Source organism: Pontibacter beigongshangensis (genome assembly GCF_014332515.1).
GTDB lineage: Bacteria > Bacteroidota > Bacteroidia > Cytophagales > Hymenobacteraceae > Pontibacter > Pontibacter beigongshangensis.
In genome coordinates, this window is record NZ_VFSD01000008.1 from 57,672 (window position 1) to 173,014 (window position 115,343).

86 protein-coding genes, 1 tRNA gene and 1 riboswitch (2 of these 88 cut by a window edge) are annotated in these 115,343 nt (G+C 50.4%); of the genes, 38 read left to right on the top strand and 49 right to left on the bottom strand.

Translation table 11 applies throughout. The features are described 5' to 3' along the window. From atpA to atpB, 5 genes are all read right to left on the bottom strand, one after another. Positions 1 to 1,561, bottom strand: partial view of a F0F1 ATP synthase subunit alpha gene (gene atpA / locus FJM74_RS08475; protein WP_187262167.1) — the 5' portion only. The gene continues 17 nt to the left of window position 1, outside the view; only the first 1,561 of its 1,578 coding nucleotides appear in the window; its start codon is at positions 1,559 to 1,561; its stop codon lies beyond the left edge, outside the window. Positions 1,562 to 1,563: 2 nt separating this feature from the next. After that, positions 1,564 to 2,121 carry an ATP synthase F1 subunit delta gene (atpH, locus tag FJM74_RS08480; protein WP_187262168.1) on the bottom strand — a complete coding sequence of 186 codons (558 nt, stop codon included), beginning with the start codon at positions 2,119 to 2,121 and terminating at the stop codon, positions 1,564 to 1,566. A 50-nt stretch (positions 2,122 to 2,171) separates the two neighbouring features. Continuing rightward, positions 2,172 to 2,666: a F0F1 ATP synthase subunit B gene (locus FJM74_RS08485; RefSeq protein WP_187262169.1), complete on the bottom strand. Its 495-nt coding sequence runs from the start codon at positions 2,664 to 2,666 to the stop codon at positions 2,172 to 2,174. A gap of 140 nt (positions 2,667 to 2,806) precedes the next feature. Then, the gene (gene atpE / locus FJM74_RS08490; protein WP_114782027.1) at positions 2,807 to 3,067 is read right to left on the bottom strand and encodes an ATP synthase F0 subunit C; all 261 of its coding nucleotides are present in this window, start codon (positions 3,065 to 3,067) and stop codon (positions 2,807 to 2,809) included. 39 nt (positions 3,068 to 3,106) lie between these two features. Beyond that, complete coding sequence (gene atpB / locus FJM74_RS08495) at positions 3,107 to 4,141, bottom strand: F0F1 ATP synthase subunit A (RefSeq protein WP_187262170.1); 1,035 nt, start codon at positions 4,139 to 4,141, stop codon at positions 3,107 to 3,109. Positions 4,142 to 4,283: 142 nt separating this feature from the next. Between atpB and FJM74_RS08500 the strand changes: the two genes are divergently transcribed. Further along, positions 4,284 to 4,517, top strand: a complete 234-nt coding sequence (locus FJM74_RS08500) for a hypothetical protein (RefSeq protein ID WP_187262171.1) — start codon at positions 4,284 to 4,286, stop codon at positions 4,515 to 4,517. Positions 4,518 to 4,572: 55 nt separating this feature from the next. Here FJM74_RS08500 and FJM74_RS08505 read toward each other — a convergent pair whose 3' ends face one another. After that, complete coding sequence (locus tag FJM74_RS08505; protein WP_241739009.1) at positions 4,573 to 4,812, bottom strand: AtpZ/AtpI family protein; 240 nt, start codon at positions 4,810 to 4,812, stop codon at positions 4,573 to 4,575. Between the two features lie 704 nt (positions 4,813 to 5,516). Here FJM74_RS08505 and porW point away from each other — a divergent pair. From porW to uvrC, 3 genes are read left to right on the top strand one after another with little or no spacing between them, the layout of a single operon-like run. Next, positions 5,517 to 8,468, top strand: a complete 2,952-nt coding sequence (porW, locus tag FJM74_RS08510; RefSeq protein WP_187262172.1) for a type IX secretion system periplasmic lipoprotein PorW/SprE — start codon at positions 5,517 to 5,519, stop codon at positions 8,466 to 8,468. A gap of 5 nt (positions 8,469 to 8,473) precedes the next feature. Next, positions 8,474 to 10,792, top strand: a complete 2,319-nt coding sequence (locus tag FJM74_RS08515) for a penicillin-binding protein 1A (RefSeq protein ID WP_187262173.1) — start codon at positions 8,474 to 8,476, stop codon at positions 10,790 to 10,792. Positions 10,793 to 10,806: 14 nt separating this feature from the next. Beyond that, complete coding sequence (gene uvrC, locus FJM74_RS08520) at positions 10,807 to 12,615, top strand: excinuclease ABC subunit UvrC (protein WP_187262174.1); 1,809 nt, start codon at positions 10,807 to 10,809, stop codon at positions 12,613 to 12,615. A gap of 558 nt (positions 12,616 to 13,173) precedes the next feature. Here uvrC and porN read toward each other — a convergent pair. From porN to lipB, 10 genes are all read right to left on the bottom strand, one after another. Next, positions 13,174 to 14,016, bottom strand: a complete 843-nt coding sequence (gene porN, locus FJM74_RS08525) for a type IX secretion system ring subunit PorN/GldN (protein ID WP_187262175.1) — start codon at positions 14,014 to 14,016, stop codon at positions 13,174 to 13,176. Between the two features lie 19 nt (positions 14,017 to 14,035). Then, a complete protein-coding gene (gene porM / locus FJM74_RS08530) occupies positions 14,036 to 15,619 on the bottom strand; it encodes a type IX secretion system motor protein PorM/GldM (RefSeq protein ID WP_187262176.1) in 1,584 nt (527 codons plus the stop codon). A 49-nt stretch (positions 15,620 to 15,668) separates the two neighbouring features. Next, positions 15,669 to 16,472, bottom strand: a complete 804-nt coding sequence (gene porL, locus FJM74_RS08535; protein WP_187262177.1) for a type IX secretion system motor protein PorL/GldL — start codon at positions 16,470 to 16,472, stop codon at positions 15,669 to 15,671. Positions 16,473 to 16,566: 94 nt separating this feature from the next. Continuing rightward, entirely contained in the window at positions 16,567 to 17,586 is a 1,020-nt protein-coding gene (gene porK / locus FJM74_RS08540) for a T9SS ring complex lipoprotein PorK/GldK (protein WP_187262178.1), read from the bottom strand. A 468-nt stretch (positions 17,587 to 18,054) separates the two neighbouring features. Further along, positions 18,055 to 19,014, bottom strand: coding sequence for a PorP/SprF family type IX secretion system membrane protein (locus FJM74_RS08545; RefSeq protein ID WP_187262179.1), 960 nt, complete (start codon positions 19,012 to 19,014; stop codon positions 18,055 to 18,057). Positions 19,015 to 19,172: 158 nt separating this feature from the next. Then, positions 19,173 to 19,979 (bottom strand): uroporphyrinogen-III synthase, encoded by an 807-nt coding sequence (locus FJM74_RS08550; RefSeq protein WP_187262180.1) that lies wholly within the window; start codon positions 19,977 to 19,979, stop codon positions 19,173 to 19,175. Between the two features lie 55 nt (positions 19,980 to 20,034). Continuing rightward, a complete protein-coding gene (locus tag FJM74_RS08555; RefSeq protein ID WP_317175546.1) occupies positions 20,035 to 21,201 on the bottom strand; it encodes a DUF4271 domain-containing protein in 1,167 nt (388 codons plus the stop codon). After that, positions 21,179 to 22,234, bottom strand: coding sequence for an MraY family glycosyltransferase (locus FJM74_RS08560; RefSeq protein ID WP_187262181.1), 1,056 nt, complete (start codon positions 22,232 to 22,234; stop codon positions 21,179 to 21,181). Before FJM74_RS08560 ends, FJM74_RS08555 begins: the two co-directional genes overlap by 23 nt. Positions 22,235 to 22,405: 171 nt before the next feature. Then, positions 22,406 to 22,810, bottom strand: coding sequence for a hypothetical protein (locus FJM74_RS08565; protein ID WP_187262182.1), 405 nt, complete (start codon positions 22,808 to 22,810; stop codon positions 22,406 to 22,408). Next, positions 22,794 to 23,528, bottom strand: coding sequence for a lipoyl(octanoyl) transferase LipB (gene lipB / locus FJM74_RS08570; RefSeq protein ID WP_187262183.1), 735 nt, complete (start codon positions 23,526 to 23,528; stop codon positions 22,794 to 22,796). The genes FJM74_RS08565 and lipB overlap by 17 nt, the downstream gene beginning before the upstream one ends. 166 nt (positions 23,529 to 23,694) lie before the next feature. On the opposite strand from lipB, the gene FJM74_RS08575 reads away from it, so the two are divergent. Continuing rightward, complete coding sequence (locus tag FJM74_RS08575) at positions 23,695 to 24,054, top strand: YraN family protein (RefSeq protein WP_187262184.1); 360 nt, start codon at positions 23,695 to 23,697, stop codon at positions 24,052 to 24,054. A gap of 208 nt (positions 24,055 to 24,262) precedes the next feature. Here FJM74_RS08575 and FJM74_RS08580 read toward each other — a convergent pair whose 3' ends face one another. Both FJM74_RS08580 and htpG read right to left on the bottom strand, forming a co-directional pair. Beyond that, positions 24,263 to 25,183, bottom strand: a complete 921-nt coding sequence (locus FJM74_RS08580; RefSeq protein ID WP_187262185.1) for a toxin-antitoxin system YwqK family antitoxin — start codon at positions 25,181 to 25,183, stop codon at positions 24,263 to 24,265. A gap of 395 nt (positions 25,184 to 25,578) precedes the next feature. Continuing rightward, positions 25,579 to 27,405, bottom strand: coding sequence for a molecular chaperone HtpG (gene htpG, locus FJM74_RS08585; RefSeq protein WP_187262186.1), 1,827 nt, complete (start codon positions 27,403 to 27,405; stop codon positions 25,579 to 25,581). Between the two features lie 284 nt (positions 27,406 to 27,689). Here htpG and FJM74_RS08590 point away from each other — a divergent pair, with 284 nt between their 5' ends. The 4 genes from FJM74_RS08590 to FJM74_RS08605 all read left to right on the top strand — a co-directional run bounded on the left by FJM74_RS08590 (position 27,690) and on the right by FJM74_RS08605 (position 32,064). Next, on the top strand, positions 27,690 to 28,013 hold the full coding sequence (locus FJM74_RS08590) for a hypothetical protein (protein ID WP_187262187.1): 324 nt from the start codon (positions 27,690 to 27,692) through the stop codon (positions 28,011 to 28,013). 175 nt (positions 28,014 to 28,188) lie between these two features. Then, a complete protein-coding gene (locus FJM74_RS08595) occupies positions 28,189 to 30,546 on the top strand; it encodes a TonB-dependent receptor (protein WP_187262188.1) in 2,358 nt (785 codons plus the stop codon). 206 nt (positions 30,547 to 30,752) lie between these two features. Beyond that, a complete protein-coding gene (locus tag FJM74_RS08600; RefSeq protein ID WP_187262189.1) occupies positions 30,753 to 31,325 on the top strand; it encodes a hypothetical protein in 573 nt (190 codons plus the stop codon). A 172-nt stretch (positions 31,326 to 31,497) separates the two neighbouring features. After that, positions 31,498 to 32,064, top strand: coding sequence for a hypothetical protein (locus tag FJM74_RS08605; RefSeq protein WP_187262190.1), 567 nt, complete (start codon positions 31,498 to 31,500; stop codon positions 32,062 to 32,064). Positions 32,065 to 32,118: 54 nt separating this feature from the next. Here the strand turns inward: FJM74_RS08605 and FJM74_RS08610 are convergent, their stop codons facing one another. Next, entirely contained in the window at positions 32,119 to 32,769 is a 651-nt protein-coding gene (locus FJM74_RS08610; protein ID WP_187262191.1) for a YdeI/OmpD-associated family protein, read from the bottom strand. A gap of 508 nt (positions 32,770 to 33,277) precedes the next feature. Here FJM74_RS08610 and FJM74_RS08615 point away from each other — a divergent pair. Both FJM74_RS08615 and FJM74_RS08620 read left to right on the top strand, forming a co-directional pair. Continuing rightward, positions 33,278 to 33,451: a hypothetical protein gene (locus FJM74_RS08615; RefSeq protein WP_187262192.1), complete on the top strand. Its 174-nt coding sequence runs from the start codon at positions 33,278 to 33,280 to the stop codon at positions 33,449 to 33,451. A 142-nt stretch (positions 33,452 to 33,593) separates the two neighbouring features. After that, positions 33,594 to 33,920 (top strand): DUF4286 family protein, encoded by a 327-nt coding sequence (locus tag FJM74_RS08620; protein WP_187262193.1) that lies wholly within the window; start codon positions 33,594 to 33,596, stop codon positions 33,918 to 33,920. A gap of 235 nt (positions 33,921 to 34,155) precedes the next feature. Here FJM74_RS08620 and FJM74_RS08625 read toward each other — a convergent pair whose 3' ends face one another. The 4 genes from FJM74_RS08625 to FJM74_RS08640 form a co-directional block, all read right to left on the bottom strand. Next, positions 34,156 to 34,629 carry a GNAT family N-acetyltransferase gene (locus tag FJM74_RS08625; protein ID WP_187262194.1) on the bottom strand — a complete coding sequence of 158 codons (474 nt, stop codon included), beginning with the start codon at positions 34,627 to 34,629 and terminating at the stop codon, positions 34,156 to 34,158. Between the two features lie 41 nt (positions 34,630 to 34,670). Beyond that, on the bottom strand, positions 34,671 to 35,426 hold the full coding sequence (locus tag FJM74_RS08630; protein ID WP_187262195.1) for an acyl-[acyl-carrier-protein] thioesterase: 756 nt from the start codon (positions 35,424 to 35,426) through the stop codon (positions 34,671 to 34,673). A 521-nt stretch (positions 35,427 to 35,947) separates the two neighbouring features. Further along, positions 35,948 to 38,143 (bottom strand): prolyl oligopeptidase family serine peptidase, encoded by a 2,196-nt coding sequence (locus FJM74_RS08635; protein ID WP_187262196.1) that lies wholly within the window; start codon positions 38,141 to 38,143, stop codon positions 35,948 to 35,950. Between the two features lie 139 nt (positions 38,144 to 38,282). Next, complete coding sequence (locus FJM74_RS08640; protein WP_187262197.1) at positions 38,283 to 39,281, bottom strand: sugar phosphate nucleotidyltransferase; 999 nt, start codon at positions 39,279 to 39,281, stop codon at positions 38,283 to 38,285. A gap of 605 nt (positions 39,282 to 39,886) precedes the next feature. Here FJM74_RS08640 and FJM74_RS08645 point away from each other — a divergent pair. The 3 genes from FJM74_RS08645 (at position 39,887) to FJM74_RS08655 (ending at position 41,796) form a co-directional block, all read left to right on the top strand. Then, on the top strand, positions 39,887 to 40,465 hold the full coding sequence (locus FJM74_RS08645) for a LemA family protein (RefSeq protein ID WP_187262198.1): 579 nt from the start codon (positions 39,887 to 39,889) through the stop codon (positions 40,463 to 40,465). A 117-nt stretch (positions 40,466 to 40,582) separates the two neighbouring features. Further along, positions 40,583 to 41,020, top strand: coding sequence for a TPM domain-containing protein (locus FJM74_RS08650; RefSeq protein ID WP_187262199.1), 438 nt, complete (start codon positions 40,583 to 40,585; stop codon positions 41,018 to 41,020). A gap of 5 nt (positions 41,021 to 41,025) precedes the next feature. Then, positions 41,026 to 41,796, top strand: a complete 771-nt coding sequence (locus FJM74_RS08655) for a TPM domain-containing protein (protein ID WP_187262200.1) — start codon at positions 41,026 to 41,028, stop codon at positions 41,794 to 41,796. 519 nt (positions 41,797 to 42,315) lie between these two features. On the opposite strand, the gene polA is transcribed toward FJM74_RS08655, so the two are convergent. Then, entirely contained in the window at positions 42,316 to 45,165 is a 2,850-nt protein-coding gene (gene polA, locus FJM74_RS08660) for a DNA polymerase I (protein WP_187262201.1), read from the bottom strand. Positions 45,166 to 45,467: 302 nt separating this feature from the next. On the opposite strand from polA, the gene FJM74_RS08665 reads away from it, so the two are divergent. Both FJM74_RS08665 and FJM74_RS08670 read left to right on the top strand, forming a co-directional pair. After that, positions 45,468 to 45,875, top strand: a complete 408-nt coding sequence (locus tag FJM74_RS08665; RefSeq protein WP_187262202.1) for a hypothetical protein — start codon at positions 45,468 to 45,470, stop codon at positions 45,873 to 45,875. Positions 45,876 to 46,301: 426 nt separating this feature from the next. After that, positions 46,302 to 47,669 carry a sigma-54-dependent transcriptional regulator gene (locus tag FJM74_RS08670; RefSeq protein WP_187262203.1) on the top strand — a complete coding sequence of 456 codons (1,368 nt, stop codon included), beginning with the start codon at positions 46,302 to 46,304 and terminating at the stop codon, positions 47,667 to 47,669. A 407-nt stretch (positions 47,670 to 48,076) separates the two neighbouring features. Here the strand turns inward: FJM74_RS08670 and FJM74_RS08675 are convergent, their stop codons facing one another. Both FJM74_RS08675 and FJM74_RS08680 read right to left on the bottom strand, forming a co-directional pair. Further along, positions 48,077 to 48,490: a Dabb family protein gene (locus FJM74_RS08675; protein WP_187262204.1), complete on the bottom strand. Its 414-nt coding sequence runs from the start codon at positions 48,488 to 48,490 to the stop codon at positions 48,077 to 48,079. Positions 48,491 to 48,917: 427 nt separating this feature from the next. Continuing rightward, positions 48,918 to 51,560 carry an ATP-binding protein gene (locus FJM74_RS08680; RefSeq protein ID WP_187262205.1) on the bottom strand — a complete coding sequence of 881 codons (2,643 nt, stop codon included), beginning with the start codon at positions 51,558 to 51,560 and terminating at the stop codon, positions 48,918 to 48,920. Between the two features lie 327 nt (positions 51,561 to 51,887). Here FJM74_RS08680 and FJM74_RS08685 point away from each other — a divergent pair, with 327 nt between their 5' ends. From FJM74_RS08685 to FJM74_RS08695, 3 genes are all read left to right on the top strand, one after another. Then, positions 51,888 to 52,367: an NADH-quinone oxidoreductase subunit A gene (locus tag FJM74_RS08685; protein ID WP_187262206.1), complete on the top strand. Its 480-nt coding sequence runs from the start codon at positions 51,888 to 51,890 to the stop codon at positions 52,365 to 52,367. A 300-nt stretch (positions 52,368 to 52,667) separates the two neighbouring features. Further along, positions 52,668 to 53,207, top strand: coding sequence for an NADH-quinone oxidoreductase subunit NuoB (nuoB, locus tag FJM74_RS08690; protein WP_187262207.1), 540 nt, complete (start codon positions 52,668 to 52,670; stop codon positions 53,205 to 53,207). Between the two features lie 102 nt (positions 53,208 to 53,309). Next, positions 53,310 to 53,903 (top strand): NADH-quinone oxidoreductase subunit C, encoded by a 594-nt coding sequence (locus tag FJM74_RS08695; RefSeq protein ID WP_187262208.1) that lies wholly within the window; start codon positions 53,310 to 53,312, stop codon positions 53,901 to 53,903. A 163-nt stretch (positions 53,904 to 54,066) separates the two neighbouring features. Here FJM74_RS08695 and FJM74_RS08700 read toward each other — a convergent pair whose 3' ends face one another. Next, on the bottom strand, positions 54,067 to 55,068 hold the full coding sequence (locus tag FJM74_RS08700; RefSeq protein WP_187262209.1) for a tetratricopeptide repeat protein: 1,002 nt from the start codon (positions 55,066 to 55,068) through the stop codon (positions 54,067 to 54,069). Positions 55,069 to 55,311: 243 nt separating this feature from the next. Here FJM74_RS08700 and FJM74_RS08705 point away from each other — a divergent pair, with 243 nt between their 5' ends. The 7 genes from FJM74_RS08705 to FJM74_RS08735 all read left to right on the top strand — a co-directional run bounded on the left by FJM74_RS08705 (position 55,312) and on the right by FJM74_RS08735 (position 66,603). Next, on the top strand, positions 55,312 to 56,523 hold the full coding sequence (locus tag FJM74_RS08705) for an NADH-quinone oxidoreductase subunit D (RefSeq protein ID WP_187262210.1): 1,212 nt from the start codon (positions 55,312 to 55,314) through the stop codon (positions 56,521 to 56,523). Between the two features lie 242 nt (positions 56,524 to 56,765). Further along, positions 56,766 to 57,584: a phosphatase PAP2 family protein gene (locus FJM74_RS08710; protein ID WP_187262211.1), complete on the top strand. Its 819-nt coding sequence runs from the start codon at positions 56,766 to 56,768 to the stop codon at positions 57,582 to 57,584. A gap of 65 nt (positions 57,585 to 57,649) precedes the next feature. Next, positions 57,650 to 60,088, top strand: a complete 2,439-nt coding sequence (locus FJM74_RS08715) for a DUF5686 and carboxypeptidase-like regulatory domain-containing protein (RefSeq protein WP_187262212.1) — start codon at positions 57,650 to 57,652, stop codon at positions 60,086 to 60,088. A gap of 329 nt (positions 60,089 to 60,417) precedes the next feature. Continuing rightward, on the top strand, positions 60,418 to 61,644 hold the full coding sequence (locus FJM74_RS08720; protein WP_187262213.1) for a hypothetical protein: 1,227 nt from the start codon (positions 60,418 to 60,420) through the stop codon (positions 61,642 to 61,644). Positions 61,645 to 61,653: 9 nt separating this feature from the next. Further along, on the top strand, positions 61,654 to 62,853 hold the full coding sequence (locus FJM74_RS08725; RefSeq protein WP_187262214.1) for a hypothetical protein: 1,200 nt from the start codon (positions 61,654 to 61,656) through the stop codon (positions 62,851 to 62,853). 318 nt (positions 62,854 to 63,171) lie between these two features. After that, positions 63,172 to 64,506: a M16 family metallopeptidase gene (locus FJM74_RS08730; protein WP_187262215.1), complete on the top strand. Its 1,335-nt coding sequence runs from the start codon at positions 63,172 to 63,174 to the stop codon at positions 64,504 to 64,506. Positions 64,507 to 64,518: 12 nt separating this feature from the next. Next, a complete protein-coding gene (locus FJM74_RS08735) occupies positions 64,519 to 66,603 on the top strand; it encodes an insulinase family protein (protein WP_187262216.1) in 2,085 nt (694 codons plus the stop codon). Positions 66,604 to 67,305: 702 nt separating this feature from the next. On the opposite strand, the gene FJM74_RS08740 is transcribed toward FJM74_RS08735, so the two are convergent. Further along, complete coding sequence (locus tag FJM74_RS08740) at positions 67,306 to 68,220, bottom strand: DUF72 domain-containing protein (RefSeq protein ID WP_187262217.1); 915 nt, start codon at positions 68,218 to 68,220, stop codon at positions 67,306 to 67,308. 339 nt (positions 68,221 to 68,559) lie between these two features. On the opposite strand from FJM74_RS08740, the gene FJM74_RS08745 reads away from it, so the two are divergent. Both FJM74_RS08745 and FJM74_RS08750 read left to right on the top strand, forming a co-directional pair. Continuing rightward, positions 68,560 to 69,225 (top strand): septal ring lytic transglycosylase RlpA family protein, encoded by a 666-nt coding sequence (locus FJM74_RS08745; protein WP_187262218.1) that lies wholly within the window; start codon positions 68,560 to 68,562, stop codon positions 69,223 to 69,225. Positions 69,226 to 70,304: 1,079 nt separating this feature from the next. Then, positions 70,305 to 70,856 carry a hypothetical protein gene (locus tag FJM74_RS08750; protein ID WP_187262219.1) on the top strand — a complete coding sequence of 184 codons (552 nt, stop codon included), beginning with the start codon at positions 70,305 to 70,307 and terminating at the stop codon, positions 70,854 to 70,856. Between the two features lie 75 nt (positions 70,857 to 70,931). Here FJM74_RS08750 and FJM74_RS08755 read toward each other — a convergent pair whose 3' ends face one another. The 6 genes from FJM74_RS08755 to FJM74_RS08780 form a co-directional block, all read right to left on the bottom strand. Beyond that, on the bottom strand, positions 70,932 to 71,762 hold the full coding sequence (locus FJM74_RS08755) for an alpha/beta fold hydrolase (RefSeq protein WP_187262220.1): 831 nt from the start codon (positions 71,760 to 71,762) through the stop codon (positions 70,932 to 70,934). 491 nt (positions 71,763 to 72,253) lie between these two features. Beyond that, on the bottom strand, positions 72,254 to 74,263 hold the full coding sequence (locus FJM74_RS08760) for an OmpA family protein (protein ID WP_187262221.1): 2,010 nt from the start codon (positions 74,261 to 74,263) through the stop codon (positions 72,254 to 72,256). 19 nt (positions 74,264 to 74,282) lie between these two features. Then, positions 74,283 to 75,248 (bottom strand): PorP/SprF family type IX secretion system membrane protein, encoded by a 966-nt coding sequence (locus tag FJM74_RS08765; RefSeq protein ID WP_187262222.1) that lies wholly within the window; start codon positions 75,246 to 75,248, stop codon positions 74,283 to 74,285. A gap of 15 nt (positions 75,249 to 75,263) precedes the next feature. Further along, positions 75,264 to 84,737, bottom strand: a complete 9,474-nt coding sequence (locus FJM74_RS08770; RefSeq protein WP_187262223.1) for an Ig-like domain-containing protein — start codon at positions 84,735 to 84,737, stop codon at positions 75,264 to 75,266. 1,075 nt (positions 84,738 to 85,812) lie between these two features. Then, positions 85,813 to 86,778: a PorP/SprF family type IX secretion system membrane protein gene (locus FJM74_RS08775; protein WP_241739010.1), complete on the bottom strand. Its 966-nt coding sequence runs from the start codon at positions 86,776 to 86,778 to the stop codon at positions 85,813 to 85,815. Continuing rightward, a complete protein-coding gene (locus FJM74_RS08780; RefSeq protein ID WP_187262224.1) occupies positions 86,778 to 89,297 on the bottom strand; it encodes a gliding motility-associated C-terminal domain-containing protein in 2,520 nt (839 codons plus the stop codon). The genes FJM74_RS08775 and FJM74_RS08780 overlap by 1 nt, the downstream gene beginning before the upstream one ends. A 613-nt stretch (positions 89,298 to 89,910) precedes the next feature. On the opposite strand from FJM74_RS08780, the gene FJM74_RS08785 reads away from it, so the two are divergent. Next, a complete protein-coding gene (locus FJM74_RS08785; protein ID WP_187262225.1) occupies positions 89,911 to 90,270 on the top strand; it encodes a DUF6122 family protein in 360 nt (119 codons plus the stop codon). On the opposite strand, the gene FJM74_RS08790 is transcribed toward FJM74_RS08785, so the two are convergent. The 6 genes from FJM74_RS08790 to rplU form a co-directional block, all read right to left on the bottom strand. After that, on the bottom strand, positions 90,244 to 91,251 hold the full coding sequence (locus tag FJM74_RS08790; RefSeq protein WP_187262226.1) for a potassium channel family protein: 1,008 nt from the start codon (positions 91,249 to 91,251) through the stop codon (positions 90,244 to 90,246). The two genes, FJM74_RS08785 and FJM74_RS08790, sit on opposite strands and share 27 nt — an antisense overlap. 92 nt (positions 91,252 to 91,343) lie before the next feature. After that, positions 91,344 to 92,051 (bottom strand): DUF3826 domain-containing protein, encoded by a 708-nt coding sequence (locus FJM74_RS08795; protein WP_187262227.1) that lies wholly within the window; start codon positions 92,049 to 92,051, stop codon positions 91,344 to 91,346. Positions 92,052 to 92,371: 320 nt separating this feature from the next. Continuing rightward, positions 92,372 to 93,325, bottom strand: a complete 954-nt coding sequence (metF, locus tag FJM74_RS08800; protein WP_187262228.1) for a methylenetetrahydrofolate reductase [NAD(P)H] — start codon at positions 93,323 to 93,325, stop codon at positions 92,372 to 92,374. A gap of 130 nt (positions 93,326 to 93,455) precedes the next feature. After that, complete coding sequence (gene metH / locus FJM74_RS08805) at positions 93,456 to 97,163, bottom strand: methionine synthase (RefSeq protein ID WP_187262229.1); 3,708 nt, start codon at positions 97,161 to 97,163, stop codon at positions 93,456 to 93,458. Between the two features lie 76 nt (positions 97,164 to 97,239). Beyond that, positions 97,240 to 97,347, bottom strand: a riboswitch (SAM riboswitch). A gap of 662 nt (positions 97,348 to 98,009) precedes the next feature. Beyond that, positions 98,010 to 98,279: a 50S ribosomal protein L27 gene (rpmA, locus tag FJM74_RS08810; RefSeq protein WP_187262230.1), complete on the bottom strand. Its 270-nt coding sequence runs from the start codon at positions 98,277 to 98,279 to the stop codon at positions 98,010 to 98,012. A 76-nt stretch (positions 98,280 to 98,355) separates the two neighbouring features. Continuing rightward, on the bottom strand, positions 98,356 to 98,664 hold the full coding sequence (gene rplU, locus FJM74_RS08815) for a 50S ribosomal protein L21 (RefSeq protein ID WP_187262231.1): 309 nt from the start codon (positions 98,662 to 98,664) through the stop codon (positions 98,356 to 98,358). A 648-nt stretch (positions 98,665 to 99,312) separates the two neighbouring features. Between rplU and FJM74_RS08820 the strand changes: the two genes are divergently transcribed. The 3 genes from FJM74_RS08820 to FJM74_RS08830 all read left to right on the top strand — a co-directional run bounded on the left by FJM74_RS08820 (position 99,313) and on the right by FJM74_RS08830 (position 104,178). Next, positions 99,313 to 100,272: a ribonucleoside-diphosphate reductase small subunit gene (locus FJM74_RS08820; protein ID WP_187262232.1), complete on the top strand. Its 960-nt coding sequence runs from the start codon at positions 99,313 to 99,315 to the stop codon at positions 100,270 to 100,272. 338 nt (positions 100,273 to 100,610) lie between these two features. Next, the gene (locus FJM74_RS08825; RefSeq protein WP_187262233.1) at positions 100,611 to 102,992 is read left to right on the top strand and encodes a ribonucleoside-diphosphate reductase subunit alpha; all 2,382 of its coding nucleotides are present in this window, start codon (positions 100,611 to 100,613) and stop codon (positions 102,990 to 102,992) included. A gap of 136 nt (positions 102,993 to 103,128) precedes the next feature. Beyond that, entirely contained in the window at positions 103,129 to 104,178 is a 1,050-nt protein-coding gene (locus FJM74_RS08830; RefSeq protein WP_187262234.1) for an SIR2 family protein, read from the top strand. 513 nt (positions 104,179 to 104,691) lie between these two features. Here FJM74_RS08830 and FJM74_RS08835 read toward each other — a convergent pair. The 3 genes from FJM74_RS08835 to FJM74_RS08845 all read right to left on the bottom strand — a co-directional run bounded on the left by FJM74_RS08835 (position 104,692) and on the right by FJM74_RS08845 (position 105,918). After that, positions 104,692 to 104,988 carry a hypothetical protein gene (locus FJM74_RS08835; protein ID WP_187262235.1) on the bottom strand — a complete coding sequence of 99 codons (297 nt, stop codon included), beginning with the start codon at positions 104,986 to 104,988 and terminating at the stop codon, positions 104,692 to 104,694. Next, positions 104,970 to 105,371, bottom strand: coding sequence for a hypothetical protein (locus tag FJM74_RS08840; RefSeq protein WP_187262236.1), 402 nt, complete (start codon positions 105,369 to 105,371; stop codon positions 104,970 to 104,972). Before FJM74_RS08840 ends, FJM74_RS08835 begins: the two co-directional genes overlap by 19 nt. A 277-nt stretch (positions 105,372 to 105,648) precedes the next feature. Then, entirely contained in the window at positions 105,649 to 105,918 is a 270-nt protein-coding gene (locus FJM74_RS08845; protein ID WP_187262237.1) for a hypothetical protein, read from the bottom strand. 178 nt (positions 105,919 to 106,096) lie between these two features. Here FJM74_RS08845 and FJM74_RS08850 point away from each other — a divergent pair, with 178 nt between their 5' ends. Then, positions 106,097 to 106,483 carry an Hsp20/alpha crystallin family protein gene (locus FJM74_RS08850; protein WP_187262238.1) on the top strand — a complete coding sequence of 129 codons (387 nt, stop codon included), beginning with the start codon at positions 106,097 to 106,099 and terminating at the stop codon, positions 106,481 to 106,483. A 111-nt stretch (positions 106,484 to 106,594) separates the two neighbouring features. Here FJM74_RS08850 and FJM74_RS08855 read toward each other — a convergent pair whose 3' ends face one another. The 3 genes from FJM74_RS08855 to FJM74_RS08865 all read right to left on the bottom strand — a co-directional run bounded on the left by FJM74_RS08855 (position 106,595) and on the right by FJM74_RS08865 (position 107,294). After that, positions 106,595 to 106,852, bottom strand: coding sequence for a hypothetical protein (locus FJM74_RS08855; RefSeq protein WP_187262239.1), 258 nt, complete (start codon positions 106,850 to 106,852; stop codon positions 106,595 to 106,597). Beyond that, positions 106,845 to 107,009 (bottom strand): hypothetical protein, encoded by a 165-nt coding sequence (locus FJM74_RS08860; protein WP_187262240.1) that lies wholly within the window; start codon positions 107,007 to 107,009, stop codon positions 106,845 to 106,847. Before FJM74_RS08860 ends, FJM74_RS08855 begins: the two co-directional genes overlap by 8 nt. A 105-nt stretch (positions 107,010 to 107,114) precedes the next feature. Next, positions 107,115 to 107,294: a hypothetical protein gene (locus tag FJM74_RS08865; RefSeq protein WP_187262241.1), complete on the bottom strand. Its 180-nt coding sequence runs from the start codon at positions 107,292 to 107,294 to the stop codon at positions 107,115 to 107,117. A gap of 1,112 nt (positions 107,295 to 108,406) precedes the next feature. Here FJM74_RS08865 and FJM74_RS08870 point away from each other — a divergent pair. The 3 genes from FJM74_RS08870 to FJM74_RS08880 all read left to right on the top strand — a co-directional run bounded on the left by FJM74_RS08870 (position 108,407) and on the right by FJM74_RS08880 (position 110,247). Then, the gene (locus FJM74_RS08870) at positions 108,407 to 109,153 is read left to right on the top strand and encodes a hypothetical protein (RefSeq protein ID WP_187262242.1); all 747 of its coding nucleotides are present in this window, start codon (positions 108,407 to 108,409) and stop codon (positions 109,151 to 109,153) included. Between the two features lie 175 nt (positions 109,154 to 109,328). Further along, on the top strand, positions 109,329 to 109,763 hold the full coding sequence (locus tag FJM74_RS08875; RefSeq protein WP_187262243.1) for a septal ring lytic transglycosylase RlpA family protein: 435 nt from the start codon (positions 109,329 to 109,331) through the stop codon (positions 109,761 to 109,763). Positions 109,764 to 109,896: 133 nt separating this feature from the next. Then, complete coding sequence (locus FJM74_RS08880; RefSeq protein ID WP_187262244.1) at positions 109,897 to 110,247, top strand: hypothetical protein; 351 nt, start codon at positions 109,897 to 109,899, stop codon at positions 110,245 to 110,247. Positions 110,248 to 111,126: 879 nt separating this feature from the next. Here the strand turns inward: FJM74_RS08880 and FJM74_RS08885 are convergent. Both FJM74_RS08885 and hemW read right to left on the bottom strand, forming a co-directional pair. Continuing rightward, a complete protein-coding gene (locus FJM74_RS08885; RefSeq protein ID WP_187262245.1) occupies positions 111,127 to 111,549 on the bottom strand; it encodes a hypothetical protein in 423 nt (140 codons plus the stop codon). A gap of 115 nt (positions 111,550 to 111,664) precedes the next feature. Then, on the bottom strand, positions 111,665 to 112,789 hold the full coding sequence (gene hemW, locus FJM74_RS08890; RefSeq protein ID WP_187262246.1) for a radical SAM family heme chaperone HemW: 1,125 nt from the start codon (positions 112,787 to 112,789) through the stop codon (positions 111,665 to 111,667). A gap of 230 nt (positions 112,790 to 113,019) precedes the next feature. On the opposite strand from hemW, the gene FJM74_RS08895 reads away from it, so the two are divergent. Both FJM74_RS08895 and FJM74_RS08900 read left to right on the top strand, forming a co-directional pair. Next, on the top strand, positions 113,020 to 114,792 hold the full coding sequence (locus FJM74_RS08895; protein ID WP_187262247.1) for a POTRA domain-containing protein: 1,773 nt from the start codon (positions 113,020 to 113,022) through the stop codon (positions 114,790 to 114,792). A gap of 83 nt (positions 114,793 to 114,875) precedes the next feature. Next, positions 114,876 to 114,951: transfer RNA gene (locus FJM74_RS08900), tRNA-Met, on the top strand. Positions 114,952 to 115,067: 116 nt separating this feature from the next. Here FJM74_RS08900 and FJM74_RS08905 read toward each other — a convergent pair. Then, positions 115,068 to 115,343 carry the 3' end of a hypothetical protein gene (locus FJM74_RS08905; RefSeq protein ID WP_187262248.1) on the bottom strand. The gene runs 300 nt beyond the window's last position, so the window shows 276 of its 576 coding nt (coding positions 301–576); the start codon falls outside the window, past its right edge; the stop codon is at positions 115,068 to 115,070.

Genomic DNA, 115,343 nt, shown 5'->3' on the forward strand with positions numbered 1-115,343 from the left:
AAAGCTCTTTTGCTACCTGCTTCAGAACACCAGTGGTTTCGTCGTCAAGTTTACCTGCTAAAAGGGCATTAAGAGTTCCCTGGTGCTGGGCACGCATGGTACGCAGGAAATCTCTCTCAAAGGTTCTTACTTCAGATACCGGCACATTGTCCAGCAGACCGTTAGTGGCACAGTAAATGATCGCAACTTGCTCTTCTACCGATACCGGAGAGAATTGTGGCTGCTTCAGGATCTCCAGGTTACGGCGACCACGCTCAATGGTAAGCTTAGTGGCAGCATCCAGGTCAGAACCGAACTTGGCAAACGCTTCCAGTTCACGGAACTGCGCCTGATCCAGCTTAAGTGTACCAGCCACTTTTTTCATGGACTTGATCTGGGCAGACCCACCTACACGCGACACCGAGATACCAACGTTAATGGCAGGACGAATACCAGAGTTAAACAAGTTTGTTTCCAGGAATATCTGACCATCGGTAATAGAGATTACGTTGGTAGGGATATAGGCAGAAACGTCACCAGCCTGTGTTTCGATAATTGGAAGTGCCGTTAAAGAACCACCACCTTTTACCAGGTGTCTGATAGAATCAGGAAGGTCGTTCATGTTGCGGGCGATCTCGTCAGAGGCGTTTACCTTGGCAGCACGCTCCAATAAGCGGGAGTGCAGGTAGAATACGTCACCAGGATAAGCTTCGCGGCCTGGAGGTCTTCTTAACAGCAGCGACACCTCACGGTATGCCACGGCCTGCTTGGAAAGGTCATCGTACACAACCAGTGCCGGACGACCCGTGTCACGGAAGAACTCGCCGATAGCAGCACCTGTAAACGGCGCGAAGAACTGCATTGGAGCAGGATCAGAGGCCGAAGCAGCTACCACCACGGTATATTCCATAGCACCCCCAAGTTCCAGCGCTTTCACGATCTGGGCTACAGTAGATGCTTTCTGCCCAATGGCAACATATATACAGAATACAGGCTGTCCTTTCTCGAAGAACTCACGCTGATTCAGGATAGTATCGATCGCAACAGCTGTTTTACCAGTCTGGCGGTCACCGATGATCAACTCACGCTGGCCACGGCCGATCGGAATCATAGAGTCGATCGCCTTGATACCAGTCTGCATTGGCTCACTAACCGGCTGACGGAAGATTACCCCAGGTGCCTTACGCTCCAATGGCATTTCGTACAGGTCGCCTGTAACAGGGCCTTTGCCATCTATGGGAAGACCAAGTGTATTAACCACTCTGCCAATTATTCCGTCTCCTACACGTACCGATGCAATGCGGTTTGTTCTTTTTACAGTGGAACCTTCTCTGATCTCACTGTAGTCGCCCAGCATTACGGCACCTACATTGTCTTCCTCTAAGTTCAGAACGAGAGCCTGAAGTCCGTTTTCGAACTCAATAAGCTCACCGGACTGCGCTTTCGAAAGGCCATAGATACGAGCGACACCGTCACCCACCTGCAGCACTGTACCAACTTCTTCCAGTTCTGCCTCAGAACGGAAGTTTGATAGCTGCTCTCTTAGTATGGCTGATACTTCGTCAGGTCTTACTTCTGCCATGATTATAATTTGTTGATATAGGGGTTGTCTTTAAAATTATTTCTCAGCTTGTTGAGGCTATGCCTTACGGAGCTGTCGTATTGTTTATCGCCAACGCGCAGCACGAAGCCGCCGATCAGCGATGAGTCAACTTTTTCTATAAGTTGAATGGACTTTCCTGTCTGTACCGTTAGCTGCATAATGATCTGTTCGCGCAGCGCAGGGGTAAGTTTTGTGGCACTGGTAACAGTGGCAGGCTGGATCTCCTTCAGGATGTTGTACTGGTTTTCGAATTCAACCGCCACAGCTTCCAGAATCGGCTCCCGCCTTTTACGGGTAATGATCTCGAAAAACGACAGTGTCAGCGGGTTTACTTTTTTCCCGAAAACAGAGTTGAGAATAACCAGCTTCTTGTCTGATTGTATAATCGGATTCTGAAGCAGCAATTTGAAATCCCTGTTTTGAGACAACACCTGAGAAAACAGTTGCAGATCGGCTTGCACCTGCTCCAGCACATTTTTTTCAGCAGCTAATTCGATCAGCGACTTGGCGTACCTGGAAGCAACTCTAATATCTGACATATTGTATCTTATCAGCAACAGCGGGTAAACCACCGTTCTTTTACAAAAATTTAGTTAAGCGTTACTTCTTGGATATACTGCTGCGCCAGTACCTGCTGCGCCTTCGGATCGCTTAGTTCTTTTCTAAGAATTTGCTCGGCAATTTCCAGGGAAATGGTTGCTGCCATGTTCTTGAGTTCGGTAAAGGCAGCGCGCTTCTCGTTCTCAATGGCTTCGCGGGCCTGCGCTATCATGCGGGCACCTTCTTCGTTTGCTTTCTGCTTAGCCGTCTCTACCAGGTTGTTGCCAGCCTCCGAAGCTTCCTTCAGAATCTTGTCGCGCTCCAGGCGTGCTTCTGCCAGCAATTTCTCGTTTTCGGCTTTCAGGCCCTGAATTTCGAGCTTCGCTTTTTCAGCAGCGCTCAGTGCGCTCTCAATAGATGCCTCGCGGTCGCGGAGGGCACCCATAATTGGCTTCCAGGCAAATTTAGAAAGCAGGAACAGTACAATAAGAAATGTTATCGTCTGCCAGAAAATTAGTCCTATACCAGGGGTTACTAATTCCATTGTTTATTTATTTGAAAGATTGTTTCTTTTAAAATGGCTGCCGGTATTAGCTGCCGGCTGCGTTTAACTATACTTTCTACTACAGGTTTGATCTCATCGTCCGGACCATGCGTCCGGACGTGAGATCAACAAAAGCTTGCTTAGCCTTTGAAGGAGATTAGCAGACAAACTACCACACCGAATAGTGCAACACCTTCGATTAGGGCAGCAGCGATAATCATGGCTGTCTGGATTTTGCCACCAGCCTCAGGCTGACGTGCGATAGATTCCATGGCAGAGCCACCGATTCTACCAATACCCAAACCTGCGCCTAGAGCTACTAGACCAGCGCCGATACCGGCACCCATAATCGCGAAACCAGCACCCTCAGATAGAGCTTGAAGCAGAATTGCTAATAACATAATTGTAGTTATATATAGTTAAAAAAATAAAAATTCAGATTAATGGTGGCCGTCACCGTGCCCCAGGTCGCCAACGTGGTCGTGCTCCTCTACCGCGCCGCCGAAGTACATGGCAGAGAGCAGCGTGAAGATATAGGCCTGCAACAGCGCCACCAGCAACTCCAGGAAGAACATGAAGATGGCAAATGCCACACTTATGGGAGCAACCGCAATGTGCTGAAAAATAAAGATCAGACTAAAAAGAGATAGCACGATGATGTGGCCGGCCGTGATGTTGGCAAAAAGACGAATCATCAGGGAGAATGGCTTGGTGATGATACCGATCAACTCTACCGGAATCATGATCGGGGAAAGCCAAACCGGTACGCCAGGCGTGGCAAAAATATGCTTCCAGTAGCCTTTGTTGCCGCTAAACACTGTAATAAGCAGGGTAATGGTAGCCAGCACCAGTGTAACTGCAATATTACCGGTCAGGTTGGTTCCGCCCGGCATCAAGCCCAGCAGGTTGTTGAACCAGATAAAGAAAAACACGGTGAGCAGGTACGGCATGTAGCGCTCGTACTTCGGCCCGATGTTGCCCTTGGCTATCTCATCGCGCACAAAAATAATGATTGGCTCAAAAAAGGACTGAATACCTGTAGGTGCTTTGCCCTGGTTGCTCTTGTAACGACCGGCTATGGTGAAGAAAATTATCAGCAGCAGCGCCACACTAAGAAAGAGCGAAGCAACGTTTTTGGTGATAGAGAAGTCTAGCAGGCCAGACTGATCGGCCAGTGGCTGGCCAGCGGCATCTACTCTGGAAATGTGCCCGTGATCCACTTTGTAGCCGTTGTAAGGTACAAGCTCGTGGTTGTCGTTGTAGAAGTTCCGTGATGAGAAAACATTCAGGCTGCCATTGTCCAGCAGGATCACCGGCAGGTAGAGGGTTGCACCATCGGCAAAATGCCAGTTGTAGTCATCGGCAATGTGATGCATGATCATATCACCGGGCTTAAACTCCCCGCCTTCCACTGGTGCTTCAGCAGCAGCTGAAATAGTTAAGAAGGAAAACAATAGAACGAATAACCTCTTCATTAAGAATATTTTAGAAGCAAAATGTAGTGAAGCGAACCAGCTTTTGGCATCACTTTTTCAAATGCGGCCGCAAGTTAGCTAACAAACTGTAAATTTCAAACCCGGTAAACAGGAAATATAATATAAAGAAATTCAAGACAAATTGCAGTTGCCGATCGCCTACAACATAGACATAAGCAAATATTACAGCCACGCACAGCAGCAGCCTGAAACCCATGGCGCTAAAGTAGTATACCTGGAAATTGTCGGCATCCTGCTTTACCCCAATGTTGGTGATGTAGAACGCAAAACCCGTTACAAACACAAAAAAGGCGAGCATGTACCAGATATAAGCATGCACCAGCTGGTGGCCGGTAGCCAGTTGCAGATAAGCTAGAAGAGGAATAAGTACAGCTGTGAGTATAGCCAGATTCCTGTAAAAACGCATGCTGTTATTTTTTACTGATAGAAATAATAGTAAGCACCATAGAGCCGATGACGCCGGCAAGAAGAAATCCTATTGTGAACCATGGATTTTCTGTGGCAAAATATTCGTCGAGCTTGATGCCTGCAAATGCTGCCACCAGGAGTGTCCCGATCATCTGAAAGGCCATGCCGGAGTATTTCATGTAAGGTTTTACACTGTCTTCCCGTGGCGGCTTTTCTTCCTTATGTTCAGGGGCTTCTCCCATAACCATTTATTAGTCTGCAAACTTACTTCTTTTTAAGATCAAATCGGCACCTTTGCCCGAATACCGCAAATATTTACCAATAAATCTGACATTTATCACTGTATTCTGCCTCTGGCTGGACTGAAACTCCTGGCAAAAGCGCTGAAATCGAATTTTTCTAATTAAAATCGCCCTCCGGAGCCTCTGCACCTATGGCTGCTGAGAACGACACAAGACGTCAGACCCCGGACCTTCTCCAAAAGTTAAGAGGTATGAATTAGGAGTTGTCCTTGCTTTCACTCGCTCATTCAAAATTAACACGTTAGCACATCAGCGCATTGACCAGCCAGATTATTTGAATGAAAATGGCCCTCCGGAGGCGTTTCTCGTGCCGCCGCCGCTCCTGCTTTTAAGGGAGAACCCGCAGCAGTATTTTAAAATAGTTGCCCGGCACTTTGCTGCGGTTTTGCATGAAACCAATCCGGTTTTCCATTGGTTCAAAGTCTGAGCAGGTTAATTGCCAATAACAGGGGGGCAATTGCTCAGGAACTGATATTATTCAGCATATTGTTGTATTTTTGTGACACGTATGCCTGATACTTATATGCGGTGCGTCAGGGCGGGTCGTTGCTGTTAGCAGCCATCATACTTAACAGGTACCATGCATCGTTGTTTTGGAACAAATAGAACGCAACAGCTAACTGATATCCTCCTTTTTTTATATTTTGAACAAGCTATCTTTATATATACTGTTTGTTGTGGCCGGCCTTGCACTTGCAGCCTGCTCCGTGGAGCGCAATAACCCCATCAGCAAAGCCTACCACAACACCTCTGCCCGCTACAACGGCTATTTCCTGGCGAAGGAGAAGCTGCGCCTGTTGGAGGAAATCCTGCAGGAGCAGATGGCCTACGATTACAACCTGGCACTGCCCATTTACCCATCCATCGACTCTGCCACGGCCAAGGCCTTTGCCGCCGACCTGGAAGACATCGTCAAAAAAGCCTCGTTCCCGATACAATATCATAAGAACAGCAAATGGATCGACGACTGCTATGTACTCATCGGAAAGGTACGTTACTACCAGCTCAACTTTGCCGATGCCGCCCGGACCTTTAAGTATGTAAACTCTATCAGTAAAGACAACAGCACCCGCCACGAAGCTCATATCTGGCTGATGCGCTCTTTTATGATGATGGAGGAGATGGAGAACGCCCAAGCCGTGTCTGATTACCTGCGCAAGGAGCGCCTGAACCGCGAAAATGCACGTGAGCTGTACCTTGCCCGCGCTCACTACAACCGCCTGCTCGGCGATACGGCTGCCGTCATCGAAAATCTTACGCTGTCGTTGCGCAACTTTAAGAAGAAAGACGACCTGGCGCGGGCGCGCTTCTCGCTGGCCATGCTGCTGCAGGCCACGGAGCAGGACAAGGAGGCGTACCAGCAGTACAGCAAGATCCTGCGCCGTAACCCGCCCTACGACCTCGGGTTCTTTAGCCGGCTCTATATGGGGCAGGTGGCAGAGGTAGGAAACTCCAACGATATAGAGCGTATTGCCGGCTACTACCGCAAAATGCTGAAGGACGGTAAAAACACCGAGTACCGCGACAAGATATTCTATGAGATGGCGCAATTTGAGCTTCGCCAGAACAACCACGGGAAAGCACTGGAGCACCTGAACACTTCCCTGAGAACACCAGGCACTATACCAAACCAGAAAGCTTACTCCTACCTGCTGGCAGGCGCTATTTACTTCGACCTGAACAAATATAACCCTGCCCAGGCCTATTACGACAGTGCGGTGCAGGTGCTCCCGCAGCAGGCAGCCAACTACGAGGCCGTTTCGGAGAGAAGAAACATCCTGACGGAGTTTACCTTTAATTACAATACCATACAGACCCAGGACAGCCTGCAGCGCATCGGGCGCCTGCCGGAGGCCGAGCGTGTGGCATTTGTAACGCAGCTGGTGCAAGCGGAGGAGGAAAGGCGTCAGCAGGAAATGGCCCGGCTTCAGGAGCAGGCGCAATTCGCCGAACGCCAGGCATCCTCTATTAATCAGAATCAGAATAATGCCACGGGTATTGGCACTGCTACAAACACAGGCGGAGTCTGGTACTTCGATAACCCCACGGCTATGGCATCGGCCAGGTCGGAATTTAATCGCCGCTGGGGCGACAGACCTTTGCAGGACAACTGGCGTCTGAGGCTCAGAGGAGAGAGTTCAGCGCAGGAGCAGGTGGCCCAACAGCAGCAAACAACTGAAGAACCCACTGCCGCCGCCGAGAGCCCAGAAGACCGCATAGCTTCGCAGGTGCAAACTTATCTGCAGAATGTGCCGGTTACGGCTGCTGCCCTGCAGGAATCTGACAAGCAGGTGGAGGAGTCGATGTTCAACCTGGCCAACATTTATGCGCAAAAGCTGCAGGACCACGCAAAAGCGGCCGAAACCTATGAGCAGTTGCTGCAGCGTTTCCCTAAAACAGAGCATGCCGCCGAATCTTACTACAGCCTGTACCTGCTTTACAGCAAAACGGACGATGAGCGGAAAACAGCTTATTATAATAAAATAAAGCAGCAGTTCCCCAACTCCACATTCGCCCAGTTAGTAGACGACCCGGACTTTATGTCGAAAAATGCGGCAGACAATATTTTAGCGCACCAACTATACGATACAGCATTTAAATACTACGAGCAACAAGACTACCAGAACGCAGCCGACCAGCTGGCCCAACTTAGCAGGCAGTACCCGCTAAACGATATCAAGGATAAAGTGGCTTACCTGGGGGTGCTGATCACCGCCCGCACCGACAAGCCGGAGGTGCTGCAGGAGCAGCTGTACGGGTTCATAGCCGATTACCCCAGCAGCCCGCTCAAGGCAAAAGCGGACCAGCTTTTGCTTGTCTATAACGAGCTGGCACAGAAGAACCAGCTGCGGCAGGAAGCACCATCGGCAGCAGCAGCTGCTGTACAGGAGCAACAGCCACCCCGCAGCCTTACCCCTGAAGAGAGAATAAACGCCGAAATGGCCCTGGCTACAGCCTCTGCCGCCCAAATATCTCCTCAGCCCATACAGCAGCCACAAGCTGCCGAAACAGAAAGTACAGCAAGTACTACTGAAAACACGGCAAACCCGGTTGTGCCTGCACCGGCTACTGCAGCTCAGGCTCCTGCAGAGGCAGTTCAGCCCGACACCGTGCAGCAACCAGCAGCAACTCCTGCAGCCACCAATCCGGGCACTGAACCACAGGTGCCTGCGCCTGCTGCAGCGGCAGAGCCAGTAGAGGCTACTGCCCCTGAACCTGCCATAGACCCGCTGGAGTATGTAATGGAGCAGGATACAGCCTATTACTTCGTATTAGTCTACCCTGCCGATGCTCCGGCCTTTAAAGACATAGACTTGCGGTACGACAAGTATAACAACACATATTATAAAAAACAGAACCTCGAAGCAACTGTAGCAGCGTTTACCGAAGGGCAGGCCATGCTTACGTTAAGCTCTTTTGATGACTATAAGGAGGCACAGTCTTTTAATATAAAGCAAAAGGCGCCGCAAGCCCCTGTAGGCAGAATACGGGGTGTAAGTTTTACTACCTTTGTGATTTCTGCGGCTAATTATCAGAGACTTTTAGAGAAGAAAGACCTGGAGGCCTATCTGACCTTCCTCGAAAATAACAACTAATACACATGGCTACCCGTCAAAAAAAGATTCAGGCATCAAAAAAGAATTCCTCTCCTAAAGTAGCTACGGCTCTCTGGATACTCTTTATCGGAGGTTTCGTCACTTTCATTCTCTACGTGTATGCTGTCAGCATCAATTTTCTGAATTTGTTCGGAGAGTTGCCAAACCTGCGTTCGCTGGAGAACCCGAAAAGCGAAATTGCTTCTGAGCTGTATTCAGCCGACAATGAGTTGCTGGGGAAATATTTCCGTGAAAACCGTTCGCCTGTTGTTTATGAGGAGCTGCCCGAAAACCTGATACAAGCACTTATCGCCACAGAAGATGTCCGGTTTGAGGATCACTCCGGCATCGATGCCGAGGCTACAGCCAGGGTAGTGGCCTCTGTGCTCCTCGGGCAGTCGAAAGGAGGGGGTAGTACGCTTACACAACAGGTGGCCAAGAACTTGTTCAGTACCCGCAGCGAAGAACTTAACAATGGCCTCCTGAACAACACCAAAGGCCTGAGAATGCTGATCCTGAAAACGAAAGAGTGGATCATGGCCATTAAGCTGGAGCGTTCTTATACCAAGAAGGAAATTCTGCTGATGTACCTGAACACCGTAGACTTTGGCAGCAATGCCTTTGGTATTAAAGTGGCGGCTAAGACATTCTTCAACAAAAAGCCCCAGGATCTGCAGGTGCATGAGTCGGCGGTACTGGTGGGTCTGCTGAAAGCGCCAACCTTCTACAGCCCTAAAATGAACCCTGAGAACTCCAAGCACCGCCGCAATGTGGTGCTGTCGCAGATGGTGAAGTATGGCTACCTGCCAGCAGCGGAATATGACAAGATAAAAAATGAAGCCATCGTGCTGGACTACCGGGTAGAGAACCAGAACCAGGGGCTCGCGCCCTATTTCCGGACCGAGGCCAGCAAGTTCCTGCTCAGCTGGTGCCGCGAAAGCGGCTACAACCTGTACGAAGATGGCCTGAAGATCTACACCACGATCGACTCCCGTATGCAGCGCTATGCCGAGCAGGCGGTGGCAGAACACATGAAAGACCGCCAGAAAGCTTTTTTTGAGCACTGGAAAGGCCGTAACCCGTGGGTAGACCGCAACAATCAGGAAATAAAAGGGTATGTAGAAGCCGCTATAAAACGCACCGACCGCTACCGCAGGTTAAATGCACGCTTCGACGGCAATGCTGACTCAATTAACTACTACTTGAACAAGAAAATCCCGATGACTATTTTTACCTGGGATGGGGAGAAGGAGGTTAACATGAGTCCTATCGATTCGCTTAAGTATTACAAGCACTTTCTGCAGGTTGGTTTTATGGCGATGGAGCCCCAAACCGGCCACATAAAGGCCTGGGTGGGTGGCATCAACTACAAGCACTTTAAATACGACCACGTGAAACAAGGGGCACGACAACCTGGGTCTACGTTTAAACCCTTTCTGTATACCGCCGCAATTGAGCATGGCTACTATCCTTGTTACGAAACCATAGACACGAAAGTATGTATTCCGTTGGATGATGGTACCATGTGGTGCCCCAGCAATGCCGACAATAAATACTCTGGCAATAAGTATACGCTACGCAATGCCCTGGCCCAGTCAGTTAACTCCATCTCGGCATTTCTGGTAAATAAGCTGGGTCCTGAAACACTGGCCTCTACTGCCAGGCGCATGGGCATTTCTACTCCCATGGATGCCACCCCTTCTCTGGCCCTTGGTGTTAGTGATGTTACGCTTTACGATATGGTGGGCGCTTACGGCACCTTCGCGAATGCCGGCACTTGGACCCGGCCCAATTATATAACCCGGATAGAAGATAAGCATGGCAACGTACTTTATGAGCCTGTTCCTGACAAAGTAGATGCCTTGAGCGAGGAGACTGCTTACCTGATGGTACACATGCTGCAGGCGTCTACCGAGAATGGCAGAGGCACTGCCTGGGGCCTTCGGTCTCGGCACGGACTTAAAAATGAGATCGCTGCCAAAACCGGTACTACCCAAAACCAGTCCGATGCCTGGTTTATGGGCTTTACGCCCGATCTGGTGGGCGGCGTTTGGGTTGGTGGCGACGACCGCTCTATTCACTTCCGCACCATAAGAGAGGGGCAGGGTGCCAAGCTGGCTATGCCAGTGTATGGCGCGTTTATGCAAAAAGTGTATGCCGACAAGAGCCTCGATGTTTCTAAAGAGCCCTTTGCCAAACCTTCTGCGCCACTATCGGTAGAATTAGATTGTTCTAAATACAACAGCGGCTACCAGATAGACTCTACCCGGCAGGATGAGTTCCTGCAGTTCCCTGCTGATGTAGACCTGGGGGATGTTATCTAACTTTAATTGCAAGAATGGCTGCGAACGAGAAGCTGAAAGAGAAGATTGCGCACCTGCCTCATAAACCGGGCATTTATAAGTTCTTCGATGAAACCGGAATAATTTATGTAGGCAAAGCGATTGACATCAGGAAACGCGTGAACTCCTATTTCAACCGCTCGGCCCAGCATAATAAAAAAACGCTGAAGCTGGTCTCCAGGATACAGGATATTGAATTCACCATTGTTGATACCGAAACAGACGCTTTCCTGCTGGAGAACAACCTGATCAAGCAATATCAGCCCAAATACAACATACTGCTCAAAGATGGCAAGACGTACCCTTACATCTGTATTGTAAACGAGCGATTCCCGAGGGTCATGTACACCCGCAACAAGATCAGCGATGGCTCCCGGTACTTTGGCCCTTATCCTAGCGTAACCACCATGCATGTCGTGCTGGACCTCATCCGGACGCTGTACCCGCTGCGCACCTGCACCTATAACCTGTCGCCGGAGAATGTGGCAGCCGGCAAGTTTAAGGTGTGCCTGGAGTACCATATCGGCAACTGCAAAGGCCCTTGCGAGAACCTGGTAGACGAAACAACTTACAATCAGAACATCGCCCAGATCAAAAGCATATTATCTGGCAACTTATCCGTAGCCAAAAATTACTTTAAGGAGAAAATGTCTGCAGCGGCAGAGGAGTTTCAGTTTGAGCTGGCCCACCAGTACAAGCAAAAGCTGGACATGCTCGACGATTTCCAGGCTAAATCGACGGTGGTGAGCAACACCCTTACCAACATCGATGTTTTTACGATAACCTCTAACGAGAAATGCGCTTTTATAAATTACCTGAAGGTGATGAACGGCTCGATCATTCTGACGCAGTCGCTGGAACTGGAGAAGAAGCTTGACGAGCCGGACGAGGAAATCCTGGCCTACGTGATTGTACAGCTGCGCCACGAGTACGAAAGCACCTCCCGTGAGGTGATCACGAACCTGGAGATCAGGCTGCCGCTCGACAATATTTCCGTTACCTACCCGCAAATCGGTGATAAGCGCAAGCTCCTGAACCTGTCGTTAAAGAATGCCTTGTACCTGCGCAAGGAGCACGAGGGGCGGCAGGAAAAGAACAAGGATCTGAGTGAGCAGCGAGAAGTAAGGGTGCTGGAGACTCTGAAAAAAGACCTGCGCCTCACAGAATTGCCACGCCACATCGAGTGTTTCGACAACTCCAACTTCCAGGGCGACAACCCGGTGGCGTCTATGGTGTGTTTTAAAAACGGCAAGCCTTCCAAAAAGGATTACCGCCATTACAATATTAAGACCGTGGTAGGGCCTGATGATTTTGCCTCTATGTACGAAGTGGTGACACGCCGCTACAAGAGGCTCCTGGAAGAAAACCAGCCACTGCCGCAGCTCATTATCATAGATGGCGGAAAAGGGCAGCTCAGCATGGCTGTAAAGGCGCTGAAGGACCTGAACCTATGGGGCCAGATTGCTATTATAGGCATTGCCAAGCGGCTGGAAGAAATTTTTTATCCGGGTGACAGCCTGCCCCTGTACATCGATAAAAAATCGGAATCGCTGATGCTTATCCAGCGACTACGAAACGAGGCACACCGGTTTGCTATTACCTTCCACAGGAGCAAGCGCGATGCCGGAACCCTACAGACCGAGCTGACCACTGTTAAAGGCATCGGTCCTGCTACGGCAGAAGCTCTCCTGACCAAGTTTAAATCTGTGAAGAAGCTGAAGCAACTAACGCAGGAAGAGCTTGTGCAGGAGGTGGGTGAGCGGAAAGCTGCCATCTTATTTGCGCATCTTCACGCCGCTTCGTAGGCCTGTTGCTCTTTTTCTAAGCATTTTCAAATTTTACCCCAAACAGCAGCAGGAGCCGCAGCGCTTCCGGAGGGGCATTTTCATTAGAATAATTCTGAGATCTGGCTTTAGAGCTTAAAGAAGAGACTGGGTGTTGCAGATGGAGCAATGGCTTGTGAAGCATTAATCGTGAAAGCCGCATTTCCTGTTTAGCATTTAGCAGGTTAATTCTCCTTCATATCATAAAACAGCACCAAAGGCTTTGCGGTGTGCACGGTTTCTGCGAGTGTCTCAGGGCTTCTTTTATGCTGAGTTGGCAGGAGCTGACTACCCGGCAAGGTTTGAACCAATCCCGATTATTAGAATGAAATTGCCCCTCCGGAAGCGCTGCTGCTCCTGCTGCTACAAAATTCAGGAAATTATTTGAATGAAAAATGGCCTTCAAAGTAATTTCTATTTGTTGCCACTGCCGCACCTTTTCCTTTTAGAAGGTTAAGGTTCCAGGAATGAAGACCACAGATTAGCACAAAAAAAGGAGACCGTCTGGGTCTCCTTTTTTTGTGCTAATTGATATACTTACTAGTAGCTCCAGAGGCTGTACTCATATTCTATAAGTGCTTCTGCGGCTTCTTGTGCTGCTAACAGGCTTTTCTGGCCAGGTCCGTAAATATCACCTAAACCCTGGTTGCCTGGGTTGGATATTTTAGTGATGTAGGAACTGAACAACCATAACTCGAACGCTTCCGCCAGGTTTTTGTGCTGAGCTTCGTTGCGTGGGTTGTACCAGATTGCTGCTTCCGGGTTATTTTTGAACAGACGGGCCAGATCGCTCATCTTAAAGCTTGCCACATGCTCTTCAAATCCTTTGGCACTTAGTGTAGAGGGCACCTTTATGCTGATAGACTGAATATCATGGTACATTCTGGAGCGCTTTTTATCGAAGATCAGATCTTCTTTCAGTTCCAGCAGGTACAGATCCTTCGGAAAATACTCCATGCTTACAGGAGCAACAGGCTCTGCATTGTTAGAAACAACCGCTCCCCATGGGTCATCATCAGGTTGCGTCTTGAAGATTTCATCTTCTGGCGTCATCTCCTGCGAACCGCTTGGCGTCATGCGCTGCACAAACTCCTCCTGGGTAATAGGCGTAGCCAGTGTGTCGGACCGGTAGGCTATAAGCTCTCCGCTTTTTACAGCATCGATTATGATCTTCGTGATTTGCCTGTTCTCCGAGAACATCGGTTTGTTCTGCTTCTCACGTAAATCTATCTTCCGCCACACCGTCTTCTTAAATAAGATATCATGGTCAGGTATGGGTCTTACCGACGGGCTGCTATCTACTGTAGAAGGCACTTGTTGCGCCATCGCTTCTACCGAGAGCAGGGCACCTACCATCAGGCTAAATACTTTAATCATTCTCATAACCTAGCTTGTTTAGGTTTTAGTTTAATGGTATTGTAAAGAGGGTCTCGCTAACTTTTGCCGGCTGTGGGCTGTTCTGGTAGTTCAGACGTTTTACGTCCAACACTTCCACTACCACTCTATCGCCTTTCTGAGCTTTAGCTGCAAAGTTAGTCAGGTTCGCTGTAGGGCCATTCACAGTGGTCTGGTCTATCGGTTGGTTACCTCTTACTAAATACGCTTTCCACTGAAATACCCTGAAATTAGAATCTTTTGGCAATAACTGCCTGAAGCCTTCATCCGCTACGGCACGTATCTCTACCTGACGCAAGGCGCTGGAAGCCACACCTCTTCTAACATCTATCGGGTTACCATTTACTAACGTCACCAGTTCTGGTTTTGGTATCGGACGAACTTTAAATGTCTCAGACCCGATGGCATTTCCGCCGCTGCTTACGTTAAGTCTAACTTCTGCTGCACTTGGCACAATGGTTACCCTTCCTTTTTGTGCTCCTTTAATGGCAGTGCCACCTGTAGCGCTAAAGCTTGGATCGTAGATGGCTCCCAAAGCAGGCACCTGCACGTTCAGTTCGTTGGCACACTGGTAGTAAAGCGCCTGCACAGAGGCAGACTGAATTTGAATTACAGGTTTCGCAACCACGTACTCTTCTTCTACATTCAACGTTTCCGACTCTCCACCTTTATCTATGATAACCTGGCCTTTCCAGGTTTGCTTGGAGTTACCATCCGCATCGTAATTAGAAGCAGCAGCCGTAAATTCTATGATACCTTTTCCATCAACTACATTTACAGGTTTTCCCTGGAAAGTCATTCTTGGTGTAATGGCATCAGAAGAAGCGGCAATAAACATTTCGGCTTTGTATTTTGTACCGGCAGCTACTGTTTTAGACTCAGCGCGGGCCATGGCAAAAATTTTCTCAAACTTGATAATGTCTGCTCCTACCTTCTGGGCTAATGTAGATAAAGCGTCGGCCTCATACTTCAGCACTTCCGATTCTTTCTGAGAAAGCACAGCCAGGGCTGCTACCATAGGTGTTTCCTCGAAGTTCAGCTGCGCGAAGTCTTTGTTGCGCTGCGCTCTGTCTCTGCTGGCAACCGGGTCCTCAGATCCGCTCATGGCCAGGTTCGGCATATTTTCGTTATACTGCCGCATAAATTTGGCGTACTCATCCAGGCGGTTTTTCAATTCATAAGCGGCACCGTTCTTCTTGCCTCCGATCATGGTGATGTTTACCACTTCGTTGGATTCAGGATTTACGTAGTGTCCTTCTTCGTTTTCTCCGCCTGTTTTTGCAACCAGTTCAGTTCTTAAACCGCGTATGTAGGTAATCAGGTCTGAGGTCTTCTCACGTATTTGTTTTGCGTCCTGAAGTACCCGCTGGTCGTTTGCTCTGTTGCCGCCATCGGCAACAGCTTTTGTTATATTAGATACTACGCCGGCATTATCCTGTATTGTTTTATCGTTCAGTTCCTTTAAACTATTGTCGAGGAATTCAAACTTTAACAGGATAGCCGAGCTCACGTTAAGGGCGAGAAGTGCGGTCAGTACAAGGTACATCATACCGATCATCTTCTGCCGTGGCGTCTCTTTTCCTCCAGCCATTTTTTATACTGTTACTTTTAAAAAGTTTATGAAATGATTGTCAGAGGAATTAGCCTTTCATGGCTGTCAGCATGTTACCATACACTGTGTTAAGTGAATGTAAGTTCTGCGTTAATCGGGCTACTTCCTGTTTGAATTGCTCTGTGTCTTTGCTGGCGTCTGTCAGGTTTTCCATGGCGATGCTCAGGTTGCCGTAGAACTTGTTCATGGCCTTCAGGTGGTTGTTGGCATCCTGCAGTTCCATTTCATACACAGCGTTCAGGGCTCCAAGGTTTCTGGTCATGCTCTGTACCTGCTTGTGGTACTCCTGCGCGTCTTTAGTAGAACCAGCCATCTGAGAGATAGCGTTGGCGGTAGCCGTGTAAGCTTCGTTGATTTTGGTCAGAGAGTCTGCTGCAGCTTTTACTTTTACAGTATAATCCTGTGTAGCGGCAGTTGCCTGCGACATGTCGGCCATCTGGCCAGTTACGGTAGTCAGTTTGTTGAAACCGGCACCCAATCTGTTTATGGTTTCCGGCGTAATATCAGCATCGCGGAACATATCGTCCAGCTTTTTAGTAGCAGAAGGACCTCCGGCAACAGCAGCAGTTGCTGGCACCAGGCCATCGCCTACATAATCTTCCGCTAGTTGCGGATAAACCCTTGCCCAATCTGGCTCATGGCCTTGTGGCTGAAAGGCACTCAATGCAAAAATTACTGCTTCTGTGCTAAGACCAACAATTAGCATCAAATCCGCCCCTGCCCAGTGCTGTATTTTAAATAATGCACCAACGATTACGACAGCCGCACCAAGACCATAAATTTTTGGCATTAACACGTCGTATAAAAAACTGCGACCTTTAGCTTTACTCATTTTAATTGTTAATTTTTTTGTGAATGATTAGGGTTGTGTTTGTTTTTTTAGCTCTTCGAAAGCTATAGGTTAATTACTATTTTTTTGATGAATTTTATCTAAGCTCATTGCCGGAAGATCTTCCGATGTAAATCATAGCATTTCTGAAGCCGATATAAGACCTGGAAGAATCCTGAAACTCGAAGTTGCGGGTACCGGTTTCCAGGAAGTAGGCAATATCTTTCCAGGAGCCACCTCTCACTACTTTGCGAGGTTCGTTGTCGTCTTTGTAAACTGGGTTCAAATCCCATACTACCGGAACAGTAGCATCGTAGTAGGCATCTTCGCACCATTCAGATACGTTGCCGGCCATGTCGTAAAGGCCAAAGTCGTTCGGGAAGAACTGAGCCACCGGGGCTGTGTAGGTAAAGCCGTCGCTGTAGTAATCGCCGCGGCCGGGTTTGAAGTTAGCCAGTAAGCATCCTTTGGCGTTGCGCAGGTAAGGTCCGCCCCATGGATACACGGCCATGTCTCTGCCACCTCTGGCTGCATATTCCCATTCTGCTTCGGAGGGCAGTCGGAAAGAAGGAAGAGGGGCAAGGCCTTTTTCTGTATTTGCCTGGTTTTTAAGTTTAGTGCGCCACTCGCTAAAGTATTTGGCAGCAAACCAGTCTACACCCACCACTGGGTAATCATCAAAAGCCGGGTGAGAGAAATAATATTCCATCAGTGGGTCGCCCATATGGTAGGTAAAATCGCGCACCCACACGGTTGTGTCCGGGTAAAGCTGTGTCATCACGAACTCCTCCCCCAATACATCCAGCGAGTCTTCCATCATGACATTTATAAACTGACGATACTCATTATTGGTAATCTCAGTCTCATCCATATAAAAGCCGCCGATAGTAACCTGCTTGTTCAGGTTAGCCATAGACGCAGCTATATCCTGGTCTGCCTGCCCCATGTGGAATGTGCCGCCAGGGCAGGGTACCATACCATAAGGCACCTCCTGTGGGTTATACTCCGGGCGGTCCTCTGCTCCGACAAGGTCACCTTGGGGTCCTCTTCTCATTCCGCAGCTTGCCAGCAATATCACCGCCAAAGCAAAGGAAGACAGCTTTATTAGTTTGTTCATGATAATTTTAAAAAGGTAAATTTTTGAGTATTAGTTCCTGCACACTTTTTCTGAAGTAGCAAATATATATTATTTGAAAATAATAAAAAACAATTACAGACTTTACTGAAAGTATTATTTTTCAACGACAGTTAGAAAAAATTAGTATTAATTACAAGAAAATTTTTGGTGCATTTTTTCAAGAGTAATCCAGGCCAGCATAGTCCAAAATAATACTTTTTAAAGCATAAACTATTGAACCATTAGGGCTTTTTGCCTGCAACAAAAACGGTTCCAGAAAATTTGCCACAATGTTTCTCTACATCACTGCCTATTCCTCTTCCAGTTTATTTTGCAAATATCTTCTTTCATGCTTTGTCATTAAATACCTTCTTTCAGGTATTTTTCGGCGTCCCGCATAAGGCCTCCTCTCATACCAGCCCGGTATTCCTGCTCCAGGAGCTTTTTAATGATGTTTAACCGAATGTGTTATCTGGTAAAATTATATCTGGGAGTGCGAACAGGTGGCCTCACCCTCGGAGCTGGCTCAGGCAAGCGGTAGGAAAGCATTATTTCATGTGATGTTGGCGCTTTGGCCGATCGGTTTATGGTTATAAAGTCAAATGCATACCCTACTCTTAAGGCGTTGTTTGGCAGTACAGAAATACCAACCAGCGCACCCAATGCCTCCTGATGTCTGAAGTTCAGGCCCGCCCAATACTTTTCATCATATGTGAGCCTGGCACCTACATCGTAAGAAAACGTTTCGGTGTCGTGCTTCAGCAAGGCGGTAGGGGTAAGGGTCAACATATTAGTTACAGGCAGGTGGTACCCCGCCGTTATATACATATGGTTTTCTCCCAGCACTTTACCGGTGCCTGTATGGGTAGAGTCTGCAAACTCGAACTGTGCCCGCAGCAGGTTCGTAACACCACCCCCCGCATAAAAAGTTTCAGACTCGTACCATAACCCTGCCCCAATATCATACTTGGTATCGCTGCTGTTATATGGTATGCTCGGATCTCCCGGATCTATGGCCCTGTAGTTTCCTTTCTTTATGTTATTGATGTTCCCCTGCACCCCTATCCCCAGCTTTCCGCCGCCTACGTTCAGATGGAACGAGTAAGACAGGGCAGCATTTGTTACGCTCATGTTTGCGACCCTGTCCCGGACAAGTTGCAAGCCTACACCACCCTTCAGAAAAGACACCGGTGTATGCGCTGTCAGCAACAAAGTCTGGGGAGCCCCGCCATCATCAAAACTCCCGCTGTAACCCAGCCACTGGTATCTGTAAAGCGACATAATCTCCGGCCTGTTGGTGATGCCTGCATAAGCGGGGCTTATATACATCCCGTTAAAGCCGTAATGGCCAAATTGTGGTTGTTGCTGGGCCCAGGCGTATGTCTGACAGAAGAGCATCAACAGGAGCAGGGGTAGAAGCTTTCTCATAGTTTATTTTAAGAGGCGTAGAAATACTGAGACAACAACGTAAGCCATTGTTCAAATATAGCTATTAATGTGAAAACGCAAAAGCATGCAGCTTTTGTCTTGCCGCACACATTTGCGTTTTAATTAGTATGGAGAAATAAACTAAAAGTTACACTAGTCTACTTATTTTTTGTGCCCAGCTTCTGGTTTTGAATATAAACTTCTATAGCACCGGTCATAGAGGGTGCATTCGGCATAGGTGCCTCAATATCCAGTTCTAAGTTCGCATCGCGTACAGCCTTGGCTGTTGTAGGTCCAAACGCCGCAATACGGGTATTATTTTGCTTAAAATCAGGAAAATTTGCAAATAAAGAGGTAATACCCGATGGGCTGAAAAAGGCAATGCAGTCGTAGGTCACATCGTCGAGGTCTGAGAGGTCTGCAGCAACTGTTTTGTAAATAACAGCCTCCGTATGCTTGATCTTGCTGGATTCCAGAAACTCAGGGATATCGTCTTTCCGGATATTGGAGCAAGGGAATAAAAACGTTTCTCCCTTATGCTTTTTTATTACTTCAAACAGGTCTTTGGCTGTTTTCTCGCCCACAAACAACTTACGCTTACGCAGCACAATGTATTTCTGCAGGTAATAGGCCGTCTGGTCAGAAATACAGAAATACTTCATGTCGGCGGGCATTTCTATTTTACTCTCCTGGCAGATCCTGAAAAAATGGTCTACGGCATTGCGGCTGGTAAAGATGATAGCAGTATGCGCCAGAATATCAACCTTATCCTTGCGAAAATCTTTGTATGGCACCGGTTCTACTTCAATAAAAGCCCGGAAGTCTACTTTGATGCCATATTTTTCCGCAATAGACAGGTAAGGGGAGTTGTCTGTTGTGGGCTGCGGTTGTGTTACAAGAATACTTTTAATCGGAATGCTATGCCTATCTGGGTTTATACCCGCCTTTTCATTGCTGTCAGCCATATAATGAGCTTATTTAAATGTTGACCTGCTGCCGGTTGGCTACATGCATTTTACTCTAGTAATTAAAAACTATAAGTTTTAGCATAATTGCCAGCGGAATCACTTCTGTGGCGCAAAGGTATGAAAATAAATGCAAATTAAGTACAGAGGCCTTTTTATTTACGGTAGTAAATATCCTTATACAAGTAAAAAGCAGTAATAAAGAAACAGTGAGATTGGATATAAATAGGACGGTTTTTGGCTCGGTTATATTGAAACTGAGGTAGACCAGCATGATAACAGGCAGAAACATACCCCAGAAAAGGATGGTTCTCAGAAACTCCCTGTACTGCAGTAGCACCAGCTGCTCCAGCCCAAAAATAAAGGCCATAATCCGCAGAAACAGGTACTTGATCAGCACGAACAGGAAAATTAAAGCAGAATAAAAAAGTATTTTGGTGGTTATATCAGCCTCCGATACAGGGAACAGCCTGTTGAACAGCACAAAATGCTGCACGTTGGTGTGGATGGCCGCTATAAGCAGCGCCAGCGACAACGAAAAGCCAAGCACAAACAGAATAACCGACCAGGTAACAGGCTTAGACAAGAAGCCCTGCTCTATGCTGGAGCGGCTGAAGCTGCCCAAAAAAATATCGTTAAAATCAGCAGGGAAGGTGGCTTTGAGAGCCCCATATAGCAGCGCAATGAGCAGCAGGAACAAAATAAACACATTCTGGTTCACATACTCCCGCACTACTACCGAGAAAGGCCGCTGCGCCGCCTGCTGGCTTTCCTGCTCCTTTACCTTGTTCCGGAAGGTGCGAATGTCGGGGTGCTGGTAAGGGTGCCACACAGTAAGTAGGTACCTGCCCTCTACAGGCTTTACCCGGCTCAGGTAGGCAGTCAGGTCCAGGGTATAGTTCAGGGCCGAGTCTGCCACAAAAATAAGCTGGTTGTTCAGGTAAAGGCACTGCTCCTTTTTGGCCTTAAAGCTAATCTCGAAAGGTTGGGCAGGCGTAATGGACACCCACTGGTGCACTGCGTTATAGTTAGTGTGCAGGTCGGCTATGTAGGGAGATAGCTGCGTGGCCCCCGGCTCGTAAATTAACCAGTTGCCATTTATTGTGTTTTTCTGATCCAGGGGTAGTACCTGCGCCTGCAGGGGCGTTGCAGCCCCTACTAGCAGAACCAGCCCTAAAAGATAACTGTACCAGCAGCGGTCAGGCTTTTGCTTTAGCAACACGCTGCGGACTTCGCGACTTATATACACCTAAAATAATACTTAACACCACAGAGAACGATAGGAGCATCAGCAACACCCCTACGTTACCCCAGGTGGAGAAGTTAAACGCAAACAATATAACCAGCACATTTATAAAAGCCAGTATGAGCACGGTACTGATCTGACTGAACCCCATGGCGAGCAGCCGGTGGTGCACATGATTCTTGTCGGGAGCAAACGGCGACTTCCCGTTCAGGATGCGGATGGTCGAAACGCGCAGGGTATCGAAGAGGGGCACAAACAGCACGCCCAGCGCCACAGAGGGAGAGGCTGGCACAGCCCGCATCTCGATGAACTGAATGGCCAGAATAGAAACAATAAAGCCACAGAGCAATGACCCTGTATCGCCCATAAAGATGGTGGCCTTATGGAAGTTGTACCTCAGGAACCCCAGGATGCCACCTATCAGGCAAAAGGCAACAGTGGCGTAGTTGCCATAGACAGGCCCTCCGTACAAAAAGAAATAAATGCCAAATGCCATGCTTATGATCAGCACCATGGTGCCGGCCAGGCCGTCAAGCCCGTCGATGAGGTTAATGGCATTCGTCACGCCCACTATCACCAGAAAGGTGAAGCCGTAGCTCATGCCTATCTGCAGCTCCCCTATACCAAAAATACCCTGGAAACTGGTAATGCGGATATCGGCCATAAACATGACAATACCGGTAGCCAGCAGCTGCACTGCAAATTTCTTAAGCGCAGAAAGGGTTATCAGATCATCTTTGAGGCCTATAAAGAACAGAATTATGCAGCTTGCCAACACTTGCTGCACTCCATTGTTAAGGTCTGTAAAAATAGTGAGCGCCGACATAAACCCGGCAAACACAGCCACGCCCCCTAACCTTGGCGTAAGGGTTTCGTGCACCGTACGCAGATTGGGCTGATCAAGGATATTCTTAAGGTGCGCCACTCTGATAATGGAGGGAACAGCAAAAATGGCAATAAGAAAGGCCCAGCTAGAGGTTAGGAAAAGGGGTAGTAGTTTCTGTTCCATAAGCTTGTTATGCAAAGTAAAGGTCGAGGCCTTTTCTTAAAGATAAAAATAAAGCAAAAGTCAGGGGCAGATTCACCAGCCGATAAGGACCAGCATCCACTTTTTTTATGTAAAAATAAAAAACATCTGAGTTGTCGGGTAACAACAGATAAAAGAATAAAGTTTACAAGCTTATGAATGGAGCACCCCCATCATTTGTAACATGCTTATTTCTATCAGGTTATCTTCAGTAATAGATTCTGGCACAAATATAAACTTCTTATCATAGATACTGCTATCTACATAATAACTTACCCAGTACTCATTGTTGAGATGGAACAAGCCCGGGTCAATCGGCTCAATCTGGACAAAGCTTTTGCCCTCTACACGCTCAAACATATGCCGCAGGGTAGAGGTTTTTATTTCGGCGCCATCTACAAAACCGTATCCTGTAGAGGCGATCAGCACATTGGTGAGGGCGTGTGTGTTGTTATTGATCAGATACACGTTCCAGGCGGGAGTTCCCAACTCATCAGCAGAGGTCGCTACCGCGATGGAGATACCTTCTACCAATCCAAAATCAATGTCCTTTTTCATTTGCTGCTAGTGTGATTCTGGCTTCAAACAAACTGGCAAGGTGGCCGAGCAGCTTCTCTTCTACTGCTGCCATCTCTACTTCGTGCCCCAGTTCTCTCTTCAGCGAGGTAACCTGTTTGTCTGAAATGCCGCAGGGCACAATATTGTTAAAATAGTTTAAGTCTGTATTTATGTTAAACGCAAAGCCGTGCATGGTAACCCAGCGGCTGCACTTCACGCCCATGGCACAGATTTTCCGGGGGTTGCGCTGCTCTTCGTGGTCGAGCCAGACACCGGTGAGGCCTGCTATGCGGCCCGCCTTAATCTGATAATCCTGCAAGGTAAGAATAATAGCCTCCTCTAAAAAGCGCAGGTACTTGTGGATGTCTGTAAAAAAATTGTCGAGGTCCAGGATCGGGTACCCGACCAGCTGCCCGGGGCCATGGTAGGTAATGTCGCCGCCGCGGTTTATTTTGTAGTAAGTGGCCTCTTTCGCCTTTAGGGCCTCCTCGTTAATAAGCAGGTGCGACTCATGGCCACTCTTGCCCAGCGTGTACACATGCGGGTGCGAACAAAACAGCAGGTAGTTGGGAGTGGGCACCTGCGCCTCGGGGGAGGCTGCGCGGTTCTGCGCCTTCAGGTTCAGCACGCTGCCGAAAAGCTTCTCCTGATATTCCCAGGCCTCCTTATAATCTATTAGGCCCAGCCGCTCAAAGCTAATTTCCTTGTTCTGTAACACGCTCCTTGTATGGTTGAGAAACTAACTGCTGGTAGCCCAGCAGATACTATGCTTTATTTAATTTTTTTTGCAATTTAACGGCACCCGGAAAGCAGAAATATCCGAATATTCTAATTTATGTGCGCCTTCTGCTGCTAAAAAGCACGTGGCAATTTATAATATTTTAATGGCATCTCAAACAAAACACATCATAACAGGCAGCTCCGGGGAGGAGAGTGCAGTAGCCTACCTGGCCGAAAAGGGCTACCAGATACGCTGCCGGAACTTCAGGCACAAACGGGCTGAGGTAGATATTATCGCCCAAAAAGATGATGTGCTTGTGTTTGTGGAAGTAAAAACCCGGACTTCTGACAGCTTTGGCTACCCCGAGGAGGCCGTAAGCCCCAAAAAGGAAGCCCTGCTGATTGCCGCCGCAGAAGAATACATTCACCAGACAGACTGGCAGCACGACATTCGGTTCGACATCATTTCTATTACCTTAAGCAAACCTCCCGTTATTTATCACATAGAAGATGCCTTTCATTAATGTGCTAATGCATTAATGTGCTAATGCATTAATGTGCTGATGTGCGAATTTTTCAATTTGAAGATTTGGAAATGAATTGCCAGAGCAAGCTTTAAAAACTCTTCACTCTTAACTTTCGGAGAAGGTCTTATGTCCTGCGTCTTCTGTCTTAAAAAAACCTACGGAGGGGCTTTTTGATTAGAATAATTCGTCTTAGCCAAAGACGGGGCTACCGCTGGGCAGAAGAGCGCTTGTCGAGCTTGCCTTTTTCGTATACCAGCGAGCCGTGCCGGTCGTACTCCTTTATCAGGACGGGTTCTGCCGGGGCATCGTAGGCGGTCTTAGGGTACTGATACTCGTAGTGGCGCCGGTTGCGGAAGTCGTAGTGCTTGATCCAGACGCCTACTTTGCGGCCTTTCTCGTACATGCCCGACCATTCTACCTGCCCATTCTCATAAAAGCGATAGTACATGCCCTGCACCTCGCCGTAGGCATACGGAATCACTTCCTTTATTTTTTTGGTGTCGCCGTAATAGGTCACAACCGCATCGCGCAGGAAGCCCTTTTCGTAATGCCGCTTGTCGAGGAGCACGTTGTCTTCGTTGTTGCGGTAGCGCTCCCAGCGCAGGTGCCTGGTGCCCACATAAAAATAGCCCTCTTCCACTACCTGGTCGCCGATCTTCTTCTTATAGGGCCCGTGCAGGATCTTGAATTTATCGGGGTCTACCTTGCCGCTGGTGCGATATATCTTGCGCTTTTTGGTATCGTAAAAATACTTTTCGGGGGCATAGGGATTTGGCTCTTCATACACAGGCAAAAAACTGAACGTTTCCAGCACCTGTCGGTTGCCGCTGCCACCAGACTTTATGAACCCGCGGCTTACCTTGTGGCCCATAAAATAGCGCTTGCTCTGCTTTTTCTTCTTTTTTTTCTTCGCTACCACATCCTGCTCATCTTCTTCAGGAAGCTTGTTCTCCAAAGATGGTTTGGCTGTATCGGCCAGAGCCACTGTTTTGTTTTTAGCATTTTCTTTCTGTAGGGCACGAGTCAGGTTATAATCGCTGTTATACTGCGCCGTGTTACAAGCACTCAGTCCTGCCGTCAGGCAAACAGCCAGGCTAACTAAAAAAGAAAGGTAAGAATGCCTCATTTTTAAACTTTTGAATGAGCGATGGCCGGAAAAGCGAGCTTCTCTTCCAATTAAGCCAATGGTTTACAAATCAACGTAAAGATGCACATAAATCATATATACATCAACGGCGCTTTTACAGCTGCTCTTTATAACTAAGCTGCTTTCAACATAGTTTCATGCCGTAAGGGCTAAAACACAAAAAGGCAGCACCTTGCGGCACTGCCTTTTTATGCGTTAATCATAATCCGGGGTCACTTCGGCAAACACTTTCTAGGTTGCCCCGGCTGCTCGTTTTCTCAAATGGAGTGCCTGCTCCGACCAGGCCGAAGCCCGAAACAGGTAAAATACGCGCTGGAGGGCCGATTTCATTAGAATAATTGCTCCGAAACCGGGTACCAGGTCTTTAGGCAACGTTACTCTTTATCAATCAGCTCCACGCTACGCTTCACAAAAGCCGTGAGGGCAGAACCGGAAAGCATGTTCTGCGAAAGCAGCGCCAGATCAAAGGCCTGACGGGCAATGCGCTCCTTGTTTTCTTCCTTGGCCTTCAGGATGCGCTGGTGCAGGCTGTGGTTGGCGTTTATGGTTACGTTGTAGGTGTCTGGCATGTCGCCCATAAACATCATACCGCCACCACCGGCACGGCTCATGTCCTTCATGCGGCGCATAAACTCAGGCATGGTGATAACGACAGGGGCATCGTCTGGCGACATGGCAGCCACTTCTACCTGCATGTGCTGGTTGTTGATGGCCTGCTCATACACTTTCTTGATTTCCTCTTTTTCGGTGTCGTTGAGCACGCTTTCCTTGCTTTCGTCCTTCTGAATCAGTTTGTCGATGGTTTCAGAATCTACGCGCTTCAGAGTCGTTTTCTCCAGCTTCTGCTCCAGCAGGCCTATAAAGTGGCTGTCTATCACGGTGTCCAGCTTAAGCACGTCGTAGCCGCGGTTCAGGGCAGCCTCTACGTAGGCGTGCTGCTTATCGGCATCGGTGGTGTACAGCAGCACCAGCTGCTCTGACTTATCGGTCTGGTTTGCCTGCGTCAGGGCTTTGTACTCTTCAAATGTGTGGTATTTGCCTTCGGTGTTCTGCAGGAGCACAAAGTCTTTGGCTTTGTCATAGAACTTGTCGTCGGAGAGCATGCCGTATTTAATAAATACGTTCACGTCGCTCCAGTTTTTCTCAAACGTCTCGCGGTCTTTCTTAAAGATGTCGTTGAGTTTATCGGCTACCTTTTTCGTGATGTAAGTGTTGATCTTCTTCACGCTAGAGTCGGCTTGCAGGAAGCTGCGGCTCACGTTGAGCGGAATGTCCGGCGAGTCGATGACGCCGTGCAGCAGCATCAGGAACTCCGGCACCACATCTTTTACCTCGTCGGTAATAAACACCTGGCGGGAGTACAGCTGAATTTTGTTACGCTGCAGCTCAAACTCGTTCTTGATTTTAGGGAAGTACAGGATACCGGTCAGGTTGAAAGGGTAATCCACGTTCAGGTGGATCCAGAAAAGTGGCGCCTCTGAGAAGGGGTAAAGCTCTTTGTAGAAGTTTTTGTAATCGTCGTCTGTCAGCTCCGATGGCTGCTTTGTCCAGATCGGGTTCGGGTTGTTGATCACTTCGCCTTCGAACTCCACCTCTACCGGCAGGAACTTGCAGTATTTGTTGAGCACCGTGCGGATGCGCTCCTTTTCCAGAAACTCCTCTGAGTCCTGGGCCACATGCAGGATAACGGTTGTGCCACGGTCCTCTTTGCTGGCCTCGGTAATTGCGAACTCTGTGCTGCCATCGCACACCCAGCGGGCAGGCTCCGTGCCATCCTGGTAAGATTTGGAGATGATCTCTACTTCGTCGGCCACCATAAAGGCGGAGTAGAAGCCGAGACCGAACTGACCGATGATCTGGTTTTTCTCGCCGCCCTGGTCTTTGTAGCGCTCCACGAACTCGGTGGCGCCAGAGAAAGCGATCTGGTTAATATATTTTTTGATCTCCTCGGCCGTCATGCCGATGCCACGGTCGGCAATGGTAATGGTTTTAGCCTCCTTATCCACACTTACCACCACTTTCAGGTCGCCTTGCTCTCCCTTAAACTCCCCGATGCCGCCCAGGCGCTTCAGCTTCTGCGTAGCATCAACGGCGTTGCTCACCAGTTCGCGCAAAAAGATCTCATGATCAGAGTACAGGAACTTCTTGATGATCGGAAAAATGTTTTCGGTGTGAATCGAAATATTACCTCTTTCTTCCATGTTTTTACCTTTAGTATATATTATATAAATGCTGTTGCTTAAACTTACTTTCAGCTATCGCTTTTCAAATCCTGTTCCAGAGCTGTTTTTGCTCCTGCTATGTGACAGGTTGTCAGAATCTGCTGCGCCTGCAATTTTTTTACGTGCAATGTCTTACCGAAACCATCCATTCTGGCACATTTAGAGTATAAGGAGGTATTTTTTAGTATGGCGGCCTTATTTTGGAAGGCTGTAAATGCAACAATGGTGAATTTATGCTACCTTTGTGCGGTTCTTAGAGATTAGTGCAACAACTCAGATCCTATATCGCCCTGTTTTTACTCCTGCTTTTCGTAAGGCCCATGGTGCCCGACGGACTGCTGCTGAGCCTGCACAGCCATGAGCATACCAGCCACGAGGTGCCATGCGACACGCACCAGGCGCAGGTCGACAAAAAACACATCCACTGCGACGTAGAAGATCTGTTTGGTGCTCCCTTTCAGCCTGCCGTTGCTGCTATAGACTTCTTATTTATTACCCATACCGCCGTTTATACGGTTCCGCAGGTGGAGAGCCTGCATAGAATTCCTGTTTCGTACGCTTACCTGCGAGGTCCCCCGCTTGGCTAGGCAGGGCGTATCCCTATCTTCTTTTAATTTTTCTGAAAAGAGCAGTTTAGCGGCCTTCTGAGTCGCCTGCTTTGTGTTCTTCAGTTTTTTTGCGCAGACCGCTCCACCTCGAAGTTTTATACGCCTCGGGTACTGAGCATGGCTACTGCCTTCTATTTCAATTAAATTCTATAAAGTGTTCCATATTACAATTGCTGGCAAGAACCTCTTGTTCCTGCCTCTGCTGCTGTTGTTTATACAGCCCGTAGCAGCCCAGGACATGTATATAATTCCGGAAACGGAACTCGAGCAGGACTGTGGCCTTACGCTATCGGGCAAGGTGATAGACCACGACACGCGCGAACCTCTGATTGGTGCCACCGTGCTGATTGAGGAGTTGCAAAAAGCTGTGGTTACAGACGAATATGGCAATTACCATTTCCATAATTTGTGCCGCGCCTCCTACTCCGTAAAAACCACTTACATAGGCTACGAGGAGATACGTTCTTCTTTCAGGCTCAGCTCCTCTGCCGTCCGGAACATGGCTCTCCACATAGATGCCAGGACTTTTGGCGCTGTTGAGGTGGTGGGCGGAAGGATGGTGCGCCAGGCGCAGACAACAGAAACACTCGCCGGCAGAGAACTGGAAGAAACCCGGGGCCTCTCGTTGGGCGAGTCGCTGAAGAAGCTCTCTGGCGTGAGCTCTGTGCAGACAGGCCCCACCGTTTCCAAGCCTGTTATCCATGGTTTGTTTGGCAACCGTGTCCTGATCCTCAACAACGGGGTGCGGCACGAGTCACAGCAGTGGGGAAATGAGCACGCCCCTGAAATAGACCCGCTAAACGCGCAGGAACTGAAGGTGGTGAAAGGGGCGGCAGGTGTACGCTACGGCTCCGATGCCATAGGCGGCATTGTAATGGTTAATCCCAAACCGCTGCCTGACTCAACAGGTGTAAGCGGCGAGCTGAACCTGATCGGCAGTACCAACAACCGCATGGGGGCTGTGGCTGGCATGGCAGAAGGAAAGCTGCAGCAGCTGCCCTTGAGCTGGCGCCTGCACACCTCCCTGAAAAAGGCCGGGAGCGCCCAGGCACCCACCTATAACCTGAACAACACAGGCTTTGAGGAGCAGAACCTGGCCGCCACGCTTGGCTACCGGCAGCAGAAGTTCGGCGCGGAGCTGTATTACAGCTATTTCCACACCAAGCTCGGCTTTTTGTCGTCGGCGCACATTGGCAACCTGACAGACTTGGCGAATGCCATCGGGCGGGAGCAGCCAGAGGAAGCGGGCAGCTTTACCTACACCATCGCGCGCCCTTACCAGGACGTAACACACCACCTGCTCAAGGCCAGAGGCTATTACAAGACAGGCGATTTGGGCGAGCTTCAGTTTACGTATGGCCTGCAGGAGAACCGGCGCCAGGAGTATGACCGGCACCGCAATACCGGCGATTCGCCACAACTGGACCTGGACCTGCAGACGCATACGACGGAACTGGTATGGGAGCATGAGCCTGTCAGCAATATATCGGGGAGCATGGGCGTGTCTACCATCTGGCAGAACAACACGTACACGCCCAACACCAGGGCATTGCTTCCTTTTTTCAAGAGCCTGACGGTGGGAGCCTTTATTTCAGAAAAATGGCGAAAAGATAACCTGCAACTGGAGGCGGGGATACGCTACGACCAAAAATCGCTCGACGTTCAGCGCTGGGGCAATAGCCGCGAGCTGCTGAAGCCTGCTTATACGTTCCATAATCTGTCTGGCAGCTTTGGCGCCCTGTATGACCTGGGTTACCATGTGAGCCTCAGTGGCCACATTGGCTACGCCTCCCGTGCGCCGCATGCCTACGAGTTGTTTGCCCAGGGCCTGCACAACAGCGCCGCCACCTACGAAGAAGGCAATCCTAATCTTGTATCGGAGGAGGCGCTGAACACCATGGCTACCTTTACCTACCATTCTAACCTCCGGCTCAACGGGGAGCTTAGTCTCTATTACAACACCATCAACGATTACATTTACCTGCAGCTGGCTCCTGAGTATGTGCTGGGCGTACAGGGAGCGTTTCTGAAGGCGAGATACCGACAGGCTGATGCCCGCTTCTGGGGTGCCGACCTTACGGCAGACTATGCCTTTACCAACAGGCTCACCTTAAACAACAAAACATCGCTGGTGTATGCCGTGAATCGCGAAACAGGAAATTACCTGCCTTTTATAACACCCAGCCGGACAGACAACACCCTCCGCTACAGCTTCGAGAACCGGGAGAGCTCAAAATTCTCTGATAGGTACCTGGCAGTGGGAGGCTTGTATGTGGCCCGGCAAAGCAGGTCGGATGAGCAGTCGGATCCGGTGTTGCCGGCCCCGGATGCTTACTTCTTGCTGCATGCCGAGCTGGGCACTTCGCTCTCGCTAGGCAGGCAACAACTGGAGCTGGGGCTGGTGGGCAACAACCTGCTCAATACCAGCTACCGCGATTACCAGAACCGCCTACGGTACTTTGCCAATGAGATGGGCCGCATGCTGCTGTTTCGCGTCAAAATCTTGTTGTAGCCTCCACACGAAGGCTTTTCAAGTTTTACATCATATCAACCAATGAAATATTAAAAAAAATTTGCCAGGCCGGAAACAAATTATTCTAATAAAAATGGCCCTCCAGAGGAAGTTTGCCCGTTTTTATCTTTGGCTCCATCCGGCATCTTAAGCAGTTTGTAACACTATTGTTTACTTATTAACCATATTTAAACTTAAAGACAACCATGAAGAAGTCATTCAGACCATACCTCGCTTTCCTGCTTTTGGGCAGCTTGCTTTCATTTACAGCCTGTAAAGAAGATGAGGAGCCGGCACCAGACCATGAGCACGAGCTAATTACCACCATTACCCTAACCCTGGTGCCAACCGATGCCAGCAAGCCAACCGTTACAGCAATTTGGGAAGACCTGGATGGTGTGGGGGGCAACCCAGCCACAGTAGATGACCTGGTGTTGAGTGCCAACACCACCTACAACGGTTCCATTTCCTTTGCAAGCGTAGAGAACCACGACGGGCACAGCCATGGCCACGACCTTACAGCAGAAATCAAAGAAGAAGGCGAGGCCCACGAGGTATTTTATGTGGTGACGCCGCAAGGGCTGGTCTCTTTCGAGAAAACGGATAAGGACACGAATGGCCGGCCGATTGGCATCGAAACAACCGCCACTACGTCAGTTGCTGGTTCAGGCACTGTTCGTGTGGTGCTCAAACACCAGCCCGGCACGAAAAGCAATAGCAGCAATATGAGCACAGGCGAAACAGATGTGGACATTGTTTTCGAAACGACTGTGCAGTAATTTAAACTACACCACTACAATCAATCTAAGAAGAGACGGCCCGGTAAGCCGTCTCTTCTTTATGTAGCTGCACAGAGGTGCGTATTTTTTGCACTTATTTACTATATTGCTTCGTATTGCCTGTACTAGCCCGGTAAATTTGCCGTTAACCTTCTATAAAACCCAACTACAAATGAAGCAAGCCTTTTTCCTGAACCGGTTTATTCTTGTGCTGCTCAGCGGTATAGCTATTCTTTCTGCCTGTAAAAAGAACGACCCGAATCCTGTACCGGAAAGTGAGAAGGTTGAAGTTACCACGGCTGTGCTGTTGCTCGTGCCAGATGGGAAAGGTCAGAATGCATCTGCTACTTGGAGAGACCTGGATGGGCCAGGTGGGCAAGACCCCGTGATGGAAAACCTCATCCTGAAGGCAAACACCACCTACCGCGGCACGTTGAAGTTCCTGAACGAGAGCAACCAGAACGCGCTGGAAGACCTGACAGTGAAGATACGAAATACAGGGCATGACCGGGAGGTTTTTTATGTTGTTGACGGTGCCAGCCTTACTTTCACAAAAACCGACTTAGACCGGAACAACCGCCCCCTCGGCCTGGAGACATCTGCCACAACCACCTCTCCCGGCGCCGGCAGCCTCCGCGTTGTGCTGAAACATCAGCCCGGCCTGAAAAGAGGCAACAGCACCATAGACACCGGAGAAACCGATGTAGACATGGTTTTCCCGGTCGTTATTCAGGATTAGCCACAGGTGTTCCGCAGCAATCACTAACCTTGTAAAAATTTAGCTGGCAGGCTATTATTTGTTGGTGTGTTTCACGGTGGCAGGTGATAGTTTTCTTACCAGTTCCAGCGCCTTCTGCACCCGGCTGGCTCTTGTTTCGGGGCGCTTGGCCTCCAGCAGCGATACCACCATTTCCTTTTTATGCGTGAAGGCCAGTTGCCCGAACCGGCTCAACAAGTCCGCCTGCTCCAGTGCCTCCCGCAGATCATCAGGAGGTGTTACGGTACGCGCGTCTTTATCAATGCCTTCGTAAACGGCACCAAACTTCGATGGTGCCTTCCGCTGGGACTGGTGCCTGAATCGCAGCGATGACCAGGTATCATCTATAGCCACCTGCCGTACAGGTTCGTACCCGAAAGTTGCCAGCACCCGCCATCCTTCATCGCGGGTCAGGTCTGATTCTATTCCGGACGATTTTTTAGGGTAAGCGATCCAAAGCAATCCCTCAGGTTTGAGAATGGCCGCAATCGCCGGAATCCACTTTTCTAGTTCGACCTTGCTTTGCACGAAGAGTTGCACCGCATCTGCCTTTTCTGGCAGCGCAGGCATACTGGCTGCTACACGATACCCTTCTGTTGCAAGTGCAGCGGTAAAGGCGGGAGGAGCCTGAAGAGCTACTACCTGTTGCGACTGTTTTAGCTGCAATTTTTTCCCGAGTTCCCGCATGGCATTTCTGGTTTATTATGAATGGCTATGTGCCGCAAATCTAACAGAAAATCTGCTATTTCATGCTACTGGTTTTAAGATCAGCTACATACGCCGCCATTTCTTGCGCAGCAGAAAAATACTGTTGTTGGCTCAACTGTTTTCATGGCGATTGTTCGAACTTTCTAGATGGTCTTGACGTTTCTACAGCAATAAGCGTTCTCCTGTTTTTTGGTTAAAGATCGGCTTTTTAGCGCTTTCCAGCCATATCCAGAAGTTTTGAGGTGGCTGCTGTAATAAGGCAACATCCGGTTCTACCGGTCGGAGTCACTTCTAAACAAAAAAATAGGAAGGCTTGTAAATTGAAATAATATTTATACATTACTAATATTATTTATAAGGCGAGCAATAATCCGATGGTTTATTTATTAACTATCGTTAGTTAGCTAGTTAGGGATCAGAATAAATTATTGCTCCCCGCACGAACCATGTAAGCAAAGTAATGCTTGAAACTTTAAACACGACGGCCATGAACACGACATCTAACCAATCAGATTTAACGATAATTGCGGCGCTTTTTATGCTGCTGCTGATTTATTGCTCAGTTTGCCTGAAACCTGCAGATGCTGATGTGGGGGTAGGCAATACCAAATCTGTTGCGGCAACAGAAAATAGCCTAACGACAGTCCCCATACTTAAATAAAAAAACAAGACCAGGTGAACCTTTCGACTGCTGCTAATGCCAAATAGCAGTCGAAAGGTTTTTGTTTAAGGCAGGCCTGCTCACACGCCTCTAATTTTCATCGGGACCCTATCTCTCAGCCAGGATTTTCGTAACTTTGAGTATGATCTTATACAACATCACAGTAAATGTAGAGAACAGTATGGCAGAGGAGTGGCTGGACTGGATGATAAAGGTGCATATCCCGGAGATGATGGCCACAGGCTATTTTATGCGCAACCAGGTCAGCAGGCTGCTGAACGAGGTCGAGAATGGCGGCGTAACCTACGCCGTGCAGTTCTTCTGCCGTAACCTCGACGATCTGCAGGAGTTTCAGCGCGACCATGATCCGGCTTTCCAGGAAAAGCATGCCAGGCGCTATGGCGAAAAAGCGCTTTCTTTCCGGTCGCTGCTCGAGATTATCGGCACTGACGTAGAGCGCAAGCAGTAGTCTGGAAAGCAACCATGAGCCGGAGCAGCAAAATTAGCTCTGAAAGGCTTTTTTGATTTAAATAATTCCGAAGCTAGTACAGGCCCAAGGCTATGGCGATCTGATTGCGAACAGGTGCGATTACCTCATATAAACCTTAATCCGGCTAAACACCAATCGCCTGATTATTTGAATCAAAATGCCCTTCCGGAGGCTCCAGACGATAAAGGTTCCTACTCGGCAGGCCGGCACCTTTTTAATTACCGTATTGCTGAATCTGGTCTTCTGTCATGCGGCAGTTAATCCACTCACTATCGAGGGTTGCTCCTATCTTTTTGTAAAAGGCAATGGCGGGTTCGTTCCACTCCAGCACTTGCCAGGCAAAGCGTTTTGCTCCGATGGCTTTTGCTTCCTTGGACACGGCATCAAACAGTTGTTTGCCCACGCCGGTGCGGCGTTGCTTCTCCGTCACGATCAGGTCTTCGAGGTATAGCGTTTTCCCCTTCCAGGTGGAGTAGGCAATGTAGTAAAGCGCGATGCCGATAATTCCTTCTGCCCGCTCTGCTACAAAAAAGCTAAAAATCGGGTTCTCGCCAAAGCTGTCGCGTTCCATGTCTTCCACGGTGTTCGTTACCTCCTGCGGAGCCCGCTCAAACAAAGCCAGCTCTTTTACCAGGGCATGTACCTGTGGCAAATCTTCTATAATTCCTTTTCTGATGGTTACAGTCATAGGTTGTGTTAGTTGTTGAGGCTGAACAGAAAGGAGAATGGCTACAGCGTCCATTTAGTGCTGGCCTGCACCAACTCTTTGCCGGATTCCAGGCCGGTGAGGCTGTGCAAAAAGTGATGCTGCTCGTTTGCAGGAGCAGCGAGCGCGGCAATTGTATTCCCCAAAGTGCTTTCAGCTTTAAATATAATGTCGGTTTCGCGTAAATGCCCCTGCTCCAGCAGCTCCTGCGGGAGTACCGCCAGGGCCCAGCGCAGGTACCAGGTGTTGTTCACGTGCCGGTTCAGGTCGATGTGGTGCCAGCGCACGGTTGTCTGCTGTTTATAAACAGGCTCCGCAAGTGCGGAAAGTTTACCTTTGGCAAATGGCAGCGGCTCCCGGCCAGGTGCAAGCGCCACAGCCGTGATAAAATCCGGCACGGCCACCATCTGTCGCTTGGCTATGTCCATTACCAGCCATACACTGGTGGCTTGCCCGAGCAGTTCACGCTCCTCGCTGTAAATCCTGAAATCGCGGTGCAGAAATACTTTCTCCTGACCCGAGGCCCAGGTTTCTACTGTAATCTTTTCACGATGCTTCGGGTAGCGGAACATCTGCACCCGCATTCGCTGCAGCACCCACGTGAGTCCTTTCTCCAGCAGGTCGTAGAGCGAGATGCCCAGGGTAGCGGTATTGTCCCAGGCGGCTTCCTGCAGGTAGGTCACCAGCGAAGGCAGAGTAGCCAGTCCCCGGGCGTCTATCTCGCTGGAGCGCACTACAAACTGGCTCTTGCCGCCTTGCCATAGCTCGTTATTTTCCATCGGCCTGCACCTTGCTAAAAGATTCTGAATTTAAAGGCGCTTGCGTACCCAGGGAATCATTAAGAGGAGAGCCTCCGGAAGGCCTTTTTCATTATTCTAACCCAAGTTGTGCGGTAGCAGCCCTAAATAATGTGGTGCGGCTGGTAACTACGAGTCAGATACAGTTGCCAGGTGCACCGAATGACGATTTTTTGTTTGAGCGTTCAGCGAGTTCAAAATCGTCTTGATTTTTTTGGTTCTTTTTGTATCAAGACAAAAAGAACAAAGACACCGGCCATGAAACAAGCTGCTTCTACCAAAAAGTCTTAACAAGTGGCTATCCTAACTTAGCCCCAAGCCAGTGGCCATTGCCTTAGGCTCTCGCCCACAAGATCCTTTCAGGAGGACAAAGGGACAAAGTCAGAAAGGCTATCTACCGCACAACTTGGGTTAGAATAATCCGGTGCTATCTAAATTATTCGAATGAAAAAGGCCTTCCGGAGGCTTTTGCCTACTCCGGTACTGAGGCCGGTACCGCCCCTTTAGGGATTGGTATGATACGGGTCCACGCCCATGTTCTGGTACACAAACGACCAGGTATCGGCGGCCTCCTGTATAACTAAGGCTGTTGGCTTGCCTGCTCCGTGGCCGGCCCGCACATCTACCCGAATCAGGTAGGGATTGCCCGGTGCGCCTTTGGCCTGCAGCTCGGAGATAAACTTAAAGGAGTGTGCCGGTACCACGCGGTCGTCGTGGTCAGCGGTTTTTACGAGCGTAGCCGGGTATTTCACGCCTTGCTTAAGGTTGTGGAGCGGCGAGAAAGCGTACAGATTTTTAAATTGCGCCTCGTTGTCAGAAGATCCGTATTCCGGCACCCAGGCCCACCCGATGGTAAACTTGTGGAAACGCAGCATGTCCATTACGCCAACAGCCGGAAGCGCCACTTTGGCCAGCTCCGGGCGTTGCGTCATGAAGGCGCCCACCAGCAAACCGCCGTTTGAGCCACCCGCCACTGCCAGTTTTTCGCTGTTGGTGTAGCCTTCCTCAACCAGGTACTCGGCCGCCGCTATAAAGTCGTCGAACACGTTTTGCTTGTTCGGGGTCATGCCGGCTTTGTGCCAGGCTTCGCCATACTCACCGCCTCCCCGCAGGTTAGGCAGGGCATATACGCCACCGTTTTCAAGCCACAGCATGTTCGAGATACTGAAGCCAGGTGTGAGCGACACGTTAAAGCCGCCGTAGGCATAGAGGTAAGTCGGGTTAGTGCCATCGAGCTGCAGCCCCTTTTTGTGCACAATAAACATGGGCACTTTGGTGCCGTCTTTCGAGGTGTAAAAGATCTGCTTCGTTTCGTAGGCATCGGTGTTGATATCTACCTCCGATTTGCGGAACAGGCTCGCTTTGTTGCTGGCAATGTCGTAGCGGTAGATAGTGGTGGGATAGGTAAAGGAGGTGAAGGTGAAGAACACTTCTTTGTCATCGCGCTCTCCGTTGAAGCCTGCCACCGTACCAATGGCCGGAAGTTCCACGTGGGTCAGGCGTTTGCCGCTAGTATCGAACACTACTACTTCGCTGGCGGCATCTTTCATGTAGGAAGCGATAAGACGATTGCCTACAAACGACACGCTGTTCATCACATTCTCCGTTTCCGGCACTATAACTTTCCAGTTGGCTTCCAGCGGCTTTTTCGGGTCGATGAGCACGAGGCGGTAACGCGGGGCGTTTTTATTCGTGCGCACAATCAGCTTGTCGCCCAGGTTATCCACCACATCGTATTGCGACTCAAAATTATCTACAATCGGCCTGATGGTTGACTTTGGGTCGGTGAGGTCGCGGTAGTAGAGGGCATTGGCGCCGCTGGCTCCTTCCGATACGTTCAGCACCAGAAAACGCTCGTCTTCGGTGGTGCCTGCGTAGAAGTTGCGGAGCGCGTGCTGCTTGTCTTCGTACACCAGTTGGTCCTGGCTCTGCGGCGTGCCTACTTTGTGGTAGTACACTTTGTGGTACTCGTTTTTATTGGCCAGTTTGTTGCCTTCGGTAGGCGCGTCGTAGCGGCTGTAGAAGAAGCCGTCTTTGTACCAGCTCGGGCCGGAGAACTTCACCCACTCCACCGCATCGTCGAGCTTTTTGCCGGTAGCCACCTCCATTACGTGGTATGTGTTCCAGTCGGAGCCGCCGCTGGCCGTGCCGTAGGCCACGTATTTAGCATCTTTAGAGAAAGCCAGTGCCGTGAGGGCCACTGTGCCGTCTGAAGAGAACTTGTTTGGGTCCAGGAAAACCTGGGGCTCGCCTTCCAGGGTGTTCTGCACGTAGAGCACGCTCTGGTTCTGTAGTCCATCGTTCTTATAAAAATAATACTTGCCGCCTTTCTTAAACGGGGCGCCATATTTTGGGTAATTCCAGATTTGCGTAAGCCGGTCTTTGATCTTATTGCGGAACGGAATGCTGCTCAGGTAGCTTTGCGTTACCTTATTTTGCTCCGCAATCCACTGGTCCAGCTCCTCGTCGTGGGTTTCCTGCCAGCGGTAAGGATCGGCCACGGTGGTGCCGAAGTAATTGTCGGTATGGTCTACTTTTTTGGTGTTCGGGTAGTTCAGGTTCACGGCTGCCGGAGCTGCGGCCAGGGTTTCGGTGGTTTCTTCTTTCATGCCGGTGGCAGTACTTTCTGTTTGTGATGGTTTGCAGGCCGAAAAAGCAGCGATGCTCCCGGTCAGCAAAAGTAAAGAGGTCTTTTTCACGATAGATTGTAGAGGTTAGGTTTTCTAAGTCAAGAGTTAAAAGTTAAGAGTTAAAAAACTCCTCATCCATTCTCTTAGTCATTCATTCAAAATTAATAAATTAGCACATCAGCACATTAAATAATCAACACACTAACAGTTACTGTCCGAAATTGATTTCGGTGCTGTCGCCGATGTTGAGGCTGTGCCTGAGGCCTTTAAAGGAGGCGTCGCTGCCAATAATGGAGTCGCGCATAACAGCATATTGCAGCTCACTGAAGGAACCGATAATGGAGTTGCTGAGGATGGAGGAGGTGACAATGGTATTGTCGCCGATGGCCACGTAAGGGCCAATAATGGAGTTGGCCACCTGGCAGTTCTCGCCGATGCTCACTGGCGGAATGATGATGGTGTTAGGAAATTGGCTATAGTCTTTCTTACGGAACTCGGGCCGGCTCAGCAAGGTGGCATTCGCCTCGAGCAAAGTTTCCTTGCGACCACAGTCAAACCAGTTGTCTACGCTCCAGGTAGCCATGCGTTCGCCGTTCCGGATCATGTGCATGAGGGCGTCGGTCAGGTGGTACTCGTTCTGCGTGCGTATGTCGGCCTCCATGATATACTCCAGCGACTCCACCAGCTTTTCGGGCTGCATAATTTTGTAGAGGCCAACCAATGCAAAGTTAGACTTCGGGATCATGGGCTTCTCCACCAGTTTGGTGATAAACTCATCCGACCCAACTTCCGTCACGCCAAACAGCGAGGGCTTCGATACTTTTTTAACACCCAGCACGGAGTGCGGCGCCTTTATCACGGCCTCAAAGTCTACATCCACAATGGCATCGCCGAGCATGATCAGGATGCTGCTCTCGTTCCGGTACGTGTCGCGGGCCACCCACAAGGCATGCCCAAGGCCCTCGCGGGGCTCCTGCACCACAAACTCGCTGTTCATTTTAGGGTATTTCTGGCGCACATAGTTTTCTATCTTCTCGCCCATGTACCCTATTATAAAAACAAAGTCCCGGACGCCGGCATCCAGCAACCGCTCTATAATATGCCCCAGGATGGTATTGTCGGCCACAGGCACCAACGACTTAGGCTGTGTATGTGTGTGCGGACGAAGCCGTGAACCGACTCCGGCAACAGGAATAACTACTTTCATAAGTTGCAATTTGAGGCAATATATCAAATTTCAGCCTCATTCAATAACGTTGCCCTCCCGGAAACAGCCTATTCGCTGTGATTTTGGCATCAAATACGGCCTTTTTCCTAATAAGATGTCAGATGAAGATTTGAAAATTTGAAGATGTGGAAATTCGGAGATTGAGCTTGGAAATCGGAGCAGGCGCAGTAGCAGCCTTCTATGGCTCCGGAAGACCATTTTGATTCGAATAATTTGCTGATTGTTAGTTACTGATCGTTAAATGATTGTTTTGGAGATTAGGAGCTAGATGGAGAAACACAGCCTAACACACGATTAATTAATAGTTATATGTCCTGTGGCGTACTACGTGATACGAACATCGTGATACCAGAACCCTGCAACCTGCGTCCTGTGTCCGAAAAAAGCCTCCGGAAGGCCGTTTTCATTAGAATAATTCGTAGCGGTTTCAGGGCCTCTGCGGCTCCTACCGGATGGCAGCAGGAGAATAAAATATACAATTTTTGGTATGTTTTGCGTTAAGCTAAACGATGATTTGTTAATTTCGTAGTCATATCGCGCCCTGTTTACTAAGCAGGCGCACAAAAATTTTATAACAGCTATTTATGAAAAAACTATTCTTTTACCTGATTGGGTTTGTTATTCTGGCCTCGCAGTCGTCTTGCGGGTACAACACGATGGTGCAGAAAGACGAGGCGGTACAGGGCCAGTGGGCCAACGTCGAGAACTCTTATCAGCGCCGGGCCGACCTGATTCCGAACCTGGTAAACACCGTAAAAGGAGCGGCCAACTTCGAGAAAGAGACCCTGGAAGCCGTAATAAACGCCCGCTCCAGAGCCACCAGCATCCAGATCAGCAGCGAAGACCTGACCCCTGAGAACATTGAGCGTTTTCAGCAGGCGCAGAACCAGCTGAGCGGTGCGCTTTCGAGGTTGCTGGCCACGGCAGAGGCATACCCTGAGCTAAAAGCCAACAACAACTTCCTGGAGCTGCAGGCCGAGCTTGCCGGCACCGAAAACCGGATAAGCACCGAGCGGCGAAAATACAACGAAATGGTGCAGGACTATAACACCACGGTCCGGTCTTTCCCCAACAACCTGATGGCGGGCATTTACGGCTTTGAGCGCAAAGGCCACTTCCAGGCAGACCCCGGCTCCGAACAGGCCCCTACTGTACAGTTTTAATTGTTGGTTGTTCGTTGTTGATTGTTAATTTCTCAGATACCGTGTTCATTAAAAACACGCTGATTATTTAACAACCAGCAACGAACAACCAGCAAACAACAATCAACAACCAAAGAGATGCCAAAAGATGTCATAACCGAAGCCGACGAACAACAGATTGTGCAGGCAATTGCAGAGGCTGAGAAGAACACCTCCGGCGAAATACGCGTGCATATCGAGAATAATTGCAAGGGCGAAGTGCTGGATCGTGCCACCGAGGTATTTGCCGAGCTGCACATGCACCAGACCAAGCTGCGCAACGGCGTGCTGTTTTACGTGGCCCTGCTCGATCACCAGTTCGCCATCCTGGGCGATGCCGGCATCAACGCCATTGTGCCGGAGCATTTCTGGGAAGACGTGACAGCCAAGGTTATCAGCCATTTTAAGGAGAAGCGGTACGCGCAGGGCCTGTCTGAAGGCATACTCATGGCCGGCGAGCAACTGCAGGCGCACTTCCCTTACAACCAGAAAGGCGATATCAACGAACTCAAAGATGATATCTCTTTCGGAAAATAGACCCTATGAAGCACCTTATTTTCGCGATTTACCTTTGCCTGGCCAGCCTTACGGCTCTTGCCCAGAACAGCGACTTCCCGCCCAGGCCCAACCCGCCACGGCTTGTGAACGACCTGGCCAACATGCTGAGCGCAGACGAAGAAGCAGCCCTGGAACGAAAGCTGGTGAATTACAACGACACCACCTCTACCCAGATAGCCGTTATAACGCTCACCTCTATCGGCGGCTACGCCATAGACGATTACGCCGCCCGACTCGGGGAGCAGTGGGGCATCGGCAGCAAAGACAACGACAATGGCCTGCTTATCCTGATCGCGAAAAACGAGCGCCGCGTAGCCATTTCCACCGGCTACGGTATGGAGCACATCATTCCCGACGGCATTGCCAAACGGATAACCGAGGGTACGCTCAAACCAAACTTCCAGCAAAACAACTACTACAAAGGGCTCGACGAAGCCACCAGCCTCATCATCAGCCTGGCAAGCGGTGAGTACCAAGCCCTTCCGCAGCAAAACGACGAGGGTGAAGGTGGCCCTTCCATTATCTTTATCATCATCATCGTGATGCTGGTCGTGTTCTTTATCTCCAGGAAAGGTGGCGGCGGCCGAGGTGGGCGCAGAGGTGCCCGCACACTGGGTGGTCCGATATTTATCCCGGGCGGCTTCGGCACTTTCCGGACAGGTGGTGGCATGTTTGGCGGTGGTGGAGGCGGAGGCGGCTTTGGAGGCTTTGGCGGCGGCTCCTTTGGCGGCGGCGGTGCCAGCAGCAGCTGGTAAGGTTTTCCGGCTGCTAGCAGCCGGCGCAGCAGAGGCTCCGGAGGTCCAATTTCATTAGCATAATTTAGGAGGAGAAGGCGCAGGCCTTCTCCTCTTTTGTTTAAAGCCGGAGGCAGGGCGGCAGGAGAAACATGTTTTCAGGAACAGGAGCCTGGAGAGCACGCACCTCAAAGACCTGGGCAAACGGAAGAGCAACAACCGCAGAGCTTAGCTGGAATAGCAAAACAGCCCCTACTTAAAATCAGGGAAAGGCCTTCCAGAGGCTTTTTTGAACACAAGACACAGGCACGAGTATCGTGATACGATAATCGTATCACGATACTCGTATCACGTACCACGACACAAAACTCATGTATGAATAAGTTGTGGGCTAGATGGTATTCCTCCATTTAGCCCACAATCTCCAAGTCAACAATTAAACCATTTAACAATCAACAACTAACAATCAGCAACCAAACACCAGCAAATTATTCGAATCAAAAAGGACCTCCGGAGACTTCTGCTGCTGCTGCTGCTGCCTTAATGCGCTTCCAGCCAGTCTTTGCCTACACCCAGGCCCACCTCCATGGGCACGCTCAGGGGCAGGGCGTTGGTCATCAGTTCTACAATTCTGGGTGTCACAATCTCCACTTCTTCCTTCGAGGCGTCGAACAAAAGTTCGTCGTGCACCTGCAGCACCATGCGGGTCTGCAGCTTTTCCTGCCGCAGGTAATCCTGTATGTTGATCATGGCGATTTTGATGATGTCGGCGGCAGTACCTTGTATGGGTGCGTTGATGGCGTTGCGCTCGGCAAAGTTCCGGATGGTGGCGTTGCGCGAGTTGATGTCGCGGAGGTAACGGCGGCGGCCCAGCAGCGTTTCAGCGTATTCCAGTTCCCGCGCCCTCTCTATGGCTCCATCCATGTAAGACTTCACAGCACTGAATTCCTGAAAGTACGCCTCTATAATATCGGCTGCCTCGCGGCGCGGAATACCCAATCGCTCCGACAGTCCAAAAGCAGAAATGCCGTAAATAATGCCGAAATTAATGGTCTTGGCCTTGCGGCGCATCTCACCATTCACCTCCTCCAGTGGCACATGAAATACTTTGCTGGCCGTGGAGGCGTGTATGTCGAGGCCATTGCGGAAGGCGGTTTTCATAGTTTCATCGCCGCTAAAGTGGGCCATAATGCGCAGCTCTATCTGGGAGTAATCCGCCGAAATGATCAGGTGCTTGTTGTCGCGGGGCACAAAGGCCTTCCGGATCTCGCGCCCGCGCTCCGTCCGGATCGGGATGTTCTGCAGGTTCGGGTTGGTGGAGCTGAGGCGGCCGGTGGCCGTTACAGCCTGGTTAAAGGAGGTATGCACCCGGTTATCGAGCGAGCACACCAGCTGCGGCAGCGCATCCACGTAGGTCGACTTCAGCTTCGAGAGCTCCCGGTGGTCCAGTATCAGCTTCACGATCTCGTGCTCCCCTGAAAGTTTAGAAAGTATTTCCTCGCCGGTGGCGTATTGGCCGGTTTTGGTTTTCTTGATCTTGCTTTTGCCGTGCAACTGCAGCTTGTCGAACAAGATGTCGCCCAGCTGCTTGGGAGAGCCGATGTTAAACTTCTCACCGGCTATCTCAAAAATGCGTTGCTCGAGTTGAGCAATCTCCTGCTCCAGCTGTATCGAAATATCAGCCAGGGCATTGGCGTCTATGCTGATGCCTGCGTGCTCCATGTCGGCCAGCACCTGCACCAGCGGCGTCTCCACCTCCAGTAACAGCTTCATAAGGCCCTGCTCCTGCAGTAGCGGCTCAAAATAATTTTTCAGGCGAAGGGTGATGTCGGCATCCTCGCAGGCGTAGTCGCTTACCTGCTCCGGCGTCAGGTCGGCCATGGTGAGCTGGTTCTTTCCCTTCGGCCCGATCAGTTCTGTAATGGAAACCGGGCTATAGTTGAGATATGTCTCGGCGAGCACGTCCATGTTGTGGCGCATTTCGGGCTCCAGCAGGTAATGCGCCAGCATGGTATCGAAAATCGGCCCCTGCACCTCCATATTATACTTTTTCAACACCGTGATGTCGTACTTTATGTTTTGCCCTACTTTGGCGATGTTCGGGTTCTCCAGCACTTCCCGGAACTCCTCTACCAGCTGCTGCGCCTCGTCAGGGTTCTGGTGTGGCACCGGCACATAATAAGCCTCGCCGGGCCGGTAGCTGAACGACATGCCCACCAGTTGCGCCGTTATCGGATCAATGCCGGTAGTTTCGGTATCCCAGGAAATCTCGTCCTGCAGCCTAAGGTACTTTACCAGGCTTTGGCGCAGCTCCGGCGTGTTTATCAGGTGGTAGTCGTGCAGGGTAGTGTGGATGGTCTGCATCTGGGCCGGAAGGGCTTCGCCAACTTCTGCAGCCGGAGCCTCGGCGGCGGCTACAGAAGGACCGCCAAAAAGGGATGTTTGAGCCGCATCTGCCGCTTTTGCCCTACGGCCAGTGGCCGGTGCCGCTGTTGTAGCCTCTGCCAGCGACTTGCCCAGCACGCGCTGCGCCAGTTGCCGGAACTCCAACTCTGCAAAAAGCTCGGTTAGCTGCTCCTCGTTTGGCCCGTTATAAAGCAAGGCTTCTTCGTTAAAAGCAATCGGCACGTCGCGGTGAATGGTAGCCAGCTCTTTCGACAGCAGGCCCTGGTCGGCAAAGTTCACCACATTCTCTTTTTGCTTTCCCTTCAGCTGGTCTGTGTTGGCCACCAGGTTCTCCACCGAGCCAAACCGCTGAATGAGCGATTTGGCGGTTTTCTCCCCAATGCCCGGTATGCCCGGAATATTATCTACGGCATCGCCCTGCAGGCCCAGGATGTCGATCACCTGCTCCACCCGCTCTATCTCCCATTTATCCAGCACCTTCTGCACGTCCCATACCTCCACGGCATTGCCCAGGAAGGCGGGTTTGTAGAGGTACACGTGCTCGGTCACCATCTGGCAATAGTCTTTGTCGGGCGTCATCATGTACACATCGAACCCGGCCTTCTCGGCCTTGCAGGAGAGGGTGCCTATAATGTCGTCGGCCTCGTAGCCATCCAGTATCAAAACAGGAATGTTAAAGGCCTCCACAATTTTTTTGCAGTACGGAATGGCAATAGAGATATCTTCTGGCTGCGCCTGCCGGTTGGCTTTGTAGGCCGGGAAGCTGTCGTGGCGGAAAGTCTTGGCCGGTGAGTCGAAGGCTACGCCGATGTGCGTGGGCTGCTCTTTGGTAAGCACCTCTACCAGGGTGTTGGTAAAGCCAAGGGCGGCCCCGGTGCTCATGCCTTTAGAATTGATGCGCGGTGTTTTGCTGAAAGCAAAGTGTGCCCGGTAAATCAGCGCCAGGGCATCCAGCAGGAATAGTTTTTTTCGTGGTTCGCTCATGCGGCAATTTAGTTAATATTTACAACTAATAATTGGTGCTGCCAGGGCTGCCCCGGCAACGGAATTATAGGTACGGATCTGATTCCCGTTATTTTTTTCGCCGCTGTAGAAAATGTGGTGCCTGCTTCCACAAAGTGTGGAATTTTCTCCACACTCCGGCCAGCAACTCCCCAACTTGGGGAATCAGTCAAAATATATAAATACCTGTTAACCAAGTATTTATGCATGATATAATTTCTGGCACAGTTATCTCATTAGGGCAAATACAAATTAACTGTTTATTACACCAAAAATTAAGAAACATGAAAAAAGTAACCGTTTTAGCAGCAGCTTTCGCCCTTGCGGGATTTTTATCTATAGATGCAAATGCCCAGTCTCAAACTACTCAGCCAGCTGAACAGCAAACTGAGCAATCTGCCACTGAGCAATCTGCTGCCGAACAGTCAACTACCGGACAGGCAACTGCTGCTACCGCTCAGGAAAAAGAGAAAGTGAAAGTTACGCAAGATCAACTTCCGGAGCCAGTAAAAGAAGTACTGGCACAAGAAGCCTTCCAGGAGTGGAAAGTTGAGGAAGTATACAAAGTAGCCGGTGATGCCGAAGGTGAAAAAGACACTTACGAAGTTATCTGCACAAACAGCGCTCAGGAAAAAGGTATCGTTCGCATCGACGAAGCTGGTACTGTTCTGAAAGAAGAGCCAAAACAATAAGCAACCAACCCTACCTAATTTTCAGCTTTTAGCCAAAGCCAACCAATAGCCAACCCAAACTAATCCAGAGAAACCTCCCATAGCGGAGGTTTCTTTGTTTTACGCCTGCCCTACTTTGCAGATTATTCGAATGAAAATGGCCCTTCGGAGGCTTATTTAGATGCTAGATATTAGATGCTAGATACTAGACCTTAACTTAGTTGAGAGTTAGAAGTTATGAGTGAGGCCGTGTTTCATGATTCATCCTCACATCTCCAAATCAACCAATTACCAATAAGCCATTCAACAACTAACAAGCAGCAACCAAATTATTCCAATCAAAAAGCCCCTCCTGAGCCTGCTGCTGTTCCTGCGGCCATAAAAAACCTTACTGCCTATAAATTCGTTCGTCCTTTCCTGCGGATATACGTATATTCCTGCTGATTTATGCCGAACATTCTTTTAATCGACGACGACCCTACGTTCTGCCTGATGCTGCGGACTTTTCTGCAGAAGCAGCAATACAACGTACAAACGGCTTATACAGCCGAAGAGGGGCTTCGCCTGCTCAAGGCGGAGCCCTTCGACCTGGTACTTACCGACTTCAGGCTGCCGGACCGCGACGGGCTGGAGCTGCTGAGCCAGATACATGTGTACTCTCCCGAAGTACCTGTTATCCTGATGACCACCTATGCCGATATCCGTACCGCCGTCAGGGCCATAAAAATGGGAGCTTTCGAGTACATCACCAAGCCCATAAACCCTGACGAAACGCTGCTCACCATCAAAAAAGCGCTTCAGAAAAAAGCCGGAGAACCTGCCGGAAAAGCACGTGCGGGCGCCTCCGGTGAGTTTGCCTTTGTGAGCGGCCGAAGCCCCGAAGCAGCCAAAATAGAAGAGTACATAGCCCTAATAGCACCGACCAATATGTCGGTGATTATAGAGGGAGAGAGTGGTACAGGCAAGGAGTTCGTAGCCCGAAAAATACATCTTAGCAGCAAGCGCCACGACAAGCCCTATGTAGCCATAGACTGCGGCGCGCTATCTAAAGACCTGGCAGCCAGTGAGTTGTTTGGCTATGTAAAAGGAGCCTTTACGGGTGCCCTCAACAACAAAGAGGGACAGTTTGAGGCAGCCAGCGGCGGCACGCTCTTCCTGGATGAGATTGGTAACCTCTCGTACGAAGTGCAGGTGCAGTTGCTGCGGGCACTGCAGGAGCGAAAGGTGAAAAAAATTGGCAGCACCACCGATCTGGAAGTAGATGTGCGCATTATTGCAGCTACCAACGAGGACCTGGTGCAGGCCGTAAGCCGCGGCGAGTTCCGCGAAGACTTGTACCACCGCCTGAATGAGTTTAAGATCAACACGACACCGCTTCGGGAGCGCACGCAGGACATCCTGCAGTTTGCCGACCATTTTCTGCAGCAGGCCAACCAGGAACTGGAGCGCCACGTAACCGGTTTCGACACCGAGGCTGCCCTTGTGCTCGAAAATTACGCCTGGCCCGGCAACCTGCGGGAACTGCGCAACGTGGTGCGCCGTTCGGTGCTATTGGCCAAGTCCGACAGGATAACCCTGCAGGAACTGCCACCTGAAATTATAGAGCCAGCCACTACTTTTGTAAGCACGGCCACAGCTACACCGGACCCTGCTATGCCCACCGACCTACGCACTGCCGCCGGCCAGAGCGAAAAGGAGTTGATTCTGGCCATGCTGGAGCGGGTAAAGTACAACAAAACCAAAGCCGCCCGCCTGCTGAACATAGACCGGAAAACACTCTACAACAAGCTCCGGCAGTATAATATCGAAGCGTGATGCTTTGTTGAATTAAAAATTAGAAATTAGAAATTCAAAATTATCCTGGCGCGAATGTCCTTGCTCGTGTGTACAAATCTACGGCCTCTGCCCACTTTGAAACTTCTTTGCAGGCTTACAACTTTCCTAAAAATTGAATTAAACGACCGGCACCAAGGATAGAGATGTGAGTGTTGGCTTCTATGGAGCAATTATTCTAATCAAAAAGCCCTTCCGGAAGTATTTCTAGCTTCGAAAGGGCTTTTTTTGTGGGCCTACATATAGGGAAAGTAAACTATTTGCAGAAGGCCAGGTACTTGTTTTCCTCCAATTTGATTTTTAGAAAGGTGAATGCTTGTAAAGCTGCCGGATAGCATAACTGCTATAATTTCTAATTTTGAATTTCTAATTGTTAATTTGGAGACGCACTAAGCGTCTACAGAGTCATACACGATTACCTTCTCCCAAAGGTGCGCGTAGTTCTCCACAAATTTTAAGTGCACCGGATGCTCCTGGTACACATCCTGCTGCTGCTGATTATCAAAAAACAGGAGCCACGACACCGCATAGCCACGTTCTATTACCTCCCGGTTGGTGCTGGCGGGAACCCCGATGTGCGCCAACTTTATTTGCTTAATGGCCTTGAGCGTGTTCAGGCCTTCGATCAGTTTTGCCTTATCGGCTGCGGAGTCTGGATTTTTTAGCCAGAAATAAACGTGGTGCACAAACATGTTTTTCTTTTTTTGCCTGGATTTAGACAGCGCAGGCATGAAACCAAAAACGCCGGCAACAGATAGGAAAGCACTGCTTCCCAAAAATGTTCTTCTTGTCAGTTTGTTCATAAGGTGAGTCTTGTTTTTAGCTAAGCCATTTAACCAGGTAGTGGTTCTGAAGCGCTGCTGCTCTTTAAGGGCATAAGTTAAACAATTCTCCTGAAATTCAAGCAGATGCCGGGGTGCCGTTATATTTCATGCTGTCCGGGCACAGGCGTACCTAATTGAGCCAGCCACATCAGCAAAGAAAATCTCTTCCGGAAGACCTTTTCCATTTGAATAATTTGCTGGTTGCTGAATGGTTGATTGTTGGGTGGTTTGGAGATCGGGAGCTTAGGGAATAAACACAACTGATTAATAGTCCTATTTCGTGCTACGTGATACGATCAGCGTGCTACGAAAGTCTTGATACCTGTATCCTGCGTCTTATGCGCCAAAAAGCCTCCGGAGGGTCGTTTTTATTGGAATAATTACTTTCTCAACTCCTCCTGAAACACTAACCGGTTTGGCCAACATGATGTGCTGAAAGGGCATCTTCGAGGGCGGCCAGCACCAGCGGCACCTGCTCCTGCAGCAGCACCACAGCTTCCTGGCATTGAGCCGTATTGTGCTTTGGCTGATGCAGCACCTGCTCCAACTCAGTTAGGGCACCGGTAATGGTATGAGTTCTCAGATGCTTAAAGGCGGTCTGCATTTTATGCGCCACAGTGCCTACTTGTTGCCAGTTGCCTGCGCCGGCCTCATTTAGCAACAGCTGCAGGTTCTGCCGGTTATCGGCCACCAGCACCTCCAGAATGGCCGCCAGCGCCGCACTGTCCTCGCCGGTAAAATGTCTGATCTCTGTCAGGTCGAAAAGGGGCTGCTGCGGGGCGGGCACGGCAAGAACTGGCGCCGCTACCGCTGCAGGCGCCGGTGCAGCGGCCAGGTCGGGCAGCGGGAGGAGTGCTTTGCTCAGCTTTTGGTGCAGCTCCCGGTCTGAGTATGGCTTCAGCAGGTAATCGGAAATGCCGGTTTTGGCAAAGAACTCCTTGTTGCGGCTCATGATATTGGCTGTAAGCGCCAGAATAGGAATGACCGGGTTCTTCTTGCGGATTAGGCGTGCCAGTGCCTTGCCGCTTGTGCCGGGGAGCTGGATATCGGTTAACACCACATCGAAGGTATGCTGCTGCAACAGCTGCATGGCCTGTTTGGCATCGTTAGCGAGGTGCGCCTGCATCCCCCAGCGCTTCAGCATAAGCTCGCAGAGGGTGCGGCTGTAAGGGTCGTCGTCCACCACGAGCACCTGCCGGCCCTTCAGGGTTGGCTTCGGTGCCTCGGCTTCTTCTGGAGCTGCCGGGGCGACAGTGGCTTCTTCTGCCGATTTCACTTCCCTGAAGGGCAGAACCACCGTAAAAGTCGTTCCCTGCCCTACCTCACTCCGCAGCGAAAGCACACCATTTTGCGCCTCCACCAGTTGCTTGCTGATAGAAAGCCCTAGTCCCGTACCGCCGTACTTCCGGATTATAGAGCCATCCGCTTGGTTAAACTCGCCAAACACGTGCTCGGCCTGGTCCATCGGAATGCCAATGCCTGTGTCAGAGACTTCCAGCAGTACGGCTACCCGGTTCCGGCGGTGCGACTTAAGCCTGCACTGCACGCGCACCTGCCCCTCGTGGGTAAACTTAATGGCGTTGTCTACCAGGTTAAAGAGCACCTGCTTCAGGCGGAGCGGATCGCCGAGCAGCTGGCGGGGCAGCTTTTCATCTGCCTCGCAATAAAACCGTATGCCTTTTGTCTCGGCCTTTAGCTTAAAGACCTGCTCCAGCTCCTGCAGCACCTGCGGCAGACAAAACGGCACCACATCCAGCTGCAGCTTGCCAGCCTCCAGTTTCGAGAGGTCCAGCACATCGTTTACAATGTGAAGCAGATGCTCACCGGCACTGCTGATGGCCTGCAGGTGCTCCTGCTGCGAAATTTGCAGGGGCGTGTGGCGGAGCTGCTCCGAGAAGCCCAGCACCACGTTGAGCGGCGTGCGTATTTCGTGGCTCATGTTGGCCACAAAAGCCTCTTTGGCACGGGCCAGCTGTATGGCCTCTTTCTGCGCCCGGATCAGCTGCGCCTTGTAGGCATTGCTGCGGGTAATGTCGCGGAGGATAATCAGAATAAACGAAATGCTGCTGATCAGTCCGAAAATGCCTACCAGCAACAGCACCATGGAGTTTTGGTGCACCACTGCCTTGGCGCTCTCGGCGTTCAGGCTTGCCTGCTGCGTCTCGCTCTTCTCCAGGTTGTAGAGCATTGTCCGGATCCGGTCCATGATATCCTTGTCCTGCTGCAGCAACGCCAGTTCTCTCGCCGTGAGCATGGCTTCCTGCTTACTTACCTGCTGGTTCAGGTGCTGCAGAATACTTTTAATTTCGGTGACCTGAGCTACCTGCTGCGGAGCCGATGCCGAACTCGTATCCACAGAAACATCCATTTTTACCTGCAGCTGCGGCGTGGAGATGGGGGCAAGGGGAGTTTCCTCTTCTACAGTGGCTTCCTTATCGTCGTTCTTTTTAGAGAAAATCTTGCTGAACAAACCACGCCTGCCGCTACTGCCGCTGCTGGCTGATTTGGTTTCCGGAACCTCAGGAGCAGGTGTTTTATCAGATATGGTGGTAGTGGTATGTCGTTTTATGATGGTGGTGGAGGGCTGTTTTGTAGCCGATGAATTGATCTTACGCAGCACCTGGTCCGAATAGCTCGCCTTTTGCTCCTGCTTGCGCAGGGCCACATAGCGCTCCATGCTCTTCTCCTTTTCATCTAAAAGCGTTGCTATAGTATCCAGCTGCGCCAGCTCGGCCGGGTTCTGGTTCATGAGCAGCCGCAGCGAGTCCACCTGCTTGTCTATGCCTTCCAGCTCAGAAATATAGTTTTTAAAATATTTTTCGTCGGTGGTAAGGGTAAAGGCCCTGATCGAACTTTCGGCCGTGGCGATGTCGGCCAGAATGTGCTGCAGCTTGGCCAGCTTATGGTTTGGTTCGGCCAGGTCGTCTACGGAACCGAGCAGCTGTGTAAAGCTGGCGTAGAAGAGGTAAACGGCCACCGCCACCACCGAAATGGCCAGGCCAAAACCGATCACTACTTTTGCTTTTATACTATCTCCGGATAATTGCATGTGGCTGTTTACGGATGTTGGGTCTGGTTAAAACGTGGTTTTCTGCTTTTGATTGAAAAAAATCTTATTTTCTGGACGTTCGCGGCTGTATTTCTGCCAAAAAGCTGTTTAATACAGCCCGCTTTGCTTTTCGCAGCTGCTGCCGACCTGGCAATTTACAAAGCCAGGAGCTTCTTTTCAGAAACAAAACAGAGTTTTAAAAGAACAGGTCTGGCAACAAGTCTGGTTCCATTGCTGGTGTGGCACAGGCTAAATAGAAGTCCGAAGGCAGAAGTGCGGATCAAACCGGAAATTCCTTGTAACTTTGTACAAACAGCTGCAAACGCTATGGCAGAGACTTATTTTTCTGATTTCGGGACCATCCTGCTGTACCTGATCGGCGGCGCCATTTTTGTGGTGATCGGTTTGTTTACGGCCAAACTGCTGCGCCCGCACAACCCGAACCCCGAAAAACTGGCTACCTACGAGTCGGGCGAGGAACCTGTGGGCAACTCCTGGATTCAGTTTAACCCGCGCTTTTATGTGGTGGCGCTGATCTTCATTATTTTTGATGTGGAACTGGCCTTCCTGTTTCCGTGGGCAGTGGTGTTTGGCCGTCGCGACCTGATTGCAGCAACCGACGGGCTCTGGGGCTGGTTCTCGCTGGTGGAGATGTTCATCTTTATTGGAGTGCTGGTGCTTGGGCTGGCCTATGTGTGGGCCAAAGGCCACCTCGACTGGATCAAGCCAAACCCGGTGATCCCGAAAAGCCGCTCCAAGATACCGATGGAAATGTACCAACGGTTCAACGACAGGCAGCGGAGTTGATTGTTAATTGCTTGTTGTTGATTGTTGGGGCATGAGCCTCTGGAAGGGGCATTTCATTAGAATAATTTGGTTGTTAGCTGATTGTTAAATGGCTTAATAGTTAAATTGATTAAATGGTTGATATGGAAATTGGGTGAGTAAACTTATGTAACAATTAGCAACCAGCAATTACTACTATGAGTGCCCCTCCAATCCGATACTCAGAACCAACTGATTCCATCACCAATTGTAAAGCATAACCACCGGAGCATTTCTAATTTTGAATTTCTAATTTTTAATTTAGCGCAGCGCTAATAAATTATGGAAGAGAAGACCGGAGAAGGCGGACTTGTGATTACGAAGTTAGACGACCTGCTCAACTGGGCTCGCTTAACGGCGCTCTGGCCTATGGGCTTTGGCCTGGCTTGCTGCGCTATCGAAATGATGGGAGCCTACAGTTCAGGTTACGACATAGACCGTTTTGGGGTGATTCCGAGGGCCTCGCCCCGGCAGTCGGATGTGATGATTGTGGCCGGAACCGTTACCTTTAAAATGGCTGACCGCGTGCGGCGGCTGTATGAGCAGATGCCGGAACCACGCTACGTGATCTCGATGGGCTCCTGCTCCAACTGTGGCGGCCCGTACTGGGAGCACGGCTACCACGTGGTGAAAGGGGTAGACCGCATAATTCCTGTTGATGTATACGTGCCAGGCTGCCCGCCCCGACCCGAAGCACTGATCGGCGGCTTCCTGAAACTGCAGGAAATCATCCGGAAAGAAACCATTCGTGCACCTCGCGCCGTGCAGGCACTCATGGCCAAACGTCAGCTCAACAAAGAGCAACAGACGCTGGGGGTTTGATTAAAATTAGAAATTCAAAATTAGAAATTAGTTTCCGGATAGAACAGGACTTCTAATAACCTGAAGAATCTAGTATCTAATATCTAGCATCTACTATCTAACATGTTGTTCGAAGAAATCAGAAATTTGCTTGTAGAGCTGTTTGGGCAGGAGGTGATTGTGGCTGAAAAGACCGAGGGCCTGCAGCCTTACCTCGTGCTTCAGCCGGAGCGCCTGGCCGATGTTTGCCTGACGCTGCACGACCACGAGCAAACCTACTTCGATTTCCTTTCCTGCCTCACCGGCCTCGACAATGGCCCTGAAGCAGGCACCATGGAAGTGATCTATAACCTGTATTCTATCCCCTACGACCACCACCTGATGCTGAAGGTAATCGTGCCGCGCAACCAGGAGGAGCAACCGCTGCCGCAGGTGCCCACTGTCAGCCACATCTGGCGCACCGCCGACTGGCACGAGCGGGAAGTGTTCGATCTGGTAGGCATCAGCTTTACCGGCCACCCCGACATGCGCCGCATCCTCTGCGCCGCTGACTGGGAAGGTCACCCCCTCCGCAAAGACTACAAGCTGCAGGATTACTACCACGGCATTAAAGTCCCCTACGACGACCACAACGAGAACAACGGCTTCAAAAGTGAGCCGCAGTGGCTCACCGGCACATCAAATCCCTTCCCCGATAAGCGCGAGAAACCGGCTTAGCAGCACAGCAGGAGCAACAGCATTTGGAGTGTCAAAGCTTCTGGAGGGGCATTTTGATTCGAATAATTCAGCGAGGAGCCAGTCTGATTATAATATAGGAGTCCGCTGATCAATGATCTATAAGACGCAAAGCAACACTTCTAATTTCTGATTCAACTGTTTACTACCGGCAGTTCTGCTTCAGCAGCTCTTCCACCTCATTGCCATACTGCTTGTGGTAGCCAAGTTCCTTTACTTTTCCTAAATCACTGCAAGCCAACCCTTTTCTATCCAGAAACAGATAAACCAGGGCCCTGTTTCTATAAGCGTAAGCATTCCCCGGAAACAGTTGCAGCGATTGGTTAATGTCCTCTATCGCCTCCTGCGGCTGGCCGGCCTGAAACCTGGAAAAGCCCCTGTTGTTATAGGCAAAGGCTTTCAATTGTTTGGCTTCCTCTGTATCCGGTGCCAGCTCTATTGCTTTGCCAAAATCCCTGATTGCCTGCTCATACTGCTGTTGGGCTACATAAAGCTGCGCCCGCTCCTCATAAGCAAAAGCGTTCTCAGGCTCCAGATCCATGGCATGGTTCAGGTAATTGAGCGCCAACGTATAGTTGCCAGCCTTGCGGTTAATGGCACCATTAGCCACCCAAAGCTGGTATTCCTGTGGTTTGAGGCGGAGCAGGTCCTTAAACTCTTGAATTGCCTTGTCTATATCGCCCAGTTGCTGGCGGCAATCTGCCCTGGCCGACAGGTAAACAATGTTCTCAGGCTCGCTAATAAGTGCTGTGTTAATGTCTCTGATGGCTTTTCTGCAGTCGCCGGTCAGCTTGTACATAACGCCCCGGTAGCCGTAGTAGGCGTCTATTTTCGGATTTTTAAGAATGGCTTTGCTGAGCGCCGCAATGCCATCCTCCTCCTGCCCCATGTTAAACAGTATCCTGCCTTTCAGGCTCAAGAGGGCATGGTTGTCGGGATGCGTCCGTAGCAGTTCGTCGGTGTATTTTAGGGATTGGCTGTACTCACCCCGGTTGAAATGCGTGTTGGCCTGCTCCAGCTTAATTTCAGCAGCACTTACCTTCTTCGCTTTTTTCTGCCCGAGTGCAGGAAGGAGCGTCAGCAGGAGAAGGCTAAGAAGCAGAACACAGTGTTTAGAGATAGGCATAATGGCAGGTGTTTCATTCATTTTTTAGAACCCGGTAGCAACCTGAAAGTGATACCTGCTCTAAATATAGTTTTTTCCCTAAAAGAATCTAACGAGTATCATAAATTACTAGTGCCACCTGCAGTGTATCACTGTTATCAAAAGGCTGGTGTTCTACCCCAAATCCAAGAAGCCTTTGCTGCAGCCAATAATTAACACGTACAGAAGTTCCTGCTTTTTGCGTACTTTGTATATCCTTTTAGATTTCTTGATTCTGATATATACGTGAGCACTTCAACCATCTACCAGAACTACCTGCTGCAGTCGGAGCCTAACAAGTTCGACGTGGCCAGCCTGAAGGCAGGCGAGATGATCATTAACATGGGGCCGCAGCACCCTTCCACCCACGGCGTGCTGCGCCTGGAGGTGGTAACAGACGGGGAGCTGATCACGGACGTGGTGCCGCACATCGGCTACCTGCACCGCTGTTTCGAGAAGCACGCCGAGAGCATGGCCTACAACCAGACCATCCCCTACGTAGACCGCATGGATTACCTGGCCGCCATGAACTCGGAGCATGTGTGGTGTATGGGCGTGGAGAAGCTGCTGGGCATTACTGACCAGATTCCGAAACGGGTAGAGTACATCCGGGTGCTGGTGACCGAGCTTAACCGGCTGGCGTCGCACTTTGTGGCCATCGGCACGTATGGTATCGACATCGGGGCCTTTACGCCCTTTCTGTGGTTGCTCCGCGACCGGGAGCATATTCAGCGGCTGCTGGAGTGGGCATCGGGGGCGCGCATGCTCTATAACTACATCTGGGTAGGAGGCTTGTACTACGACCTGCCCATCGGTTTTGAGGAGCGCTGCCGTGAGTTTATTAATTACCTCATGCCGAAGCTCGACGAGCTGGAAACTATCCTGTTCGACAATTCCATTTTTATAAACCGCACGGCCAATGTGGGCATTCTGCCGCTCGATGTGGCTATTAACTACGGCTGCTCCGGCCCCATGCTGCGCGGTTCCGGCCTCAAGTACGACCTGCGCCGCGTAGATGGCTACTCCGTGTACCCGGAACTGGAGTTTGAGGTGCCAATCGGCAAAGGCACGGTAGGCACCACCGGCGACTGCTGGGACCGTAACTATGTGCGCATGCAGGAGTGCCGGGAGTCGGCGAAGATTATACAGCAGTGCCTAGACCGGCTGCTGGGCGACTACAAGCGCACCCCCGACTTCGACCCGCAGGCTGCCTGCCCCAAAAAGCTGCGCACCACCGGCAGCAAGGAACTCTACTTCCGGGGCGAAACGCCGCGCGGCGAGCTGGGCTACTTCTTCCGCTCTACCGACCGCAGCGATGTTCCTTTCCGCTGCAAGGGCCGCTCTCCCTGCTTCTCCAACCTATCGGTGCTGCACGAAATATCCAAAGGCTGCATGGTGGCCGACCTGATTGCCATTGTCGGCTCCGTAGATATTGTGCTGGGCGAGCTGGACCGGTAGCTACTGCTGCGCCAAATTAAAAATTCAAGGACAGGAATGACAAATAAGAGCAATTTCCCTGACGCTAAACGCCAGGAAGTTTCTAATAGTTAAATTGGATGAGCACTACATCAACAGCCAGTTTAGCAGTAGCAGAGATGCCTGTTACCAAATTGTTTGTAAAGTGCAAAACATCAGGTTGCTATCATCGTTTTTTATAATTCTGTGAGGATGATAAATGTAAACCCGTGATGCAATTTCCTATGAATAAGTTTCTTTCGGTTCACCTGCTGTGGCTGATGGTGCTGTTTGCTCCTGTTCAGGCCCAGGCTCAAAAAGAGAAAGTCGATCAGGATACTGCCTTCGTGCTGCCGGCAGACACCGTTTTGCCCGGACAGAAAAAGCCTTTTACAGATGCCCAGCGGCTGGAGGGCGATAACAAGCGTTTCCTGATGCGGGCCGTAATACCTTCTGCTGCTTTGGTCGGGGCCGGCATCCTCACCATACAGGAGAGAGGCTTTATCAGCAGCTTCGATACCCGCAATGCCCGTAACAGGCACTTCCCCAACTTCAGCACCGAGGCCGACGACTTTATTATGATTGCGCCGCTGGTCGGCTTATACGGCTTTAACATCATCTCCTCGCAGAACCGGCACGAGATGGGACGGCAGACCCTGCTACTGGGCCTGTCCGGGGCACTTGCCTCCGCCATCATCTGGCCCGTGAAAGGAATTACCGACATAGAGCGCCCAAATGGGGAGCCGCATGCGTTTCCGTCTGGCCATACGGCCTATGCCTTTACCATCGCCACGTTTATGGATAAGGAATTCCGGCACAAGAGCCCCTGGGTGAGTGTGGCCAGCTATGGCATTGCTGGAGCAACCGGCGTGCTGCGCGTGCTGAACAACGCCCATTGGATGGCCGATGTGCTGGCCGGCGCCGGGGTGGGCATTATCTCGGTGAACACGGTATACTGGGTGCATGCTAAGCTAACGCACGGTGGTGGCCTAAAGCGGACCTCGTTTGTGCCAGCCGTGTTTCCTGGCGGGGCCAGAGGCATGGCCGTTACGGTTGCGTTTTAGGAGTAGGGCTACAGGCGGGTGGGGCATTATCAAAAATATGTTTATTGAATTTCCTACCTTTAAAAGTGATTTCAAGCCTCTACATCCTGAAAATGCCTCAACTCCGCAGTTGCCTCCTGTTCTTTTTCAGCCTTATCCTAACTACCGTTACTATTGCGCAAACCACGCAAATAGAAGGCACGGTGCAGGATGCCCGCACACACGAGAAACTGGCGTTTGTAAACATTGTGGTAAACGACGGGGAAGCAGGCACCACCACCAACCTCGATGGTCAGTTCCAACTCCGCCACAGCCGGCCGATCCAGACGGTGCGTTTCAGCTATGTGGGCTACAGCACCCATTTTATTACCCCCGATTCTACTGGCACGCTTAATATTTACCTGCAACCTGCCGCAGCACGACTGGCAGAAGTGATCGTGCGCTCCGGCGCGAATCCGGCGCACCGCATTATCCGGCTGGCCAGCCAGCACCGGGAGCGGCACAAGCCAGAGAACCTCGACGCCTACTCCTACCGCACCTACAACAAATTTATACTCACGGCGGTGGGCACTGCCGACGGTGCCGAAATACGCTCCAAACCTTCACTTTCCCGCCAGGACTCTGCTTACCTGAAAATGGGAAAACTGCTGGGGGAGCAACACCTGTTCCTTTCGGAGAGCATTACCGACTACGCTTTCCTAAAGCCTAACCAGCACAAAGAAACCATTCTGGCCACGCGGGTGTCGGGCTTGGAGCAGCCGAGCTTTGGCATAGTGGCCGCCGAGGCGCGTGAATTTTCGGTGTACGACGATATGCCGGTGTTTTTCGGGAAACGTTACCTCAGCCCCCTCAGCACGGGCAGCACCCGCAAATACAATTTCCTGCTCGAAGAGACTTCCATTGTCGGCTCCGACACCATCTATATCATTTCCTATAAACCTGAAAAAGGGAAAAACTTTGACGGACTCTCCGGCATCCTGTACATCAACAGCAAGGGCTGGGCGGTACAGAACGTGATCGCCGAATCGGCTGCCGATGATGATAAACGGGGCATGAAACTGCAGCAGCAGTTTGAGCAGGTTAACGGGCACTGGTTTCCGAAGGAGCTGGATGTGGAGATTACCATTCCGCAGGTACAGCTTAAGGGGCACCAGCCCTTCGGCCACCTCAGAACCTACATTACCAACGTACAGCTGAACCCACCACTCCGCCGCCGCGACTTCGGCCTGATCGCGCTCTCGCAGGCACCGGAGGCACACCGGCAGCCGCTAAGTTTCTGGGAGCAGCACCGCACCGATTCGCTGAACCGACTGGAACAGCGCACCTACCAGCAACTCGACAGCACAGGCAAAGCAGATAACCTGGAGCAAAAGATACGAGTAATCGAATACCTGACAGCCCGGCAGATCCCGGTCGGAAAAATAAGCCTGGACCTGAACCGTTTCCTGCGCGCAAGTGATTTTGAAGGGTTACGATTGGGGGTGGGGGCACACACCAATAACCGTTTCTCGGAGCGCCTGACAGTTGGTGGCTACTGGGGCTACGGCCTTGGAGATGAGCAGCACAAATACGGTGCTGATGCAACCCTGCTGCTGCACAAGCCATTGGAGTTGAAACTGGCGGCAGCGTTTTTTGAGGATGTGCTCGAGCCAGGTGGCAGGCGGCTTCCTTTCATGCCGCGCAGCACTTTCAACAGTCTGCGACCAGCCCTGCTTACCCACCTCGACTACACCACTCACCGCAGCGCCACCCTTTCGAGCCGGCTGCTGCGCTACCTGCAGGTGCAGGCTACGCTCAGGCAGGAGGAAAGGCGACCAACGTTGGCTGTTGAGATTCCGGAAAGCCCGGCGCGTCACCAGGTGGCAGAGGCGGTGCTGGGGCTGCGGTATGCCTATGGGGAGCAGTTGGTGCAGCTGTTTAACCAGACCAGGCCTGTGCCCAACTCCTTTCCGGTGCTACGGGCGCAGTACACGCGCGGCTTAAAAGGCTTCCTGGAGGGAGATTATGATTACCATAAAGTAGATGCAAGGCTGTCGGCTTCGTTCCGGCACCGCACCACCGGCGAAACCAGCTTTACGCTGATGGGCGGTCTGATTAAGGGCGACGTGCCGCTGCTGGCGATGTACAACGGCTATGGCAGCTACAACTCCTCCTATAAGGTGTATGCCGGCGAGGGCTTCGAAACCATGGCGCCTTATGAATTCTTCTCCGACCGCTACACCGCCCTCTTCCTGCAACAGGACATCGGCAAGCGCCTGCTGCGCACCAGGTTCTTTCAGCCCAACCTCGTGCTGCTCACCAACATCGGCTTCGGTGACCTGCAGGAGCGGCAGTTTGCGGAGCAGGAGCCCTACTTCAAGACCATGACACGCGGCTTCTACGAATCCGGCCTGCTGCTCAACGACATTATTTCCTCTCCCTTCTCTGGTGTAGGCATTGGCTTCTTCTACCGCTACGGTCCTTATGCTTTGGATAAAGCTTCGGATAATTTCAGGATCAAACTGACAACTTCATTATTTTTCTAATGAAAATGGTCTTTGATAGCAATTTCGTACTTCATGCAGCCATGGCCCCAACTGCCTGATTATTTCTCTGAAAGGCCATTTTCATTAGAAAAATTAGAAAATCAGGAATAAAGACAAAGATCTGAAGTTGTATTTGTAGTGAGGCAACATACGCTAATGATTCTATCACAAAAGAGCTTTATCATTCTATTGTGATTTAGAACCTTTTCTCTAATTTCCCAAATATTTTAGATTTTTGGATTCAAGAATATATTCTTGGCTAGAAAAGCGATTAGCCTTGATTCTATTAAATAAGCTATTCTATTACCCATCTTTATATCTTTTAAGGAGTGAATTCCATTACCTTACAGCATCGGTCTGACCTCTTTTTGTTGCTGCTATACCTAACTATTTGCGCAGTTATTCTATTAAGGGTAAGTGTAGAAGCAACAGGGTATATTTCTCCGGATTCAGAGTATTATATGGAGGCGGCTACAAGTTTAAAAAACGGGAATGGACTCTATATTAACGACCTTTATAACTTACATGCAACTAATACTCCATCTGTTCGCATCCCTTTTACGGCTTGGCCAATAGGGTATCCGGTATTGATTTATTTAATGTCGAAAGCTATTCACTTGGATGTTTTCTGGGCAGGCAAAGCTGTCAATCTACTCTTTATCGGATTGTCCTTTCTGCTGTTAAGACAAATTAACAGACAATCCAGCTATATAATTGCTTCCATATATGGAGCCTTCACTATTTTAGAAGTTTCTTCTTACACCTGGTCCGAAAGCATATTTATGTTTGGGTTGCTCTGTTTTATCTATGCAGCAGAAAACATTTATAGCGCTCCGAATAAACTGAAAAACTTTTTACTCTTGCTTTGTGCTACGCTTTTCATGTTCCTAATACGGTATATTGGCATAGTAGCTGTAGGAGCCATTGGATTAGCTGTTTTGTTCTTCTGGCGTAGCAAAGAATATAAAACCAGCCTGCGCTTACTTTATGTATTATTGGTAGCATGCCTGCTAATCGGAATATATCTATTTCGAAATTATCTTTTGATAGGTCATCCTACAGGTATACCACGCCTGACAAAGGAGATGGAAGGACCGGGAGAGATAGCCATGATGGTATTAAAGGGCTTAGGCGGAGAACTGTTTCTGATAAGGAGATACTATTTTAATGGTCTCCCCGATTGGCTTACTCTAACCGCAGCAGGAGTCCATTTGCTAGTGCTTTACCTCATTTACAGCAATCTCAGAAAACACAAAGAAATTTGGCCTGAAATAAAAAAGAACTATTTTTCTCATTTGAGTTTGATAATGGCTGGGCTGTATTTATTCTTACTGATTGTGTTAAGAAGTATTTCGCAGTTTGACCCAACAAATTACCGCCTTCTTTCGCCTTTTACTTTTTTAGTGCTTATCGGAGCTGTTCATTATGTTGCAGCCCTTCCTGATTTATACCCGAATATTCGAAAAGCAAAACACTATCTTTTATTACTTTTTGTTTTTTCGCTACTCTTAAACCTGCCGAAAGCATTTATCGTGTCAAAGCTACTGAATCTATAAAGCCAGAGTATGCGTAAGCTTGCTTCCATTCTTTCTGCTGATATTTTGTTGTTAACACTTTTTGTGGCTCTAGTTGGCGTACATGTGTTTAGAATAAATGTAGAAGCTACTGGCTACATCACGCCCGACTCTCAATTTTATCTGGAGTTGGCAAATAGCCTACAGCAGGGCAAAGGCTTTTATATTAAACATCCCAAAACCAATTCGCAGGTTTTCTTCTCAACTTGGCCTGTTGGTTATCCAATACTTATTTATCTGCTTTCTCAACTGAGTACAGCCAGCTTATTTTGGGCTTCAAAACTTGTAAACTTCCTATTTCTAGGGCTTAATTTTCTTTTGCTACGCCAAATCAGCAAAAAGTACTCTTTTGTGCTTGCCTCCGTATTTTGCTCCTATACACTATTGGAGATTTATAGTTCTACTTGGTCAGAGGCTCCTTTTATTACAGGCTTATTATTTCTTACTTACCTGATCTGCAAACCGCCATTGCCAGAAAAGGAGAATAAAACAATCCTGCTATTATTCCTGACATGCCTTTTTCTATTCCTGATCCGCTATGTAGGTGTCTTTTCGTTTGGAGCAATAGCTTTACTGGCGGTCTATAATTATTACCAGAACCGTACAGCTACGGCCTTTAAATTAACGATAGTTTTTTTTGTGCTCTGTGTACTAATGCTAGCCTACTTGAGCATGAATAATTATTTGAGCGGCCACTATACCGGGTTCAACAGACTTGCAGCAGAGCATGAATCGGCGGGAGAGTTTTTGCTTATGCTGGGCGAGGCGCTTCTTAACGAGATACTGATAATCCGGAAGTATCGTGCACCTGGCGACACACTTTTTATGTTAACAACACTCTTCCAGGCCGCTGCCATAATTTATTTCCTGATCAAGATTGATGACAAGCAGGACATAAAGAAGCATGTGCAGAACAGTTTCTCTATTAGTTGTATTGCCATAGGATCGCTTTATCTGGCAGCTATTATTGCGTTGCGCTTAATCTCGCGCTTCGATGACTTAGACTATCGATTTCTCTCACCTTTTAGCACGCTAATATTCGTGAGTTTGTTATATGCTTTGGTAAAAATGCCTGATAAAGGGAAAATAAGAACCGTAAAATTACTGTGTTTTGCTTTCTTTCTGCTTTCACTATTTGTCAATCTTCCTAAGCAATACATACTTAATAAACTTACAGGCTATTTCTCCTAATAAAATATTGCCTGAGTTGTGACAGCTTACCCAGTCCTGCTATTCTATATACTTTGCCCCAATCCCCCAACAGCCTGATTCTCCTCCGGAAGGCCATTTTCATTAGAATAATTTGAGTGAGCCTGCCGAAAAGCCTCCTGCCACGCCAACTGCCCATCGATAGAAACACCTTGTTGGTATGGCTGATAGCTGCCTTCGTAGAAACCATAAGCAACTATTCCAGATTACGTAACCCTTTTGCACAGATTCTGTTAATTTTAAGCATTAAAGCAGCCAGGTTTATCTCCTGCTGCCTCACAAACCTATAGCAACCTTAGCATGAAACGCATTGTATTCAGCTGCCTTTTGTGGTGCGCTGCCAGTATCGGGGCTTTGGCGCAAAGCAAAAGCAACAAGATCGAATTTACCGAATACACCCTCGACAACGGGCTGCACGTGATCCTGCACCAGGACAACTCCACGCCCAACGTGGCCGTGACGGTGCTGTACCACGTCGGCTCCAAGAACGAGGTGGAGGGCCGCAGCGGCTTTGCGCACTTTTTTGAGCACCTGATGTTTGAAGGCACCGAAAACATTGGCCGTGGCGAGTACATGGGCATGGTGACAAAAGCAGGCGGCACACTCAACGCCAACACCTCCTTCGACCGCACCTTTTACTACGAACTGCTGCCCTCTAACCAGCTGGAGCTGGGCCTCTGGATGGAAGCCGAGCGTATGCGTGCCGCTAAAATAGACGAGGTGGGCGTGGAAACGCAACGCAAGGTGGTGCAGGAAGAGAAGCGGGAGCGGATAGACAACCAGCCTTACGGCTCCATGGGCGAGAACATGTTTGGCACGGCCTTTCAGGTGCACCCTTACAAATGGATGCCCATCGGCTCTTTTGAAGATCTGAACAGCGCCTCTATTGAGGAGTTCCGCGATTTCTACAAAACCTTTTACGTGCCTAACAACGCCACTTTGTCCATAGCAGGCGACATCGACATAACCCAGACACGCAAATGGGTAGACCAATACTTTGCCGGCATCCCGAAAGGAACGAAAGAAATTCCGAGGCCTAACGTGCAGGAGCCGAAGCAGACAGAGGAGCGCCGCAAAACAGTGTATGACAACATACAGCTGCCTGCCGTTATACAAGGCTACCATATTCCGGCGCAGGGTACCGACGATTTTTATGCGCTCTCCATGCTGACCATGCTGCTCTCCGGCGGTGAGAGTGCCCGCCTGCCCAAGGCGCTGGTAGACAAGCAGCAGAAAGCCGTAGCGGCTGCCTCCGTACCCTTCCCTACCGAAGACCCGGGCCTGTTCCTGACCTACGCCATTGCAAACATGGGTGTAGACGTAGCAGATTTGGAAGCAGCCATGGACGCAGAGATAGAGCGCGTAAAAACGGAGCCGCTCGAGGACAGGGAGTTCCAGAAGCTGCACAACCAGATGGAAAGCCAGTTTGTGCAGCAAAGCACTACGGTGGCAGGCAGAGCCGAGCAACTGGCCAATTACCACGTGTACTTCGGCGATGCCAACCTGATCAACACCGAACTGGAGCGCTACCGCAAGGTTACCAAAGAAGACATCCAGCGGGTGGCCAACCAGTATTTAACCAAACAGAACCGCGTGGTGCTGCATTATCTGCCTAAATCAGCGCAACCTAAATAAGCATTTCAGATCATGAGAAAAACATATAGCTTCCTTTTGCTACTGCTGGTTTTTGTAGGCACAGCCAAAGCACAAACCAGACAAACACCCCCTGAACCCGGCCCAGCTCCCAAAATTGAGCTTGGCAAATACGAATCATTTACCCTGAAAAATGGGCTGAAGGTGTACGTGGTGGAGAACCATAAAGTGCCGGTTGTCTCGATGTCGCTGGTGCTGGACCGTGACCCGATACTGGAGGGCGACAAAGCCGGCTACATCTCGGCGGCCGGCCAGATGATGCGTACTGGCACCAAAAGCCGCAGCAAAGACCAGTTCGATGAGGCCGTAGACTTTATCGGGGCCGACCTTTCGTTTTCCTCCACCGGCTTCAGCGCCTCCTCCCTCACAAAACACCTGCCTACTTTGCTCGACCTCACGGCCGATGCGCTCCTGAACCCAGAGTTTAAGCAGGAGGAGCTGGACAAGGTGAAAAAGCAGCTGCTGGCAAGCCTGGCGCAGGAAAAAGAAAACCCCGATGCCATTGCCCGCAAAGTGCGGCAGGTGCTGCTATTTGGCAAAGATCACCCCTACGGCGAGCAGATGACGGAGCAGACGGTAGAGAGCATTACCCTGGCCGATGTGCAGCACTACTACAACAGCTACTTTAAACCAAACATCGGTTACCTGGCTGTGGTTGGCGATGTAAAGGCGAAGGAGGTCAAAAAGCTGCTCAAAAAATCTGCCCTCAAGAACTGGAAAAAAGGCGAGGTGCAGCAGCTGACGTACAAGCTGCCTCAGAAACCGGCCCAGACCGAAGTGGTGATTGTAGACCGCCCGAGTGCTGTGCAGACCTCCCTGGCGCTGGCAAATGCGGCTGAGTTGAAGCCTGGCAGCCCGGAATCTATTCCAACCCAACTCATGAACAACATACTGGGAGGGGCGAGCACTGCCAGGCTGTTTATGAACCTGCGCGAAAAACACGGTTACACTTATGGCGCCTACTCCACGGTGTCGTCCGACAGGCTGCTGGGCTACTTTGCTGCCTCCGGCAACGTGCGCAACGCCGTAACCGATAGTGCAGTAGTGGAATTCAGAAACGAACTCAGCCGCATCCGTTCTGAGCCGGTAACAGAGCAGGAGCTGAAAGATGCCAAGGCCTACATGACCGGCAGCTTCGCCCGCGGCCTCGAAAATCCATCTACCGTTGCCTTCTACGCCATCAATACGGCCCGCTATAATCTGCCCAAAGACTATTATGCCAACTACCTGAAAATGGTGGAGGCTGTAACGGCAGACGATGTGCAACGCATGGCGCAAAAGCACATCACGCCGGACCAGCTCTACATTATTGCTGTTGGCAACGCCAGCGACATTGCCGGGAAACTTGAAAAGTTTGATAAGAACGAAGGTATTGCTTACTACAACGCCTCCGGCGACAAAGTGGAGCGTACCTCAGCAGCTGCGTTGCCTGCTGGCCTCACCGCCCAAACTGTGCTGGCAAACTACGAGAAAGCCCTGGGCGGCAAGGCAAACCTCGACAAGTTGAAGGATGTCACGATTAAAAGCAGCGCCACCATGCAGGGAACGCAACTCGAGTTTGTGCAGCAGCAAAAGTCGCCGGATAAATATTATGTAGCCATCCTGATGGGCAACAACCCGATGCAGAAGGTGACCATCAGCGGCAGCAAAGGCAAAGTGGAGGCCCCTGCGCAGGGCGTAAAACAGGAGATACCAGCCGACCAGCTAAACACGCAGCTTCTGGAAGCCGCTATCTTCGGCGTGTTGCTATACGATAAGCTTGGCATAAAAACAGAGCTGAAGGGAATCGAGAACATTGATGGCAAAGAAGCTTATGCCGTGGAGGCGCAGCAGCCCAACGGCCAGCGCACCACCAACTATTTCGACAAGGAAACTGGCTTGTTAGTAAAAACAATCAATAGTATGCAGTCGCCGCAAGGCGTTATTACGCAAACCAGGAACTACAAAAACTACAAAGAAGTAAACGGCATTAAGTTCCCGCACATAGTCGAGACCAGCTTCGGACCTCAGACAATCAAAACAGAGGTGCAGTCGGTGGAGGTAAACAAGGGAATTTCGGATGATGTGTTTAAGCTGTAGTTTAGATACTAGATTTTAGATGCTAGATAGTAGACTTTAGCTATTTAAACTACGATTCAAGAAGGGCACCAGTCGCAGCGGCTGGTGCCCTTCTTTTGTTTTGGATGAGGAGCAGAAACTGCACCAGGAGCAGCAGAGCCCTCCAAAGGGCCATTTCCATTCAAATAATTTAGTTGCTGATTGTTAAATGGCTAAATTGTTAAAATGAATTCTCCCCGCTGTTTGGAGTCTTTCGCAGGGCGACTCTAAACTGACAATGAATTAGCAGGAACTTTGTTCCGGAAAAGTTGCCAGAACATTTCGAAAGGCCAAAAAACGCATGCGCTCGTACATTTATAGCTAGCGTTACAGCCAATCGCCAGCAGGAAGTCAGAGACTTCCAATTTTCATTGAAAGTTTGGAGTCGCCCTGCGGAAGACTCCAAACAGCAGGGGCAGCAGGTGCATCAGAAGCGGGGAATCGCCTTGGAGGGGCATTTTGATTAGAATAATTGCTTCTTCACAGGAGTAAACATGTCGCAGCCTAACCTCGTGGCAGTAGGATTTTAAATTCCAGAGAATCCTCTCCATCCTTAAATCCTGTGAATCAGGATTCAGACAAGAATTCTAACATCTAAAATCTAGTATCTACAAACTGAAAGAGCAGCACCAGGAGCAGCAGAAGCTCCGGAGGGGCAAAATTATTAGAATAATTCCCCCCTCGCTAAAACAGTTCCCCCTGCACTGCCTGCACAAACTTTTTAGGCGGTTTTATGTGCAGCCCGCAGACCGTATTCAGCCTTTCGATCAGGTACATGGCCAGGTCCGGGGCGGCTGTATTATCCGGCTCGTGCACAAAAAAATAGAGCTGCTGCAGCCCCGCCTCCAGCCATTGCTGCAGCCGCTCCACCCAGGCATCTATGCGGCTGTAGTCGGTGGGGTGCAGGCCGTTGCCTACAAACCGGATGGTGGCGGTGGGAGTAGTCAGGCGCATGTGCAGCACATCGCGGCGGCCCGCCACATCGGTCAGCACTGTTCCTGCATGGTACTTCTCCAGCACCTCGTACAGCTCCTGAGAGGCCGCACGGTCTTTAAACCAATCAGGGTGGCGCAACTCTACTGCCATGGGCACGGATTCCGGCACAAACTGAACAAAAGCCTCCAGTTCGGGGAGCTGCCGTGGGCCGAATGAGGGTGGCAGCTGCAGAAACGACACGCCCAGCTTTTCTTCCAGGCCGGCAATGGCCTCACAGAAAGTGGCCGTCAGGTCCTGCGTGCTGCGCAGCTGCGCCTCGTGGCTGATGAGCTGCGGAAACTTAGGACAAAACCTGAACCCCTGCGGCACGGCATGGCGCCAACGGTCTATAGTGTCGGGGCCGGGAATATGGTAGTGGGTGCTGTTGAGTTCTATGGTGTTGAACTGCTTGCCGTACCAGTGCAGCGACTCTTTTTCGCGCATGCCGGCCGGGTAAATAGAACCAGCCCAAGCCTTGTTTACCCACACCGGCAGCCCTATGTAAATGGCTGGTGCACCAGTGCTGCCAGCGGCATGCTGCTGCAGGGTGGCAAGCGTATCCGGGTGGTCCGGTGGTAAGGCAAAATCAACCTTGCTGATGTCAGGTAATTTTCCAAAGTCCATAGCGTCTTATTTTAAAAATCTATACGTAAAGAGGTCGGTTTATGGCACCATCTGCTCGTGACCTATACCCGGGAAACCATATCGCTTACCCTATAAAAAAGAAAAATCCATAAATTAAACTAACAAATTTGAAAATTATTTTTTATAAACTTTCTAATATATATTTTAACAACAATATCGCCGAATCGCGCTCTAAATAGCCCTGACAGCAAATTTTGACTTATAGCAATTTTGTTCTTAAGCGTGTATCCCCCTACGCCTAAGGGGGCAGCAGGGCTGTAGGGAGTTGCTTTAAACAATTTTTATTTATCTTTGTGGCTTCACCAACTATTAAATGAGATGATTTTTAATAGAACGAACTCTTTTTTATTCTTTATTACGCTACTTTTTATAGGCTTTAGCAGCCCCTCTTTTTCACAGAAAGTAACCAAAACCCAAACGGGAACTGCCTCCTGGTACGGCAGCAAATACCACGGTAAAAAGACCAGCAGCGGCGAGCGCTTCAACAAAAACGAATTGACAGCCGCTCATAAGAAACTTCCTTTCGGCACTAAGGTAAAAGTGACAAACCTGGACAACAACAAATCGGTGATCGTTCGGATAAACGACCGGGGCCCTTTTGTAGGAAACCGGATAATCGATGTGTCGGAAGCAGCCGCCAGGATACTGGAGATCAGGAGCGCCGGTTTAGGCGAGGTAAAAGTAGAGATACTGGGGCAGCCAGGTAAAGAGCTTGCCAGCCTTGAAGATACCGCCGAAGCAGCCGACGACGAAGTATACACCATTCAGGCCGGCGCTTTTTTGCAGCCTAAGTTTGCAAAGGCTTTTTCTGAAAAGCTCAAAGCCTTCGACAAGCACCTGCCAATTGAGCTAACTCAGGAGCATGTAAATGGCACCAGCGTACACCGCATCAGTGCAGGGCGCTTCGAGAACAGGCAACAGGCCGAGGCTTTTAACGAGCTGCTTGCCGAAGAAGGCCTCCATGGAGTGGTGGCAGCAACTTAACAGCGACGTAACCTTACAAAGCCAGCGCGCCCGCATGCAGATCATGTCTGTCGTACGCGGGCAGGGTCAGCAGCAGCAGAACCTCCGGAGCTCCTCTTGTAGAGAAAAACAAGTCTTCTGTTTCCTGAATTTTGTGCTGGTGCGAGCTTGCCGCTCATACTTTCCTATCAAGCCTTTCCAAAAGGGGCCAAAGCAGCTTGTTAATAGATCAATTCTATTAAGCTGTAGCCGTAAGGAACAGTTGGTACGAGCGGCAAGCGCGCACCAGCGACAGGCTTTCCCTTACTTACAAGATGAGCTCCGAAGGGCCATTTTGATTAGAATAATTCCGAAAGACAGACTTCTTTCTCTTCCTGGACTGACCCGGCTATATAAAATGCGCTTATCTGGCTAATTTGCTGCCAGATGTATTACACCTGTAGCAGCAGCACTATAGTCGCAATACAGCCGGCTTCTTCTTACTTTCTGCTTTTTGGAACAGAAGTACCTGATGGAGAAATTATTTCAATAAAAACCCCTATTCTGCTCCTCCGGCAGTTTCTGCGGTTGCTCTTCCTCTATTCTTGATCGCAAGCCTTTTCAGGCACCACCACCTCCTCCGCCTGGCACAGCAGCCCTATGACAGCAGCTGGCGCAGCCCTCCTCTATTTTGCTTCGCCTGATACTGCCGAGATTATACTTCTGGCAAGGTTCGTGTTGTAACAACAAATCAAGGAAGCTTTGCCTACGAAAAAAACTTTACCACATGTGGGCACCATAATCGCGGCACTGGCACTTTTCAGCGCATGAATGGTACAGGCGGCGGCAGCTTCCTCAAAACAGCAGAAGCTGCAATTAGCCTAGCGATGCATTACACTGGTACCATGGCAGAAGGGGGTGCTAACGTTTTTTTTCTGTTTAAGCCAAACTTATTGCCAAAATACCGCACCCTGAACGACCACATCGCGTATTAATAAACTTTGCTGTGCAAGCTGAAGCGTATCTGGCCGTATACATGTAGAGAGGCCTGCTGCCACAGGCATTCAGCTACAGACGGCAGCGCTTGTGTAGAAATGCAAATGATCTAAAGAACTTCTAAGGTGCAACAGTTAGAAATAGTTAAGATATCAGAAAACCAGGCTAAAATTCTGAGGCATATACTGGGGGAGAGGATTTATTTCTTTTACTCAGACAAGCTCCAGGTGGAAGGCGAGAATGGCCATTTCCTGTTCTGGGCCAATGGCTTTGCCATTGCACTGTCTACTACCAACAACGGCCTCGATAATTTCAGGACCTACGTGAATATCAGTGCCGACTACAGACTCTCTAACAAGGAGGCTGCCACTTACTACGAGTTTGACATCAACGTAAGCAATGCGCCGCTCTGGCAGGAGGGGTCTCTGCAGTTTGGCAAGCTCTCCAGCCTGCGCATCTTCTCCGACCCCATTCTGATGATAGAGGTCTACCAGGATTTTAATGAGGGCAGCGAAAAGGTGGTGATGCACGACTGTGCGCTGGTATTTTACTCACATTCCCGAAAGATTCTGGTGCGTGCCCGCCCCGAGGTAATAGGCGGCGTAGATGTGGTTCTGGATGAGCCTTATATTGAGGCGCTCACCCGCAACCTGAAGTTAAGGACGACTATTGTCTGATGCTGCCCCTTACGGCCCACAGACTGAACAGTATCTGCAGGAATAAAAAGCAGGCGCAGCTAGGTTGCCGCCTTATCAGGATTCGCCAGTCTCCTGCTCCCGTACCTGCCTGGCAAAAGCACCTACCAGCCTGACCAGGTCCGGAATGCACTCCAGGTTGAGCGTGTGCCCGGCTTGCGGCAACACCTCCAGCCTGGCCACAGGTATTGCCTCACACATAGCCTCTCCGGCCTTTACCGGGCACAAAGGATCTTCAGCGCCATGCACCAGCAGCACCGGCACCTTTATGCTTTTCAGCTCCTGCAGATAATCATTGCTTTCGCTGATGGTAGCGATTTGCTGCAACAAGCTCTCGGAAGTAAGACTTCGGGAAGCTTTGCTGCTCTTCAGATGCTCCAGGCTCACCACATAAGGTTTTGTGAAATACCCGCGCCCCAGCACCAGCGGCAGCATCACCTCCAGCAAAAGAGGGGGGCCACCTGCCAGCAAAGCTACTTCCCAGCTTTGTAGTACAGCATCAAAATAGGCATCCTTTTGCGCGAAGGAAGAAATGAGCACCCCCGCCTGTGCCAGCTCCGGATGGTTTACCAGCAAACGCTGCGCCACGGCACCTCCCATAGATATCCCGATAATAATGGGCTGCGGCAACTCCAGGGTTTGGAGCAGATCGGCAACATCAGCAGCATGCATAGGTATAGTATGCAGGTTTTGTGTTGTATCTGATTTGCCCTGGTTCAGCAGGTCCACCAGCAGCAGTTGGTGCGTTTTGCCCAGGCTAAACACCAGCCCCGCCCAGGCTGCTGTGGTCTGCGAAAAGCCATTCAGGAAAATCAGGGTTTGAGGGGCTTGCGGGTTGCCGTGCCGTTCGTAATGGAGCTCTGCGCCGTTAGGTAAGCGGTGTTTCATTTAAGGATAACTGGGGCTTAATATGAGGCAAAGGTAATTATGCTATCGTTCATTTTCTGGTGCATCCAGCGTGTTTTTTCTTTCTGTCTCTTATTTTATCAGGATTAGCAGAATGTGGCAGAAGTTATGCTTACTGCGAGTTATGGGAGCAGTAGTAACTGAACTGGGGTAGCTCTGTGCTTTGGAAGTTGTTAGCCATGTTAGCAGCAGCACCAGGAGGAGCAGTGCCTCCGGAGGGGCATTTTCATTAGAATAATTTATTCCTGATTCCTAGCTGTATTTTGTTGAGAAGTAAGCTCTGCTGTTTAACATCAGCGAATAAGGAGCGAGCAGATTTTTTCTAAATTATTCTAATGAAAATGCCCTATCCGCAATATGTTACACCTGCTGACGCTGCTGCTCCAGATTAAAATTTCTGTCTTAAAATTCCTTTACAAACAGAAAATGCCCCCAGTATTCGTGAGGGCATTCTCTATCGATAAAGGATGGTGTCAGAACCTGATATGCGGCGCGAGTATCTTGAACTCTGTGCGGCGGTTTTCCTGATGCTCTTCCTCAGAACATTTCACCCCATCCACACATCGGTTCAGGATCATGGTTTCGCCGTACCCTTTCGCCACAATCCTGCTGCTTGGTATCCCCCTCGATACAATGTAATTCACGGCGGCCCTGGCTCTGGCATCGGACAGGATCTGGTTATAGCGTGCACTTTCGCGGCTGTCGGTGTGGGAGCTAAGCTCTATCCTGATGCTTGGGTTTTCCTCCAGTGTTCGCACCAACTTGTCGAGCTCACGGGCAGCATCCGGCCTGATTTCGGACTTATTTAGGTCGTAATAGATATTCTTAAGCAAGATCGGTTGCTCGGGTGTATCCCTGTTAAAGTCGACTTCCAGGTTAAGGGTGTCAGTTGGTGCGTTGCATTCCATCATCATGGTAACGGCATGCGTCAGGTAGCCCCCTTTGCTTCCGCGTATGGTATACTGCACGCCACCGTTCACGTTGAAGTAAAAATGGCCTTTGGCATCGGTAGCCACCTGCTCAAAGGTACCGGTCTCCTCATTCAGCAACTGCACCAGGGCATTCTCTACCGGCACCTGTGTGGTTTGCCGGGTTCTCGGGTCTCTCACGGTTTCGGCCACCACCCCCTGTACCTTGCACGGAATAGAAATATAGTCGAATGCGAAGAGGTTGTCGGTGGTGTTGGCCTGCAGGCGATCTGATGTAATTAGGCCGGCTTTCCCGGTGCTGTCCAGCAGCATTCCGAAATCGTCAGTGGAGGAATTGATCGGGTATTGCAAGTTCTCGGCGCTGTGCCACCTGGTGTGCACCCCGTCTGCTTTAAATATATCCAGGCCACCCATGCCCAAATGACCATCTGAAGAGAAATAGAGCACACCGTCTGCTCCGACAGTCGGGAAGCTTTCGCGGCCCGGGGTGTTAATGCCCTCGCCTGCATTTACAGGTTTCCCCCAGCTCCCGTTTTCCTGCCGTTCGCAATAGTAAATGTCTGTAGCGCCAGCACCACCAGGCATATCCGACACAAAATAAAGTATCCTGCCATCTGGTGTCACAGCCGGATGCCCTACCGAATAAGCATCCGGTCGGTTGTACCGGAAAGGCTTCACGTTCTCCCAGTTTCCCTTCTTCAGTTCCGCCGTATAAATCTCCAACCGGTTTGTTTCCAGGTTGGCGTTGCTGGTAAACCAGCTGGTAGGGTCAGCGTTACCCTTGCGCCTTACCCGTTTTCTGGCGGCTACCCTTGTAAAGAAAAGCAGATTCTCCCGCTCCAGAAAAGTAGCCGGCCCGTTATGGAAACCCGTGTTGACCGGTGCCGGCAAGGCTACTGGCGTTCCCCAGGTGGAGTCGGAGGTGGCAGGTGCGAAGTAAAGTTGAATGTACCCGTTTCCGGTCCAGCCAGAACGCGTAGAGGAGCTTTGTCTGGTCGAGGTGGTATCGCCGCTCAGGCGGTCTGATGCGAAGATAATTCCGTCTTTAAACTTTATGGGACTGAAGTCGGAACTGCCGGCGTTAATGCCTGCTGCTTTTTTGATGGTATAGGGCCTTGCATTTTGCTGCCAGGCGATGGCGGAGTCGCAGGAGGCAACGAGTTTGGCGGCCAGTTCTTTTTTGCCAGCGGCCCTGCTGCCGTAGTTCTGGTATAGCTCTTTTGCTTTGTCGAAGTTGCCATTGTACTTGGCTGCATGGGCATAATGCAGCAAATTAACGGGGTCTGCATCCGGGAAGTTAACTACCTGGGCATACCAGAACTCGGCCTCCCGGTTATTGTTCATCAGCCGGTAGCTGTCTGCGATGCGCTGCACCACCGGCAGGCTTGGCTCCCCGGCACTCAGCACGTTCTTATAAGCTGTTACCGCTGCGCTAAACTCATATTTATCGAAATGCCTGTTGGCCTGCTTTAGCGCATTCTGAGCCGCTACAGGTTGTATAACGGCTATGATAAGAGCTGGCAGCAATAGTTTCAGGAATAGTGTGATCTTCATTTTTTACGGCAAATATGATCTAGAAGAAGCGTGGCGAAAGCGTACGCGTATCCTGCTTTTTAAAGAAAGTATACCCTACAGATACCTCGTGGCTAGGATATTCCCGCAGGTCATTCAGGGTGATATCATAAGAGTAGCCGAGCCTAAGACTGGGCGTCAGAAACAGCTGCGCTATTACGGCAAAGGCGTTTCTTTTCTGCAGGTTATAGTCTGAGGGCAATTTGCTGAACAGCGGCACAGCCGTTCTGTAGGAACCTCCGAACCAGAACCTGTCATACACCATCAGAAAAGCATTCAGGTCCATTTTAGATGGGCCTTTAAAATCATCCTGCAGCAGGAAGCTAGGCTTGAAGCGCAGCGCAGAACTCAGGTCGAACACATAGCCTGACGAAAGAAAATACTGCCGGACCGGTGTGCCAATAAGTGGGTTGCTTCCTTTAAAAGGCACCAGGTTAGCAGCTGAGAACCCGGCATAGAAGCGTTCGGTGTTAAAGAACACACCGCCTCTTATATCAGGCAGGATCTCCGACTCGCGCCCGGTCGGGACCGCCACATCAGGGATAATAGTGCTACCAGGGCGCAGCTTGGTGCCATCGAGGGTATACTGGGCAAAACCACCGGCAAAACCTACGGCAATCCTGGAGGTCTCGCTCAGGTTAAGTCGCACCGATGCGTTACCGTAGGCATTCAGCTGCGTCTGCACCCCGATCTCATCGTTCAGGGCGCTGAAGCCGAGGCCCAACCGCCCGTTTCGGGTCAGCCCGTCTACACTAAGCACCTGCGATGTAGGCGAGCCCTCCAACCCTGACCACTGGCTACGATGAGTTGCATTAATATTCAGCAACTCCTTACTACCAGTATAGGCTGGGTTAATGACCATTTCGTTAAATATATACTGGGTATACTGGGGCGCCTGCTGGGCATATAGCACCGGAGCCAGCAGCACGCCACAAAAGGCCAGTATTTGTCTTATTATCTTTATCATTCTCTTTTACTGCTATTATCTCATGATCATCACAAAGCCCTTGTACACCTGATCACTGCCATTGCACTGTTTCACTTTTGCAATGTAGTAATAGGTTCCCTCGCTCAGGTTATCACCTGTCCAGTCGTTTTTGTAGTTACTGCTCCGATACACTTCGTTGCCCCAGCGGTTTATGATCGAAACTTCGCTGTTCGGATAATTCCCAAGGTTCTCTACCACCCAGGTATCGTTGTTACCATCGTTATTCGGCGTAAACACGTTCGGGAAAACCAACTCACTGGCAATCAGATCCAGATCAGGCGTAATAGAGACCGACTCGCTCAGACAAACACCGTTGTCCACGACTACCGCTATGGCACCTACACTATTTCCTTCCGGCGCCACCCTGATACGGGTAGTACCCTGCCCTGAAATAACCGACCAGCCTGATGGAACTGACCAATTATAAGTCCTGGCTCCTGCCACAGGCGCTACTTCATAAATAAGGCCCTCACACATGTTGCTCAGATCATTGATCCCATTCACGCTGGCTATCTGCACTCCCCTCACCTCCATGGTAGCGCTCAGGCTGGTACCGCAACTGTTGTGTGCCACAACAGAGATAAGCCCGGAGCTGCTGCCTGCTATTACCTCAATTCGGGTTGTGCCATGCCCTGCGGTTATGGTCCAGCCTTCAGGTAACCTCCAGGTGTAGGAGGTGGCTCTGCTGGCAGCTACCACAGAGTAAGTCAGCTTGCGACCTGCGCATACCTCTACTTCGCCGGTAAGCATACCTGGGGCAGTCGGCTCTCCCGCCACCGGAACAACCGGCAGCGTACTGGCTGAACTAATGCCACATGGGTTACTGGCTCTTACTGATACAACACCCTGGCCACTTCCTACCCGCACTCTGATGCTGGTTGTATGGTGGCCAGCCAGTATAGACCAACCAGTTGGCACGCTCCAGTTATAAGTCATAGCACCTGCTACAGCTGGTATAGAGTACACCACATCCGTACGGCCTACACAAGGCTCCCTATCGCCGGTTATGGCTTCCGGGGCCTGAGGCCTTGGCTGCGCATTCACGGCCAGGATGCTGGGGTCACTGGTGCCGCAGCTATTGCCGGCAGTTACCTTTATTTCGCCTGCTGTTGTTCCTGCTGTCACCTCTATATCCGCGCTTCCTTCTCCGGCCGTAATAATCCAGCCATCAGGCAAATCCCAGATATAATCAGTAGCCCCCTCTACGGGCTCTACACTTATAATAATATTGGTATTACCTGCACAAAGTGGTCCGCTGCTGGTAATGGCTCCCGGCGTAGCTGGTGTGCCTGGCCGCAACGAAACTGCTAACGATCTGGCGTTTGTACTGGCAAAGCAGTCGTTAGCGGCCCTGACGGCTACAGTACCCGGCATTTGCCCTGTTTGAACGGTAATAGCAGCTGTTCCTTCGCCCTCTGTAATCGTCCAGTCGTCTGGCAGGGTCCAGTTATAAGTTAAGCCTGGCACCTCCACTACCGAGTAGACGATCCCCTTAGCATCAGGGCACACTTGCGCCGGACCAGTAATAACGCCTGGCTGCGCAGGGGTAACAAGAGGTACAACGGCTAACGTCACAGACTGGCCTGGGCAGTTGCCCACTCCCCTTGGTGTTACCGTTAGCGTTCTGGCAGTGGTGTTGGTCGGAACATTATAAGTAATGGTGTTGGTAGTTGATGCCGCTACAGCAGTCCAGCCAGGCAAGGACCAGACATAAGACGCAGCACCCTCTACCGGCTCGATGGTGAATGTGACGGTGCTTCCTGCACAATAGGGTCCGCTTGCGGTAATCGCTCCTGGCTCACCAGGCACCACCAGTGGGGTTACGGCCCGTGTTCTGGCATTGCTGGTACAACCTGCTTCATTTGTCGCTGTCACAGAAACTGTGCCTTCTGTTGATCCTACTGTCACACTAATGGTGTTCGTGGTGGAGGCCCCTTCCCAGCCTTCAGGAAGTTGCCAGTTGTAGGTCATTCCTGCCACTGCCGTTACACTGAAAGTAACCTGGTTACCAATACAAAGCAGCGCATTCTGCAGGATGGAAATACCGGAAGGCACTCCTGGCAGCAGTGTGGGTGCAATGTTCAGTGTACTAGGTGTGCTCAGGCAGCCTCCTGCTCCCACGGCTCTTACTGAGATTGTTCTTGCGGTGGTGTTATTAGGCACATTTACTGTAATACTGGTTGTGGTGGATGCCGCTACTGCCGTCCAGCCGGTTGGCAGCGCCCAGGCGTAAGATGCTGCTCCTTCTACTGGGTCAATACTGAAGGTTACCTGGCGCGTAGCGCAGAAAACGCCACTTGCCGAAATATCACCAGGTGCACCCGGTGTGGCAGGATTCACATTCAGGCTGCTGGCAGCACTGGTACAGCCGCCTGTGTTAACAGACACTACTGATACAGTGCCTGCTGTTGCCCCAACAGTTACGGTAATGGTTCTGGTGGTAGAGGTACCTGTCCAGCCTTCCGGAAGTGACCATCTGAAGGTAACGCCTGTTATAGCCGGCACGCTGAGTGTAATCTGGCTTCCGACACAAAGTGAGCCACTTGCTGTAATGGCTCCTGGCGTGGCCGGAGCCGAAACAAGCGTAGCTGCTAAAGTGCGGGCAGTGCCTGTGCAGCCCTCTGCGTTTGCCGCCGTTACGGAGATAGTGCCCCCGACAGTTCCAACAGTAGCTGTAATAGAGGAAGTACCAGCGCCTGACGTAATATTCCAGGTGGCAGGAACAGACCAGTTATAATTCAATCCGGAGATGGAAGGTACGCTCAACGTTACTTCACGGCCTGCACAGAAAGCCCCGCTGGCCGTTATGGTGCCTGGTTGTGCAGGAGCTGCCACTGGAGTAACCGGCAATGTTGCCGGAGATCCCGGGCACCCCTGGGCATTGGCCATGACAGAGACTGTTCCTGATGTTGATCCAACTGTTACGGTAATACTGTTTGTGGTTGAAGTACCGCTCCACCCGCCTGGTAACGTCCAGGTATAAGACGAGGCGCCAGCAACATTATCTACCCTAAAGGTTACCTGATTTCCAACGCAGAGTGAACCTGTTGCCGTGATGGCGCCAGGCATGGCAGGAGCCACAGAAGGATTTACATCTAAGGACCTTACCGGACTGGTACAACCTCCGGCGTTCACAGCTACCACAGATACGAGACCAGCTGTCTCGCCCACTGTCAGGGTGATGCTGCTGGTTGTTGAACTTCCTGTCCAGCCTTCTGGCAATAACCAGTTGTAGCTCATACCAGATACTGCTGGCACACTTAAGGTTACCTGCTGCCCGACACAGAGAGAGCCATTGGCTGTTATATTACCCGGAATGGCCGGAGCCGCAATAAGGGTAGCTGATAAGGTACGGGCTGTGCTAAGACAACCAGATGCGTTTCTGGCTGAAACAGAAACAGTGCCACCGGTAGCGCCAACTGTAACGGTGATACTGTTGGTAGAGGACGATCCAATCCAGCCGGCAGGCAAGGTCCAGTTATAAGTCATTCCTGCCACGGCCGGCACAGAAAGCGTCACCTGGCGGCCTACGCAGAAGGCACCACTGGCGGCGATGGCTCCGGGCTGTGCCGGAAGCCCTACTGGTGTTACGGTCAGTGAGCTGGCAGGGCTGGCGCAGGCACCTACATTTCCGGTACCTGCCGTTACAGACACAGATCCTGCAGCTGTTCCCACTCTGGCTGTCATAGAGGTGCTACCCTGACCTGCTGTAATAGTCCATCCGGTAGGAACTGTCCAGGTATAGTAAGAAGCTCCTGATACGTTGGCTACTGTAAAAACAACCGTCTGCCCCACACACTGTGCCCCATTTGCTATAATGCCACCAGGCTGTGTAGGCGGTACAAACGGCGTTACGTTCAGAGTTCTCGGGCTGCCCGTGCAGCCCGAGCTATTGGAAGCCCGCACCGCGATCGCCCCGCCTGAGGCGCCCACCGTGACGGTGATGCTGTTGGTGGAGGAGGAGCCGGCCCAGCCGGCAGGCAGGGTCCAGCTATAGCTCATGCCTGCCACGGCTGGCACGGAAAGCGTCACCTGGCGGCCTACGCAGAAGGCTCCGCTGGCCGAGATCGTGCCCGGCTGCGCCGGCAGCGCCACCGGCGTCACCGGCAGAGTGCTGGCCGCGCTGGCGCAGGCACCGGCCGCACCAGTGGCCGCCGTCACCGACACCTCGCCTGCGGCTGTTCCCACTCTGGCTGTGACGGTGGTAGTGCCTTGGCCAGCCGTGATCGTCCAGCCCGAAGGCACCGCCCACCTGTAGTAGGTGGCGCCGGAGACAGACGCCACGCTGAAGGTGACACTCTGCCCTACGCACTGCGCGCCGGTGGCCGTGATGGCTCCCGGCTGGACCGGGGTCACAAACGGCGTTACGTTCAGGGTCCTGGCGGTGCCCGTGCAGCCCGAGCTATTGGAGGCCCGCACCGCGATCGCCCCGCCTGAGGCGCCCACCGTGACGGTGATGCTGTTGGAGGAGGAGGAGCCGACCCAGCCGGCAGGCAGGGTCCAGGTGTAGCTCATGCCTGCCACGGCTGGCACGAAAAGCGTCACCTGGCGGCCTACGCAGAAGGCTCCGCTGGCCGAGATCGTGCCCGGCTGCGCCGGCAGCGCCACCGGCGTCACCGGCAGAGTGCTGGCCGCGCTGGCGCAGGCACCGGCCGCACCAGTGGCCGCCGTCACCGACACCTCGCCTGCGGCTGTTCCCACTCTGGCTGTGACGGTGGTAGTGCCTTGGCCAGCCGTGATCGTCCAGCCCGAAGGCACCGCCCACCTATAAGTGGTGGCTCCGGAGACAGACGCCACGCTGAAGGTGACACTCTGCCCCACGCACTGCGCGCCGGTGGCCGTGATGGCTCCCGGCTGGACCGGGGTCACAAACGGCGTTACGTTCAGGGTCCTGGCGGTGCCCGTGCAGCCTGAGGCGTTGGAGGCCCGCACCGCGATCGCCCCGCCTGAGGCGCCCACCGTGACGGTGATGCTGTTGGAGGAGGAGGAGCCGGCCCAGCCGGCAGGCAGGGTCCAGCTATAGCTCATGCCCGCCACGGCCGGCACAGAAAGTGTTACTTGGCGGCCTACGCAGAAGGCGCCGTTGGCTGTAATTGTGCCAGGCTGTGCTGGAAATACGGTAGGTGACACAGGCAAGGTACTGGCTCTGCTTAAACAATTTCCTGACCTGCTGCTGACGGATACTGTTCCTTCCGTTGATCCTACTGTTACGGTTATACTTCTGCCTGTAGAAGCGCCCACCCAGCCCGAAGGCAGGGACCAACTATAAGAACTGGCCCCTGGTACAGCCTCTACGCTAAACACCACCTGCTGCCCCACACAAAGAGGTCCGTTGGCTGTAATTGTTCCTGGCTCTGCAGGAGTAGGAGCAATAGTTATAGAATTGCTTGTTGCTGTTAATCCGTTGCAGGTATTGGTAGCGGTAATGTTTATGTTTCCGGCACCAGTTATCAGTGTTATAGAAGAGGCATCCTGCGATACAAGTGTCCAGTTGGCAGGGTAGTTCCACTTGTAAGAAATACCAGGCACAGGTGCTGCTATTCGGAATATGACCTCTTCACCCGAGCAGGAGTTTCCTTCTCTACTAACTGTTGGTGCGGCAGGCGGTACATTATCTGAAATAGTAATAGCATTGCTAGGCTCACTTGGGCACACAATTCTACCATCCGGCATGGCAACCACTCTAATAGTACCTGTGCCCACTATGAGCTTGATAGAGGTTGCATCCTCAGAAATCAGGCTCCAGTTAGAGGGATACGTCCAGTTGTACGCAACGCCTGCCTCCGGATTAATTACTCTGAACGTAATTTCCGAACCGGCACAGAAACCTCCCTCCGTGGCAATAATTGGAGTTGTCAGCTGCCCTTCTTCCGTAGAGATGGTTAAGGTATTACTGGCAGCACTTTCTATCCCGCAGCCATTAATGGCGGTAGCTGAAATAGCACCTGCTCCAACAAGTAGCCTGATGGAAGAAGCGCCCTTTGATATAAGTGTCCAGCCTGGAGGGAAATTCCACTGATAGGACAGGCCTGCCTCCGGACTGCTGACCCTAAAGGTAACTTCTGAGCCGAGGCAAAGTCCGTTTTCGTTTATAATAGCAGGGGCGGCAGGCGCTGTGTTCCCTGAAACCGTGATGGCATTGCCAATCTCACCAGGCGTACCGCAACTATTCAACGCAGTGGCCGCAATAGCCCCCGTACCCACCACAAACCTGATGGAGGTTGCGTCTTCAGATATAACTGTCCAGTTAGAAGGATAGCTCCAGTTGTAGGTGGCTCCTGCCTCAGGCCTTTGCACCCTGAAGGTTACTTCCGACCCGATGCACAGTGTGCCTTCGCTAACGATGGATGCTATAGCAGGCTGTTCTTCTCCTGAAACAACAATAGCATTGCTTGCCGCACCCGGGGTACCACAGCTATTCAACGCATTGGCTGTAATGGCACCCGCTCTGATTATCAGCCTGATGGAGGATGCATCTTCTGACAAGCGTGTCCAGTTGGCAGGATAGTTCCATTGGTAGGTCAGGCCTGCCTCGGGGCTTATTACCCGAAACGTAACCTCTGAACCGGCGCAAAGGCCTCCTTCGTTGGCTATAGCAGGGGCAGCAGGCAATGTTTCTGTAACGGTAATGGCATTGCTGGAAACACTTTCGCATCCGCCGGCATTCTCTGCCCTGGCCGATATCTCACCCACACCTATCATTAGTCTGATAGACGAGGCACCCTGCGACACAAAGGACCAATTGGCAGGGTAGCTCCAGTTGTAAACCAGCCCGGCCACCGGATTATTTACCCGAAACTCCTGTTCTATACCTGGGCAAAACTCACCACTGCTTACGATAACAGGGGCTTCAGGCACCTCAGAAACAACTAAAGCGTTACTGGCCTCACCCGGGCCACAAATACCACCGGCGGCTCGTGCCGTAATCTCACCAGCAGCTACAGTAAGTGTAATGGAGGTGTTATCTTCTGAAATTAATGCCCAGGTGGTCGGGTAATTCCATTGGTAAGTCTGGCCTGCTTCCGGGTTGGTAATCCGGAAAGTGACCTGATTGCCTGCACACAGATCGCCCTGATTTGCGATTGCCGGCCTGGCAGGTGCCGCTGGAACTACCAGGCTGTTGCTCGGCTCACTTTCGCAACCGGCCCCGTTCTCAGCCCTCACTGAAATCTCTCCGGCTCCTGCCACTACCGTAATAGAAGCGGCATCCTGCGATACAAAAGACCAGTTTGAGGGGTAGCTCCAGTTATAGATCATGCCACCTGCGGGGTTCTCCACGTGAAACATTATCTCTGTGCCCGGGCAAAGCTCTCCGTTGCTGGCAATAACCGGGGTGGCAGGTATTTCCATCACGCCGATTGGTTCTCCCGCCTCTCCGGTACATCCTGCCGCATTTACTCCCCTTGCCCTTATCTCTCCGGCTGCTACTCTTATGCTAATGGAAGAAGCACTTTGCGACACCTGTGCCCAGGTGGCAGGGTAATCCCACTGATAAGTTACGCCTGTTTCAGGGCTCACAATCCGGAAGGTCACTTCTGTGCCCGGGCAAAGGGCTCCTTCTATGGCAACAGCAGGTGCAAGCGGTCTTTCTGTAACAGTTACCGTATTGCTTGGCACACTCACGCAGCCCGATGCATTTACGGCCTGTGCCGTTACATTGCCAGCTCCTGCCACCAGCGTAATAGTTGAGGCCGCTCTCGATACAAAGGTCCAGCCTGCCGGATAATTCCATTGATAGATCATCCCGGCTTCCGGGCTGGCTACCCTGAAAGTTACCTGATCGCCTGCGCAGGGTATGCCATCGCTTTGAATAACAGGTGCTGCTGGCGGCACACCAGACACCATAATAGGCTCACCCGGTTCACTTGTGCAGCCAAGCGCCATGGAGGCGGTAACAGTAGCACGAACTTCGCCAGCACTATTGGGCAACAGCCGGATAGACGACGCACCGGTCTCGATTACCTGCCAGCCGGCCGGGTGCACCCATCGGTATATCATGCCTGCCACTGGCTCCACAATCCGGAAGGTAATTTCGCCCCCAATACATAAGTTGCCTTCGCTTGCAATTACTGCGGCAGGTGGCACGGCAGATACGGCAATCTGTTCGCTTACACTGGTTCTGTTACAGGCGTTTGTGGCGGTTACGCTCACCGGGCCCGGGCTCGAGGTAATAAAGGATACAGAGGAAGCACTCTGCGCCACGATGGTCCAGTCGGCTGGCCGGTTCCAGCGGTAGTTGATGCCTGCCTCCGGATTAGTGATGCGGAAGGTTATCTGGCTGCCTGTGCAAAGGCTGCCTTCGCTGGTGATGAGCGGCGTAAGGGGAATGGCGTTAGGGCTTACCGAAATAAAGCTTCTGGGCGCAGCTCTGAGGCCACTGCCACAAACGTTGCCGCCAAAAACTGTTACCTCTCCGGTTCCGGTTCCTATGGTTACTTCTATGGATGTTTGTTCGGCATTGAGCGGCACCCAGTTCCAGCCTTGTGGCACCTCCCAGGTGTATGAGGTGGCCCCAGCAATAGAGGGTATGCTGAACCTTACTTTGCTTCCCTGGCAAACGTAGGTGCCAGGCGCATTGGTGGAGATGGTGCCAGCGGCAGGAGGTGTCACACAAATATCCCGCGTGGCGCTGTTATTGGCCGGATTGTTATCAGTGCCGTCGCCAGTGGCAGCAATACTAACGGTAGAAGCGCCAGGTAAATCAAGCCTGATGTTGACTGTGAATGTGATCAGCTGTTCAGGGTTCAGCGTGCCTATATTCCAGGTGTAGTTATAGGTGGAGCTGTTGTTAATGCCGGGTATAATCAGATCGGCCGTCACGTTTGTTTCCTGGTCCGGCCCTCTGTTTTCAACCAGGTAGGTGTAGCTCAGGATGGTGCCGTAAGGAATAGCTTGCCCTGGTGTAAGGGGTGCCCCGTTCATCGTGACCTGCAACGAGACACGCAGATCAGCCGTATGGTTGCTGGCCTGTGCAGCAGCCTGCATAATCCTTTGCGCCAGGGGGGCAGTTACTCTGTTAAGGCCGGAAGGTTTCGTGCTGCTCCTGGCTATGATATTTGCAGGCAGCGTTGCCCGGGCTTCCGCTTTTACCTCACCATCCACTACCCAGAAAACATCAGATGCCTGAGCACCTCCGGCCAGTTGCACGCTGGCTTTTTCTGTTATAAACAAATCGCCGGCAACCTGAATAACGGTTGGGCTACCTGCCCCGGAGGTAAAAGTAAGCGGACCATCGAGGTAGGCAGGCCCTGCTACTTTGTAGGCACCCGCGGCCAGGGTTTTGTTTCCTAGACCGGAACCGGCAATAATTTTCTGACCTGGTATGCCTGTGGCCGTGTCAGCTGCCATGGCAGCAAAGCTGGCTGTGTTCAGGCCACCATCAAGCACACTTTTGTCCTGCTCTTGCTCTCTGCTTACGGCTGCTATTGGCTCATTATCGCTAAGAACACCTTCAAAGTCAGGTGCCATGTGCGCAGTACCTGCAAGAGAAACCAGACAGAAGCCAACCATGTACAAGATGGCTTTACTTGAAAAAATGTTCATGAATAACTGTAGAATTTTGTTATAATATCTTACTTAATGGTTGTGTCGAATTTGGCTTTAGGCAATACCCTTTTGCTGAAAGAGGATTATATAGCAAATTAAAAATATTAAATGGAGTTACAATATTATATCAAAATGGGCCAATATGAAAAAAATAATTTTTTATATGGCTATCCTTTTCCTCCGAAAAATATATTTTTCTTATAGCCGATTAAAACAATAGCAGGCAATTATTTAGCTCTATGGGTTTAGCAGCGTACTAATCTGTTTAAAATGTTTAACTTACCTGGACAAGCCAGAGCGCTAACACTTGTTAGCAGGGGTTCGGGATTCATAGAACTTTTCTGAAAAGCGCTTTACAATAAAAAATCTATATGCTGGCTGGCAGCTGCAAATTAAGCTTAAAAGAAGCGACAACTGCTACAACAATAAAGATAAGAAGTTCACCCAGCATTTTAGCACTTATCAAATTTCATTTTATGGCTGAAATTAGGAAAAAAGCAGGATAGCGTACCACCCCGACGGCAAAATTGTTTTGCTGCCCTTCCTTTTGAAGTACCTGCTATAAGGTATGTTTGCTTATTGGACTGAACAAGAACCTGAAGCCGCAACGGTATTTGCATACGGCACGGGGAGCAACAGCTCAGGAGGGCCGATTTTATTCTAATAATTGATGATTGTTGAATGTTGGTTGCTGATAATGAATGGGTTAATTGTTAAATAGTTGATCTTGAAACTGCCACACCCTCAGTTGGGCGCAGTTTCTGATTACGCCCAGAAAAGTCCTGTGTCTTGGCCCTGTGTTTTGTGTCCTTCTTAAAGAACAGCAAAGCACTCCGGAGGGGCAAATTCATTAGAATAATTGGTGCAGAGCAGGCGTGCGTATATATTTCAGAAGGAGGGGTAACAAACAAAGCCCCTGCCACTGAATATTCAGGAGGCAGAGGCTTCGTAAAAAAGGTGCCTTATGTACTATGCGGCAGGTACTACAGGGAGCAGCTTACCAAACCCACTGCGGACAAATTATTCTGCGGTCGTTCAGCAGTTTAAATCCAACCACAATCTCGTGCGTACCGGCGCTTACGCGGTTGATGTTAGAAGTAGTGGCATCGTAGGAATACGACACATCGAGCAAGGGGCTCACATAAACGCCCACCATGGCTACCAGGGCATCTCGCTGCCGATATCCGGCCCCCACCCAGAAACGCTGGTCGTACATTACCCGCACATTCCCATCTATAGAGACAGGACTTGGTCCGGCCATTTTAACCATAACCGACGGAATGACATCGAGGGTGCTGGTAGCGTTCCAGCGGTAACTGCCGGTGGCGAAATAATGCCGCTGGAGCCCCAGCGCTGCACGCTCTTCTTCAGGAGCCCTAAAGCCGCCAGCATCTTCGAGCAGCTGCGCACCAGCAAAACCTACCGAAAAGTTCTTCGAATACACCCACAGCCCCAGGTTCAGGTCGAGCATGTTGCGGTTAATGTTGCCACCGCCAACCAAGGGGTCGTTAGGGTTGGTAAACTCCAGTTCGTTTGCATTCAGAGAATTCCGGATCAGGCCGGCCGATGCTCCTGCCGACACGTTGATCTTGTTTGTGATTGGCAGGTGGTAAGCATAGGACCCGGTAAGGCCTGTGCGCCGCAGCGGACCGGTCTGGTCGGTGTGCAGCAGCACTCCCACGCCATGGTGCGCCAGGGCCTTGTGGTATTTGTTGCTGGCTGCCCCCTTGTTCAGGGGCATGTGCCCCGATACGTAGTAGGTGACAGGTGCTCCATCGAGCCCCATCCATTGCCTTCTGTTGCTTACTCTTATGTCTGCGTAATCTTCTATGCCGGTAATAGCGGGGTTCAGAATGTAGTTATTCACCATGTACTGGCTGTACTGGGGGCGCTGTTGTGCTACAGCCTGCACTGCAACGGCTGCCAAAGCGATCAAAAGCAGGAGCGGCTTTCTCATTTTCATTATCTGATAATAGTCACGTTGCCAGAGATGGGCCTCTCTATGCTGTTGAGGTAAATGATGTAGTAGTAAGTAGCCACTGGCAGGTCAGAGCCATTGTAGGTGCCATCCCAGGGGATGCCATAGCCGGTAGAGGTGAATATTTTGTTACCCCAACGGTTAAAGATCTCCACGCGCGCATCAGGGTAGTTGCTGATATTCTCAATCTCCCAGACCTCGTTTACGCCATCTCTGTTCGGGGAAAAGGCGTTTGGTGCTTTAATGGCCGGGATCACGGTAACGGTTACAGTGTCGGTATCAACACAGCCCAGCTCGGTGGTAATGGTCAGGGTGTAGGTAGTAGTCTCCTGAGGCCGTGCTACCGGGTTCCGAACAGCAGGGTTGCTCAGGCCTTCGGCAGGCTCCCACAGGTAAGTGCCATTGTTGCCGGCTCCCGAGCCACGCAGTTCTGCAGGCCGCCCCTGAATGATGGTTACGTCGTCTCCGGCGCTGGCCTGGGCGTTAGTTACCGTTACGTTAATGGCGACACGTGGGCTGGCACATCCGGCGCTGTTCACGGCTTCTACATAAATAACCGAGCTGCCGATGCCCTGCACCTCATGCGAGGCTCCTTCGCCGCGCGGCGTGCCTCCCGTAGCCACATCGTACCACCGGTAGATGAGGCCCGGCTCCGGCGTTACCTGCAGCACGGCCACGCTGTCTAAACACACAAACGCATCTCTGCCCCCCTGTACAGTAGGCGTGCGGGGCGATTCCTGTACATTTACTTCTACTACATTAGAGGCCAGTTCGCAATCGCCTGAGGTAACCACTCTTCTGAACCACGACCTGCGGCTCAGGCTGGTAACTTCGTAATCCTGCTCGGTGTTGGTGCCTGGAGCGGCGCTAAAACCAGTGGAGTCGCTGGCGATGCTTACCTGCCACAGATAGGTGTAGCCTGAATCGCCGTTGCCAAAGATAGAGAAGCTGCTCTGGCCTGTACACACATTGCCGGTGTTGTCAGTAGAGATCATATTGTCGATAGGCGGCGTTACGGTAATGTTCAGGGCAGTATATTCGTCGCTCAGGCAGCCGATCTGGTTAATAGAGCGCACATAATAGGTGGTGCTCGCAACGGGGGCCGGCATGGTTAGCACCAGCCCGGGAGGCGCTACAGGCGTAGTAATATTATTTGGCGAATCGAAGGCTATGTAGCCTGGTCCGGCACCTGTTGGCCGAACCGTAATAAAGCCTCCTTCGCAGGTAGAAATATCGGGGTTGGCAATAACTGGCTTGCCCGGAATGGCATAAATGGTCACCCTTTGCGGCTGTGGGGTCTGTGGCTGATCGCTGGTTCCGCACTCGTTCGTGACCCGGGCGCTAATGGTGTAGGTGCCCGGCGTGGTGAACGGAATGGAAGGAGCTTCTTCTGTGGAAACCAGGCTCCCGTTTACATACCATTCGTAGGAAACAGTGTTGCCAAAGTTGGTGTCTATCTGCACGCCGCTCGACTGGTTGTAGGTAATGGTGGTGTCGCCGCAAGCTTCTATTTCGGCAGGCAACTGCACCGAAGGCCAGCCCACCACAAAGCTTTGCTCGGTAGTGTCTGTGCCGCAGCCATTCTCCACAATCAGCTGGATCTGGAACTGGCCGGGTATGGTGAACCTTACCTGCAGCGTATCTTCTTCCAGGCTTTCTCCCATTATATATTCCCAGCCACCTATATTTGCCTGGTCCAGCACTTCCCATTTGTAGGTCAGGTTGGCCCCGCTGGAGCTGTCGCCCACCGATACAATGACCGGGGTACAGCTTTGCGGCGTGCCTTCCGGTTGCTTATCTAGGTTAAAGTGTGCTTTTGGTTTCTGGGTGTAGCTAAACACCTGCTCCCAGGAAGCTACGCATCCACTTGGCCCAGTGGCGGTAACACGGACAGTATATTCCCCGAACTCACTGTATGTAGGGCTTTCCAGCGGGAAGTCGCCCGAAGCAATTGTTTGGGCAGGGTCGCCGTTTCCCCAGTTCACAGAGTATGTCGTGATGACATCCTGGTACTGCTGCGCTGCTGTGTTGATGATGGTAAAGGTAGTGTCTGTGGCAGTAACCGTATCGGGCAAACAGATTACAAAATTCTGGTCAGTATTTTCATCCGCGAAAGATAATTCCGGCACCTCCCGCACATACACCGTACGCTCAAAAGGATCCGAATCTATGTTGTTGGCTGTAGCGATAACCGAAACAATATAAGCCTGCGGATCTGGATTTAGCCCCGGCAAATTGTACGCATGCTTTATGGTGGTACCGAACCTGATGGGAGAATCATCTCCAAAATTCCACGAATACACGGTTCCGGCCTCTGGGTTAGTGATGGCAAACTCTATCGTATCTCCGGCGCAAACCCCTTGTACAGGATCAGTAGCTCTGGGAGGATTTATAACTTGGAAGTTAGGCGGGTCGACAACTAATGTATTTGCCCCCAGCTGCACCACAGTCGCGAGCATCAGCAACACAAGTAAATAAACAGGCTTAGGTAATAATAAGCGCATCAGGCCAGAATTAAAGATTGATTTATAAGCTGCAACGATTCCATAACGCTGAATTGGCAAAATTATGATTATCCTTAAATAAAGAATGTGTTACAGGAGGCAGGCTGTTAATTTCCCTTATTTCAAATTATTACAATTCTGCATTCGGCCGGAAACCCACGCACTGTATGTCAGCTTTTGCCATACCAGACAAATGATAAGCAGACTGTGTGCATTTTGTTCAGCACAGGCTCTACTACCAGAGGCAAAAATTATGAAATTTTGATCGTATTAACAACATCTTTAACTACAGCGGCCTTTTTAGTACCATTTTTAGTTGCTCGTTACTTGCAGCCTACAGGCTCAGTTTCAGGTTATGGGGCTAACCGCTTCAGCTACTGCCGGAGGCTGGCAGAAGTTTGTGCCTGAAATGTACAATAGTAATGCTTTGGAGCAGGCCTGCTTTCAGGAGGCGGCCCCATACGCTCCAGAAGAAATTATGCTAATGCTTTTACTCCTCCGGAGGTATTTGCTGCTGCTGCTGACAGACTTAGCTGGCTGACTTTAGCACTGGTTCTTTTACAGCAAACAAAACAGCGGCGGGCGCAGTATGTAAGCCAAACGAATTAGCACCATGACTTTCAGCTTTGCCTTACATCTTTTCTTCCATCTGGCAGTGCCCGCTGCTGTGGCGTGGCTATTTTATCGCGACCAATGGCAACGCGCTACGCTTCTCATGCTCGCCGGGCTGCTCATAGACCTGGATCACCTGGCCGCTACCCCGATTGTGGACCCTGACCGTTGCAGTGTGGGCTATCATTTTTTGCACAGTTACTGGCTTAGTGCCGTGTACCTGGTGCTTGCCATTATACCAGCCACCCGGCTGGTCGGGCTAGGGCTCGTGATCCATATTGTGCTGGACACAGGGGAGTGCATAAAGCAGGGCAACCTGATCCTGCCACAGCTATCAGAATTTGGAGCTATACACCTGTAACCAGTTCCAGCCTGCGTTTGCAAGGAGTCTGGCATATACCCTCCGGATCGCCGGAAGGTCCTGATTGTCGGAACTGTTATGGTTACTTTGCAAGGGAATTCCAGCCTCTTTCAGCAGCGACAGGTCGGGCTGGGGCAGCGAAGCATTCTCCTTCAGTTCATAAATTTCATTTACGGTATTTCTGTAAAACTGTAGCGACTTTTGCAGCATGTGCAGCTCCTTGTCGTTTGGCCGGGCACCCTCTGCCACGGCATGTACCATTAAAGTAAGGGCTTCGTTAAGCATGGCTATGCTTATAACCACCGACTGCTTGGGCTCCTTGCTGTGGAAGTAATGGATGATGGGGTAGACCAGGTGATTCTGAGTGTATTGCAGCAGCATGGTGGTAAGGTCGGCGCCATGGCTCAGGAATCTGGAAAAGTCTTTGCCATTCCAGCTGTTGATCAGGATTTGCTGCGGCGTGTCTCCGATGGCATTGATAAACACGGCCAGTGTTTTCTGGGAGTTGACAGCCGAGAGCACCGGAATAAAATAGGTAATGGATACGGTGATCAAAGCCAGGCCCAGAAACGAGAAAACGGAAGCCAGCACCAGCCAGGGCATGCCGTTAGGCTGAAAATCGCCGTTGCCCATGGTAGACAGCACATAGCCGGCGAAGTAAAATTTCTCCCAGGAGCTAGCCACCGCCCCCGAAGAACTGTGCAGCACCGAAACAGGGGAGGACTGCAGAACCAGAAACAAACCCAGCCAGATACCAGCCAGCCAGATCATAAATATCGTAATTAAGATGGTGTATCCCGCGTGCGGCAGCAGGGCTGATCTCCCGTTGCCATTTGCAAGCTTCAGGAAAACAGTCCAGATTACTTTAGAGACAGATTTAGTTATTAATCCGCCTCCCTGCAAAGAAAGCGTTGTTTTTACAAAATCCTGCAGAATAAGCCCCAGGCAGAGCAAGCCACCAACTAATGTTATTGCATTCATCTTATATCATAGCCCTCCAGTCTGCCAATCATGCCCTTGTGAACATGGTTGGCAGACTTATATATATGAAATAGGCTATTATACGAAAAAACTTACTTTGCCGCTTTAGCTTTTTGTTCGGCTGCTTTTCTGGCTTTAATTTCGTCGGTATAGGCTTTGTACATTTCTCTCCAGTTGCGCCCGTTAGTGTTCAGGTAATTTTCGGCTTTGGTTTTGTAGATTTCGAAAATGGCGGATATCTGGTTCATGTTCTTATAATCTACTGCCTGCTCACGGGCCTGCTTCAGGAAACCCAGAATGGTTGCCTCCTCCTCCGGCGTCAGGTTCGGCACTATTTCACGGTAGGCTTTCATAGTGAAAGGTACTTTGCCTACGGTATACTTGTCTAGTATGGCTTCCACCTGCTCCTCGCTTAAGTCTTTCCGGAGGCCCGCCATCAGGTTCTCATGCACAGATTGCGGCATGGCAGAATTGGCAATTACCTGGCGGTCCAGGTCGCTAAGGCGATTGCCGGTAACCGGATTTATGCCAGCCGGTACGGTGGTATAGGGATGCTCGTTATGCCAGTCGCGTATTGTTTTCAGGTGGGTTGCCACTACCTCCTGCAGCCGCGCCTCTTTGGCAGCATTTTTCAGATCTAGCGAGCCTACCCATTCGGCAGCCTTTTTTTCCTGGTCAGTATCCGATTTTGACTTAGCAGCGGCCCTTGTGTTCGCTTTGGCCGTGCCCTGGCCTTGAGCAAACGAAGGAATCACAAGAAGGGTAAGAAGCGAGGCACAGATAAAAATCAATTTTTTCATGAGGAGAAGGATTTACATAGGATTAACCAGTTGAAATATAGCCATTATAAATTCCATCTCCGCACCAACATCTGCTCAACCGGCTGCACAAGCCGCTCAAACAGGATATTTCTTATCTAAACAAGGAGTTGAACCCGCTAACGGATACACCGCAAGCAAATTGATGAAGGGCATCGCACATCAGGTTTGCTATATATAACCATATACTTCATAAAGCTGCCATTTAATTGTTAGCCTGTTCTTCTGCAGGAGTTGGGCGCTAAACAACAAAGGCTATGGCACGAGCCATAGCCTTTATTTAAACCTGCTTTCTATGCCTGCTAAAACAGGGCTTCGGCAACTTGCCTTACAGAGCCTGAACGGCCCATGGAGTAATAGTGGAGGCACGGTACGCCAAACTCCATCAAGCCTTTCGACTGCTGAATGGCCCACTCTACTCCCACCTGCGTAACTTCTTTGTTGTCTTTGCAGGCCTCTACCGCCTCCGCCAGTTCGCACGGAATATCTATGTGGAAGAAGTTTGGTAGTGCAGAGAGTTGCGACTTGGTCGTGAGTGGCTTCAACCCCGGAATTATGGGCACGTTTATGCCTTCCTCGCGGCAGAGATTCACAAAGTTGATGTATTTCTGGTTGTCGAAAAACATCTGCGTTACGATATAGTCAGCTCCCAGTTCAATTTTCTTCTTCAGCCAGCGCAGATCGGCCTTCAGGTTGGGCGCTTCGGAATGCTTTTCGGGGTAGCCAGCCACGCCAATGCAGAAGTCGGTGCTGTTCTTGAAGGTTTGCTCATCATCTAGGTATCGGCCGTTGTTCATGTTCACCACCTGGTCTATCAGCTCGGTGGCATAGGCGTGGCCACCTGGCTCCGGCGTGAACCGCGACTCGTTTTTCACGCAGTCGCCGCGGAGCACCAGCACATTGTCGATACCCAGAAAGTGCAAATCTATAAGTGCATTTTCGGTTTCTTCTCTATTAAAGCCACCGCAGATCAGGTGAGGCACTGTGTCTACTTTGTAGTAGTTCTGGATGGCCGCACAGATTCCTACGGTGCCAGGCCGCTTGCGGGTAGTGATCTTCTCGAGCAGGCCGTTCTCCCGCTGCTTGTACACATACTCCTCGCGGTGGTAGGTCACGTCTATGAAAGGCGGCTTAAACTCCATCAGCGGATCGATGTGGTCGAACAGGGTACGCATGTTCTCTCCTTTCAGTGGAGGCAGTATTTCGAAGGTAAATAAGGTTTTCTGAGCGTTATTAAAATGTTCCGTTACTTTCATGTATATATTTCGGGTGATGGCGTATCATGTATCACGTAGCACGATACACGACTTCTGTTCATGGAAACTGCTGCCAAAGTATATGTTGTCGCAATACGTGCTACGTGATACGTGCTACGATAAAGTCAAATTAAGCTGGTTGCTGCACTGTTGTTGGATCGTAGTTGAGAACGGGCGATAACCAGCGCTCCAGTTCTTCCTGTGGCATGCCTTTGCGGCGGGCAATGTCGGCTACCTGGTCTTCGCCGATTTTGCCGAGGCCGAAATAGCGCGACTCCGGATGCGAGAAGTACAGACCGCTAACCGAAGAGGCCGGGTACATGGCCAGGTTCTCCGTCAGGATAATGCCGGTCTGCTCCTCTGCCTTCAGCAGGTTAAAGAGTGTGATCTTCTCGGTATGGTCGGGGCAGCCGGGGTAGCCTGGCGCCGGCCGTATGCCTTGGTACTGCTCCTTTATCAGTTCGTCGTTTCCGAGTTGCTCGTCAGGTGCATAACCCCACAGCTCTTTCCGCACTTTGGCGTGCATGAGTTCTGCAAAGGCTTCTGCCAGGCGGTCGGCCAGGGCTTTTACCATAATAGAGCGGTAGTCGTCGTGGTCTGCTTCGTACTTCTCTATCAGCTTCTCTATACCGAAACCTGCCGACACGGCAAAACCTCCTATATAATCCTGCACACCTGTTTCTTTGGGAGCCAGAAAATCAGAGAAAGCCATGTTTGGTACTTTAGCGCCTTTCTTGCCCTGCTGGCGCAGTGTGTGGAACTCGGTGAGCAGGTTTCCACGTGAATCGTCGGCATAGACCTCAATGGTGTCGTCGGCCTCTACGTTGGCCGGATAGAAACCGACCACCGCACGCGCCTCCAGGAGCTGTTCATCTACAATTTGCTGCAGCATTTCCTGCGCATCGGCAAATAATTTGGTTGCCTCAGCTCCCAGTTCCGGGTCGTTCAGGATCTTAGGGTACTGGCGCTTGAGCTCCCAGGTGTGGAAAAACGGTGTCCAGTCAATATAAGGCACGATCTCATGAAGCGGGAAATTTGTAAATACCTTGTTGCCCAATAAGTTTGGCTTCACGGGCTGCGATGCCTGCCAGTCTACCTTGAACTTGTTGGCTCTGGCCTCTGCTATCGTGGCGAAGGCGCGATCTTTGGTGCGACCGTGGTGGTCTTCGCGGAGCTTCTGGTATTCGGCGCGTATTTCAGCTTCGTAGGTTTCGTGGCTGCTGCTGAGCAGGCTGCTCACTACGGTTACGCTGCGCGAGGCGTCGTGCACGTGTACGACAGGGCCACTGTACTTCGGCGCGATTTTCACAGCGGTGTGAATACGCGAGGTGGTAGCGCCGCCGATCAGCAACGGAATTTTCAGGCCACGTCGTTCCATCTCCTGTGCCACGTAGGTCATCTCGTCCAGAGAAGGCGTAATTAAGCCGCTCAGGCCGATAATATCTACTTTCTGTGCTTCTGCCTCTGCCAGTATTTTGTCGAGGGGCACCATTACGCCCATGTCTATTACTTCGTAGTTGTTGCAGGCGAGCACCACCCCTACAATGTTTTTGCCGATGTCGTGCACGTCGCCTTTCACGGTTGCCATCAGAATGGTACCAGCCGTCGACTTCGAGGTGTCGGATGCCAGTTTCTCCTTCTCCATGAAGGGCAGCAGGTAAGCCACGGACTTCTTCATCACGCGGGCGCTCTTCACCACCTGGGGCAGGAACATCTTGCCGGCTCCGAACAAGTCGCCCACTACCGACATGCCAGCCATTAAGGGGCCTTCAATCACGTCGAGTGTTTTGATGGCTTTCTGTCGGGCTTCTTCGGTGTCTTCGTCGATAAACTCCACAATACCTTTTACCAGTGAGTGCTTCAGGCGCTCCTCTACCGGTGCATCGCGCCAGGCATTATCTGCTCCGGAGGCTGACTTGCCTTTGCCTTTCACGGTTTCGGCATAGTTTACCAGTTTTTCGGTGGCATCGGGGTGACGGTTAAAGATCACATCCTCGATCAGGTCGCGCAGCTCCAGCGGAATTTCTTCGTAAATGCCCATCATGCCGGCATTCACAATGCCCATGTCCATGCCAGCTTGTACGGCGTAGTACAGGAACACGGTGTGCATGGCCTCCCGCACCAGGTCGTTTCCTCTGAAGGAGAAGGACAGGTTACTCACCCCACCGCTTACCAGGGCATGCGGCAGGTTTTCTTTGATCCAGCGCACCGAATCGAGGTACTCCACCGCATAATTGTTATGCTCTTCTATACCAGTGGCAATGGCTAATATGTTTGGGTCGAAAATGATGTCCTGTGGCGGGAAGCCTACTTCGTCTACCAGAATGCGGTAAGAGCGGCCGCAGATTTCCTGGCGACGTGCCAGCGTGTCGGCTTGTCCCTGCTCATCAAAGGCCATCACGACCACCGCTGCGCCGTACTGGCGCACCTTGCGGGCGAGTTTCCGGAAAGCGTCTTCGCCTTCTTTTAAGCTGATGGAGTTTACAATGGATTTGCCCTGCACGCATTTCAAACCGGCTTCTATCACACTCCATTTAGAGGAGTCGATCATGATAGGTAGCTTGGAGATGTCGGGCTCGGAGGCGATGAGGTTGAGGAAGTTGGTCATGGCCTGCTCCGAGTCGAGCATGCCTTCGTCCATGTTCACGTCGATGATCTGAGCTCCGCCCTCTACCTGCTGACGGGCAACGGCGAGCGCCTCTTCAAACTGACCTTCTACAATAAGGCGGGCAAATTTGCGGGAACCGGTTACGTTGGTGCGTTCGCCCACGTTTACAAACAGCAGTTCCGGCGTAATGGTAAGTGGCTCCAAACCGCTGTAGCGCGGTAATGGCTCTATAACAGAGGGTTTACGTGGCGTGTGTTGGGCAGCCAGTTCGGCAATGCGCCTGATGTGCGATGGCGTAGTGCCGCAACAGCCCCCGAGTATGTTCACCAGCCCTTCCTGCAGGTACTCCTCCACAATGGCTCCCATTTCGTCGGCTGTTTCGTCGTAGCCACCGAAGGCGTTTGGCAGACCGGCGTTCGGGTAGGCACTAATATAAATATCGGAGATGCGCGATAGTTCCTGGATGTGGGTTTTAAGCTGACGTGCGCCCAGGGCGCAATTAAAGCCAACACTCACGATAGGTGCATGTGAGATCGAGTTCCAGAAAGCCTCCACCGTCTGGCCTGACAAGGTACGGCCGCTGGCATCGGTAATGGTGCCGGAAACCATGATCGGCAGTTTCTTGCCACCATCTATCACAAACTGTTCGGCCGCAAAAAGAGCCGCCTTGCAGTTCAGGGTGTCAAACACGGTTTCGATGAGCAGCACATCGCAGCCGCCTTCTACCAGCCCTTTCACCTGCTCGTAATAAGCCTCCACCAGTTGGTCGAAGGTGATGGCGCGGTAACCGGGGTTGTTTACATCCGGAGAGAGAGACGCCGTGCGGTTGGTGGGGCCGATGGCGCCCGCCACTAAACGCGGCTTGGCCGGATTTTTGGCGGTTACTTCATCTGCTGCCTCGCGCGCAATGCGGGCCGACTCGTAGTTGAGCTCGTACACGATGTGCTCGAGGTGGTAATCGGCCATTGCGATGGTGGTGCCACTAAAGGTGTTCGTCTCTATGATGTCGGCGCCAGCCTCCAGGTAATCGAGGTGGATCTGCCTGATTATATCGGGGCGGGTAAGCGAAAGCAGGTCGTTGTTGCCTTTCAGGTCGCTGGGGTGGTCTTTAAAGCGGTCGCCCCGGAAGTCTTGCTCCTGTAGCTCGTACCGCTGAATCATGGTACCCATGGCGCCGTCGAGCACCAGTACGCGCTCCTGCAGCAGCTTGTAAATAGGATGGTTTTTCATGTGTTGGTGTCTCTCTTCTCTTGTTTCTACAGCCGTTATCGCTTATCAAGAAGGACACCCGAAGGAAGGATGCACAGTCTTATCTTCCCTGGCTATGGTTACCAGGAGGGAGTTAGCACCTTGGCATCACCCAAGGTTGCTAAGACGTCGACGGGCCCTGTCCCTCAGTCTTTCTTGATAAGAACCTGCAAGGTAAGCAGATATTTGGAAGAAATGAAATTTTCAGGCTAACAACTTATGATTTTTAGTAGCTCAAAGGGAGGTTCAGCATTTTCGCCGCAATTTGAGTGAGCGGGATAAAGGAGCAGCAGGCTGTTTGGAGGGGGAATTATTCGAATGAAAATGGCCCTCCAGAGCTCATCTTGCAGGGAAAGCAGGTCGCTGGTGCGCGCTTGCCGCTTGTACCAAATGTGCTAAAAAGAACTGATCTATAACAAGTTGCTTTGGCCCATTCTGGCAAGGCTTGATAGGAAAGTACGAGCGGCAAGCGCGCACCAGCGCAAAATTCAGGAAACAGAAGCCTTATTTTCCCCTACAAGATGAGCTCTGGAGGCCTTTTTGGACATAAGACACAAGACGCAGGACACAGGATTTTTCTTCCTCGCTGGGCGGTTTCAGACTACGCCCGGCGGTAGCTATTAATCAGTTGTGTTTCCTCATTAAGCTCCCGCTCCAAACCAATCATTTAACAATGCGGCGATTTAACAATTAACAGCCAACCAGCAGCAACCAGCAATTATTTGAATGAAAACAGCCCTACCGAGCCTCCGCTGCCGCTGCACAAACAAAAAAGGGATGCCAGATGGCATCCCTTTTTTGAATTGCAACTGCCGAAGCAGTGCAAGATTAGGCTTCCGCTTGTGCTTTAGGAAGTACAGACACGAAAGAACGATCTTTTCTTCCTTTTCTGAACTCAACTACGCCATCTACCAGAGCAAACAGGGTATGGTCTTTACCGATACCTACGTTTTGGCCTGGGTGGTGCGCAGTGCCTCTTTGTCTTACAATGATGTTACCAGCGATGATATCCTGGCCACCATAAATCTTAACACCAAGTCGTTTGGAATGCGATTCGCGACCGTTGTTAGAACTACCAGCTCCTTTTTTGTGTGCCATTTTCTTTAACTATTTAGTTCAGGCTGTTGCCAGACCCGAAAATTTTCAAAACGATTAAATTCTTCTTACTGCTTGCTTATCCAATGCTCTCGATCAGGACCTTGGTGAAGTGCTGGCGGTGACCATTCTTCTTGCGGTATCCTTTTCTTCTCTTCTTTTTGAAAACGATAATTTTATCGCCTTTCACGTTGCCAAGGATTTTGCCGGTTACTTTAACGCCGTCTACGAAAGGAGCGCCTACAGTGATTGTGCCATTATCATCGGTAAGAAGAACATTGGTGAACTCAACGGCGTCACCATCGTTGCCGGAAAGCTTGCTAGCGTAGATAAACTTGCCGTTTTCTACTTTGGTCTGTTGACCTGCGATTTCTACAATTGCGTACATCAGCTTCAATGTATAATTAAAATTTTAGTCTGCAAAAGTACGGCACTATTTCGTATTATGCAAACACTTGTGCCTTAATTTGTTTTATAGCAGTTTTGCACTGTTATACACACAGATGTGGATAACGATGTTGAAATCCACGACACAAAAATTTAGACACCCAAAACAACGGTGTAAGAACCTGAACAACAGGTGTATATCCCAAAATATCGAGTTGTGAGTTGTCCACAAATTAGCGCTGCCCCTCTGCCGACTCCCGTAACAACACCTGCTCCGGGCTCCATAACGATTTGTATTATCGCAAGGCATGAGCCTGTTATATTATCTTACTGTTATGCTTTCATGGTATTTTCTTTAGCTGATAGAGCTGTTGCTGCCCGGCCTCAAGGTATTCACACATGAAAATATAAACAATTGCAGATGTTTATAAGGCTGTTTATTTTGATGTAATCGTCAGACAATCAATAGATTACAAAAGTGTGGAGAAATTGAAAAACTTTAGCCCCCGATTTCAAGTTCTATTCCATATATTTGAAGTCCTGATATTGCAGAGTGACAGAAAATGCCGCCACTCATTCCTATAAAATCAATTGCGCCCCGAGACAGACTGTTTCACCAGGGTGCCTTAACTATAAAGCTTACGTGTTTATGGAGCCAATACTAAAAGAGAACCCAAACCGTTTCGTCTTGTTCCCGATACAGCACGATGCCGTTTGGAAAATGTACAAGCTGGCAGAAGCCAGCTTCTGGACAGCAGAGGAGATCGACCTCTCGCAGGATCTCAAAGACTGGGAAAATCTGAACGATGGCGAGAGGCATTTTATCAGCCATGTGCTGGCGTTCTTTGCCGCCTCAGACGGGATTGTGAACGAGAACCTGGCGATCAACTTCATGAACGAGGTGCAGATCCCGGAAGCCCGCTGCTTCTATGGTTTCCAGATCATGATGGAGAACATCCACTCAGAAACCTACTCTTTGCTGATCGACACTTATGTGAAGAACCAGAAAGAGAAAGACCACCTTTTTAACGCACTGGAAACGGTGCCCGCCGTTGGCAAAAAAGGCGAGTGGGCGCTACGCTGGATCGAAAGCGAAAATTTTGCCGAGCGCCTTATTGCGTTTGCTGCCGTAGAGGGCATTTTCTTCTCCGGCTCCTTCTGCTCCATTTTCTGGATGAAGAAGCGTGGCCTGATGCCGGGCCTTACCTTCTCTAACGAGCTGATCAGCCGCGACGAGGGCCTGCATTGCGACTTTGCCTGCCTGCTGTACTCGATGCTGGAGAACAAGCTGCCTGAAGAACGGGTACAGGAAATTATACGCGATGCGGTTAAAATAGAGCAGGAGTTCGTAACCGATGCCCTGCCGGTAGACCTGATCGGGATGAACGCAAAGCTGATGAGCCAGTACATTGAGTTTGTGGCCGACCGCCTGCTGGGCGAGCTGGGCTGCAGCAAGATCTACAACTCCACCAACCCATTCGACTTTATGGAGATGATCTCGCTGCAAGGCAAGACCAACTTCTTCGAGAAGCGCGTAGGCGAATACCAGAAAGCAGGTGTGGGCGGCGACAAAGACAAGAAGATGTTCTCGCTCGACGAGGATTTTTAGAAAACCACATGCAGGCGCTGCCTATGTTAAATAACACGTGGCGCCTGCAGTTTTCACCTTACGCTGTATAGAAAGAACCAATACGTTTTCCAAGGCAGATACAACGCTCCAAAAGTTCAGGCGGCACACCAGTGCCTGACCGATATCTGCCTCTCTGTATATAGCAAAAATATTTTTATTTATCTATAAATGTTTGTACTACAACGACTTACGCTGCTTTGCTCGTATGGCTGTGTGTGCCATGACCTGGACTCCATCTTCTGTTTAATCAGAAGCTTAAATATACACTTGTACTAATTGATAACCCGGGCCCTTTACCCCCGCTAAATGTATACGCTATGTTAGTAGTTAAAAGAGACGGCCGTCGCGAATCCGTAAAATTCGATAAAATTACCGCACGCATCGAGAAGCTGTGCTATGCCCTGAACATGGACTATGTGTCGCCGATTGAGGTGGCCAAGAAAGTGATCGATGGCATTTACGATGGTGTGACCACCGTGGAGCTGGATAACCTGGCTGCTGAAACGGCTGCCTCGCTTACCACCAAGCACCCCGACTATGCGGTGCTGGCAGCACGAATTGCCATCTCTAACCTGCACAAGGTTACCAGCAAGTCGTTCTCCAACACCATGAAGCGCCTCTACACCTACGTAGACCCTAAGACCGGTGAGAACGCCTCGCTTATCGCAAAAGATGTGTACGAGATCATCCGGAAGCATGCCGCCACCCTCGACTCGACCATTATTTACGACCGCGACTACAACTACGACTATTTTGGCTACAAAACGCTGGAGCGCTCCTACCTGCTGCGCCTGGACGGAAGAATAGTAGAGCGTCCGCAACACATGCTCATGCGCGTGGCTGTGGGTATCCACAAAGACGACATCGAATCTGCCATCGAGACTTATAATCTCATGTCTGAAAAGTGGTTTACGCACGCCACGCCAACGCTCTTCAACGCCGGCACGCCCAAGCCGCAGCTTTCTTCGTGTTTCCTGCTTACTATGAAAGACGATAGCATACCGGGCATCTACGACACGTTGAAGCAATGCGCGCAGATCTCGCAGAGTGCAGGCGGTATCGGTCTGAGCATCCACAACGTACGCGCCACCGGCTCTTATATTAAAGGCACCAACGGTACGAGCAACGGCATTATACCCATGCTGAAGGTGTTTAACGACACGGCCCGCTACGTAGACCAGGGTGGTGGCAAGCGTAAAGGTGCCTTTGCTATTTACCTGGAGCCCTGGCACGCTGATATCTTCGAATTCCTGGACCTGAAGAAGAACCACGGGAAAGAAGAGAACCGCGCCCGCGACCTGTTCTACGCCCTCTGGACACCAGACTTGTTTATGAAGCGCGTGGAGGAGAACGGCGACTGGAGCCTGTTCTGCCCGCACGAAGCGCCTGGCCTGGCCGACTGCTGGGGTACAGAATTTGAGCGCCTCTACGAGAAATACGAGCGTGAAGGCCGTGCCCGCAAAACCGTGAAAGCGCAGGACCTGTGGTTTGCCGTGCTGGAGTCGCAAATAGAGACGGGCACGCCGTATATGCTCTACAAAGATGCCGCCAACAGCAAGAGCAATCAGCAGAACCTGGGCACCATTAAGAGCTCCAACCTCTGTACCGAGATCATGGAGTACACCGACGAGAATGAGGTTGCCGTGTGTAACCTAGCGTCGCTGGCGCTGCCACGCTTTGTAAAAGAGGAGAACGGCCACAAAACGTTCGACCACCAGAAGCTGTTCGATGTAACCTACCACGTAACCAAAAACCTGAACAAGGTTATTGACATAAATTATTATCCGGTGCCGGAAGCGCGCAACTCTAATATGCGCCACCGCCCTATCGGGTTGGGTGTACAAGGCCTAGCCGATACCTTTATTCACCTGCGCATGCCTTTCGAGAGCGAAGAAGCACGTGGCCTGAACAAAGACATTTTCGAGACGATCTATTTCGCTGCCATGACGGCTTCTAAGGATCTGGCCAAGAAGAATGGCGCGTACGAGTCGTTTAAAGGCTCTCCGCTGTCAGAAGGCAGGTTCCAGTTCGATATGTGGGGTGTAACGCCAGAGTCTGGCCGTTGGGATTGGGAAGAACTGCGCAAAGAGGTAATGGAGCATGGCGTGCGCAACTCGCTGTTGCTGGCGCCAATGCCAACTGCTTCTACAGCACAGATACTGGGCAACAACGAGTCGTTTGAGCCATATACCTCTAACATTTATGTGCGCCGCGTGCTGAGTGGTGAGTTTATGGTGGTGAACAAGCACCTGCTCAAAGACCTGATCGGCCTGGGCATCTGGAACGACAGAATGAAGAATGCCATTATCGCAGCCAACGGCTCGGTGCAGGACATTCCGAACATTCCGCAGAACATCAAAGACCTGTACAAAACGGTGTGGGAGATCAGCCAGCGTACAGTTATTGATATGAGTGCCGACCGTGGCGCTTACATCTGCCAGAGCCAGTCGCTGAACCTGCACGTGATGAACGTGAACTTCGGTAAGCTGACATCCATGCACTTCCACGCCTGGAAGAAAGGCCTGAAAACCGGCATGTACTACCTGCGCACCAAAGCCGCTGTAGACGCCATCAAGTTCACAGTAGAGAAACAGGCTGCCGAAACGCTATCGCCGGTATACAGCAGCCAAGACCAGAACCGCAGCGACATGGCCTGCTCCCTAGATGATCCGGATTCCTGCGAGGCTTGCGGATCGTAGATAGCTAAATTAAATAAGGAGGGCTAATCCTAGTCCTCCTTTTATTTTCCTCTTATTAAGTCCACCCTATGTTATTGCTGGTAAGAATCAGCAGATGGAATTGTATTGTCTCAACTTTAGCCCACCAAAACACGAAATGGATACTGTTACCATAGTCGGCAGCGGTTTTAACTATATTATTGCAGGTATAGTTAAACAATACACACAAGAAAAATCAAATTACCACCTTAGAATAGAACTAGAACAAACATATGACGACCTTCTAAGGATAAACAACCTATGGGGAGAATTAGATGACATTCTCAATAGTCCAACTCTAGCTTTCCCATCCAAAAATGGTGAAGAGATAATGCAATACTTCCAATCTGTCTTTGAATCTAGTTTATTTAAAAACATGATGAGTAGGGATTACGATATTGAGTACTCTGCAGCTTCACATCAGAACCTCCTTCAGAACGAAATTAAAAGAATTGGCTATCGCTCTACAGAATTTGAAAAGAGAGGAGGCTATAGCAACATCAAAAGGCTCCTGCCAAACCTTGGAGAAAACTTCTTGGAGCTCCTCATAAAGAACAACATTAGCAAGATGCATATCTACACCTTAAACTATGATGGTATACTTGATACTTTGTTAACACGGCGTGGGATAGACAATCAAGGACAAGAGTACCTATTTAAGGATAGCTTCTACTTCAGTGAGTTTCAACCTTGGAAGCTAAAAAGCTTACCATATCTCATGGCTCATTTACATGGCTCTTACAAGTATAAAAGAGGTAAATACTCTACCTCAAAGGTAGGCAGGAAAATTGTAAATGATAATCCGGTTATGATTTATAATAGTCCTAAGCTTAAAGAGACTTTGATTAAAGAAGACCCTGTTTTAAAAGCATACTACAGCCAACTAACACGGGACCTGCAGACTTATCAAAGATTGGTAATATTGGGTTGTTCTTTCAAAACTGAGCCTCATCTAAAGCAGCTTATAGAAAAGTACTTTGATAGACATGGAACAGAAGTAATAGTTTGTTCAAACAAGCCAGAAGAGGTAGTATCGGTCTTAGAGCCGCATTATAGTTTCCCAATCTATACTCAATCAACAGAACATGTAAAGTCGGAGAGGCAGCTAATAGAGTTATTTGATCGGTTATTTGGTGCAGCAAGTATGGATATAAGAGCAACAGCGTAATTCAACTTGACTTCATATACCAAAGACCTCGCAGTGTCCGAAGGTCCTGCGAGTGTCTAGCCAACTGTAACGGCTCCCCCAGACACTCGCAGGAGCTGCGCACGCTGCGAGGTCTTTGTGTTATAGCTCATCTTGTTCCAGAAATGGGGCAATGGTTTTGAAGTCGGTGGCATGCTCTTCGTGCTGCTGCTGATAGGCTTCAGGGCCACCGAACCACGTTAGCACCTCTTCCCGCTGCAGGGTAGTTTTACTTTTGGAGAGTATGCTGTGGTAAGACGAGTAGGGCCACTCTTTGAAAATACTTACCTGGCTCTAACGAAACTGACTTTTGCATAACCCATATACGGTGCAAACACCGCCATAAGCAGAAGACCTCGCAGCGTGCGCAGCTCCAGCGAGTGTCTGGCCAAACGCCATAAGCGCTTGCTTCCTCACCGGCACATAATCTACCGCAAAGTCATCTTTCAGGATATTCAGTTGCCACAGCCTCTGCCACACTGGAGCTTCGCCAGATTAAAAATTTAAAATTCGAGATTCGAAACGATGGCAGATATGCCCACCGGCAGCTTTATAGGCATCAGACCTTTCTAAAATCAAACTGGAAGAGAACTCAGTCCGGTTAAGCAAATAATGTAGAGCCAGTTTAAGAAGCATAAAAGGCTGACATTCAGAATTATGATAATCAAAAAGGCCCTCCGGAGGAGAAGTACTCTGCTGCTGCTGGCCATCCACAGAAAAGCTCCTTTCTGGAAACACAGCAGATAACCCGCAAGAATCAATGTTGCCCCCTGCTATTTCTCCAGCAGCCATCTCATCGCCTCCTGCTCATCACCAAAATCTCTCACTATCAGGTTATGGTCTATGGTGTGGCCCCGGATAATCATTTCCCGTATCCCCTCCCTGTTCGCTTCTGAATGAGACGGGAGCCGTGCCATACGCAGCAGCGAGCTATTGACCAACATCGGAATAAAAACTTCCAAACTCCACTGCAGGTCGTCAGGGGCAATGGATTGCATCAGGCGGTCGTCGCCAAGCCAGCGCGTCAGATAATTGCGATCTATCAAGTCTAAAGTTAACAAATAAGCTTCTCTTAGTTCCGGCCCTCTCACATGCCCCCGCCATACAGCCTTACCCAAAGAAATCTTCTTGTCGAAATAAAGGCTTACAAAATTGTTCTGAAAATAGATTTGCATTGTTTGCACTTTAAAAAGTACAAATATAGAAATAAAAGAACAAGATAGTAGACCCTGTCATTTATTTGGCTGGTGTCTGTAAAAAAATAGTGAGGAGAAGTACTGGAGTTTGAAAGTTGGTAAACACACAACCGTGGATATTACTGATTAACCCTAGCTGTAACACAGTAAAAACACGTAGAAGCACGGTTATACAACATAAAAAACTACTATTTTTTAAAAGTTACAGTAAGCTTTTACAGATACTGATACTTCTCAGTTTTTTTTCTGATACCTCTCATTGCATAAATAAAACGGCATGAAGGCCCGCCTGTAAATCCCTTACTTCCTCAAAACGGAAACTTGCGGCCTCCCACTTTTCAGGATTATGAGAGGCAAGCAAAATATATTTTAAGAACAGAACAGGAAAGCACCTGCAGCCACAAGTAGCAACAGCAAGTGCAAACGGGTGCTCTGGAGGGGGTTTTTTATTAGAATAATTTAGAACTCCAGATTCCGGGCTCTCCTCAACCAGCCCATATTCCCGCAAGTAAAAACATGCTTTCATGATGCAGGATCATGTTAAAGTAAAACATACAACGACAAAATGGCCTTAAAAAGCATTTTGAAGCACTATTTACAAGACATTATGTCGTGCCCCTACCAGAGACTAGTTTCAGATCCGGGGTAGGTATAAGTGGCACTTATTTTGCACTAACCACATCGAATAAGAAAGAGGAGACGACATGAAACTGATAAAAGACAAAGAGTTTTTACGAAACATTGCACAGCACATTAACCTGTTCAATACCATCGGTGGAGGTGTTAGTGAGACGTACGTAGACATTAAAAGATATAAAAGAGGTGCCGTGATACAGGTGTGGGCTGCCGGAGTAGATTCTAATTTATTTAAGATTGTGCTGCACAACAACCAGCTTACTGTGCTGTCGATGCTGCACAGCGATGGAGATTCCAAAGTGGCTATACCGCTCTTTAACAGAACCTATATGCTGCCTCCCCAGGTAGACCTTACACGCATTGAGGCGGTGCACCAGGATGGCCAACTGCAGATTAAGCTACCGTACCACGACGCGGCTACGCATCCGAAAGAAATCAAAATTCAGCAATTATAATTAAGAAAGGCTGCCGGTAAGGCAGCCTTTCTTAATTATAATTGCTCCATAAGCTATTGCTTTCCTTTAACCACCTGGGCTTGAGGCCTGAAATCAGGATGAGGCAGCTTGTTAAACAAATTTTGCCTTGATAATAGAGGTCAGGTAATCATATACTTCTACGCTCTCCTTGTCGAAAGAAAACGTGTTATAGCTGTCGGCTGTGGTCTTCATAACCCGGCATCCATTCTCGATCATCATAAAAATAAGCTCCCGCAAGCGGTATGGGTGCCCCGCGATATTTAAGATACATATGGCATCGCTACTCTCTACCTGCAGAAACATGTGTTCCACATGGTTTGTATCGGTCATCATCTTTTCTTCAGACATAGGTTTCAGCTTTTTGCCCCATTATAAAAGCAATTTTCTCACCATAAAAGTGCCCTATCTCTGCAGTTTCTGCCAATGCTTTTGCTGAAGTGGCGCCTGACGACTGCAGCAAGGCAGCTGGGACAGGTATTTTTGGTATGTATTCCAGCAGGAGCATCGGCCCCTAATTTTACAGGGGCAAGGGGATTCTGCCAACTGCGGCAAATTATTGGAATGAAAAAGCCCCTCAGGAGTATACGCTGCTGCTACTAATTTAGCAGTGTTAGCGGCGAGGATGCTCCTTGCGCCAGCCCACCACCACCAGCATAACCCAGACGGGATAGAAAGGCGTGAAAACAGCCGCAAGTGGAGGGTCTATGGCAAAGGCCACTATCAGCTGTAGCAGCAGGTTCAGGGCAGCCCCTATGAAGGCGATTTTGTAATACTTGTTTATGTTGCGCATGGTTTATTGGTACAGCTGCCGGCTGGGCATAAGGTGTTGGGTTGGGATGGCTGCCAGGATCAATTGATTTTTGGTGGAACACAGCCCTGTGGCTACTTTGGCAATAAAATCAGCAAAAAAAATACCCGCTTCTAAGGGCGGGTATTCATTAACCTAAATGCCTCGGCTCGCGTTATCTTTTTTTCAAGCACGAGCGGCTTGTCATCTTCCTTGGCTATCACCAAGTAGTACTTATTATCTTTGTCCTGGTAATAGATCAGCGTCGTCAGATCTTCGTATCCAATACTATAGATCTTTCTTGGCTCCTCCTTGCCAAACTTGAAATAATCTAAACTTATATTCTTCCTTAATTTCATAATCCAACTCCTTGATACTGATTTAACGCTTGTTGGGGGTTGTATTGTTTCATTATATTAGTAAGATACAAAAACATTCTTCCTAAATTCACATTGCTGATTTACAGCCGTTTACATATATACTGGTTTGTATGAGTTTGAACTTTAATAATAACAGCTTTAATCCGGCCACTGCCTCAGGCAATCTGCAAGGCCATAACCAGTGTTTTAACTTCATTTTCGAAAATACAATTTTATATTACGATATACAGATATTGGGCATGAGATGCTGCTGCTGATGGCACAAGCCGCTTTGTTTTTTGGAGGGTAACTGAAGCCCCGGTTACGGGTGCCTCTACTTTTGGGCAGGCAAAGAGACATCGGGGAAATCGCGGCGCAAGACTTACTTCTGCGCCATCCCGCATCCTGCTTGCTCAGTGCCGGCTCAGCAGCATGCCTGAGGCAACGGCTTTGCCTGTGTGGCCACCGGACACAACTTAAATTATGCACCGGAAAAATTCCGGAGGCGGCTGAGTTGGCTGCAGAGGCTCAGCAATACCCGTCGCATTGGGGCGGGCCGGTTATTATTGGTATGAGTTTTGAGCGGGCTAAGTCCTAACAAAAAGCCTCATTAGCTGGTATAATTAGGGCGTGTCTACATTTTGTGCTGCAAACTGGCCGTAAAAAAATCTGACAGGAGGACTTTTTGCCTGCAAAAGCTAAATTTATACACGCGCCTGGCATCAACATAAATTAAATAGTACTTTTATCTTTTACATGACTTACCTACAAAAGATTTTCAACCTTTGCCTCTTTTTACTGACCATGGGTCTGTCGGCCGAGGCTCAGAGTACAATGGGGCAGCCCCGCCAATATTTTTTGCAGCTGCGCACCGGGGAGATAGTGTATGCCAACAAGGTGCAGATTAAATCGCCCATCTTTAAATCAGACTACTTCCTGCTCGACGACAGCCTGCAGTATGGCATCGAGCTAGTAGACACTTACCAGAGCAACCAGGGCTACTTTACCCGCATAGCGCCCGGGAGCAGCACCGATGCCTTCGCCAAGCGCATCAGCGAAGGGCCACGGATCTCGAAGTTCTACTCAAGCCGCAACTACTACAACTATGGGTATGGCGCCTACGGCTACGGCATGGGCATGCCGGGGCACAGCCGGCGGCGCATTTATTATTTCTCCAAAGACCATGGGCCGCTCTATGAGTACAACTACAACAACCTGCAGCAAGCTTTAGCCGACAATGCCTCCAGCATGGCTATTCTGAAACAGTACCGGCGGAACAAGATCATTTACACCGGCATGTCTATTGCAGGGGCAGGCGTGCTGGCTTATGGCGCTATATCGTCGGCCAACAGCTCGCAAAATGGCTACTCAAGTATTTCGCCGGCCGTGTATGGCGGCGCTGCCCTTATTGCAACGCCTTTTGTTATTCAGCTCTTCCAGAAAGACAAGCTGACGCAGGCGATGGAGGTATATAATTACGAGCTCAGAGATACATCCAGGTAGCAGGCAGTTGCTGGTTTGGCAGTGCTCTGCATACGATCTGTGATGCGTTGCTGCTCTTGCCTCAGGCACAGCCCCCACACCCGGCTGCGCAAATCTCGCCCTCAGATTCCGCTAATGAAAATGGCCATCCGGCGCCTGCTGCAAAGGCCATAACTTATTAAATTGTATTTATTTTATGATCACATCCTTACCGGTTTTACATGCCTCTGCAGGGCGCGCCTGCACCCGTTGGCTTATCAGTGCACTGCTATTAACAGGAATGGCCTCCTGCGCCACCAGAACCGCCCAGTTTGGGCAGCGCGGCTACACCGAAGAGGGGCAGGCGTCTTACTACAGCAAAAAACTGCAGGGCCGCAAGATGGCTAACGGCCAGCCTTACCGGCACAACAAACTCACCGCTGCCCACCGCACGCTGCCGTTTGGTACCAGGGTAAAGGTAACCAGCCTGAAATCGAACAAAACCGTGAAGGTGACCATAACGGACCGCGGGCCGTTTGTAAAAGGGCGGGTGATAGACTTGTCGGGGAGCGCGGCCAGCAGGCTGAATGCCGTGCAGGCGGGCGTGGTGCCGGTAAAGGTAAAGGTAATTCGGGCCGCCAGTGCCCGGTAATGCCCACAGCAGGCTCTAAACTATAATAGATAGCCGTCACACCCCAATAGTTGCATGCTCTATAAATTAAATATTTCACAGAAATATCCTACTTAATTCTTGTTTTATCAAAATAATGCGTGTACATTTGGGCATGAATAATATATGGAGATCTTATCGTTTCGTGATGCCGATAGTGGCAGTGCTGCTCTTGTCAGCGCTGGCATCTCCTTTGGCCGCTAACCGGTTTGAGCGCCATTCCCCGGATACCTCCAGCCTTGAAGCCTGCCAGACCAAATCGGTTAAGCCCTCTAAAGCTACTGCCAAACCCGGGCAAAAATCTGTACTGGATGCCGAAGCCCTGGAAAGCCCGATCTCTTTTTTCAAAGACATGCTGTCTTCTAACGAGGAAGAAGACAACGATAAGGCGGCAGCCTCACCAGCCGGCCCTGCCCTGATTGCCGTAAAAGGCCTGGTTGCCACACTGCTCTCTACCATTATTTAGCGCCTGCAGCAGCAGCAAACCGCAAGGCCCTCTAAGGGCCTTTTTAATTTAAATAATCTGCCAAAGAAAATCCTGCGCCTACTACTACTGCCGTAAACAGCATTAACCGCCTGGCCCTTAGCAGCAGGAATAGCCTCCGGAAGGGCATTTTGATTTGAATAATTGCCCTGATACCCGACAAACAATCCTGTACAGGCTGCTATTATCATCCCGCAAAAAAAGGTTTGTTATGGCATTGGCTGACTATAAAAAACCTGCAGGAGCCACAGGGCAGATGAAGTTGCCAGATGCACCGATTGACATTTTCTTTGTTGTGGGAAGGGGCGCTCTGCAAAGAGCGTTCGGCGAGTGGGGGTGCAGGGCTACCCGATAAAAAATCGTTTTGTTTTTTTGGTTCTGTATCAAGACCATAGCCGTCAGGCTAGGCAAAACGCTTTTATACTGTTATTCCAGCAAAACTACACGACCAGCCCTTGCTCTCACCAACGAGCACAGCTGCTGCTCGATTTGTAAAACCGTCAAGTGTGTCTGAGGGCCTTTTTCCTTCTTAGCCTGAGGGCTAATGGCAGCAAGACAAATAAGAACAAAAACACGGGCCATGAAACAAGTGATGACGCTGCCAAAGCATAAAGGCGGCCATGCAAAAAAAACTCCATAGCCAGTAGCCATTGCCTTAGGCTCTCGCCCAAAAGATCCTTTCTGGATAACAAGCTGCAAGGTTCAGGGTATGGTCTGGGAAAAACTTCATACGAATTGGCATAGGCACACCCAAGTAAGCATTGCCAGGTTAGCTAGCGTAATGGCCAAAAGCCCGATTTATAAATTATTTGAATGAAAAAGGCCCTCGGGAGAACACTGCTGCTGCTGCTGCTGCTGTGCCTACTGACCATTGGTTAACAGCCATTCCACGGCAGCCTTCTCCTCGCCAAAATTCTTTACCTCAAAACCGATACACCCCAAGGCCTCTGCACGCGTGATAACAGATTCCAGCGCAAGCTTGCTGAACAGGTTGCTTGGCAGCACCCTGGCAAACTTCACAACACCTAATTTCGACAGTTCATCATAAAAGCTGCTCGAGAGCCAATCTTTGGCCTTAGAACTTATAGAGCCTAACTGCTGTGCATTAGACAGCACTTTGGTAATGTTGGAGTTGCTGATGCACTCGTTCAGCCTAACACCACTGTTCATCAGCTCCTGATCGTTTACAGCCGTTTGCAGCCACTCCGTTCGTAATACGCCATACTTGTGATCAGCTTCTATTTTGAAGCAATCTGATTGATAGACAGGTTCTAGTCGAAGCATTGGCTCAGCAGCGTTAGGTTAAAGATGGCAGTGCAAATCTATTACAGAAACCATCATCTTCAGCAGGAGGAATGTTATTTATTTAAAAATAGTATGTCAAAGCCATCCCAACTCCTTACATAAACAGGTCCAGCGTAATCTGGTCGGCCAGCAGCTTGCCTTTGTCGGTAAGGTAAAGCACGTTGTTGCTGATTTGCGCCAGCTCTTTTTGCTGCAACCCCTGCAGATAAACCCCATGGGTGGCAGCCAGATCGTAGTGCAGTTCCTGTTGTAGCTTTTGCAGGTCGCAACCCCAGCTGGTGCGGAGGCTGGTAAGGAGATAATCGTTGGCCTGGTCAGCAGGGCTGAGGTTTTCGAGCTCAAAGGCCAGCTGCCCCTGCTGCAGCGCATCGATATACTTCTTGTTATGGGCCACGTTGTGCTGCCGCGTAGGTCCGTTAAAGGAGTGGGCGCTGGGGCCGATGCCCAGGTAATGCACGCCGCGCCAGTAGTTGCTGTTGTGCCTCGACTCATAGCCGGGCTGGCAGAAGTTGGATATCTCGTACTGCACAAACCCATGCTGCTGCATCTGGGTGAGCAGCATTTCAAACTGCTGGGACGTAAACTCGTCTTCGGGGGCGGTAAAAGTACCCTTCTTGCTCCACCTGCCAAACACTGTGTCGGGTTCTATGGTGAGGGCATAGCAGGAAACGTGCTGCACCTGCAGCGAAAACAGCAGCTCCAGGTCCTGCAGCCAGATGCTGTGGCCCGGGGCCGGAATGCCATAGATCAGGTCAACAGTGATGTTATCAAAACCGGCTTCCTGAGCGTCTTTTACAGATTGCAGGCTTTCGGTGGCGGTGTGGGCGCGGTTCATCAGGCGCAAGTGCGGCTCATGGAACGACTGCAGCCCGATGCTCAGGCGATTCACGCCCGCCTGCCGCAGCTCCTGCAGCTTAGCCGGTGTCAGGTCGTCGGGGTTCGCTTCCAAGGTGACTTCAGCGTCTGGTCCTACTTCGAACAGCTGCTTTACCGTCTGCAGAATATCTGCGAGCTCCTGCTGGTGGAGCAGCGAGGGAGTGCCGCCGCCAAAATAGATGGTCTGCACCGGCTGCCCCTGCAGGTAGCCCTGGCGCAGGTGCAGTTCCTGCTGTATGGCCTGCACCATCTGCTCTTTCAAGCCCATGGAGGTACTGAAATGAAAGTCGCAGTAGTAGCAGGCCTGCCTGCAAAAGGGTATATGGATGTAAATGCCTGCCAACGTATTAGATTTAATGCTGCTGTCGTTATAGCTTAACCTGTTTCCCGGAACTATAATCCACTGCTTTTGCTTTTACTGCCATCAAGGCTACAAGTCGCAGAAGCCGATAAGATTGGGCAAAAGTTCCGGTATATTTGCCTGCGCTACGGCTGCGGATAAAGTTTCTGCAAATCGCCACAGCTGTTGCCGCTTTGCTATAACAATGCATAGCCAGAAATTATTCACTGCAAATGTACAAATTCCTGTTCTTGTTCCTGTGCTTTTCGCTGTTCCGGCCCCATGTGCAGGCGCAGGCGCCTCAGCAGATCAAGGTGCAGCCACAGCCTAAGCAATTGGCATTACGCATCGTCGTGCCGCAGGCGGAGCGGGCAGTGCTGCGGCAATACAACTTCAAGACCTTACACACTGATTCTGCCGAGGCCCAAAATGAGGTGCGGGCACTGGTGCACCGTATGCAGCAGGATGCTTACTTGCTAGCGTCTGCCGACAGCGCCTTTGTGCGAAACGACACGCTCCACGTGAAACTGCACCCAGGCGACCGATATGAATGGGCCGCCTTGCGCAATGGCAACCTGAGCGAAGGCATACTGGTAGAGTCTGGTTTCAGGGAGAAGTTTTACCGGAACACTCCGTTTAAGCCAGCCGAATATGTAAAGCTGCAGCAACGAATATTGGATTATGCCGAGCGCAACGGCTATCCCTTCGCCTCCGTCTGGCTCGACTCCGTAAAGATAAACGGTAATAAGGTGGAAGGGGCGTTAATGGTGGAGAAAGCCTTTCTGGTGACCTACGATTCGCTGCAGATACAAGGCAACAGCAAAACCCAACCCAAATTCCTGACGCGTTACCTGCAGCTTTACCCAGGCCAGCCTTACAACCAAGACCAGATTGACGCCTCTCAGCGCATGCTCACGGCTTTGCCCTATATTAAAGTAACACGCCCGCCCCAAGTGCGCTTCTATAAAGACAAAGCCAAGGTATTTTACTTTCTCGACGACCGGCAGGCCAACCAGCTCGACGGCGTAGTTGGTTTCTTGCCCGACCCATCGCGCCGCGACAACAAGCTGCTCATAACCGGCGAGGCGAACCTGAACATCCGCAACATCAGGGGCAGTGGCAAGCAGCTGGGCCTGCAATGGCGCCGTGTGAACCGTGGCTCCGTGGTGCTGAACGGAGAGTACCTGCACCCTAACCTGTTCGGGACACCTTTTGAGCTGGGCGCCCGCTTTGGTCTGCTCAAGCAGGATTCCTCCTTTATTACGGTGCAGCCGCAGGTGCAGCTTTCGTACTACACTATTAAGTATGGCAAGTTCAGTGTGTTCAGTGAGTGGCGCAGTGCCAATGTGCTCTCTTCGGCTAATCCGCAGAGTCTGCAGAACCTAGATCTGGCCGATGCCCGCACCAACACCTATGGTATTAATTACCTCTGGAACAACCTCGACGACTTTTACTTTCCGAAGCGGGGAAGGCTGGTGGAGCTGCAGTTTTCGGCGGGCAACAAGCGGCTGCTGCGCAACCCATCGCTGGAGCAGAGCTTCTACGACACACTGCAGCAGCGCACCACGCAGCTAAGTGTGGGACTGCAACTGGAGAATTTCTTAAGAATTGGTAAAACGAGTGTACTGCTAACCAAACTTCGGGGCAAGACTTTGCTTAACGACCAGCTTTTCCTCAACGACATGTACCGATTGGGAGGCTTGGGCTCCCTGCGCGGCTTCGACGATTATTTCTTCTATGCTTCCTCTTTTGCGGTAGGCACGCTGGAGTACCGCCTGTTCACAGCCGAGGACTCGTACGTGCTCTTGTTCTACGACCAGGGCTACTACCGCTCTGATCTGGAGAAATCTTTTGTGGAAGAATTGCCACTAGGGGTAGGAGGGGGAATAAGCTTTAGTACAGGTGCAGGTATTTTTCAGTTGGTATATTCGCTGGGAAGGTCGGCACAACAGCCTTTAACGTTTAAACATTCAAAGATCCACTTTGGTATTACCAACAAATTTTAGCAGACCCTAATTTTTTTAGCTTTTTTGTGGCGCAGGACTTGCATCGTAAGAATTATCGCCCTACTTTTGTAACACAATAACAGTGCGGGGTGGAGCAGTTGGTAGCTCGTTGGGCTCATAACCCAAAGGTCGCAAGTTCGAGTCTTGTCCCCGCTACCAAATAGAATCGTAGATCGTTGGTAATTAACGGTCTACGATTTTTTGTTTTAAGTCCCGTACATATTCCGGACAAATCTGCACGTACTCTTAATTGCGTTACTGCATTATACTAAAAGCTATTTATTGCCTAAGACTTCAATGCCATCGCTTATCTCAAGTATTCTCTCAGCAGCATTAACATAGTATTTTCCAGACTTAGCTTTTTTAAGAGTCATGTATTCCCTTCCTTTCTTATCTGCCCTATTCTTTCCTTCATTATAAATAATATCAGCGTGCCTGTTTAGGTACACTTTCAATAGAAGGCTTAATTCCTCAAAATTAAGATTGTTGGATTTAGCATAAGTAATAGCCCAATACAATGCATTCCTCAAAATAAACTTTACTTTAGGTGC

Coding starts and splice junctions, on each gene's coding strand:
- atpH (WP_187262168.1), bottom strand. CDS start 2,121: ATGTCAGATATTAGAGTTGCTTCCAGGTACGCCAAGTCGCTGATCGAA.
- FJM74_RS08485 (WP_187262169.1), bottom strand. CDS start 2,666: ATGGAATTAGTAACCCCTGGTATAGGACTAATTTTCTGGCAGACGATA.
- atpE (WP_114782027.1), bottom strand. CDS start 3,067: ATGTTATTAGCAATTCTGCTTCAAGCTCTATCTGAGGGTGCTGGTTTC.
- atpB (WP_187262170.1), bottom strand. CDS start 4,141: ATGAAGAGGTTATTCGTTCTATTGTTTTCCTTCTTAACTATTTCAGCT.
- FJM74_RS08505 (WP_241739009.1), bottom strand. CDS start 4,812: ATGGGAGAAGCCCCTGAACATAAGGAAGAAAAGCCGCCACGGGAAGAC.
- FJM74_RS08515 (WP_187262173.1), top strand. CDS start 8,474: ATGGCTACCCGTCAAAAAAAGATTCAGGCATCAAAAAAGAATTCCTCT.
- uvrC (WP_187262174.1), top strand. CDS start 10,807: ATGGCTGCGAACGAGAAGCTGAAAGAGAAGATTGCGCACCTGCCTCAT.
- porN (WP_187262175.1), bottom strand. CDS start 14,016: ATGAGAATGATTAAAGTATTTAGCCTGATGGTAGGTGCCCTGCTCTCG.
- porM (WP_187262176.1), bottom strand. CDS start 15,619: ATGGCTGGAGGAAAAGAGACGCCACGGCAGAAGATGATCGGTATGATG.
- porL (WP_187262177.1), bottom strand. CDS start 16,472: ATGAGTAAAGCTAAAGGTCGCAGTTTTTTATACGACGTGTTAATGCCA.
- porK (WP_187262178.1), bottom strand. CDS start 17,586: ATGAACAAACTAATAAAGCTGTCTTCCTTTGCTTTGGCGGTGATATTG.
- FJM74_RS08545 (WP_187262179.1), bottom strand. CDS start 19,014: ATGAGAAAGCTTCTACCCCTGCTCCTGTTGATGCTCTTCTGTCAGACA.
- FJM74_RS08550 (WP_187262180.1), bottom strand. CDS start 19,979: ATGGCTGACAGCAATGAAAAGGCGGGTATAAACCCAGATAGGCATAGC.
- FJM74_RS08560 (WP_187262181.1), bottom strand. CDS start 22,234: ATGGAACAGAAACTACTACCCCTTTTCCTAACCTCTAGCTGGGCCTTT.
- FJM74_RS08565 (WP_187262182.1), bottom strand. CDS start 22,810: ATGAAAAAGGACATTGATTTTGGATTGGTAGAAGGTATCTCCATCGCG.
- FJM74_RS08575 (WP_187262184.1), top strand. CDS start 23,695: ATGGCATCTCAAACAAAACACATCATAACAGGCAGCTCCGGGGAGGAG.
- FJM74_RS08580 (WP_187262185.1), bottom strand. CDS start 25,183: ATGAGGCATTCTTACCTTTCTTTTTTAGTTAGCCTGGCTGTTTGCCTG.
- htpG (WP_187262186.1), bottom strand. CDS start 27,405: ATGGAAGAAAGAGGTAATATTTCGATTCACACCGAAAACATTTTTCCG.
- FJM74_RS08600 (WP_187262189.1), top strand. CDS start 30,753: ATGAAGAAGTCATTCAGACCATACCTCGCTTTCCTGCTTTTGGGCAGC.
- FJM74_RS08605 (WP_187262190.1), top strand. CDS start 31,498: ATGAAGCAAGCCTTTTTCCTGAACCGGTTTATTCTTGTGCTGCTCAGC.
- FJM74_RS08610 (WP_187262191.1), bottom strand. CDS start 32,769: ATGCGGGAACTCGGGAAAAAATTGCAGCTAAAACAGTCGCAACAGGTA.
- FJM74_RS08615 (WP_187262192.1), top strand. CDS start 33,278: ATGAACACGACATCTAACCAATCAGATTTAACGATAATTGCGGCGCTT.
- FJM74_RS08620 (WP_187262193.1), top strand. CDS start 33,594: ATGATCTTATACAACATCACAGTAAATGTAGAGAACAGTATGGCAGAG.
- FJM74_RS08625 (WP_187262194.1), bottom strand. CDS start 34,629: ATGACTGTAACCATCAGAAAAGGAATTATAGAAGATTTGCCACAGGTA.
- FJM74_RS08630 (WP_187262195.1), bottom strand. CDS start 35,426: ATGGAAAATAACGAGCTATGGCAAGGCGGCAAGAGCCAGTTTGTAGTG.
- FJM74_RS08640 (WP_187262197.1), bottom strand. CDS start 39,281: ATGAAAGTAGTTATTCCTGTTGCCGGAGTCGGTTCACGGCTTCGTCCG.
- FJM74_RS08645 (WP_187262198.1), top strand. CDS start 39,887: ATGAAAAAACTATTCTTTTACCTGATTGGGTTTGTTATTCTGGCCTCG.
- FJM74_RS08650 (WP_187262199.1), top strand. CDS start 40,583: ATGCCAAAAGATGTCATAACCGAAGCCGACGAACAACAGATTGTGCAG.
- FJM74_RS08655 (WP_187262200.1), top strand. CDS start 41,026: ATGAAGCACCTTATTTTCGCGATTTACCTTTGCCTGGCCAGCCTTACG.
- polA (WP_187262201.1), bottom strand. CDS start 45,165: ATGAGCGAACCACGAAAAAAACTATTCCTGCTGGATGCCCTGGCGCTG.
- FJM74_RS08665 (WP_187262202.1), top strand. CDS start 45,468: ATGAAAAAAGTAACCGTTTTAGCAGCAGCTTTCGCCCTTGCGGGATTT.
- FJM74_RS08670 (WP_187262203.1), top strand. CDS start 46,302: ATGCCGAACATTCTTTTAATCGACGACGACCCTACGTTCTGCCTGATG.
- FJM74_RS08675 (WP_187262204.1), bottom strand. CDS start 48,490: ATGAACAAACTGACAAGAAGAACATTTTTGGGAAGCAGTGCTTTCCTA.
- FJM74_RS08680 (WP_187262205.1), bottom strand. CDS start 51,560: ATGCAATTATCCGGAGATAGTATAAAAGCAAAAGTAGTGATCGGTTTT.
- FJM74_RS08685 (WP_187262206.1), top strand. CDS start 51,888: ATGGCAGAGACTTATTTTTCTGATTTCGGGACCATCCTGCTGTACCTG.
- nuoB (WP_187262207.1), top strand. CDS start 52,668: ATGGAAGAGAAGACCGGAGAAGGCGGACTTGTGATTACGAAGTTAGAC.
- FJM74_RS08695 (WP_187262208.1), top strand. CDS start 53,310: ATGTTGTTCGAAGAAATCAGAAATTTGCTTGTAGAGCTGTTTGGGCAG.
- FJM74_RS08700 (WP_187262209.1), bottom strand. CDS start 55,068: ATGAATGAAACACCTGCCATTATGCCTATCTCTAAACACTGTGTTCTG.
- FJM74_RS08710 (WP_187262211.1), top strand. CDS start 56,766: ATGAATAAGTTTCTTTCGGTTCACCTGCTGTGGCTGATGGTGCTGTTT.
- FJM74_RS08725 (WP_187262214.1), top strand. CDS start 61,654: ATGCGTAAGCTTGCTTCCATTCTTTCTGCTGATATTTTGTTGTTAACA.
- FJM74_RS08730 (WP_187262215.1), top strand. CDS start 63,172: ATGAAACGCATTGTATTCAGCTGCCTTTTGTGGTGCGCTGCCAGTATC.
- FJM74_RS08735 (WP_187262216.1), top strand. CDS start 64,519: ATGAGAAAAACATATAGCTTCCTTTTGCTACTGCTGGTTTTTGTAGGC.
- FJM74_RS08740 (WP_187262217.1), bottom strand. CDS start 68,220: ATGGACTTTGGAAAATTACCTGACATCAGCAAGGTTGATTTTGCCTTA.
- FJM74_RS08745 (WP_187262218.1), top strand. CDS start 68,560: ATGATTTTTAATAGAACGAACTCTTTTTTATTCTTTATTACGCTACTT.
- FJM74_RS08755 (WP_187262220.1), bottom strand. CDS start 71,762: ATGAAACACCGCTTACCTAACGGCGCAGAGCTCCATTACGAACGGCAC.
- FJM74_RS08760 (WP_187262221.1), bottom strand. CDS start 74,263: ATGAAGATCACACTATTCCTGAAACTATTGCTGCCAGCTCTTATCATA.
- FJM74_RS08765 (WP_187262222.1), bottom strand. CDS start 75,248: ATGATAAAGATAATAAGACAAATACTGGCCTTTTGTGGCGTGCTGCTG.
- FJM74_RS08770 (WP_187262223.1), bottom strand. CDS start 84,737: ATGGCACCTGACTTTGAAGGTGTTCTTAGCGATAATGAGCCAATAGCA.
- FJM74_RS08775 (WP_241739010.1), bottom strand. CDS start 86,778: ATGAAAATGAGAAAGCCGCTCCTGCTTTTGATCGCTTTGGCAGCCGTT.
- FJM74_RS08780 (WP_187262224.1), bottom strand. CDS start 89,297: ATGCGCTTATTATTACCTAAGCCTGTTTATTTACTTGTGTTGCTGATG.
- FJM74_RS08785 (WP_187262225.1), top strand. CDS start 89,911: ATGACTTTCAGCTTTGCCTTACATCTTTTCTTCCATCTGGCAGTGCCC.
- FJM74_RS08790 (WP_187262226.1), bottom strand. CDS start 91,251: ATGAATGCAATAACATTAGTTGGTGGCTTGCTCTGCCTGGGGCTTATT.
- FJM74_RS08795 (WP_187262227.1), bottom strand. CDS start 92,051: ATGAAAAAATTGATTTTTATCTGTGCCTCGCTTCTTACCCTTCTTGTG.
- metF (WP_187262228.1), bottom strand. CDS start 93,325: ATGAAAGTAACGGAACATTTTAATAACGCTCAGAAAACCTTATTTACC.
- metH (WP_187262229.1), bottom strand. CDS start 97,163: ATGAAAAACCATCCTATTTACAAGCTGCTGCAGGAGCGCGTACTGGTG.
- rpmA (WP_187262230.1), bottom strand. CDS start 98,279: ATGGCACACAAAAAAGGAGCTGGTAGTTCTAACAACGGTCGCGAATCG.
- rplU (WP_187262231.1), bottom strand. CDS start 98,664: ATGTACGCAATTGTAGAAATCGCAGGTCAACAGACCAAAGTAGAAAAC.
- FJM74_RS08820 (WP_187262232.1), top strand. CDS start 99,313: ATGGAGCCAATACTAAAAGAGAACCCAAACCGTTTCGTCTTGTTCCCG.
- FJM74_RS08825 (WP_187262233.1), top strand. CDS start 100,611: ATGTTAGTAGTTAAAAGAGACGGCCGTCGCGAATCCGTAAAATTCGAT.
- FJM74_RS08830 (WP_187262234.1), top strand. CDS start 103,129: ATGGATACTGTTACCATAGTCGGCAGCGGTTTTAACTATATTATTGCA.
- FJM74_RS08835 (WP_187262235.1), bottom strand. CDS start 104,988: ATGGCTGCTGGAGAAATAGCAGGGGGCAACATTGATTCTTGCGGGTTA.
- FJM74_RS08840 (WP_187262236.1), bottom strand. CDS start 105,371: ATGCAAATCTATTTTCAGAACAATTTTGTAAGCCTTTATTTCGACAAG.
- FJM74_RS08845 (WP_187262237.1), bottom strand. CDS start 105,918: ATGAAAGCATGTTTTTACTTGCGGGAATATGGGCTGGTTGAGGAGAGC.
- FJM74_RS08850 (WP_187262238.1), top strand. CDS start 106,097: ATGAAACTGATAAAAGACAAAGAGTTTTTACGAAACATTGCACAGCAC.
- FJM74_RS08855 (WP_187262239.1), bottom strand. CDS start 106,852: ATGTCTGAAGAAAAGATGATGACCGATACAAACCATGTGGAACACATG.
- FJM74_RS08860 (WP_187262240.1), bottom strand. CDS start 107,009: ATGCTCCTGCTGGAATACATACCAAAAATACCTGTCCCAGCTGCCTTG.
- FJM74_RS08865 (WP_187262241.1), bottom strand. CDS start 107,294: ATGCGCAACATAAACAAGTATTACAAAATCGCCTTCATAGGGGCTGCC.
- FJM74_RS08870 (WP_187262242.1), top strand. CDS start 108,407: ATGACTTACCTACAAAAGATTTTCAACCTTTGCCTCTTTTTACTGACC.
- FJM74_RS08875 (WP_187262243.1), top strand. CDS start 109,329: ATGATCACATCCTTACCGGTTTTACATGCCTCTGCAGGGCGCGCCTGC.
- FJM74_RS08880 (WP_187262244.1), top strand. CDS start 109,897: ATGAATAATATATGGAGATCTTATCGTTTCGTGATGCCGATAGTGGCA.
- FJM74_RS08885 (WP_187262245.1), bottom strand. CDS start 111,549: ATGCTTCGACTAGAACCTGTCTATCAATCAGATTGCTTCAAAATAGAA.
- FJM74_RS08895 (WP_187262247.1), top strand. CDS start 113,020: ATGTACAAATTCCTGTTCTTGTTCCTGTGCTTTTCGCTGTTCCGGCCC.